The sequence below is a fragment of the Fusobacterium mortiferum ATCC 9817 genome (assembly GCF_000158195.2).
GTDB classification, from domain to species: Bacteria; Fusobacteriota; Fusobacteriia; order Fusobacteriales; family Fusobacteriaceae; genus Fusobacterium_A; species Fusobacterium_A mortiferum.
The window spans coordinates 940,435-1,029,877 of sequence record NZ_GL987988.1 but is presented as its reverse complement, the minus strand read 5'-3'; the positions used below and the strand labels follow the sequence as shown (position 1 = coordinate 1,029,877).

82 protein-coding genes, 1 tRNA gene, 1 pseudogene and 1 riboswitch are annotated in these 89,443 nt (G+C 28.3%); of the genes and pseudogenes, 14 read left to right on the top strand and 70 right to left on the bottom strand.

The features are described from left to right. From FMAG_RS05850 to FMAG_RS05830, 5 genes are all read right to left on the bottom strand, one after another. Nucleotides 1-568 (bottom strand): IS110 family transposase (locus FMAG_RS05850; RefSeq protein WP_005884943.1); only part of this gene is annotated, 568 nt, incomplete at its 3' end. Nucleotides 569-696: 128 nt separating this feature from the next. Beyond that, a complete protein-coding gene (locus FMAG_RS05845; protein WP_005884941.1) occupies nt 697-2,100 on the bottom strand; it encodes an MATE family efflux transporter in 1,404 nt (467 codons plus the stop codon). A gap of 11 nt (nt 2,101-2,111) precedes the next feature. Then, nucleotides 2,112-2,876: an ABC transporter ATP-binding protein gene (locus tag FMAG_RS05840; RefSeq protein WP_005884939.1), complete on the bottom strand. Its 765-nt coding sequence runs from the start codon at nt 2,874-2,876 to the stop codon at nt 2,112-2,114. A 1-nt stretch (nt 2,877) separates the two neighbouring features. Continuing rightward, nucleotides 2,878-3,915, bottom strand: a complete 1,038-nt coding sequence (locus tag FMAG_RS05835) for a FecCD family ABC transporter permease (protein WP_005884937.1) — start codon at nt 3,913-3,915, stop codon at nt 2,878-2,880. A 92-nt stretch (nt 3,916-4,007) separates the two neighbouring features. Then, the gene (locus tag FMAG_RS05830; protein ID WP_005884934.1) at nt 4,008-5,150 is read right to left on the bottom strand and encodes an ABC transporter substrate-binding protein; all 1,143 of its coding nucleotides are present in this window, start codon (nt 5,148-5,150) and stop codon (nt 4,008-4,010) included. Nucleotides 5,151-5,413: 263 nt separating this feature from the next. Between FMAG_RS05830 and FMAG_RS13290 the strand changes: the two genes are divergently transcribed. Then, nucleotides 5,414-6,250: a transposase gene (locus tag FMAG_RS13290; RefSeq protein ID WP_315940540.1), complete on the top strand. Its 837-nt coding sequence runs from the start codon at nt 5,414-5,416 to the stop codon at nt 6,248-6,250. 8 nt (nt 6,251-6,258) lie between these two features. After that, nucleotides 6,259-6,477 (top strand): hypothetical protein, encoded by a 219-nt coding sequence (locus FMAG_RS13285; RefSeq protein WP_050795428.1) that lies wholly within the window; start codon nt 6,259-6,261, stop codon nt 6,475-6,477. 540 nt (nt 6,478-7,017) lie between these two features. On the opposite strand, the gene FMAG_RS05820 is transcribed toward FMAG_RS13285, so the two are convergent. The 34 genes from FMAG_RS05820 to FMAG_RS05670 all read right to left on the bottom strand — a co-directional run bounded on the left by FMAG_RS05820 (nt 7,018) and on the right by FMAG_RS05670 (nt 43,176). Then, complete coding sequence (locus FMAG_RS05820; protein WP_005884932.1) at nt 7,018-7,983, bottom strand: P1 family peptidase; 966 nt, start codon at nt 7,981-7,983, stop codon at nt 7,018-7,020. A gap of 123 nt (nt 7,984-8,106) precedes the next feature. Next, nucleotides 8,107-11,145 carry a type III restriction-modification system endonuclease gene (locus tag FMAG_RS05815; protein WP_005884930.1) on the bottom strand — a complete coding sequence of 1,013 codons (3,039 nt, stop codon included), beginning with the start codon at nt 11,143-11,145 and terminating at the stop codon, nt 8,107-8,109. A gap of 9 nt (nt 11,146-11,154) precedes the next feature. Then, entirely contained in the window at nt 11,155-12,546 is a 1,392-nt protein-coding gene (locus tag FMAG_RS05810; protein WP_261660735.1) for a site-specific DNA-methyltransferase, read from the bottom strand. Between the two features lie 50 nt (nt 12,547-12,596). Beyond that, nucleotides 12,597-13,067, bottom strand: a complete 471-nt coding sequence (locus tag FMAG_RS14055) for a hypothetical protein (RefSeq protein WP_261660734.1) — start codon at nt 13,065-13,067, stop codon at nt 12,597-12,599. A 15-nt stretch (nt 13,068-13,082) separates the two neighbouring features. Further along, entirely contained in the window at nt 13,083-15,155 is a 2,073-nt protein-coding gene (locus FMAG_RS05805) for an ATP-binding protein (RefSeq protein ID WP_005884929.1), read from the bottom strand. Next, complete coding sequence (locus FMAG_RS13280; RefSeq protein ID WP_005884927.1) at nt 15,128-16,513, bottom strand: SIR2 family protein; 1,386 nt, start codon at nt 16,511-16,513, stop codon at nt 15,128-15,130. Before FMAG_RS13280 ends, FMAG_RS05805 begins: the two co-directional genes overlap by 28 nt. A 41-nt stretch (nt 16,514-16,554) precedes the next feature. Continuing rightward, on the bottom strand, nt 16,555-16,680 hold the full coding sequence (locus FMAG_RS14050) for a hypothetical protein (RefSeq protein WP_005884925.1): 126 nt from the start codon (nt 16,678-16,680) through the stop codon (nt 16,555-16,557). Between the two features lie 20 nt (nt 16,681-16,700). After that, nucleotides 16,701-18,401 carry a DUF262 domain-containing protein gene (locus FMAG_RS05795; RefSeq protein ID WP_005884923.1) on the bottom strand — a complete coding sequence of 567 codons (1,701 nt, stop codon included), beginning with the start codon at nt 18,399-18,401 and terminating at the stop codon, nt 16,701-16,703. A gap of 8 nt (nt 18,402-18,409) precedes the next feature. Beyond that, nucleotides 18,410-19,360, bottom strand: coding sequence for an Abi family protein (locus FMAG_RS05790; protein ID WP_005884922.1), 951 nt, complete (start codon nt 19,358-19,360; stop codon nt 18,410-18,412). A 154-nt stretch (nt 19,361-19,514) separates the two neighbouring features. After that, complete coding sequence (locus tag FMAG_RS05785; protein ID WP_005884920.1) at nt 19,515-20,201, bottom strand: DUF4391 domain-containing protein; 687 nt, start codon at nt 20,199-20,201, stop codon at nt 19,515-19,517. Between the two features lie 12 nt (nt 20,202-20,213). After that, nucleotides 20,214-23,432, bottom strand: coding sequence for a helicase-related protein (locus tag FMAG_RS05780; protein ID WP_005884918.1), 3,219 nt, complete (start codon nt 23,430-23,432; stop codon nt 20,214-20,216). Nucleotides 23,433-23,635: 203 nt separating this feature from the next. Continuing rightward, nucleotides 23,636-25,834: a transglycosylase domain-containing protein gene (locus FMAG_RS05775; protein WP_005884916.1), complete on the bottom strand. Its 2,199-nt coding sequence runs from the start codon at nt 25,832-25,834 to the stop codon at nt 23,636-23,638. A 9-nt stretch (nt 25,835-25,843) separates the two neighbouring features. After that, nucleotides 25,844-26,905 carry a 23S rRNA (adenine(2503)-C(2))-methyltransferase RlmN gene (gene rlmN, locus FMAG_RS05770; protein WP_106991882.1) on the bottom strand — a complete coding sequence of 354 codons (1,062 nt, stop codon included), beginning with the start codon at nt 26,903-26,905 and terminating at the stop codon, nt 25,844-25,846. Nucleotides 26,906-27,016: 111 nt separating this feature from the next. Continuing rightward, complete coding sequence (locus tag FMAG_RS05765; RefSeq protein WP_005884912.1) at nt 27,017-28,132, bottom strand: alanyl-tRNA editing protein; 1,116 nt, start codon at nt 28,130-28,132, stop codon at nt 27,017-27,019. 317 nt (nt 28,133-28,449) lie between these two features. Next, nucleotides 28,450-29,706 carry a pyridoxal phosphate-dependent aminotransferase gene (locus FMAG_RS05760; protein WP_005884911.1) on the bottom strand — a complete coding sequence of 419 codons (1,257 nt, stop codon included), beginning with the start codon at nt 29,704-29,706 and terminating at the stop codon, nt 28,450-28,452. Between the two features lie 12 nt (nt 29,707-29,718). Further along, complete coding sequence (locus tag FMAG_RS05755) at nt 29,719-30,882, bottom strand: hypothetical protein (RefSeq protein WP_005884910.1); 1,164 nt, start codon at nt 30,880-30,882, stop codon at nt 29,719-29,721. Nucleotides 30,883-30,938: 56 nt separating this feature from the next. After that, nucleotides 30,939-31,694 (bottom strand): SDR family NAD(P)-dependent oxidoreductase, encoded by a 756-nt coding sequence (locus tag FMAG_RS05750; protein ID WP_005884909.1) that lies wholly within the window; start codon nt 31,692-31,694, stop codon nt 30,939-30,941. A gap of 80 nt (nt 31,695-31,774) precedes the next feature. Then, on the bottom strand, nt 31,775-32,191 hold the full coding sequence (locus FMAG_RS05745) for a septal ring lytic transglycosylase RlpA family protein (protein WP_005884908.1): 417 nt from the start codon (nt 32,189-32,191) through the stop codon (nt 31,775-31,777). A 10-nt stretch (nt 32,192-32,201) separates the two neighbouring features. Then, nucleotides 32,202-33,005, bottom strand: coding sequence for a DUF368 domain-containing protein (locus FMAG_RS05740; protein ID WP_005884907.1), 804 nt, complete (start codon nt 33,003-33,005; stop codon nt 32,202-32,204). 12 nt (nt 33,006-33,017) lie between these two features. Further along, nucleotides 33,018-33,593 (bottom strand): beta-class carbonic anhydrase, encoded by a 576-nt coding sequence (locus FMAG_RS05735; RefSeq protein ID WP_005884906.1) that lies wholly within the window; start codon nt 33,591-33,593, stop codon nt 33,018-33,020. A gap of 86 nt (nt 33,594-33,679) precedes the next feature. Beyond that, on the bottom strand, nt 33,680-34,177 hold the full coding sequence (locus FMAG_RS14045; protein WP_261660733.1) for an RluA family pseudouridine synthase: 498 nt from the start codon (nt 34,175-34,177) through the stop codon (nt 33,680-33,682). 29 nt (nt 34,178-34,206) lie between these two features. Next, nucleotides 34,207-34,551, bottom strand: coding sequence for an RluD family protein (locus tag FMAG_RS14040; protein ID WP_261660732.1), 345 nt, complete (start codon nt 34,549-34,551; stop codon nt 34,207-34,209). A 308-nt stretch (nt 34,552-34,859) separates the two neighbouring features. Then, nucleotides 34,860-35,204 (bottom strand): DUF5684 domain-containing protein, encoded by a 345-nt coding sequence (locus FMAG_RS05725; RefSeq protein ID WP_005884905.1) that lies wholly within the window; start codon nt 35,202-35,204, stop codon nt 34,860-34,862. A gap of 31 nt (nt 35,205-35,235) precedes the next feature. Continuing rightward, entirely contained in the window at nt 35,236-36,090 is an 855-nt protein-coding gene (locus FMAG_RS05720; protein WP_005884904.1) for a CvfB family protein, read from the bottom strand. A 59-nt stretch (nt 36,091-36,149) separates the two neighbouring features. Further along, the gene (locus FMAG_RS05715) at nt 36,150-36,824 is read right to left on the bottom strand and encodes an ABC transporter ATP-binding protein (RefSeq protein ID WP_005884903.1); all 675 of its coding nucleotides are present in this window, start codon (nt 36,822-36,824) and stop codon (nt 36,150-36,152) included. Continuing rightward, entirely contained in the window at nt 36,821-37,570 is a 750-nt protein-coding gene (locus FMAG_RS05710) for an ABC transporter permease (protein ID WP_005884902.1), read from the bottom strand. Before FMAG_RS05710 ends, FMAG_RS05715 begins: the two co-directional genes overlap by 4 nt. Continuing rightward, nucleotides 37,548-38,483 carry an ABC transporter substrate-binding protein gene (locus tag FMAG_RS05705; RefSeq protein WP_005884900.1) on the bottom strand — a complete coding sequence of 312 codons (936 nt, stop codon included), beginning with the start codon at nt 38,481-38,483 and terminating at the stop codon, nt 37,548-37,550. The genes FMAG_RS05710 and FMAG_RS05705 overlap by 23 nt, the downstream gene beginning before the upstream one ends. Nucleotides 38,484-38,485: 2 nt before the next feature. Continuing rightward, nucleotides 38,486-39,175, bottom strand: a complete 690-nt coding sequence (locus tag FMAG_RS05700) for a metal ABC transporter ATP-binding protein (protein ID WP_005884898.1) — start codon at nt 39,173-39,175, stop codon at nt 38,486-38,488. 320 nt (nt 39,176-39,495) lie between these two features. Next, nucleotides 39,496-40,053: a Fe-S-containing hydro-lyase gene (locus tag FMAG_RS05695; RefSeq protein WP_005884896.1), complete on the bottom strand. Its 558-nt coding sequence runs from the start codon at nt 40,051-40,053 to the stop codon at nt 39,496-39,498. A gap of 22 nt (nt 40,054-40,075) precedes the next feature. Continuing rightward, nucleotides 40,076-40,918: a fumarate hydratase gene (locus tag FMAG_RS05690; RefSeq protein WP_005884894.1), complete on the bottom strand. Its 843-nt coding sequence runs from the start codon at nt 40,916-40,918 to the stop codon at nt 40,076-40,078. A gap of 247 nt (nt 40,919-41,165) precedes the next feature. After that, a complete protein-coding gene (locus FMAG_RS05685) occupies nt 41,166-41,510 on the bottom strand; it encodes a histidine triad nucleotide-binding protein (protein WP_005884892.1) in 345 nt (114 codons plus the stop codon). Nucleotides 41,511-41,523: 13 nt separating this feature from the next. Then, entirely contained in the window at nt 41,524-41,955 is a 432-nt protein-coding gene (rpiB, locus tag FMAG_RS05680; protein WP_005884890.1) for a ribose 5-phosphate isomerase B, read from the bottom strand. A 68-nt stretch (nt 41,956-42,023) separates the two neighbouring features. Continuing rightward, nucleotides 42,024-42,515 carry an FKBP-type peptidyl-prolyl cis-trans isomerase gene (locus FMAG_RS05675; protein WP_005884888.1) on the bottom strand — a complete coding sequence of 164 codons (492 nt, stop codon included), beginning with the start codon at nt 42,513-42,515 and terminating at the stop codon, nt 42,024-42,026. Between the two features lie 70 nt (nt 42,516-42,585). After that, on the bottom strand, nt 42,586-43,176 hold the full coding sequence (locus tag FMAG_RS05670; RefSeq protein WP_005884886.1) for a DJ-1/PfpI family protein: 591 nt from the start codon (nt 43,174-43,176) through the stop codon (nt 42,586-42,588). Between the two features lie 119 nt (nt 43,177-43,295). On the opposite strand from FMAG_RS05670, the gene FMAG_RS05665 reads away from it, so the two are divergent. The 3 genes from FMAG_RS05665 to FMAG_RS05655 all read left to right on the top strand — a co-directional run bounded on the left by FMAG_RS05665 (nt 43,296) and on the right by FMAG_RS05655 (nt 47,422). After that, on the top strand, nt 43,296-45,644 hold the full coding sequence (locus FMAG_RS05665; RefSeq protein WP_005884884.1) for an aminotransferase class I/II-fold pyridoxal phosphate-dependent enzyme: 2,349 nt from the start codon (nt 43,296-43,298) through the stop codon (nt 45,642-45,644). A 142-nt stretch (nt 45,645-45,786) separates the two neighbouring features. Further along, nucleotides 45,787-46,524 (top strand): WG repeat-containing protein, encoded by a 738-nt coding sequence (locus FMAG_RS05660; RefSeq protein WP_005884882.1) that lies wholly within the window; start codon nt 45,787-45,789, stop codon nt 46,522-46,524. A 40-nt stretch (nt 46,525-46,564) separates the two neighbouring features. Then, the gene (locus FMAG_RS05655) at nt 46,565-47,422 is read left to right on the top strand and encodes a YitT family protein (RefSeq protein WP_005884880.1); all 858 of its coding nucleotides are present in this window, start codon (nt 46,565-46,567) and stop codon (nt 47,420-47,422) included. Nucleotides 47,423-47,430: 8 nt separating this feature from the next. Here the strand turns inward: FMAG_RS05655 and FMAG_RS05650 are convergent, their stop codons facing one another. Next, entirely contained in the window at nt 47,431-48,624 is a 1,194-nt protein-coding gene (locus FMAG_RS05650; RefSeq protein WP_005884878.1) for a M20 metallopeptidase family protein, read from the bottom strand. A gap of 143 nt (nt 48,625-48,767) precedes the next feature. Then, nucleotides 48,768-48,944: riboswitch (Lysine riboswitch) on the top strand. A 99-nt stretch (nt 48,945-49,043) separates the two neighbouring features. Here FMAG_RS05650 and FMAG_RS05645 point away from each other — a divergent pair. The 6 genes from FMAG_RS05645 to FMAG_RS05620 are packed head-to-tail and all read left to right on the top strand — an operon-like array spanning nt 49,044 to nt 54,684. Continuing rightward, complete coding sequence (locus tag FMAG_RS05645; RefSeq protein ID WP_005884876.1) at nt 49,044-50,246, top strand: aspartate kinase; 1,203 nt, start codon at nt 49,044-49,046, stop codon at nt 50,244-50,246. A gap of 12 nt (nt 50,247-50,258) precedes the next feature. After that, nucleotides 50,259-51,242: an aspartate-semialdehyde dehydrogenase gene (locus FMAG_RS05640; protein ID WP_005884874.1), complete on the top strand. Its 984-nt coding sequence runs from the start codon at nt 50,259-50,261 to the stop codon at nt 51,240-51,242. Between the two features lie 9 nt (nt 51,243-51,251). Then, entirely contained in the window at nt 51,252-52,139 is an 888-nt protein-coding gene (gene dapA / locus FMAG_RS05635) for a 4-hydroxy-tetrahydrodipicolinate synthase (protein WP_005884872.1), read from the top strand. Further along, a complete protein-coding gene (gene dapB, locus FMAG_RS05630; protein ID WP_005884870.1) occupies nt 52,130-52,828 on the top strand; it encodes a 4-hydroxy-tetrahydrodipicolinate reductase in 699 nt (232 codons plus the stop codon). The genes dapA and dapB overlap by 10 nt, the downstream gene beginning before the upstream one ends. A gap of 12 nt (nt 52,829-52,840) precedes the next feature. Continuing rightward, nucleotides 52,841-53,545 carry a 2,3,4,5-tetrahydropyridine-2,6-dicarboxylate N-acetyltransferase gene (dapD, locus tag FMAG_RS05625; protein WP_005884867.1) on the top strand — a complete coding sequence of 235 codons (705 nt, stop codon included), beginning with the start codon at nt 52,841-52,843 and terminating at the stop codon, nt 53,543-53,545. 14 nt (nt 53,546-53,559) lie between these two features. Continuing rightward, on the top strand, nt 53,560-54,684 hold the full coding sequence (locus FMAG_RS05620; RefSeq protein WP_005884866.1) for a pyridoxal phosphate-dependent aminotransferase: 1,125 nt from the start codon (nt 53,560-53,562) through the stop codon (nt 54,682-54,684). Nucleotides 54,685-54,936: 252 nt separating this feature from the next. Here the strand turns inward: FMAG_RS05620 and FMAG_RS05615 are convergent, their stop codons facing one another. From FMAG_RS05615 to FMAG_RS05555, 17 genes are all read right to left on the bottom strand, one after another. Continuing rightward, on the bottom strand, nt 54,937-56,232 hold the full coding sequence (locus FMAG_RS05615; protein ID WP_005884864.1) for a lipopolysaccharide biosynthesis protein: 1,296 nt from the start codon (nt 56,230-56,232) through the stop codon (nt 54,937-54,939). 3 nt (nt 56,233-56,235) lie between these two features. After that, nucleotides 56,236-57,015, bottom strand: a complete 780-nt coding sequence (locus tag FMAG_RS05610) for a glycosyltransferase (protein WP_005884862.1) — start codon at nt 57,013-57,015, stop codon at nt 56,236-56,238. A gap of 9 nt (nt 57,016-57,024) precedes the next feature. Further along, a complete protein-coding gene (locus tag FMAG_RS05605; protein WP_005884860.1) occupies nt 57,025-58,014 on the bottom strand; it encodes a glycosyltransferase in 990 nt (329 codons plus the stop codon). 72 nt (nt 58,015-58,086) lie between these two features. Next, nucleotides 58,087-59,199, bottom strand: coding sequence for a glycosyltransferase family 4 protein (locus FMAG_RS05600; protein WP_005884858.1), 1,113 nt, complete (start codon nt 59,197-59,199; stop codon nt 58,087-58,089). A gap of 12 nt (nt 59,200-59,211) precedes the next feature. Beyond that, complete coding sequence (locus FMAG_RS05595; RefSeq protein ID WP_005884856.1) at nt 59,212-60,396, bottom strand: EpsG family protein; 1,185 nt, start codon at nt 60,394-60,396, stop codon at nt 59,212-59,214. Further along, a complete protein-coding gene (locus FMAG_RS05590; RefSeq protein ID WP_005884854.1) occupies nt 60,390-61,478 on the bottom strand; it encodes a glycosyltransferase in 1,089 nt (362 codons plus the stop codon). Before FMAG_RS05590 ends, FMAG_RS05595 begins: the two co-directional genes overlap by 7 nt. After that, complete coding sequence (locus FMAG_RS05585; protein WP_005884852.1) at nt 61,475-62,266, bottom strand: glycosyltransferase family A protein; 792 nt, start codon at nt 62,264-62,266, stop codon at nt 61,475-61,477. Before FMAG_RS05585 ends, FMAG_RS05590 begins: the two co-directional genes overlap by 4 nt. Nucleotides 62,267-62,268: 2 nt before the next feature. Continuing rightward, the gene (locus FMAG_RS05580) at nt 62,269-63,528 is read right to left on the bottom strand and encodes an exopolysaccharide biosynthesis polyprenyl glycosylphosphotransferase (protein ID WP_005884850.1); all 1,260 of its coding nucleotides are present in this window, start codon (nt 63,526-63,528) and stop codon (nt 62,269-62,271) included. A 15-nt stretch (nt 63,529-63,543) separates the two neighbouring features. Beyond that, nucleotides 63,544-65,211, bottom strand: coding sequence for an aryl-sulfate sulfotransferase N-terminal domain-containing protein (locus FMAG_RS05575; RefSeq protein ID WP_005884848.1), 1,668 nt, complete (start codon nt 65,209-65,211; stop codon nt 63,544-63,546). A gap of 93 nt (nt 65,212-65,304) precedes the next feature. Next, entirely contained in the window at nt 65,305-65,706 is a 402-nt protein-coding gene (locus FMAG_RS13275) for a hypothetical protein (protein WP_005884846.1), read from the bottom strand. Nucleotides 65,707-65,738: 32 nt separating this feature from the next. Continuing rightward, nucleotides 65,739-66,011, bottom strand: a complete 273-nt coding sequence (locus tag FMAG_RS13270; protein ID WP_147366709.1) for an FUSC family protein — start codon at nt 66,009-66,011, stop codon at nt 65,739-65,741. A gap of 20 nt (nt 66,012-66,031) precedes the next feature. After that, the gene (locus tag FMAG_RS13785; protein ID WP_261660750.1) at nt 66,032-66,229 is read right to left on the bottom strand and encodes an FUSC family protein; all 198 of its coding nucleotides are present in this window, start codon (nt 66,227-66,229) and stop codon (nt 66,032-66,034) included. Nucleotides 66,230-66,303: 74 nt separating this feature from the next. Continuing rightward, nucleotides 66,304-66,933: a hypothetical protein gene (locus FMAG_RS13265; protein ID WP_175613114.1), complete on the bottom strand. Its 630-nt coding sequence runs from the start codon at nt 66,931-66,933 to the stop codon at nt 66,304-66,306. A 438-nt stretch (nt 66,934-67,371) separates the two neighbouring features. Beyond that, a tRNA-Leu gene (locus FMAG_RS05565) sits at nt 67,372-67,457 on the bottom strand. Between the two features lie 5 nt (nt 67,458-67,462). After that, nucleotides 67,463-67,627 (bottom strand): hypothetical protein, encoded by a 165-nt coding sequence (locus tag FMAG_RS13780; RefSeq protein ID WP_175613113.1) that lies wholly within the window; start codon nt 67,625-67,627, stop codon nt 67,463-67,465. A 64-nt stretch (nt 67,628-67,691) separates the two neighbouring features. Beyond that, nucleotides 67,692-67,892 (bottom strand): cold-shock protein, encoded by a 201-nt coding sequence (locus FMAG_RS05560; RefSeq protein ID WP_005884840.1) that lies wholly within the window; start codon nt 67,890-67,892, stop codon nt 67,692-67,694. A 177-nt stretch (nt 67,893-68,069) separates the two neighbouring features. Next, a complete protein-coding gene (locus FMAG_RS05555) occupies nt 68,070-68,897 on the bottom strand; it encodes an N-acetylmuramoyl-L-alanine amidase (protein ID WP_005884838.1) in 828 nt (275 codons plus the stop codon). A 144-nt stretch (nt 68,898-69,041) separates the two neighbouring features. Here FMAG_RS05555 and FMAG_RS05550 point away from each other — a divergent pair, with 144 nt between their 5' ends. Beyond that, nucleotides 69,042-69,317 carry an HU family DNA-binding protein gene (locus FMAG_RS05550; RefSeq protein WP_005884836.1) on the top strand — a complete coding sequence of 92 codons (276 nt, stop codon included), beginning with the start codon at nt 69,042-69,044 and terminating at the stop codon, nt 69,315-69,317. A 141-nt stretch (nt 69,318-69,458) separates the two neighbouring features. Here the strand turns inward: FMAG_RS05550 and fba are convergent, their stop codons facing one another. The 13 genes from fba to clpB all read right to left on the bottom strand — a co-directional run bounded on the left by fba (nt 69,459) and on the right by clpB (nt 88,430). After that, nucleotides 69,459-70,439, bottom strand: coding sequence for a class II fructose-1,6-bisphosphate aldolase (gene fba, locus FMAG_RS05545; protein ID WP_005884834.1), 981 nt, complete (start codon nt 70,437-70,439; stop codon nt 69,459-69,461). Nucleotides 70,440-70,527: 88 nt separating this feature from the next. Next, a complete protein-coding gene (locus FMAG_RS05540) occupies nt 70,528-70,998 on the bottom strand; it encodes a CbiQ family ECF transporter T component (RefSeq protein WP_005884832.1) in 471 nt (156 codons plus the stop codon). Beyond that, a complete protein-coding gene (gene serS / locus FMAG_RS05535; RefSeq protein WP_005884830.1) occupies nt 70,985-72,256 on the bottom strand; it encodes a serine--tRNA ligase in 1,272 nt (423 codons plus the stop codon). Before serS ends, FMAG_RS05540 begins: the two co-directional genes overlap by 14 nt. 26 nt (nt 72,257-72,282) lie before the next feature. Continuing rightward, a complete protein-coding gene (locus FMAG_RS05530) occupies nt 72,283-72,876 on the bottom strand; it encodes a TIGR03936 family radical SAM-associated protein (RefSeq protein WP_005884828.1) in 594 nt (197 codons plus the stop codon). Between the two features lie 71 nt (nt 72,877-72,947). Beyond that, entirely contained in the window at nt 72,948-73,955 is a 1,008-nt protein-coding gene (lpxD, locus tag FMAG_RS05525) for a UDP-3-O-(3-hydroxymyristoyl)glucosamine N-acyltransferase (protein WP_005884826.1), read from the bottom strand. Between the two features lie 20 nt (nt 73,956-73,975). After that, the gene (locus FMAG_RS05520) at nt 73,976-74,455 is read right to left on the bottom strand and encodes an OmpH family outer membrane protein (protein ID WP_005884824.1); all 480 of its coding nucleotides are present in this window, start codon (nt 74,453-74,455) and stop codon (nt 73,976-73,978) included. A gap of 33 nt (nt 74,456-74,488) precedes the next feature. Further along, the gene (locus tag FMAG_RS05515; protein ID WP_005884822.1) at nt 74,489-76,561 is read right to left on the bottom strand and encodes a BamA/OMP85 family outer membrane protein; all 2,073 of its coding nucleotides are present in this window, start codon (nt 76,559-76,561) and stop codon (nt 74,489-74,491) included. 11 nt (nt 76,562-76,572) lie between these two features. Beyond that, nucleotides 76,573-81,015 carry a translocation/assembly module TamB domain-containing protein gene (locus FMAG_RS05510; protein WP_005884820.1) on the bottom strand — a complete coding sequence of 1,481 codons (4,443 nt, stop codon included), beginning with the start codon at nt 81,013-81,015 and terminating at the stop codon, nt 76,573-76,575. A gap of 19 nt (nt 81,016-81,034) precedes the next feature. Then, a complete protein-coding gene (rsmG, locus tag FMAG_RS05505) occupies nt 81,035-81,736 on the bottom strand; it encodes a 16S rRNA (guanine(527)-N(7))-methyltransferase RsmG (RefSeq protein WP_005884818.1) in 702 nt (233 codons plus the stop codon). 1 nt (nt 81,737) lies between these two features. Then, nucleotides 81,738-83,621: a tRNA uridine-5-carboxymethylaminomethyl(34) synthesis enzyme MnmG gene (gene mnmG / locus FMAG_RS05500; RefSeq protein WP_005884816.1), complete on the bottom strand. Its 1,884-nt coding sequence runs from the start codon at nt 83,619-83,621 to the stop codon at nt 81,738-81,740. 15 nt (nt 83,622-83,636) lie between these two features. Then, nucleotides 83,637-84,293 carry a potassium channel family protein gene (locus FMAG_RS05495; protein WP_005884814.1) on the bottom strand — a complete coding sequence of 219 codons (657 nt, stop codon included), beginning with the start codon at nt 84,291-84,293 and terminating at the stop codon, nt 83,637-83,639. 20 nt (nt 84,294-84,313) lie between these two features. Beyond that, nucleotides 84,314-85,663: a TrkH family potassium uptake protein gene (locus FMAG_RS05490; RefSeq protein WP_005884812.1), complete on the bottom strand. Its 1,350-nt coding sequence runs from the start codon at nt 85,661-85,663 to the stop codon at nt 84,314-84,316. Nucleotides 85,664-85,850: 187 nt separating this feature from the next. Then, the gene (clpB, locus tag FMAG_RS05485; RefSeq protein ID WP_005884811.1) at nt 85,851-88,430 is read right to left on the bottom strand and encodes an ATP-dependent chaperone ClpB; all 2,580 of its coding nucleotides are present in this window, start codon (nt 88,428-88,430) and stop codon (nt 85,851-85,853) included. A 217-nt stretch (nt 88,431-88,647) separates the two neighbouring features. Here clpB and FMAG_RS05480 point away from each other — a divergent pair. Next, nucleotides 88,648-89,146 (top strand): annotated as a pseudogene (locus FMAG_RS05480) (PTS sugar transporter subunit IIA). Between the two features lie 100 nt (nt 89,147-89,246). Then, on the top strand, nt 89,247-89,443 hold a 197-nt coding region (locus FMAG_RS13915), incomplete at its 3' end, for a hypothetical protein (RefSeq protein ID WP_005884807.1).

Below are 89,443 nucleotides of genomic sequence, written 5' to 3'. Positions count from 1 at the left end.
AATCTATTGAAGAATATATTTTTTCATATTCAGGAAAATATATACTTAACCATCTATGAATTTTATTTTTAATTGAAATTATTTGTTGTGTTATATCATTTTTTAATTTATCAGCTACTCTTAATTCTCCATAAATTTCTTCAGGAATATATGGAAAACTATATCTACCATCAATTACCAATTTAGCAATTACTTTAGGATCTTTTGAATCATTTTTAGTTTGTAAATTATCATCTAACTCCTTACTTTGTTTAACATGATAAGGATTAACTATTGCAATAGTGATATTATTTTCTTTTAATAATTCACCTAAAGAAAACCAGTAGTGTCCTGTAGGCTCTAATCCTGCGATTACTTTACTCTTATTATATTTACAGCATAAATCATTAACCCACAAAACAAAACTTTGAAATCCTTCAAAAGAATTTTTAAACTTAAATACTTTAGAAAGTTCTAAGCCACTCCAATCAAAAGCTCTCGCATAATGAGTATTACTTCCTACATCAATACCAAGCACTAAAGTTCCTTCTGTTACTTGACTAATTTTAAAATTTTGGTTACAATTCATTTGGATACCTCCTTGTAGATATTTTTAAAGATTGAACTACTTTAATTTTACATTGAGGTATCTTTTTTTGTTACTATTTTTTTATTATACAGGAATGCTCCCTTTTTCTTTTAAAATTTTAATAAATATTAAACTTTTTTTTGTAACCAAATTCCTTTTTGAATTCTATACTGTGCTAATAACATTTTTAAAAATTCATCACTAAAAAAAGCTATCCAAATTCCTACTAATCCAAATTTCCAAATAAAAGCAAAAATATATGCTAAACAAGGGCGTAATATTGCACTAATAAATAAAGAATAAATTGCAATAAAACGATTATCTCCTGCCCCTCGCAATACTCCAGCTGTTACCTGTGCCTGTGTTTGAGGAATAATTAATAAAGAAATAATCATCATAACACTACTTCCTAATAATATTACTCGCTCATCTGAAATCATTAGAGAAAAAATAGAATTTTTTAACAGATAAAAAATAATCCCTACAAAAATAGAAATCCACAAACCTGAATATTGTGCAGCTCTCATATATAGAATAGCCAAGTCTTTCCTTTTTTCTCCTAATTTTCTTCCTGTAAAAGAAGCACTAGCAGCACTCATTCCAACTCCAAAATAATAATATAAATCCCATAAAAGAATACAATAGTGATGTGTTCCCATTGCAACTGTCCCAAGACTTGCTATCATTCTAGCAAAAATAAACAAACCTATTCTTTCAAAAATATGTTCTAAGAAAGAGTTTGCCCCAATTTCTTGAAGTGGAGCTAATACTTTTTTAGTAAAATGATAGCTTCCTTTTTTTAGAATATTGATTCCATAATCACCTTTTGTAACAGAATATAAAAGTATAATAAAAATAACTGCATTTCCAATAACAGTAGCAATAGCAGCTCCTTGTATTCCCATTTCAGGAAATCCATATTTTCCAAAAATTAAAAGATAATTTAAAAGCACATTTAAAGCATTTCCAATCATTCCTGATATTAAAACTATTTTTGTGTTTCCAACTCCAATTTGTGCAGAGCTTAATACAACACATAGAGCCTTAAAAAAAACAGAAAGTGCAATATATTGAAAATAAATACTTGCATATTCTATATAATCTTCATTAGCTCCTGCAAATGAAACAATATTTTTAGAAAAAATAAAACTCAAACACACAAAAAGAAAATATAAAAGTCCTAATAATAAAAGAGATTGCTTAATACAACTGTTTATTCCTTCTTCATCTCCTTCGCCTTTTCTCCTTGCTACAATTGCAGTTATTGCAACACCTGCTGCACTAACAATCATTTGTAAAATCATTTTTGGTTGACTTACAATACCAACTGCTGCTGCTTTTTCTATACCTAACATTCCTACCATAATTAAATCAGCAAGTAACATTAAGTTTAGTAAAACTCCCTCTATTGCAGCTGGAAATGCTACTTTCCAATATTCTTTATTTATTGTTTTTTTATCTGGGATCTCTTGTTCTGTTTTTTCTTGTTTTAATAAAACAGATGAAGAGAAAAACTGTATTAATGAAATCATAATCTCCACCTCTATTCATTAATAGTAGAAATTGGTGTTACTGTAATATATCCTTTTTCACTACGGCTAACATCCAATTTTACTTCATATACTTTTTCTAATAGTTCTGGTCTAATAACTTCTTGGACTGTTCCTTGTTTCATAGAATATCCTTCATGAAGTAACAATAATTGATCACTATATCTAGTTGCTAATGCAATATCATGTAATACAAGTATTGTAATAGCATTTGTTTTCTTTGTATAATTTCTTGCAATTTCCATTACTTGTAACTGATGTTTTAAATCTAAAGCACTTGTTGGTTCATCTAAAAGCAGTACTTTTGGAGCAGATACTAGAGCTTGTGCCATAATAACCATTTGCTTTTGTCCTCCACTTAAACTAGAAAACTTAGTATAACTCAAAGGAGTTAAATGCAATTCTTCTAAAATTTGAGCAACTGCATCTAAATGTACTTTTTCTACTTTCCATGTTAAATCTTTTACTCTTCCTAAAAGTACCATTTCAAAAACGGTTAAATTTACTATATTGACTGACATTTGAGGAACATAGGTAATACTTTCTCTAAATGTTTTTACTTCCGAATCCTGTATAATTTTAATTTCACCATGATGACTAATTAATTTTGCAATTGCTTTTAAAATAGTTGTTTTTCCTGTTCCATTAGGTCCGATAAGAGAAATTACATCTCCTCCATTAAAAACACAACTAACATCTTTTATTACCTCTTTTTTTCCATAATTGACTACAATATTTTTAATTTCTAACTGTAACATATTAAACACCTTTCCTTATAATTAAAAATACTAAGAATGGAACTCCTACTAAAGATGTAACAATTCCAATTGGAATAATTATTCCTGGAATTATAAGTTTTGCTAAAATAGAAGCAAATGTAATTAGAAGAACTCCAAATAAAGAAGCCATTGGAGCTAAATATCTTTGATCTTCTCCTGCAAAATATCTTGCAAAATGGGGTGCTACTAAGCCTATGAAGCCAATAGTTCCAACAAAAGCAACTGCTCCTGCTGTAAGTAAAGAACTTATTAAAAATACATGCAATCTAACTCTATCTGTATCAATTCCTAAACTTTTTGCTCTTTCTTCTCCTGCAGACAATGCTGTTAACTTCCAAGCATAACGTGAAAGTAATAAAGCACACAAAATGAAAATAAAACCACTTGCAAATACTCCTACCCAAGTAGCTTTTAATAAACTACCAAACATCCAATAGACAATTTGTCCTGCTACTTCTGGTGTAGAACGAAATTGAACCAAAGATAACAGTGCTTGGAAAAAGAAATGTGTTACAATTCCAAAAAGTACCATAGATTGAGCACGCATTCCTTTTACTTTTCCTAAAAAATAAATTGCCATAGTTCCTGTCAATGTCATCATAAATGCCATAAAAGGTGCATTTACCCAAGGTATATTTTTAAAAGGGAAACCTGAAATAAATGCAATAGCTGCCCCAAATCCTGCTGCTGAAGATACTCCTAACGTATAAGGACTTGCTAAAGGATTTGCTAAAATTGTTTGCATTTGTGTTCCTGCTAGTCCTAAAGAAGCTCCGACTGTTAAACAGATTAAAGTCATAGGTAATCTTATATTCCAAATAATAGAAGTTTCTATACTTTTTACCCCAGGACCTTGCCACAATACTACAATAATATCTTTTAAACTCATTCCAGAAGAACCAATAAATAAATCAAATAATAATGCAATTAAAATAGCAATTAATGTAAATAAAGAAGTTAATCTTCTTTTCTGATTTATCTTCCTATACATTTCTTCTCCTGTTAATTTATGTTCCATTCTATCCTCCTCCTTTAGAGAAAAAGGACTGTTACATTAAATAAATTTGTAATAGTCCTTTCTCTTTTATATTTTACTTCAATGTTAGCTTTTTATTTTACTTGATATTGTGTCATAAATGTTCCATTAGGTTTAACTGGAAGATACTCTCCATAAAATTCTTCTAAATTTTTAACAGGATCTATATCTTGGAATAAATCAGGGTATAAAGATTTAGCAATATATTGAACATAGACATAGTCATAAATGCTTCTTAATCCACCATGATCCACTGCAAAAACTTGTCCATTTTTTACTGCATCTAGTTTATCCCAACCAGCTCTTTCAAGATATGGCTTTATTCTTGCCCAAGTTTCTTCTGGATTTACATTAAATCCTATTAAAACTCTATCTCCTGCATCATTAAACCAACGCGAACCAGCTAACAATATCATTTCAGGATTAGAAGATAAAATAAATTCAGGATCTAAAGGTCCATAACTTTCAACTTTTCCTTCTGCAATATTATTTCCTCCTGCTGATTTTGCTAAACTTCCCCATAAATAATCTCCATAACTATTACCTATCTCTTTTGGTCCTAAATTTCCTAATTCTATATAAACACGTTTTTTAGGATCAACTTTTGCAACTCTTTCTTCTACTTCTTTTATTGCTTTTTCATAATTTAAAGCTAATTTTTCTGCTCTTTCTTGATTTCCAGTTATCATTCCTAAGATTCTTGTACTTTGCATATGTTTTTCTAAAGTTTGTGAATTATAATCTATTACAACTACTTTAATTCCAGAATCTTCTAACTTTTTGATATTTTCTGCTAAGGTTTCATATTGAAATGGGGCTAAAATAGCAACTTCAGGTCTTGAATTTAATAAAGTTTCCATACTAAAAGAAGCTTTATAGATAGAGCCTGTATCTATCATATCTTTAATAGAAGGCATTTGTTCTTCATAAGCCTTATATTGTCCTGTAAAAAAATCTACCCATTCTGCTCTTGAAATACTAACAACTTTACTAAAATCTTTAGCAACAGCTAAGTAAGATTCTTCATAAAATCCTAAGAAAATACGATCAGCTGGTTTATCTAAAGTAACCTCTCTTCCTGCTAAATCTATAAAAGTAATTTTTTCTGCTGTATCATTTACAACTTCTTCTGTTTCCTTTTTTTCTCCACAACTAATGAATAAAAAAGAAAAACATAGAACTATAAAAATACTTTTAAGTATTGTTTTTAATCTCATAACACTCCTCCTAATTTTTTTGTTCTATTATAATCTACCTTTATATTATATACAATAATTTTGATTTTGTAAAGATTAAATTATCAAAATATTATACTTTATTAAAAAATACTTATTTTTTTTATTTTGTATTGCATATAAATATATCTTATATATAAATATTTAGAAAAACTGATTTTTGATATATAAACATAGTGATATAATTTTAATTTATAGAGTAAAAGGAGCATTCCTGTATAATAAAAAAATAGTAACAAAAAAAGATACCTCAATGTAAAATTAAAGTAGTTCAATCTTTAAATATATCTACAAGGAGGTATCCAAAAGAAAATAATATCACTATTGCAATAGTTAATCCTTATCATGTTAAACAAAGTAAGGAGTTAGATGATAATTTACAAACTAAAAATGATTCAAAAGATCTTAAAGTAATTGCTAAATTGGTAATTGATGGTAGATATAGTTTTCCATATATTCCTGAAGGAATTTATGGAGAATTAAGAGTAGCTGATAAATTAAAAAATGATATAACACAACAAATAATTTCAATTAAAAATAAAATTCATAGATGGTTAAGTATATATTTTCCTGAATATGAAAAAATATATTCTTCAATAGATTCTAAAAGTGGTTTTTTACTTTTAAAAGAAACACCTTTACCAAAAGATATTGTAGAATTAGGAAGTGAAGGAATAGTTGAGCGTTGGAAACAAACTAAACTTAGAGCAGTTGGTTTGGATAAAGCGAAAAAACTGGAAGAAGCTGCTAAAAAAAGTATTGGGTGTAAAAATATAACTTCTTCAGCCAGATTTGAAATAAAACTTTTAATTGAAGATTATGAATATAAACAAAATCAATTGAACTCAATAACAGAAGAGTTAAATAAATTATGCGAGAAAATTCCTATGATAAAGGAAATCGCAGAAATAAAAGGAATTGGAATAGCAACAGCTATATCTTTTGTTGCTGAAGTAGGGGATATAAGACGTTTTAAATCTGCTAAACAAGTACAAAAATATGCTGGATTAGCTCTTAAAGAAAATAGTTCAGGTAAACATAAAGGTTTAACCAGAATAAGTAAAAGAGGAAGAAAAAATTAAGAACTATTTTGTTTAGAGCAACTATTCCATTAATCGGTTTTAATAAAGAGTTTTCATCAATATATAATTACTATATAGAACGTAAAGATAATCCTCTAAAGAAAAAACAAGCACTTACAGCTATTTGCTGTAAAATGATTAGGATATTTTTTACAATTTTATCAAAAGGAATTAAATATGATGAAACTAAGATGTTACATGATATAAAAAGACCTGTAGCAGCTTAAAAAAGCTAAAAAAATTAAATTTAAGGTAAACGTCCATTGAAAAATGCTTAAATTTAAAATAAACATAAAAAACAAATAAGAGCAGAAGTCTAATATTCATACCATTAGAGTAAGAACTCAGCAAAGGAGCAAAAAGACACTCAAATTATGGAGATACAGAACAAAGGAATTTAGGTCAAAGAACCAGATAGAAATAGGAGGTTAGTATCCATAAAATTTTTGAGAAATAAGCCTTCATACCCAAAAATAAAAAAGACGTTCAATTTTGTTATGTAAAAATTTAAAATAAAAGGCAATAATCTTCATAATTAAGCGATTATTTGTGAAAAATAAAAAAATTTAAGTGCTGTAAACATTGAGTTTATCTTGATAAAAAAATTGACAAATAAGGAGTTTATTTAGTATAGCTACCTTTAAAACTCCTTATAATCTTATACAATTTTTATCATTTGTAAAAACTTCTCTTCATTTCCTGTACTATTCTTTAATAATTCTTCTTCTCTATCCATTATTTCTATAAATTTCTAATCAATAATATTTTTATTTTAAATCTTGACAAGATTTTAAACCATAGGCAGATTGAGTTTGTGTAACAGCTCTGTGTATAGCTTTTTCCATAACATAAGCAGATAAAGTTCCAAGAGTATCAATATTTACCTCTACTTCTCCAGTCCCTAGTGTAAAGATGGTATCTCCATCTAATGATGTATGTACTGGAGATATAGCTCTAGCATATCCATTATGTGTCATAGAAGCAATTTTTGTAGCTTGAGCTTTAGTAAGTTTAGCATTAGTTATGATACAACCTATTGTAGTATTAGTATTTTTTAATACACTGTAATTTATATCTAAATCTTTCCACATCTCTTCTCTAGTACTTATAATCTCTGTTTTTTCTTCATTTAAAAGTCCAGCTAAAAATTTATTTGTCTCACTATCTATAACATTTCCTATGGCATTGACTCCAACTATTGCTCCCACTTTTAGATTTTCTAATTCTACACAATAGATTCCTAGCCCAGATTTCATAGCTCTATCCATTCCTCTATACTTCCCTACACTAGCTCCTGTACCAGCTCCACAGTTTCCCTCTTGAATACAATTTTTCTCTGAATCACAACAAGCTTGATACCCCATAGCCTTATCTGGTCTAACTTTTGAACTTCCTACTGTTAAATCGAAGAGAGAAGCTCCACAAACTATTGGGACTACTCCTATCCCTACATCAAATCCAATTCCTCTCTCTTCTAAATATTGCATAACTCCACTAGTAGCTTCTAATCCAAAGGCACTTCCACCAGAAAGAACTATTCCATGTACTCTATCCACTGTATTAATTGGATTTAAAAGTTCTGTTTCATGAGAGGCAGGTCCTCCTCCTCTTACATCTACACCAGCACAACCACCTTTTTCACAAATAATAACTGTACAACCTGTCCCAGCCTCTGTGTCTTGAGCGTTTCCTACTCTTATCCCCTCTATATCTGTTATTTTTATCTCTTTCATTTTTTATCCCCCCTAATATTTTTATAAAAATTAGTCAGATATTGTCTGACCAATTTAACATAACTTTTTTATTAATTTATTTAGCTGTGTATGACTTAGATTTCTCAGACAGTGTCTGAGGAATTAAAACTTACTTGAAAAATATTCAAAATCATTTGCTACTTGGAAATTAATATCTTCTGAGATAGCTTTGAAGTGTTTCTTTCCACAAGTTATTTTTAAGTTTTCGGTTTCTCTTCTATCATCAGCAAATACAGAACCTTTTGTTTCTACTACAAAATAAAGTTTTTGCTCTGGACTTGTCAAATCTGGTCTTACCAATACAGCCCAGTCTGGATTATAATTTCCAAGTGGAGTAGGAATTTTAAACCAAGCTGGAAGTTTTGTATAAATAACAACATTTTTATTTTTTTCTAGCTCTAAAGCAAAGTTCCTTTCTATATCAGAATCTAAGACAATATTTTCATATGGAGATTTTGTACTAGCTAACATATTTCCTTCTTTATTCATCTCGTCTTTTAGATATCCAAATAGTTCTTGAGCTTCAAATAAATCTTGAGAATAAAATTCTCCATTTCCAATTTTTTCATATTTTATTCCATCAACTATAAAGTTTTTCATAGTTTTTTTGATAATATCTGTAACTTTTTCTAAATATAGTTGAGGATTTTTCTTAAAACCATCTAAAGTTTCAGTTCTTGTAAGTATTTCAACTATACTCTTTCTTGTAAGGTTAGTCTCATTTTGTAGATAAGTTATAATATCTGGTAATTTATACTTCACTTGAAAATCTATTCTTGAATCTTCTGAAGTGGAAAATCCTTCTTCTATTCCACCATGAGTAAGTGCAAGTCTTTTCTTTTCAAAAATATATTTCTCATCTTCAATAAATAGGTAATCATCTATATCTTTAACACACTTAGCTATTAGATTATTACTATCAAAATTTACTCTATAAGTAGTTTTATACTTTATCTTTTCCCAAAGTTCTGAGAAGTTTTTGTCTAGAAATACCTCTTTATTTATCTTAATTTTCTTTTTGTCATCAGCATTTTTTATAATAAGTTTTCCAGCACTTGATTTTAATTTCTTTTCAATAGCAGGTCTGATATGTTCAAACTCTTGAGGTAGGACAAGTCTATTATCTCTTAAGTCAGCTTTTAACTTGTCTTTAGCATTTCCCTCTTCATCTACATACTCATTCTCTACCAAGAATTTATGTAGTTTTTCAGAGTTTTCATGTCCTAAATATCTCTCTTCTCCATTTTCTACTTTCTCTACTATGTTGGCAAAGATACAGCTCTCAATTCTTCCAAAATTGATATTTTCATCATCTTTCATCTCTTTTTGTAGAGAGTCTACAAATTGTTCATATGATTCATTTGCCATAACAGTAAGAGTATTTATATCAAATCCTCTCACTCTTTCTCCCTTTTGGTTGACAGCTATTCTAAGTCCTCTTCCTATCTCCTGTCTCTTTTTCATTTCAGAAGTAGTCTCATTTAGAGTACATATTTGGAAAACATTTGGATTATCCCACCCCTCTTTTAAAGCTGAGTGAGAGAAGATAAATGAAAGTGGTTCATCAAAACTTAGTAGTTTTTCTTTATCTCTCATTATCTTATTAAATGTATCATTGTCAGCATTGGTATTTCCTTTTGTATCTTTCTCTTCAAAATACTCTTTTCCACTCTTAGATTTTTTCTTATCAGCAGAAAAATATCCATCATGTGCTAAAGAAGCTCTTTGATAAAAAGGAACAGATGTATCTCCCATATCTTGATACTCTGGTAATTCTAAAAGTCTGTTGTATTCCTCTTCAAACATAAGGGCATACTTACCTTTTTGTGCTTCTCCTGTCTCTGTATCATAAGTTCTGTAATTAGCAACCTTATCTATAAAGAAAAGTGAAAGAACTTTTATTCCTCTATTTTTTAATCTCTTCTGTTTGTCAAAATGCTCTTGGATAGTTTTCCTTATTTGTAATCTTTTAATCACATCTGGATTTTCTCCACCATTTACCTGTCCAAGAGTAAGTTTTACTTTTCCTAAGTCTACAAATGATTTACTTGGGTCTTCCTCTACATAAGTTATCTCATTGACTATATATCCATCATAGATACTTCTTTTTGCTTTGTCATTAAGATGGTCATCATACTTTACAGTAATCTCTTTTCTTTTTACGCTATTTCCACTTTTTACATCTAACTCTAGTTTAGCACTTATACCAGATTTTGTAGCCTTTACACTTGTCAATTTTATATACTCAGTATTAGCATTTCTAGTAACTCCAACTGTAGCTACCTCTATCTGTTTTACAAGTTGTTTTTCATAGGCATCAATAGAATCTAACTTAAATACTGGATTGTATCTATCCTTGTGAGTAGCTGAGTATCTCAATGTACATAGTGGATTAAGTTGACTGATAGCTTTTTTAGCTGTATCTGTCTCCATATTTTGTGGCTCATCTATTATAACTATTGGATTACACTGTCTAATATAGTCTATTGGTCTATATCCATTAGCTTGGTCTCTTTCTCTATAAATAACATTAGCTTTTTTTATTACTTTTTCATCTTTCTCATCAATATCTTTTATATCCTTATTAAAAGAATCTATATTAATAATCATTATCTGAATAGTATCATTTACAGCAAAATTTCTTATCATATCTATTTTATTAGAATCGTAGATAAAATAATCATAAGGCACGTTGTCATAAAGAGATTTAAAATGCTCCTTAGTTATCTCAAGAGTTTTGTACACTCCCTCTTTTATTGCTATTGATGGTACTACAATTATGAATTTTGTAAATCCATATTTTTTATTTAACTCCATTATAGTTCTAAGATATACATAGGTTTTACCTGTACCTGTTTCCATCTCCACAGAAAAATTATAGTTATCTTTCTTCAATATTTTTGTCTTAGGTAATCCATTTCTTAGTTGTATCTTATTTATATTTTCTAAAATCTCCTCTGGAAAAAGTAAAAGTCCATTTCCTATCCCTAACTCATTTTCTACTGTACCAAAATTTAAAGTTCCAGATTTTCTTTCAACTGTAAATAGAGTTTTGTTACTGTTTTGTCCAGAGAAAATATCTGTGATAGAGTTAATTGCTTCTAGTTGATAGGCTAAATCCTCTTCAAATTTAATTTTCATATCTACTCCTTATATACTTCTTACTTCTTTTATTCCCACTTGCTCTAATTTTTTCATAGCATTTGTTTTGTCTACATCATTAGCAAATGATGAATCTCTAAGTACAACAGTTGTTTTAAAATCTTCATCTATCTCAAGTAGAGTTTTGTACTCTTCACAGATAGAGTCTATTACTTCCATATCTATCTCTTTATCTAGGTTGATTAATAAAGTTCCTCCACCTATTGAGTAGAAATGTTTATTTTCAACTATTGGTACATTTAAATCTAGTCCATATTTTAGTAAGATTTCATAAAGAATATCTAAAGATGTTCTATCAGATTTTATATTATCTATTGAATCAAATAGACTTTGTCTTAAATCTTCAGTTTCTGAATCCCACTCTTTTATATTTGAAGAGTCCAACTTGAACACTTTAAATCCTATATCTAATTTTTCTCTATTTTCTACTGGTAAAGTTTCATCTGATTTTACCTTCTCTCCAGCTCTTCTTATTCTCTCTTTTCCTATTTCACAAATATTTTTGTACCCAGCTTTGTAAGCTTCTGATTTTTCATCACAAACCTCTGGTAATTGTACCATTATATATTTTCTATTTCCTCCATCTTCAGCATTAAGTTGCATAACTGCATGAGCTGTTGTGGCTGACCCAGAGAAGAAGTCTAGGATAATAGAACTAGATGAAGTACAAAGATTCAAACACCATTCTAAAAATTTTATAGGCTTAGGATTATCAAAAATTCCACTATACTCAAATAAAGAATTTAATACCTTCGTTCCTGTTGAATTTTGAAATTCATCTAAAAAGCTTTTATTTCTTTGGTATCTATTTTGGTCTTCTTCTTCATTAAAATAATGTTTTATATAAATTTTCTCATCCTTTAAATATAAGTCTTTTGAATCTTTAAGAAATCTTGGTTTACTCCACATCCATGTTCCATCATCATTTTTGTGTTTTTTAGGAAATAATTGAATAGTATTTTCTTTAGCTTCTAAGAAAAACTCATTTTTATTTTTATCATAATAAATTGGATAGAACAAATTTGGTCTAGCTGTTTTTGTTCCATGTGGGCCATTATCTTGTAATGGAACTATAAAAAATTTTCCTCTTTCATCTTCAAGCGGATATTCTTTTTCTCCAATATTTTTTAAATTAAATTTACTAATACTTTTATTTTTCCAATAAATTAACAAATAATCATGTAATCTTTGTAATTCAGCATCTGATTTAGTTGTAGCAGAACCTCTTGTTTTTCTAGGACAACACGCTACAAAATTCTCTACACCATATATATCATCACATAGCTTTTTCAAATTAGCCACTTCATTTTCATCTATTGAAATAAATATTACTCCATCATCTATTAATAGATTTCTTGCTAACTTTAATCTAGGATACATCATATTTAACCAATCGGAATGATATCTTCCATTTGATTCTAAATTAGTGGTTAATTTGTACCCCCCCCCGTACTATTTTCAGATTTTTGTCCTGTTATAGTTAGGTAATTATCTATATTATCTCTAAAATTATCCTTATAAACAAAATCTTTTCCTGTATTATATGGAGGGTCTATATATATCATCTTTACTTTTCCATGATAAGATTTTTGTAGAAGTTTTAATACCTCTAAGTTATCTCCTTCTATATAAAGATTTTCTGTATTTTCCCAATCTTTTGAATTATCTCTGTCTGGACGTAATGTTCCTGTACTCATATCTTGAGCTATCTGCCTTGCTTGTGTCTTTCCTTTCCAAGTAAAAGAGTATCTTTCCTTATCATTTTCTATATACTCTCCCAATAGTTGCTTTAATACTTGGAAATCTATTTTTCCTTCTGCAAATACTTCTGGGAATATCTGCTTTAGTTTTTCAATGTTATCTTGGACTATGTCCATACTTGTTCCTTGTAGCTTTTCCATTATTGGTCTCCTTAATTATTCAGTTGAAATTGTTTCTTCTTTTTCTTCTAACCATTTTTTTACAACTTTATTTATTTCTATTTTATTACTTTCCTCTAGCCAATTTTCTATAAATTTAGGATTATTACTATCTGGTTTTGAGGTTATATCATTAATTCTTAACTGACTAGGTGTTCTAACCGCTTCTCCCATTATAATTGCATGTTGTTGTGGAAGAATTGGTAACTGATTTAATAAATCTTCATTTGCAGATGATACAATCTGTCTTATATATTTTTGGTCTTCTGGATTTTGTAATTTATGTACAATAAAAGTATTACACTGAGATAATATTGTTTTTGAAAGTTCAGAAGGTCTTTGAGAAGAAACTATTAAAGACACTCCAAATTTTCTCCCTTCACGTGCTATCCTTTCAAAAACTTTTTTAGTTATTGATTTTTTATTATTTCTATCAACTTCTGGGATATAGTTTTGAGCTTCTTCTAAAATCAACGATATAGGATAGTTTCCTCTTTCTTCTTTATAATCCTCTACTTTATTAATTCTTTGTGCAAACTCAAGAATTAGTCTTCCTATGAGTCCTGTTATTGTTTCTAATAACTCAAATGGAATTAATGATAAATCTAAAATAATTATTTGATTTTTTCTTTTTGAAGTATCATTTTTATTTTTATACTCAGCAAATAAATTTCCTGCTATTAACTCTTTACTACCAAAAATATATTTAAAAAATATTTCTAAAGAATTTTCTATGTCCTTTTCATTAAATAATAATGGCTCGCTTTTTCTTAAGTCAGACATAAAACTTGCTAATCTTAATTTTAAACCAGAAATATATTCTCTATATTTATTTTGATTTTCTTCTATATCATTAATCGCTTCATCTAATCCACTGTTGATTAAATTATTAAAATTGAAGTATTTAGGTAAATCTATATTCTCATATGATTTTGTTTTTGAAGATGTTATTTTATTTAAAACATTGGTAGTCTCTAAAAATACTACTTCTGATACGGCTAAATTAATTTCTCCATTTAAAAACCCTCGATTTTCAACTATTTTTTCCTTTTCTTTATAAAGTTTTTTTAATTTTTCTTTTAATATTATTTCTTCTTCTAAAATTTTTAAGGTAAGACAGTTTTCCAGATGATAATAAACAAAAGTTTTTAATTCCTTACTTGATGGGTCACATACATTTTTAATTTTTGCTAACAAACTTATTTCATAATTTCTAACTAATATTTCTTCATCTTTTTCAAAAATATTTTCATTTTTTAAAAGTCCTAGAGCTTTTTTCAGTATTGGTGCTTGAGTTCCTGGAGATGGTTCAAATAAATACTCAAAATCTTCATAGTTCATAAACCAATAAGGTACTCTCATTCCATCTTCTGAAATAGTAAAAGCATTTATATTTTTATAACCTTCAAAAGCTTTTTTATATTCTCCATTTGTATCAAATATAATTATTGTTGCACTTTTCAAATCTTTTTTATATTCTTTATTTGTAGAATAATTAAAATTAAATAAAGCTTGTAAGATAGAAGTAACTGTACATGATTTTCCAGAACCTGTATTTCCTAAGATAGCAGAGTGTTTTGCAAAAAATTTATCTGGATTTATTTTAATATCATAATCTGGAAAATTACTATTCTTGCCTATTGGTAAATAAAAATCTTTTTGATAATCTATTTCATCTTTTGATGAAATATTGTCAAAAATTTTCTCTAAATCCTCTTTAATAATATACCAAACTGGATTATCTAAAATAGGATAATTATAAACTCCATCTAAATATTTTCCTTCTGAAATAGTTCCTAACATTGTAGCTAATAAATGTCTTTTTGATTTAGAAAATTTTATCCCCCCAGTTAATTTTTCTATTTCATTATCTTCAAATGATTTAACTCTTGTTATTAAAGCTACTATTTTGTCACTACCAATAGGTAAAATAACATAAGAATTTACTTTAGCCACTTCATAAATATCATAATATCCACTTTTTTGGGTTCCTTTTATATTATCATCAAGCTCAATTATTACCTTGAAACTATCAACACTAACTACTCTTCCGATTTCCCTACTAAACATTCTTCATCTCCTTGATTCTTTTCATTAGAAAATAAAGCTTCTAAACTTGCCATAACTTTTCTTCTAGTATCCTCTTGCTCCATTGTAGGTAATAACTCTTTAGCAAATATTTTAAAATCTCCTAATTCAGGACCTTGCGATATAATTATTCTTGGGTCTTTTAAATTTTCTAATCTGAGTATTTCACCACCATTTTTTGACCCATAATAATCTATTATTATAAGGGTAAATGATGGGTTAGCCAAAGCTTGATAAATAATATCGTTTATATGCTCATCATAAAAACTATATCCTACTACAAATAAAACCGCTTCTGGTTGTTGTAATCTATCAGCAAACTTTCTAAATAATTCTGAATATGGAAAATTTAAAGTATACTCTTTCTTTGAAGAGGTTGGATATATCATAATATCACCTAACTCCTTACTTTTATTTAATTCTAATTTTAAACGAACTAAATCTATTGGAATTTCATAAAGACCATATGGATTATTTTTACTTTCTTTTTTATGAACCCAATTTAAAGAGCCATGTAACTTATAATATTTTATTACTCTTTCTATCCTTCTAACCTTTCCTTCAGTAGTATCACCAGGGTAAAAAAAGTCATAATTATAAACTTCTGGTCTAAAATTCCTTTCATTAAATCCAACAAATCCATTTATATATTGTATAGCTAACTCATCACAAGCATATTCAAATGCTAAATCATAATTTAATGTAAAAATATTCGCTCTTCTTAAATTTAAAGGTCTTTGTAAAAGAGAGGTTAAAAAACTTTTATGATAAGTATACTTTCCTTCATCTTCCATTATTTTCTTTATTTTTTCAGTATCTACTTTTTTTAAAAAAATATTATCATCTAATTTTATTTTATCTATATCACATAATTTAAACAAAGAACGTTTTATAGTTAAAATTAATCCTTCTAATTCCTCATATTTTAGTATTTCATCAATTATTAATCCTTCTGATTTTTCCATTAAATATTTTATAGCAAATAAATAATTAAGAAAATCTTCTAGTTTTATTTCTACTCCTAACTTATAAATTTCCTCTTTTTCTTCTTCATTTACTTCATTTAAAATATTTTTTAAAGATATTTTGTCATTTGTAACTTTAATTTTATCTTCATCTATTTTTTTATTTATTTCTTCTTTCAATTTTCCAGTCAAAGAATTTCTTTTATCTTCCCAAATAAAAAAATCTTTTTCTTCCTGTTTTAATATTTCTTTAATTTCAGAAACTTTTTTTTCTTCATATTTACCTTTAAGATATAGAAAAATCTCATTATAGCCACTTGAATTAATACCATCTGATATTTGTTTTGGAATTCCTTGAATGCTTTCAGCACCCAAATGTAAAGAACTTCCTGTACCAAATAAAAAATTAACATTATCTAATAATAAATATTTTTTAAAAATAATTTTATTTTATCAAAATATTTTTTTCTATTCTCTTCATAAAGATTATCCTCTTCTATCCACTCTTCACTTCCAACTAAAAAACTATTTTTCTTTTCCATGTTATATCTCCTAATATTTTTTATTCATAATCTCTATCCCAACTTTTTAAAATCTCTATAATTTTATCCGTCATTCTTACATCTCTCTCTACTATCTGGTCTAATCCCCATCTATCCATTTTAAGATTTCCTATCTCTTTTGTCATTTGGATATTAGATTTCACATAGTAATCTTTCTTCTTTGCAAAATAATTATTTGTAGCAATTATATTTAATTTCTTTTCAAAAGGTGTCTTATTTCCTAAATGTTCTATCTTTTCTCTTGCTACCTCTTCATTTTCTCTCAAGTCATAACTATTTTCCCATTTAACAGGAAGTATATGTTCTATCTCCCATTTCTCTGGTAATAATTCATCTTGTAATTCATAAGCTAAAGTTTTTAGTAACATTCTAACTACATTACGGTGTGGGGTTTTTATCTTCTCTCTTATATCATCTTCAGATAAAGATTTAAAGTCAAATGTAGGTTTATCTGTACTTATAATTTCAGCATTTAATTTTAAAATATTAGTTTTTACTGCTGTAATTGTAGGAATTTCTATGTATTTTTTTAATAACTCTGTATATAATTTTCTTAAGAAAGCTAAAAATCTCTCTTCAAAATCTTTATTATCTTTATATCTTAAGTAATAGATTATTACTGGATATTTCCAGAACTCATTTGGATAAGATGTTAAGATATCAAGAATCTTTAATATCTCAATATTTTTACTCCACTCTTCATCTTCAATTACATTTTTATTAGATATAACTTCCCATAAATTTAAAATTTGTCTTAAATTACTTAATATATTAGGTTTTAATATTCTTTCAAATTTATTTGCTGAATAATATTTTCTTAATCCTGGAGTTGTTGTAACTTTATCATTTTCTAAAGCTCTTTGATAAAACATATGATAATAGAAAAGTTGTTGAATAGACTCAGATATTCTTAAACTATCTTCCTCTAATTCTTTCCACTCTTCAATAAATTTTTCCTTCTCTTCTTTATTCAAATTGTTATATATCTTAGCCTTAAAAATATCAGCATCTGATAATGGTAACCCTCTATCATTTAAAGTTGAAAATATAGTTAAAGCTGTATCTTGAGTATCTGCTGTAATTGGTAATATTATTACTTGATTTAATAGTGCGTAGATAAATTGATAAATCATCAAAGCATTTTCTTTTGATTTTTCTTCAAGTAACTCTAATAGTTGTTTGTAGTTTTTAGAATAACTATCTTGAGCCTTTTCTTTTACATTACCAGTTTCTAAAATATTTTTAAGTATCTCATTTTCACTATCACTTATAACTTTAGAAGTTAGTAAAATACTAGCATAATCTACCTTTCCTGTTAATTTATTTGTTCTCCAAATAAGTGGTTCTATCTTACTAATAAAATTTATAGCTTCTGGAGATTTTTCATCTGTTACTGTTAATTTTGTATAAATAGCTCTAAGCAATAAAAATAGTGATGTAATTCTTTGTTGCCCATCTATTATCTCCTGTTCTCCATCTTCATTCTCATAAGATACAATACTTCCTAAAAAATATATACCATCATTTTCAGTTCCCCCATCATTAGAAGTGAACTCCCAAATATCTCTAAACAAAGTATCTATCTGTTCATTTGTCCAGCTATATGGTCTTTGATATTCTGGAATTACAAATGGTTTTCTCCTTGCATTTAATAAAAATTGTTCTATCGTTTGTTTATTCACACTTATCGTCGTTGCCATCTTTCCTCCTAAATCAATATTTTATCAATTATATCTATATTACCATTTTTTATACCAAACTTCTTAACAAGAGTCGTATTATCCTTAAAAAATTTCTTTATCATATTCTTTAATTCAGTATGGTCAAAATCTTTATCAATATATTTAAGTATTTCTACAATTACTATAAGAACTGCTACAAAACTTTTATCATCTACAAACTTATAATTATTTACTAACGGTTTATTAATTCTATTAATAAATCTAAAATTCCATAAAATCCCATTGTGAGCTACTGTATTCCGTATAAGTTTGATACTTTTTAAATAGAAAGCTAAATCTTTGTTTTTAAAATTTCCTAATTCCTCAGCTACTTTTGTTTGAATATCTCTAACACTCTCTTCATACATCTTCATAGTCATACCAAAATCAATAACTTCAGATAAAATCCATAATGGAACAAAACTTTCTTTTTTATATTTTTCAAAATAATGTTCTATATAAGGTTTAATATCCCTCATAGTAAATTCTAATATTCTCTTTTTAAAATCCATCTTATCTTTTAATATATCCCGAAACTTTTTCATTCTTGAGTTTCCAGTTTCCTCATCTTTAAATGAATAATCTTTCCATTCAGATGTCTCTAAGTATCCAAAAGGTCCTAATTCTTTTGTCCTTTCTAAAATATTATAGATAAGTTTTGTCTTAAAAGCTACCTCTATTTTTTCAACCATCTCAAAAATATAACTAGCTAGTTTTCTATCAAATTTGTATAATTCATATATCTTATTAAACTCTATATCATATTTATCTGTTTCTATTTCAAAAACTTTTATATATCCACTAAATTTATAGTAATTTATGTTAGAAATTATCTTTTCAGCTTCTTCAATAGAGATAATATTAAATTTTATACCTCTTTCCTCTAATAGTTTTAATTGCTCCTTATAACTTTTAAATTCTTTTGTGTAATATCCCATATATTTCTCCTAACAAAATAAAAAAGACCCCTATGTTACCACTTTATTACTAAAGCGATATGCCCAACGGCATAGGGGTACTGATCTAACTCTAACTATTTATCTGTGTTATAATTATAACATAGACCTTATTTTTTGTCAAATTCTTCCCTATTTATCTTCCCATTAAGCTATCTCTTTCTTTTATTTTTTTCAATAACTCACTCTGTATCTGAGCTACTCTATTTATCTGAGTTTCTTTTTTCCTCATAGCTTTCAGCTCTTCTATCTCTCTATTAAGTTTTTCCAAAATATCTACACTACCACTCTCTACACTTTTCCCAACTTCTAAATCTCTACTTAAATTAATAACTCTTATCTTTTGAATAAGATTATCATAGAGAATTTTCATATTAGTAGGATTTAATTTTGTATAATCTAACTCTTTTAGTTTATCACTCTCTTTACTTATCCAACTACTATTATATATCTCCTCTAAAGTTACTCTTTCACTCCCTATTTTTTTCTTTGCAACAGATATTAGTATCTCATCTCCATATTCTAATATCAAAATAGTTCCTTTGGGGATAAGTTGATGAAGTAGTTTAGATATTGTGTTTTCCTTTCCCTTTTCTCTTAAAACTACTCTTATAAAATGAATCTCCTCATATCTTTCATCATCTTTTACATATTTTTCAATATTGCTATTTCCATAAGTTAAGGCATACTCATATCTTATTTTTTCTACATTCTCTATAAATATCCTTTTAAATTTTTCATCTGCTTCAGCATTTTTATAGATTATCTCTTTAGGTATATTCTTATCTACTTTACTACTTATAGGTAGATTAAAAAACTCCATCTTTCCCACCTCTTATTTTATTACTAAAAATGAGATTAACTCAAAATCATCCATATTTTGCACTGAATTATTAAGTACAGTTTCTCCAAAGCTAAATAGACTATCTAGCCCTTTCTCTTCCTCTTTACCTACAATATTTTCAACAGTTTTCTCTAAGAAGTTAGTAAATTTACTCATATCCTTAGCATTGTTAGTCTCCCTATTAAATTCACTTATCAAATCTGGAAAAAGAGTATTTTCTCCTAAGCAAACTTTCTTATATATATCCAATATCTTTTTACTTTGAATAAAGTTTAGCAGTACCTCTCCACTCTCCTTTACATAGACTAGGAAATATGGGTTTAGAGTATTAAATTCACTTGGTTTTATCTCTTCATTTATCTGTTTTAGACAGAAAATTACTCCTCTTTCAGCTTCCTCTATATTACTTTTAGCCACAGCATACATACCTGTTGGAGCTTTTTCCAAAATCTCTTTATTATTTTTCATATAGTTTACTAAGTCCATTTTAAAATCATTGAATGTCAAGTCCGTTATAGATATTCCACCACCTATATCCTCTAAATCTACCACTTGGTCTTGTAATTGTTTTAGTTGTTTCTTTCTATACTCCAAATCATTCATCTCTCCACTATCAACAATTACATTTTCCTCTCCAGTAGCAGACATATCAAGCATTACCATTCTTCCACTTACTCTAGCTTCCAAGTTGATATACTCATCTAATTCCATATTTGGCCAGAAATTTACAAGTTGAATAACTTCATTTTTAGAACCTATTCTATCTACCCTACCAAATCTTTGAATAATTCTAACTGGATTCCAGTGAATATCATAGTTTATTAGATAATCACAATCCTGTAAGTTTTGCCCCTCAGATATACAATCAGTAGCTATCAATATATCTATTTCTGCTCTATCTGTTGCCTCTCTTCCTTTAGATTTTGGAGAGAAATTTACAAGGATATTATTAAACTCTCCCTTCATTCCTTTGAGATTAGTCTTAGGATTATCACTTCCTGTAATAACTGCACTATATAGTCCTAACTCTTCTAAGCCCCAATCAGCAATATTATCATATAGATATTTTGCTGTATCAGCAAAGGCTGTAAATATTATTACCTTTTTATTTCCTTCATTAATAGGAGTTTTTACTTTTTCTCTTATGAGATCTTTAAGCTCCTCTAACTTCTTATCTCTATGAGGTTGAATTTTAAAAGCTTCTATCATTATTCTTTCAAGTATAGCTCTATCCCCTTCAAGTTCTGCTCTCCACTTTATCTTATCTATATCTTGAATAAAGACTTTTACATTTTTACTTCCTATCATTACACTATCTAATCTTGGGTCATCTAACTCTAAATCATCAATATCTAAATTTTCTTCAATATCTTGAGACTTATTGAGTTTTTCTAAAGTAATATCTATATTTTTTAAAATTTTTGATATGGTAATTCCAAAAGAGTGAATAGAACTTTCCATTCTCTTTAAAATATTTATTCTCATTAAATGAATCAAACTTGTTTCCCTATCTATCTGTCTAAACACAGCTTTCCCTGTCTTAGTATCATATTTCTTACTATATTCAGCTATCTTACTTGGAAGTATATATTTCATAGGAGAGTATATAGCCAAGTTCAAGGCTCTTATCAATTTATTCAACTCATCTAAATCTATAAAATCATTTTGGATGTCTATATCATTTTTTATATTTATAGGTTTTAATCTCTCAGGAAATTTTCCTATATGAGTAGTATCATAATATTTTTGAATATGTTTTCTACTTCTAGCAATAGTGAGCATATCTAATAATTTAAAATAATCTGTTTCCAACATCTCTAAAAGAGTTTCTAAGGTTTTTCTCTCCTCTGGAAGTTCATTCCACTTATTGAAAACTAATTGAGCTTTTCTTAAAATTTGGTCTATACTCTTTATTCCATAGTCAGCCAGAGCAAACTCATTCCCTTCAGTAGCAAAGGCTATCTGATTTTTTAAATCTGTCATTCTATTATTTACTGGAGTAGCTGAAAGCATTAATACTTTTGTTTTTACCCCTTTTTTGATTATCTGATTTAATAATCTTGAGTATCTTGTCTCCTTATCATCTCTTTTGTTATTATTATTTCTAAAGTTATGAGACTCATCTATTACTATTAAATCATAATTTTCCCAATATATCTTTTCTAAATTTATTTCTCCACTATATCCAGAGTATCTTGATAAATCTGTATGATTTAATACATCATAATTTAATCTATCCCTCTCTAAAATATTATCTCTTCTATTCCCCTTATAAGTCAGCCAGTTCTCTCTCAATTTTTTAGGACACAATACTAAGACTCTACTATTTCTTGATTCATAGTATTTTATTACAGCTAAAGCTTCAAAAGTTTTTCCAAGTCCAACAGAGTCAGCTAATATACACCCATGATATTTTTCTAGTTTATCAATAGCACCAAGTACCCCATCTTTTTGGAAATTATATAATTTATTCCAAACGACACTCTCTTTAAATCCAGTCTTAGTTTTTATAATATCCTCTTCTGATAAATCATTTAGATAATCTTTAAATATATTGTAAAGAGTTACAAAATAGATAAACTCTGGATTATTTTCTTTATATACCTCTTCTAAACTTTTTAGAAGATAAGTTTTAACATCTTTTACTTTATCTTTATCATTCCAATATAATTCAAATTGATTTAATAGTTGTTGAGTGTAGATAGAATCTTTTATATATGTATTAGCTTCTAATTTTTTAGAAGGCACTAATCCCAACCCACTTGAAGTAAAATCAGAACTTCCAAATATACAAGCACTTTCATCTTTTTTATTCTCCATTAGATACATTTTTTGTGGAAGTGGATACTCCTCGTCATAAGCTCTTACCTCAACCTTTTCTCTTATCCAATTAGCACACTCTTTAGCTATTTCAGACTGCTTAAGCTCATTTTTTAATTTCATCTCATATCTATCTCCAGCAAGTCCTCTTTCATAACTACCACTTAGTTTAAATTCTCTATTTATATCTTTCTTATTTTTTACAAAGGTTGGCTCAGAAAAAAGAAGTCTTAGCTTTTCAATCTTTCCTAACTCTTTTCTTAATTCTTCATAAGCATAAATTGTAAAATAGGCTGAGATGATAGAAAGTCTTGTTCCAAATTTAATATTTTCTCTAAGCTTATCTATTACTCTACCTTGTACTTTATTATCTAAAATTTGCATTTCCATTTCTTTCCCTCACTACTCCTATTTTTAACGACTTTTATTCTATTTTATCATAAAATAATAGCAAATAAAATAGATAAAAAGCAAATAAAAATGGGTTATCGTAGATTTTTTAATTGAAATCAAAAAATAAAAATATTTAATAATATAAAAAAAACAAGAATGACTTTCATTTCAATCTTTGTCATTCTTGAATTATTTAATAACTAATTTCCCAACAATCTTTGGAAAAGTGAGTCATTATTATTTGATTTATTATTTTGATTTTGAGAATTATTTTCTATTTTATTATTTTCAATAGGAGTAATCTCTTCAAATATTTCTTCTTTTTTCTCTTGAACTTTTGTTTTATATCCTGCTCTTTCAAATATTCCCTCTATTCCTTTAGAATATTTATCATCTCTTTCTAATTCTAACTTTCCTCTTCTTATAACAAAATCTCTTCCCTTATCCATTTTAAGTCCAGTGTTAAGAGCCAGAGTTTGCATAACTAAATCTCCATTTTTCAAGTGATTATCTAAGAAAGAAAACTTAGCTTTAGTATCATATAGATTACTATCTACAAGTTTTTGATAGTATTGAGCCCAGAGTGGAGCAACTCCATTTCCTCCACTTACATCACCAGTGATAGGTTTATTATTATCATACCCTATATATATAGTAGTTACATAATTAGGAGTTATTCCAGCAAACCAAAGAGTTCTATTCTCATTTGTTGTTCCTGTTTTACCACCTTGCTCTATTCTTCTCTTATTAGAGTCATATACAGCTGCTCTTCCAGAACTTCCAAACATTACAGAACTTTTTAACATATATGTTATCAAGCTAGTATCTAAACTATCATATATTTTTTCTTTCTTTGGTAACTCTTCATAAAGTGTATTTCCATATTTATCTATTACAGAGGTTACAATAATAGGAGCTACTTTATATCCCCCATTAGCAAAAACACTATAGTTTAAAGCATGTTGTAATGGAGTATTTTCAAAAGATCCTAAGGAAGCTGTTAAATCATCAGGTATTTTTAAATCAGCATCAAGTTTTGCTACATTTCTTTTTACTGTACTTATTCCTACTTTATCTAATAGCTGAATAGATACAGTATTTACAGACCTATCTAGTGCTGTAAGTAAAGTTAGATTTTTATTGTATCTATTTCCATAGTTTTTTGGAATCCATTTTCCATATTGTAAATATCTATCTTCTATTACAGAGTTTAATTCATATCCATTTTGTAGAGCTGTAAAATATAGGAAAGGTTTAAATGATGAACCAAGTTGTCTTTTAGCCATAGTAGCTCTATTAAATCCACCAGCTTTAAAATCTTTTCCAGCTACAATAGAGATTACATGCCCATTATTAGGATCAACAGTTACCATTCCACCTTGTAATCCCTCTCTTCCCTCTTTTTTAAAGAAAGAATAATTTTCAAAAGTTTCTTTAGCAATTTTTTGCATATCTAAATCCAAAGTAGTATAAACTTTTAATCCACCTGTATATATTAAATCCTCATCAAAATTTTCTAATAAGATATTTTCAACTAATCCAGAAAAATCTGGTACATTGTACTCTACTTCACTTCTCTTATTATACACAATAGTAGTATCTTCATCTAAAACAAAGTCCTTTGGTAGATTATCTTCATTGTAGAATTTATGAGCTATTGCTTTATCATACTCATCTTTTGTTATCATTCCATCTTTATACATCTCTGAAAGAATTAATCTCATTCTTTTTAAAGAGTTATTTAGTTTTTTACTAGGATTATATGTTTCTGGTCTATTTGGAATACCTGCAAGTAGAGCTGCTTCTGCTAAGTTAATTTGTGATATATCTTTTTTATAGAATTGCTCTGCTGCTGTTTTTACTCCATAAGCTCCAGCTCCAAAATATATCTCATTTAGATATTTTTCAAAAATCTCATCTTTAGTATATTTTCTCTCTATTTCAAAAGTGATAAGAGCCTCTTTTATCTTTCTAGCTATACTTTTTTCATGAGATAAAAAAGCATTTCTAGCTAGCTGTTGAGTAAAAGAGCTTGCTCCTTGTACAGCTGCTCCACTTTTTACATTGGCTACAACTGCTCCAAGTAATCTTTTATAGTGTATTCCATGATGTGAATAAAATTGCTTATCTTCAATAGCTAAAAAAGCATTTTTTAAATTTTGAGGTATCTCTCTGAATTTTGCTGTTTCTCTTTTTTCACGAGAGATAACATCTATTACTCTCCCTTTTCTATCATATACAGTAGTAGGAATAGATGGAGAATAATCCTCTATCAAGGTAGAGATATCTGGCAACTCTTTGTAGTATTTATATACTAAACTAAAAACAGCTCCTGATGTAATCACTCCACCTAAAAATATCACCACTAAAAATATTTTTAAGTATGTAAGTTTTTTCATCTCTTCCTCCTATTTAGTAGGTTTTTTATTTTTTTGTCTTAACTGACCACAAGCTCCATCTATATCTGTTCCCTTTTCTCTTCTAATAGTTACATTTACCTTTCTCACATTTTGTAAGAAATTAACAAATCTCTCTATCTTCTTATCTGATGGTCTTGTCATCTCTGTTCCCTCTACTGGGTTGCAAGGAATAAGATTTACTACATGGTCAAAGTCATGTACGAAATCAGCTAGAGCATTAGCATCTCCCTCTGATACGTTAAAGTTATTAATTAAGATATATTCAAAAGTAATTCTTCTCTTAGTTTGTCTTTGATACTCTTGTAATACAGCATGTAAATCCTCTAATGGATATCTTCTATTGATAGGAATTATCTCATCTCTCTTTTCATTGATAGCTGAGTGTAGAGATATAGCTAATTCTACTGGTACTTTCTCAAGAAGTATCTTCTCTATATTTGGAACTATTCCAGAAGTTGAGATAGTTATTTTTCTCTTAGATATGTTTATTCCATTTTCATTAGATAGTATCTCAAGAGCTTTTAAAACATTTGTAAGATTTAAAAGTGGCTCTCCCATTCCCATAAATACAATATTATTTAAATTTGTACCCTGTTTTACAAGTCTTCTCTCAATTGTATAAACTTGGTTAATAATCTCACTTACATTTAAATCTCTTACAAATCCACCCTGTCCTGTAGCACAGAAAGCACATTTTACAGCACAACCTACCTGTGATGAGATACATAGAGTATTTCTCTTATCTTTATGTCTTAATAAAACTGTTTCTATTGTATTTCCATCTTCCAATTGAAATAGAAATTTTTCTGTCTTATCTATCTTAGATATTTGATGTTTTAATAGATTTAAAAATGGAATATATGCTTTTTCTGTAAGTAATTCTCTATCTTTTAAAGAAAGGTTTGTAACTTCATTTAAATCTCTCACTATTTTTTTATGCAGCCAGTTAAAAAGTTGTTTTCCATAGAATTTTTTCATTCCAAGAGATACTACAAACTCTTCTAGCTCCTGTTGATTAAGATTTAATAAATTTATTTTTTCTGACATTATTTCCTCCATAAAGCTTTTATTTAACAATGTATTATATCATAATTTCAGCTTAAAAACAACATTAAAGAAAATCTATCGCTGTATTTTCTTAATTCCTATTTTATTTTCAATTTATCTTTCTATATACTCCACCAAAAGTTTTTTTAACTCCTTTTCCTCTATATCTCCTTTAAAATTTCCTTTTATTTGATTTCCTCCACCTTTAAGTGTAGACTTTTCCTTTATAAGATATTGTATAAAATCTTTACAATTAAAATTTTGAGCTATTATAGAGAAATTATTATTGAAACCTGTAATAAGAATATTTTTCTCTCCCATAAATTTTCCTAAAAATTGAGCTACTGTACTATCTCCAAAATAGAAAATTGGTTGATACTCCCCTACTATCTCACTCTCTTTTAAAAGTTTATTTGCAAGAAATTCCACATATTGAGAGGCTAAATTTTTATATTCACTCTCTATTTTTTTCTTCTCATCAAGAGTTTTATCTAACATCTCCATTATCTCATAATCTTTACAACTAAAAACATGGCATAAATCCTTTGATAACTTATGCTTAAATGAGTAATCTTTCAAAGCTCTCTCTCCAGCTAAAAAATAGAATCTTATATAATTTCCTTTTATCTTTTCATGATTTATAATTTTAAAAAGCTGAATATCTTTTGTATTTTCCACATGAAAACCTGCACATGCTCCTAAATCTACTCCAGGTATCTCTACAAATCTTACATCTCCTACTACTTTCTCTTTGATAGCTTTACGAAGTCCCTCTATCTTTCTAGCCTCTTCATTATTCATTATAAAAATCTTTAATTGTATAGCCTTTTTTATAACTTCATTTGCTTTTCTTTCTAGCTCTTCTATTACTTCTTCAGTGATTTCATTTGAATCTAAATCAACAGTAGTGTATTCTTCAGCCATTCTAAATCCAACTGTATTAAGTTTATAATCATTATATGCAATAGCAGAAAACATATGTTGAGCTGTATGTTGGCAAGCTATATCCTCCTGCCTTATATAATCTATTTTTACCTCATACTCTCCATACTCTAACTCTCTATCAACTACAACTCCACTCTCCTTTACTTCTAAAATTTGAGCTTCTTCTATCTTACCTCTATCTCCTAATTGTCCACCTTTTCCATCAATATATAATATGTCCTTTGGTTCAACTTCTACAAGATATCCATTTTTTATTTTCTCACAATTTTTTACTGATACTTTCATATCTCTAACCTCTCTTGCTCTATTTTCCGCTTTCTAATTTTATAGCTATATTTTACTATATTCTTCCTTTTTAATCTACTTATATTTTACTACCTTTTAAAATCCTTTTATACAGCTGTAATTTTATTTTTCCGACTAAATATATGACTAAAAATACAAATGTCATTACCTCGTAAAATCAATTTTAAGAGGTGGCTTTTTAAACTCTAATTTTACGCTATCTCTAGAAGGCAAAAAAAGTGAATTATTTCATTATTTTAAACAAAACAACAAAATAATTCACTATATTAAATTTTTAACTGTTTTTTATATACAGATTAATACTCTTTTTTAGCTTCTTCATATATAGCTTTTATTTTCTTAGCAAGCCCTTTTATTTTTTTCTTAGTTACACTACACACTGCTATTCTTATTCCTTCATTTAGTATAACAGTATATATATGATTTTTTTCCAACAACTCTTCTACCTTTGGAGTATATTTACCAGTTGGGATAGTTAAGAAAAATCCACTTACATATGGTAATACATCTAGTCCACACTCTTTAGCTTCATTTATAAATATATCTGCTCTCTCTTTAATAAGATTTCTATAAAACTCTCTCTCTTTTTCTAGTCTAAAACTTTTTTCCTCGTCTAAAATAATCTCACTAAACATTTTCATTCCACCTCTTGAGATATTAGACCAAGTAGAACGGCATGAAAAAGAGTTAGCATCATAAAACTCTTTTATTACACTTTCTGATGTTGATAGAGCAATTTGGGCTCCCACTCTCATTCCATAACTTGTTAGAGCTTTTGATAAACTAAATGTAAATATTGTAAGTACTTTTTCTGGAAGATTTTTAAAAGTTTCTAGATATTCTCTTCTCTCCTCAAAACTTCTATCATCAAAATCAATATAAGCCACATCAAGAATAAGTATAATATTAGCCTCTTCAGAAGCAGAGATTAAAATTTTCCTAATCTCTTTCCACTCTTCTATTGTCAATCTATATCCAGTAGGATTTTGACAAGGGTCATTGATAACTATTACCACGTTATCCTGTTTCTTAGCTAATTTTTCTACTCTTTCTTTAAAATCAACTAAATCAAATCTATTTTCTTCATTAAATAGAGTATAGAAATCACAATCTCCATTTTTCTCCTTAGCCATTAAAATATATGGACTCCATAACCATTTAGGAAGTAATAGCGTATCTCCATAACCTAAATAATTTTTTATACTATTACTGATAGCTCCAGTTCCTCCAGGAGTAGCCAATACCTCTACATAGTGTCCTTTTAAAAATTCTTTATAATCTCTACCAAATAGAGAGATTTTTACACTCTCCTTATACTCAGGTGTTCCTGTAAAAGCAGAAGCATATCCAGCTATCTCTTCAGGTGGTAACTCTTTATACACCTTCATAGCTGTATCTAATACTGCTAATTTACCAGTCTCATCATAGAGTGAACCAATAGTAGCGTTAACTACTTTCTCCTCTCCTAGTTCTGCCATAGCATCTTTAGCTTTTTTAGCGACACTAAATACCTTATCTACTAATTTTCTCTCTCCCAAGTCTTTTGCTATCATTTTTCTTCCTCCTTACCAATCTATTATTCTATTAGAATCTAATTTTCTTAATACACTATCTAATTCCTCATTTCCTAAAGAAAGTACTTTTTCTTTTATTTCCTCTCTACTCATTACAGATTTTTCAAACTCACTTACAGGAAATCTAAATGGTCTACCATATGCAAAGGGGTGTAATGGATAATATTCTACCCATACAGCACTATCTTCATAGAAAATCTTTTTACTATCTGATGAGATAGGAGTTCCATTTTTTTCTGCTAGATTATATTCTAATTGATACTCCATAGAAGTAGTTTTTATATGTTTAAAATATCTATAAAATACCTCTACCTCCACTTCTCTTTCTACTGGTACCCATTTCTCCACTTCCACTGCTTTTCCATTTACTATTTTAGTTTCTACCACTCTCTCCATTACTGTTTTTCTTACTCTTTCTATATAACTATCTATTCCACTATGAGTTACTACCTTAGGTGGAAAATACTTTATATTAGAAATATTTATATCAAATTTTAAATTATAATTTTTATTATTCCCTAGGGAGAAAAGAGGATATTTTACTAAATTAGAATTTAAACTCTCTTTTAATCTAGTTTTAAAATTATTATTCTCCCCTTTAAAATTTATTAAAAACTTTCCTAAAGCAAGTTTTCTACTGCTTACATACTTATCATCTATATCTTTTCTCTGTTGTAAATCATATATTTTAGCTTGTGAAAAAAATCCATGAGCCCTTAACTTTTCCTCATAAGTTTCTGTTCTCACGCCATTACCTATTGTAAAAAAACTTTGTGCTAACTCTTTTTTTATATCTAATCTCTCCTCTTGAGGTGGTATGATAATTGCAATAGAGTTTTTACTTGTTGTTGGTAATTTATAATAGATATCCTGTACTCTCAGTAGATTTAGAAGTGCTTTTGTATAACCAATGATATCTCTTCCACGAGATATATCCAACTCATCATAATATTTTTTCTCTGCATTTGGATATATTATTTCAAAGGCATCCAACGCTCTTCTATCCTCATTATTTTCTTTTAAAATACTCAATAGTTCATTCAATGAAGATACATAATTTCCACTATCAGCTTCTTTTATAGCATTCCTCACTTGAAAATAAGAGCAACTACATAAAAATAGTGATAATATTATTAGAATAATTTTTCTTTTCATATATTCCTCCAATATTTTTCATAAAAACATTATACCATTTTTTTCTAAAAATAAAACTATTTTTTTATCTTTTTTTCTTGAATTTTTTTTATTGACTTTAATTTTACTTCTAACGGAATAAATTTATCAATAAAATATAAAATTTTATTAATTTTCCCTGGAATTATAATCTTCTTTTTTCTTTCTATTCCCTTCCATAATTCTATAGCTACCTCTTCTGGAGTAGTTACATAGATTTTTTCAAATTTAGATAGTTTCCTATCCATTCCTTTAAATTTTGTTTTAGTTGGACCAGGAGTTAAGAGATATATCTCTACACCTTTTTCTCTCCCCTCTTCATAAAGAGAAAGAGTAAAAGAGTTTACATAAGCCTTTGTTCCATAATATACACTCATAAGAGGACCCCCCTCTTGAAAACCAGCAGTAGATGAAATATTTATTATTTTTCCATTGCCCCTCTCTATCATTTTTTTATAGAAATGATGAGTAATCTTAGTTAGAGCAATACTATTTATCTCTATAAGCTTTTTTATTTTTTCGTACTCCATATTTTCAAAATAGTCTATCTCCCCTATTCCAGCTCCATTTATAACTACATCTATTTCCTCATCTTCTATATCTTCTAAAAATTTTTCTATCTCTATCTCTTCTTCTATATTTATAGAATAAGATTTAACTTGATAATTTTCTTCCAATTTTTTTAATCTCTTTTTATCTCTACCTAAAGCAATAACTTCATAACTATTTTTTCTAAAGATTTTTATAATCTCCTCTCCCATTCCTCCAGTAGCACCTGTAATTAAAAGTTTCACTTCTTCCTCCTTAGTTTAGTAAATAAAAAATTCAAGAATAACTTTTGTCTTTTCACTCTTCGTTATTCTTGAATTTTTTACTAAATTCCCTTGATATATTTTTTATACTCTGAAGAGGTAAATCTAGGACTTCCATGCTTATATTTAAAAGTATTTTTATCACTTACTTTTTCTACCTTTACATCAATAAGCCCATGACCAGTAGAAGCTATCTTATTAAAAGCAGCTCTACTTAAATCTATCTTTCTCCCATATTTTTCAAATCCACCTCTATCTGTAACTACAACAAGTACAGATTTTCCATTTTCTTTATTAGTTACTTTTAATACAGTTCCAAAAGGATAATCATTAGAAGCACAAGTCAACTGATTAGAATCATAAACATAACCACTTGCTGTTAATTTCCCTTCAAAACCTTTTCCATACCAGCTAGCTGTTCCAGTAGATGTACAAGCTGTTACAAACATTAAAACTACTACTACTAGAAAATATCTCATCTTCTCTCCTTTATTTATATAGATTTAACCAAATTTGTAAAATTGACACAACTATTATCCCAGTTATAAAAAATAGTGTTACACTTCTATGTTTTTGAAGAAGCATATTTATAAGTTTAGCTATTAGAACAAGCCCTATCAATACCCCCAACCCAAAAGCTGTAAGAGGTAGTATATATAAATTTGTGATTATCTCACTTATTGAAGAGTAACTTGTAATATTTATAAGATTTGAGAAAAATTTATTTATAAATCCTAAAATATTATAATACTCTCCCAACATAAGAAGTAAAAGTGAACCAGATATTCCTGGAATAATCATAGCTCCTGCAGCAAGTCCACCACAAGCAAAAAGTTTTAAAGCATAACTTGTAGTGACTACTGTAACCAATTCCTTTGCTCCACTATCTTTTCCAAATTTATAATCAGCATATACAAATCCTAAAGTAAGTAAAGCTCCTAAACAGAAAAAGAAAATATTCTTTTTATCTTTTTTATTCTCTCCCTTTATAATATATGGAATAGATGGAAGAATCAATAAACTAAATCCACCAGCAGTAGCTCTTGGATAATTAGTAAAACAAAATTCTATTACTCTTGCAAATAAAATTATTCCAATAGCTGCTCCACTTCCTATTTGTAGCAAAAATTTTATGTACTCTATTTTTTTCTTAACAGGAGCAGTAGGGAAATTTCCTATTGCTTCTGTAAGTTTATCATATACTCCCATTATTACTGCCAATGTTCCCCCAGAAACTCCAGGCATAATATTAGCAATTCCTATTATAATTCCTTTTAAAAAAAGTTGTATCATCTTCTCTCCTCACTAAATATGTTCAAATCCATTAACTGCTACATCTAATCTACCTGTTAATGGGTCCATTATTAGTCCATGTATAGCTACATTGCTAGGCATAAGAGGATGATTTTTTACTTTTGTAACACTCTCTCTTACTGATTCTTCTACACAATCAAATCCATGTAGCCATTTTTTTACTTTTATTCCTGCACGAGAAAGTGTATCTAATGTTTGTACATCTATTCCTTTCTCTATCATCTTCTTTATCATTTTATCAGTATCCATACTACTTACACCACAATCATAATGTCCTATGATAAATATCTCTTTAATATCAAATTCATAAACACAGATAAGTAGACTTCTCATAGCACTTCCAAATGGATGAATTACAGTTCCACCTGCATTTTTTATGATTTTAGCATCTCCATTTTTTAAATCTAATGCCTTTGGAAGTAGCTCTGTTAATCTTGTATCCATACATGAAAGAATAGCTATCTTTTTATCAGGATATTTTGTAGTATTATACTTTTCATACTCTTTCTTTTCAACAAACTCCTTATTAAATTTTAAGATTTCCTCTAGGTTGTTTTTAATTTCCATCAAATCACCTCATTAAAATTTTTATAATTTGTTTCTTTTATCAAAAGTATTTTAACTTAATTAATAAACTATGTCAAGTTTTCTATTTATTTAAAAAGAGATAAAAATGCTTCTGGTATTTTACTTGTAAATGATAACACCTCTTTTGTTATAGGATGTTTAAACACTATTGTATGAGCATGCAATCCCAATCTTTTAATAGGATTTTTTGTAGAACCATATTTTTTATCTCCAACTACGCTGTGTCCTAAATCTTGCATATGTACACGTATCTGATTTTTTCTACCTGTTTCTATATTTACTTCCAATAGAGAATAATTTTTATTTCTCTTTAAAACTTTATAGTGTGATACAGCTTTTTTTCCTTCCTCTTCATTAGCAGTAGAGTAAGTTATCATAGCTTTATTTTCTGCTAGATATGATATTATTGTATCACTATCTTTTTTTACATTTCCCTCTACTAATGCTACATAGGTTCTCTCTTTTACAGAATCATTCCATGTAGTTTGTAAAATATCTTGAGCCTTTTCTGATTTTGCAAATATCATTACACCAGATGTATCTCTATCTAAACGATGTACCACAAAAATTTTATCCTTAGGATTTTTCTCTTTTAAATAATTTTTAAAATATTATAAGCTGTTTTTTCTCTTTCATTTTGTGTAGCAACTGAAAGTATTCCTCTTTCTTTTTCTACTACTAATATATCATTGTCCTCATAGACAATAGATACTCCCTCTAATTTATGCTTAGTTATTTTAGTTTTAGTTATACTTACTATCTGTCCCTCTTTTAAAGGAGCATTATATTGTGATACTATTACATCATCTACCATTACCCTTCTTTGAGTAAGTAAAGATTTTATATTATTACGACTATTTTGTGGCATCTTCTCCATTAAAAACTTCATCAATTCATTATCTTTATCCACTTTAAAACTTGTATTATGTTTTGACACTCTCATTACCTCCGTATTTTTCATATCCCTTATTATAGCACACTTTCTAGATAAAGTATATGTTTTACTTTAAAATATAAAATGAATCCAACACATAATTAAAAAATATAAACTAAAATAAATCAAGAATGACTTTCGTTCAAAGAATAAAGAGCAAGTATGGCTTAGCTCACCAAAAACACAAAACTCACTTCGTTCAAACAGTTGTGTTTTTTAACGTTTGCTTTCGCTAACTTGCTCTATTTATTCTCCTCAATCTTCGGCATTCTTGATTTTTATTTGTAACACTCTCTTTGATTAATATAATTTTAATCAATCACATCAGCATAATCATCATCTATAAATTGATAATTTCCAAATCCTAATATTGGATAGAATATAAATGATAGAAATGTCATTCCTAACGAAAAAAGAAATGGTGATGAAATTCTAAAGTTTTTAGCTATCTCCATATGAATTTTTACTATAGCAAAAAGTTGTACTATTGGTATAAAATAAAGTATTATATACCACCATTCTTTTTTAGCTACATATACAATTTCAACATAAATATTATAAAAAGGAATTATAGCCTTCCATCCTTCTAATCCAGCTTTTTCAAATATTTTCCACATACATATTGCTATAATAATATAAATAATTAAGCTTACCATAAAAATCTCCTCCTTGAATGTTTTCTACAATCTACTTTTTATTTACTAGCTTAAAATACCCATCTTCTGTTTTTTCTATCTTACCTTGTTTTAAAAGGTTTCCAATAGCTCTTTTAAAAGCCTTTTTACTCATATTAAAGTAATTCACTATCTGCTCAGGGTTAGTTTTATCATTAAATCTAAAACTATCCTTTAAAATTCTCATCTTTTCTAAAATTAACTCTGCATCTTTATCAAGCTGTAAGTAAGCTAACTCTCTTGGAGATAAATCAAGCTTTCCATCTTCTCTCACTCTGATTACTCTAGCTTCTATCTCATCTCCTATTTTATAGTTTTTAAAATACTCATTTTTAGGGATAAGTCCAAAATATCTATCCTCAACAGCTACAAAGACACCTATCTCATCATTTAGTCTATACACAGTTCCTGATACTATATCATTTTTCTTCATAGATGTACTTGGAAGTAAGAATTTATATATTTTCATTGTAGCAGAAAGTCTTCCCTTACTATCTTCATATATACCTACCAAGTATTTTTTACCAATCTCTACATCAGTTTCTTGTTGTCTTTTTGGAAGTAGTAACTCTTTTTTTAGTCCCCAATTCATAAATGCCCCAAGTGTAGGGTGTATATCAGTAACTTCTAACTTAGCTAATGTTCCTACTAATGCTTCTGTCTTTCTAAAAGTTGCCACTGGTCTATCTTCAGAGTCCATATATACAAGAACCTCTACTTCATCTCCCTCTTTTAAATCTCTATCCTCTAGTTCATTATTAGGAAGTAGAATATTATCTTTACTATCTCCAGTTCCAGCATCAAGATAAGCTCCAACACTAGCAAAATTATTTATAACTAATTTTTGTCTTTTTCCTATTTTTATCATTAAACTCTCCTTCTATACTTACTTTAATCTTTACTAATTATATATCTATTTATATTTTTTTACAAGAATATTTTTCTAATTTCATCTTCTAAACCATTATCAGATATATTTTCAAAAATCTTTTTTACTTTTGTAGGCTTTGATGAAAATATTATAATCTTATCTCCTATTTTTAAAGCTGACTCTATATCGTGAGTTATAAATAGCACTGTTTTTTTCTCTTTCTCTTGTAATATTTTAAAATATTCAATTATCTCTTGTTTTGTTTTTATATCCAAAAATTCAAAAGGCTCATCCATAAAAAGATAATTACTAGGATAAGCAAAGGCTCTTGCTATTCCCACTCTTCTTTTCATTCCTCCACTTAAATGTTGTGAATACTCATCTCTATAATCTAAAAGATTTACCATTTTCAGATATTTTTCTATATGCTCTTTTATATTATCCTTTGATATTTTATCTTTAAGTACATACTCTATATTTTCATATACTGTTTTCCAAGGGATAAGAGTATCTTCTTGAAATATATAGGATATCCCAGAATTAATATCTCTATCAAAAGTAATCTCTCCAGAATAGTCCTCTATATTTTTAGAGAGTATTCCCAATAGTGTAGATTTTCCACACCCTGATTCTCCAAGTATTACTGTTACCTTGCCCTCCTCTCCTTCAAAGGAGATTCCATCTAAAATCTTTCTCTCTCCGTAGCTTTTTTTTAAATTTTCTACTCTCATTTTTCCCACCTACACACTCTACTATTTATAGTTTTTAATCCCTTTTCTAAAAAATAATTTAAAACTATAACTACTATAATCCAAGCAAAGATATTTGAACTTTCCAAATAAATCTTATTGATAAATATCTCTCCTCCTATTGATAAGCTCTCTTGAGAAAGAACCTCTCCAGCTATTATCACTTTAAAAGTAAGCCCCATATATGATGGAATATTTGAAGATATAGAGTAATATATACTTGGAATATAAATATCTCTTACAACTCTTTTAGTAGGTACCTTAAAAACCTTTGACATCTTCAATAGATTTTTATCTACATTTTTTATACCACCTAAAATACTCTCATATAGTATTGGAAATAAAATTAACACTCCTACAACAATAGGAACTTTTTCTACACTACTCCATATAAGCACTACTATAATTATAGCAATAGTTGGAACAGCTCTTAGAAAAATTATAAATGGAAATAAAAGAAAACCTATTACCTCGTATCTATATGAAGCCACAGAGAAAATTATAGCTAATATTAAAGAGAAGACGATAGAGATGAAAAATCTACTCAGTGTATTCCATAATATTAAGGTAAAATCTCCACTTGCTACTAAATTTTTTAATGAGAGAAAAATTTCACTTACTCTTGGAAAAAGAAGAGAGTTGTCTATATATAAGGCAACTCCCTCCCAAATTATAAAGAAGAAGAACATCGAAAGAAATTTAGGACTATTTTGCATAAATCTCTTCATCTGGTAACCTTCCACCAATTACTTTTTTATTTACACTTTCTAAAATCTCAAAATACTTATGATACTCCTCTTGACAGTCCACTACTGGAGTATAAGAAATATTAGCTCTAGTTAAAACTTTATCCAAAATACTTGTATCTATTCCTAAATTATTTAATTTTATATTCTCAGTAGTTTTATCTTGATTTTTATAAATCAATGATATACTCTCTGTCAATTTAGATATAAACTCTTCTACTAATTTAGGATTTGTATTATAAACTTCCTCTTTTACAACAAGAGTAGATTGAGGATAACCTAAGTCTGATTCAATAATATTTTTCCATTCGTCATTTAAATTAGCTACAATATTAGAAGATAAACTTTTAGATAATACTTTACTCAACATCGGCTCTGGAATAACAATAGTATCCACCTTTTTTCCTAAGTATAGAGAAGCTACTTCATTTCCATTAGAAAGATAGTTTATTTTTATATCTTTTTTATCTATTCCCTTTTTCTCTAAAATACTTTGAAATATTATATCTGGAGTAAGTCCTTTTCCAAAAGTATAAACCTCTTTTCCTTTTAACTCCTCTAAAGATTTTATATTCTCTCTACTTACTACATAAAAAGAACCCCAACCAACTGTTCCAAGTATTTTATAACCTAAGTTTTTATTATAAAGCTGAGCTGAAAAATTAGATGGAACAACAGCTATATCTCCCTCTCTTTTTAACATATTCACTACAAGAGCATCAGATAGTTTTTCTATCTTATAATTTATCTTTTTTCCATCTATCTCTTTAGTAGTTGACACCATATTCACTATTGAAAGAGCTGGTAATCCATCTGGTACTATTACTCTTATAGAATCAGCAAAAATATTTAGACTTAGTAAAACAAATAATATTAGTAAATTCTTTTTAAACATCTCTACTCCTTATCCTTAATAAACTCTTGAGCATCTCCAAAATAATATGTTCTATCTTTTTTCTTTAGAAAAAGTAATTTATTAGCATATTGGCAAATCTCTTTTATATTGTGAGTTATAAATATTACTGTCAATTTATCCTCATCACATAACATCTTTATTGTTTGATAAAAATCTAATTTATTTTTCATATCTAAAGTTGAATTAGGACTATCTATAAAAAGAAGTTTTGGCTCTGTTATCATATGTTTTGCCAAACTTGCTTTAAGTTGTTGCCCTTTAGTTAATTTATTTATTTTATTATCCTTTATATCAAAAAGTTTTAATCTTCTTAAAAGGTTGTCCACCTTTTCCCAATCCTCTTCAGTAAAAGCTCTTCCTCTTTTTTTAGAAAGTAAAGATACAGCTACTACCTCTCTTACAGTTCCTAAAAAATTCTCCTTTTGTTGCATAGAGTTTTGTGGGATATAACTTACATCTACTTTTTTTATATTGTGGTACTCTATGTTACCACTTATCCCATTATTTATAAGTCCCAACACACTTTTAATAAGTGTACTCTTCCCAGAGCCAGGGACACCTCCAATAGCTAGATAATCTCCTCTTTCCACAGAAAAAGAGAGGTTTTCTAAAATATTTCTATTCTTATACGACAAACAAAAATCATCAACGGTTAAAATATAATTACTCATCTAGCTCCCTCCATTAAATTTTTATCCCATACTACATTATATCACGTTGTAAATTTTAAGTAAATGAAATTGAAAAATTTAATTAAATAGAAACTTATCTTACTTAGAAATACAAGAATAATTTTTGCTCAAATAATAAAGGAGCAGTTACAAAATCTTAAATTGAAATCAAAAAATAAAAACATTTAACAATATAAAAGGAAAAAAGTTTACTTTCAATCGCTAGTGCTTACGCAATGCTCATTACAGTAAATTTTTTTCCTTTTCCTTTACTTCATTTATGTCACGATTTCAATTTTATTATTCTTGTGTTTTAATTTTTATTTGTCTAATCTATTCCACTTAGCTTGTCCCTCTTGGTATAAATCTCCTCCATAGATATCATTGATAACTATTGCTGGGAAATTTTCTACCTCAAGTCTTCTTAAAGCTTCTGCTCCTAAATCTTCATAAGTAATTAGTTCAGCTTTTTTTATTGATTTAGCTATAAGAGCAGCTGCTCCTCCTACTGCGGCAAAATAAACTGCCTTTTCAGATATCATAGCATCTTTAACTTCTTTAGATCTTGCTCCTTTCCCTATCATCCCTTTTAATCCTACTTTTATTAAATCAGGAGCATAGGCGTCCATTCTATAACTTGTTGTTGGTCCAGCACTTCCTATTGGTTTTCCTGGTTTAGCTGGTGTTGGTCCTACATAGTATATAACTTGTCCTTTTACATCAATAGGCAACTCTTTTCCCTCTTCTAATAATTTTACAAGTCTAGCATGAGCAGCATCTCTAGCTGTATATATTACTCCAGTTATTTTTACTGTATCTCCTGCTTTTAATTTTGCTATATCTTCATCTTTTAAAGGTGTTGTTAAATGGTATTCCATAATTTTTCCTCCTCAATCTTTCCTATAACTCTACTTCTTTATGTCTAGCTGCGTGGCAATTGATATTAATAGCAACTGGAAGAGCAGCTATATGGCAAGGATAAGTATTAACTTTTACAGCAAGAGCAGTAGTCAGTCCTCCTAATCCTAAAGGTCCTACTCCTGTTTTATTAATTAATTCTAATAACTCAGCCTCTAAATTTCTTGCTATTGGGTCTGGAGTTACATCATTTATATCTCTAAGTACAGCTTCTTTTGCTAATATAGCTGCCTTTTCAAAGTTTCCACCTATTCCAACTCCTACAATTATTGGAGGGCAAGGGTTTCCACCAGCATTTTTTACAGTTTCTACTACTAATTTTTTTATTCCCTCTACTCCATCAGATGGCTTTAACATTTTTAAAGCACTCATATTTTCAGAACCTCCACCTTTAGGAGCAACTATTATTTTTACTTTATCTGAATTTGCTACTAATTTTGTATGAATTATAGCTGGAGAGTTATCCTTAGTATTAACTCTATCTAATGGATGTCTTACAACAGATTTTCTAAGATACCCTTTTTCATATCCTCTTCTTACCCCTTCATTTACAGCTTCATATATATCTCCATTAATTTTTACCTCTGTACCAACCTCTAAGAATACTACTACTATTCCTGTATCTTGACACATAGGAACTTGCTCATTCATAGCAATCTCATCATTTTCTATAATTTGACCTAGTATATTTTTTCCTACTTCTGATTTCTCTTTAGCATAAGCTTCTTTAATCTTATCTAGAACCTCTTTACCAATAAAATAATTTCCCTCAATACACATTCTTTCTACTTCGTCAGTAACTTTCCTTAAATCTAATTCTTTCATTGAAAAACCACCTTTCTTTTAAAACTTTATGAAAAGCTAATTATATTTCTACAATACAATCATATCACAAAACGTACTTTTTTTAAATAGTTTGTTTGATAGAAATTAAAAATACTCTCTTTATTTATTATTAATTTTATAAATAGTTAATATTTTATTTTAATATAAATAAAAGTTGTTCTAATAAAAAAGATTAATCTCTATCATAATTAGAAATTAATCTTTTAAATTTGATTATTCATTTTTATTAGTCAGCTAATAAAGCTCCTAATTTTTTCCCACCTAAAATATGGAAATGTAAATGGAAAACCTCTTGTCCTCCAAATTCATTACAGTTAGTAATTACTCTATATCCCTCTTCAGCTATTCCTAATTTTTTAGTTATCTCTCCAATAGCAAGATACATCTCTCCAATAATATCTTTATCTTCAGGCTTTATATCATTTATAGTAGGTATCTCTTTTTTAGGAACTACTAATATGTGTACTGGAGCTGCTGGATTAATATCTTTAAAAGCTATAACCTTATCATTTTCAAAAACTATTGTAGCTGGTATCTCTCTATTTATTATTTTTGTAAAAATAGTTGCCATAATATCATCTCCATTAGATAGTTTCAATAGAATTTATTCTATTAGTATGTCTTCCACCTTCAAATTTAGTTGAAAGGAAAATATCTACCATCTCAAGAGCAAGAACATCTCCTACTATTCTTCCTCCCATAGCTAATACATTAGCATCATTATGTTCTCTTGTAAGTCTTGCCATAGTTGTATTTGTGCAAAGAGCTGCTCTAACTCCTGGAACTTTATTAGCAGCAATAGAGATTCCTATTCCTGTTCCACATACTACTATTCCATAATCTGCATCTTTGTTTACTACTGCATGCCCTACTGCATGTCCAAACTTTGGATAATCAACAGAAGCTGTTGAGTTAGTTCCTAAATCTAAAACCTCATATCCTTTTTCTAATAAATGAGATTTTATTTTCTCCTTTAATTCAAATCCACCATGGTCAGCACCTAAAGCTATTTTCATTTCTTCACCTCAAAATTTTTTAATATTTTCATACAAAAGGACTGACTTAAGCCAGTCCCATAGTTAAATTACTCTTCGTCATCAAACCCATGGAAATGTACATGTCCATGCTCTAATTCTTCAGCTGTAGCCTCTCTTACTCCTGCTACTTCTACTTCAAATCTTAAATTTTTACCAGCAAATGGATGGTTTCCATCAGCAGTTACTACCTCATCTTCTATAGATGTAATTACATATTGTTGTTCTGTTCCATCATCCATATCAGCTATAAATTCCATACCTTCATAGATATCATCAAACTCTACAAAATCTTCTTTATTCATCTCTTCGATAAGTTCTTCGTCATATTCTCCATATCCTTCTTCTGGAGAGATCATTATAGTAGTAGAGAATCCTTTCTCTTTTCCTTCTAATATCTCCTCTACTTTTGGTACAAATTGTCCTTCTCCGTGAATGTAGAAAAATGGTCCTACATCTTTTGTATCTTCTAAAAGCTCGTTAGTATCGTTGTCATAAACTTTGAATTCAAGAGTTATAACATTACCTTTTACAACTTTCATATTTTCACCTCTTAATATATAATAGTTTCTACTTAAAGAATACCATACTTTTTTAAGTATGTCTATTTTTTTATAAAAAACCCATATTATATTTTACTTTTTTCATATTTTCTTCATCACTTAATAAAGAAAGAAGTAAAAATCCAACTTCAATAGCATTTTTAGGAGCTGAACAGGTAATGATATTTTTATCTATCACAATCTCTTCTCTTATAGGTATAGCTCCATATTTTTCTAATTGATTAAAATATCTATTATTATCATATAAATAAGTAGTAGCTTTTCTTTCTTTTAAAATACCAGCTTCTCCTAAAGAAATAACTCCTGTACATATTCCTACAACTATTTTATCTTTTTCATAAAAGCTTTGAACTATCTCTTTAAATTTTTCTTTTTTCATATCTTCAAAGAACCCTTTAAAACCAAAGCCACCAGGGATAACTAAGGCTTCATATTCATCTATATCGATTGAAGTACTTTTTAAATCTATTTCTGGAACTATTTTCAAGTTCCAAGTATTAGAAATTATTGAATGAAATCCTCCTGTTTTTAAAATTATGTTCTTTTTTCCAACAATACTATTCCAACCAAAAATATCAATAAAGGGTGCTACCTCAAGAATTTCAGTGCCTTGTGAGATAAGCAAAAATATTTTCTTCATAATTTTCTCCTAAAAAAAATAAAAGTTATTGACTATTTTATTAAAAAGCTTTACAATACATCAGTACAAAAGAATTATACAATATATAAATAAAAAAAACAATAACCAAAGGAGGTAAGATGTCAAAGCTAGACCAAAGCAAAACTCCACTATTTTCTGTGTTAAAAGATGTATATGCAGGAAGAGATATACTTCCATTTCATGTACCTGGACATAAGAGAGGAAAAGGAGTAGACAAAGAATTTTATGATTTTATGGGTAATGGACCTTTTTCCATTGACGTTACTATTTTTAAGATGGTAGATGGATTACACCAACCAAAAAGTTGTATCAAAGAAGCTCAAGAGTTAGCTGCTGATGCTTATGGTGTAAAACAAAGTTTCTTTGCTGTTAACGGAACATCTGGAGCTATCCAAGCTATGATTATGTCTGTTATAAAAGCAGGAGAAAAAATATTAGTCCCAAGAAATGTACATAAATCAGTATCTGCTGGAATTATATTAAGTGGTTCTGAGCCTATATATATGAACCCAGAAGTAGATGAGGAGTTAGGAATAGCTCATGGCGTAAGACCTCAAACTGTTGAGAATATGTTAAAACAACACCCTGATATCAAAGCTGTTCTTATAATTAATCCTACTTATTATGGAGTAGCAACAGATATTAAAAAAATAGCTGATATAGTTCATAGTTATGATATTCCATTAATAGTAGATGAAGCTCATGGACCTCATTTACACTTCCATGATGATTTACCAATATCTGCTGTTGATTGTGGAGCTGATATCTGTACTCAAAGTACACATAAAATAATAGGTGCAATGACTCAAATGTCATTACTTCATGTAAATTCTGATAGAGTAGATGTAAACAGAGTAAAACAAATTTTAAGTTTACTTCATACTACATCTCCATCATATCCATTAATGGCTTCATTAGACTGTGCTAGAAGACAGATTGCTACTGAAGGACAAGAACTACTAGACAAAGCTATAAAACTAGCTAAACGTTTTAGAACAGAAGTAAATAGAATCCCAGGAATGTCTTGTTTTGGAGAAGAAATAGTTGGAAGAGAGGGAGTATTTGCTTTTGATCCTACTAAGATAACTATTACTGCTAAAGAACTAGGACTTACTGGTGCAGAGCTAGAAACTATCTTAACTGAAGATTACAATATACAAATGGAGTTATCTGATTTTTACAATGTATTAGGACTTATAACTATCGGAGATACTGATGAAAGTGTTGATAAACTTATCAATGCATTAAAAGATATCAGTGAAAAATATTATGGAAAAGGAAATAAATTAAAAAGAGAATTCTTAAAAATGCCTCCTATTCCTGAGCAAGTATTAAATCCAAGGGAAGCTTTTTACAGTGAAAAGAATAAAGTTTTATTCTCAGAGAGTGAAGGAAAAATATGTGGTGAGATGATTATGGCTTATCCACCTGGAATACCTGTAATCACTCCTGGAGAAAGAATCTCTGCTGAAATTATAGATTATATAAATGATTTAAGAGAAGCTGAACTTCATGTACAAGGTACGGAAGATCCTGAACTTGTAACTATCAATGTAATTGAAGAAGAAGACGCTGTATATTTATATACAGAGAAGATGAAGAGCAAAATGTTTGGAGTACCTATCAATCTTGGAGCAAACAAAGCTGGAATCGAATTTGGTATTGATGTACTATGTGAAACTTATCCTGATACATTTGATGAAATTGAAATCATTGATGTTGAAAAACAAAAAGAAAACTTTAATGAGTGGAACTTAAAATATAAAAATACTATACTTCATACTTGTGAAAAGCTTGCTGTTTCTGTAAATGAAGCTGTAAGAGATGGATATAGACCAATAGTAATTGGAGGAGATCACTCAATAGCCCTTGGAAGTATTTCTGGAGTTTCATTAGAAAAAGAGATAGGAGTAGTATGGATAGATGCCCATGGAGATATGAATACTGATGAATCTACTATTTCTGGAAATATTCACGGAATGCCATTAGCTCTATTACAAGGTGCTGGAGATAGAGATTTAGTTAACTGTTTCTATGAGGGAGCTAAAATCGATAGTAAAAATGTAGTTATACTTGGTGCTAGAGATTTAGATTTCAAAGAGAGAGAAGTTATTGATCAATTAGGTGTTAAAGTAATCTACCATGATGAAGTTTTACAAAAAGGATTAGATAGAGTATTAGAAGAAATTCACGAATACTTAAAAGTAGACAATCTTCATATCAGTTTTGACGTTGACTCTGTAAATCCAGAGTTAGCTCCTGGAGTAAGTACTCCTGTTAGAAACGGATTTACTACTGACGAAGTATTCCAAACTTTCAAATTCTTATTTAAAAACTACTTTGTAACTTCAGTTGATATAGTAGAATTTAACCCAGTAAATGATAAAAATAATAAAACTGTTAACTTTGTAAATGAATTAACAGAATATGTAATTAATCCAGACTAATAATTAATCTATTTAGAGAGAAAATATTATCTAAAAGGTAGTAATTTCTCTCTTTTTTCTTACTTCCTCTTTCTTATTTTAAAAAAATAAAGTATAATATATTATAGAGATAAGGATAATACAAGAATATGAGGTGGTATATATGAAAAGATTAGTTATCACATTGATGTTAATTTTTTCATCAATTATTTTTTCACAGAGTAATTATGAAATCCTTCCTATAAAGCAACATCTCAATGATATATATATTATAAGGATGTTAGAAGGAGAAAATATTGGCTTGTATAGCATAATTGATTCAAAAGGAAACCTGTTAACTCAAACAGATAATATTCTTATTTCTGTCCAAAAAAATCATATCTATCTAGTTACAAAAGATTATAAAGAAGGACTTATGACAACTGATGGAAAATGGATAGCAAAAATTGGAGAGTATAACTTTAAAGAAAAATATTCAAATATGTACAAAGAGGCTGAAAATAATAGGGAAAAAGAGTTTTTTATTGTGTATATAAATGAGATGCCAAGACATAAATATGGTTATATCAACTATAAAGGAGAATTGCAAATTCCTATTATATATGATGAAGCTGAAAACTTTTCTGAAGGTTTAGCTGCTGTTAAATTGAATAATAAATGGGGATATATTGATACAGAAGGAAATGTAAAAATAGGATTTAACTTTGATGAGGCATATGATTTTAAAAATGATTTAGCTTTAGTGAGAATAGATGATACCTCTTTTTACATAGATAAAAATGGACAAAAAAAATTAATGAAAAGTCTTTTTAGAGAGGGAAAAGAAAAAATAGAAAACCTAGGTTATCATATTGGTTCTGCCTTTGAAGGAAAATTGAAGATAAAAGAAAAAACTAATTAAATATAATATACTAAAATTTTGAACTAGGAGGAAAGATACAGTGAATAATAAGATTCTAAAATACTTAAAAGAGTATTTGATAATTACAGTTGGTTGTTTTTTCTATGCTGTTTCTATCAATTATTTTTTTATCAGTAATCATCTTGCAGAAGGTGGAGTTGCAGGAATTTGTTTAATTTTATTTTACCTTTTTAAACTACCAGTAGGAATTATGTATTTTGTAATAAATATTCCACTACTTATAATGGGTTGGAAATTAGTTGGAAGAGATTTTCTATTTAAAACTTTATATGGAACAAGCTGCCTTTCTTTTTTAATAACTCTTACTGAAACTTGGAAAGGTCCATCTAATGATATTATGTTAGGTTCTATATATGGTGGTGTTCTTATAGGAATAGGCCTTGGACTTATTTTTATGGTAAATGGCTCTACTGGTGGAACTGATGTAGTTGCTCGTATCTTAAATAGATATTTTGATATTCCTCTAGGAAGGACAATGCTCATCTTAGATGTAGTTATATTAGGAATAGCTGCTATATTTTTTGGTAAAGAGATAGTAATGTATACTCTTATCTCAATGACAATTGTTTCCAAAGCAATAGATTATTTTCAAGATGGTTATACAAAGGCAAAAGGCATCACTATTATTTCATCTAAATCTGAAGAGATAAAAGAAAGAATTATGAATGAAACTGGAAGAGGTACAACTATCATAAAAGGAGAAGGTGGATTTACAGGAAATGAAATAGATCTACTTTTCTGTGTTGTTAGCAAATTTGAAGTAACTAAAGTAAAAACAATTGTAAAAGAAACTGATTCTTTTGCTTTTCTAACTATCTCTGATGTTTCAGAAGTTCTAGGTGAAGGATTTAAAGCTCTTAATAACAAAAATAACTAGGATAATTCCTAGTTATTTTTTATTAATTTTTCATAGGCAAATAGTATATTCATAATTTGAAGCTTTACTCCAATAGCTAAACTCTCCTCATCTATATCAAATTTATCATTATGAAGAGGGGCAGTTATTCCCTTAGCCTTATTTCCTACACCTAAGTTAAAAAATGCTCCCGGAACTTTTTCAATATAGTAAGCAAAATCTTCTACTCCCATATTAGCTAAGGCCTTTACATATACTCCCTTTTCTCCTAATAGATTTTTACTATTTTCTTTTATTATATCTATATATTCATCATGGTTTATTAAAGCAGTATACCCATCTGTATAAGTTACTTTTCCAGTAGCCCCATACCCTTTAGCTGTATTCTCCACCATCTCTTTTACTCTTTCTTTTACTCTATTTTTTACCTCATTAGATAAAGTTCTTAATGTTCCAGAAATTATAACTTTTTGAGCTACAATATTCTCTTTTTCTCCTCCTACTATTTTTCCAAAGCTAAGAACAGCCGAATCTCTTGAATCTATATTTCTACTTATTACACTTTGAAGGGTAGTCACTATTCCACAAGCTGTAACAATAGCATCTACTCCTTGGCTAGGATAAGCACCATGGCAACTTCTTCCCTCTATTTCTATTACCACATCAGTAGATGAAGCACAATAAGCACCATATTTTACTCCTACTACTCCACACTCTATTGTAGGATCTACATGTAATCCAAATATAGCATCTACCCCTTCTAAACATCCATCTTCTATCATAGGTACTGCTCCACCATTTGTTTCTTCTGCTGGTTGAAATACAAGTCTTACATTACATGGAAGTGAATCTTTATTTTCCGATAATATCTTTGCAACTCCTAAAAGAATAGCAGTATGCACATCATGTCCACAAGCATGCATATGCCCAGGTATAGTTGAAGTATATTCTTTATTTCCACACTCTAAAATAGGTAATGCATCCATATCAGCTCTCAAGGCTATTGTTATTTTTTTATTTTGTCCCTCTATATCTGCTACTATTCCACTTTTTCCTATTCCCTCTTTATATGGAATTCCCATCTCTTTTAAAAGTGATATTACATAAGCTACTGTTTTAGGTAATTGAAAATCTAATTCAGGTATCTTATGTAACTCTCTTCTGGTATTTATAAACCATTGATTATTTATTTCTATATCATTAAATATTTTTCTAGTATCCATCTTTCCTCCTAGGACAATAATATGTTTTTGAATTATTTTATTCTCTCTTTGCAAAAAAGTAAAATATATTTTTAAAATATAAAATATTTAATTTATATATTTTTATTTTTTAGAGTTTTAATGTAAAATACACACAAGTTAATAAAACAGATTGAGGAGCAGTCGATAAGAGTAATATTTATGAGCTTCCAGAGCTAAGATTAAATATGAAAGGTAAAACTGCCGAAGTGAAAATTTTCTCTGGAGAAAATTTTTGCTGGGTATATGGATAATATCTATATAACTGTCATTGAGAAATTCAATGTTGTGCTTTCTGTGGAGTAAAATTATAAATATTTACAGTTTTTTTGTAGTATTTTACACCAGCAGAAGCCTCTGCTGTTTTTTTTTTACAAAATTTTTATTACAGAGGTGGAGGAATGAGAATTGTTTTAAAGTATGGTGGCTCTAGTGTAGCTACAGTAGAAAAAATTCAAAAAATAGCTGATTACTTAATTGAATTAAAAAAAGAGTATGACGAAATTGTAGTAGTGGCATCTGCTATGGGAAAAACTACAGATGGACTCATAAAACTAGCTAAGGAGATTACTTCTAATCCAAATCAAAGGGAACTAGACTCGCTAATGTCTATTGGAGAACAGCAAACAGTTACTCTAATAGCTATGGCTCTTACAGCCAAGGGACAAAAAGCTATCTCCCTTACAGGATTTCAAGCAGGAATAAAAACTTCTGGTGTACATACTAAAAATAAAATAGCAAATATCTCTTCTGAAAGGATAGAAACTCTTTTAAGAGAGGGAAATATTGTTATTATCACTGGATTTCAAGGAATTAATAATTCAGGAGATATTACAACTCTAGGAAGAGGAGGTTCAGATACTAGTGCTGTGGCACTGACTGTAGCTTTAAATTGTGAGTGTAGAATATATACTGATGTGGAAGGAATATACAGTGTTGACCCAAGATTATACCCAAAAGCAAAATTTTTAGAAAAAATCTCCTATGAAGAGATGATGGAAATGGCTAATCTTGGAGCTGGTGTTATGGAAACAAGAGCAGTAGAACTAGGAAAAAAATATAACATTCCTATTTTTGTAGGTAAAAGTTTAAGTTATACAGGGGGAACATATATTATGGAAAAAGATATAGCATTAGAAGATAAATTAATAACAGGAATAAGTGTCACAAAGGAGATTATCGTAACTAATATCTCTAATGTACCTTTTTCTAGTGAAAATATAGCTGAAATATTTTCTACAATAGATGAGTGTGGTTTAAATATCAATATGATTACACAAAATATAAATAGATATATGAGAGTAGAGATATCTTTTAGTTGTCAAGCTTCTGAAAAATATCTTTTAGAGCAAGTTGTAGAAAAAATTAGAGCTAAGTTTTCTACTTGTGATATAGAATTAAATGAAAATTTAGGAATGCTTTCCATTGTTGGAGTAGGAATGATTAACAACTCTGGTATTGCTGGAAAGTTTTTTACTTCACTTAGTAAAGGAAATATAAATTTTTATCAAGTTACAACTTCTGAAATAAGTATCTCTTGTAGTATAGATAGAGAGAATATAGAAAAAGCTGTAAATTTAGTAGCTGAAGAATTTTCATTATAGGGGGAAAGAAAAATGAGAGTAGCAATAGTTGGTGCAACAGGTTTAGTTGGAGGAACTTTTTTAAAAGTATTAGAAGAAAGAGATTTAGGAATAACTGATTTACTTCTTTTTGCAAGTAGTAGAAGTGCTGGGAAAAAAATAAATTTTAGAGGGAAAGAGTATACAGTAGAAGAATTAAATGAAAATAGTTTTAAAAATAGAGATATAGATATAGCTCTTTTCTCTGCTGGTGGAGGTACTAGTTTAAAATATGCTCCATTAGCAGCAAAAGAGGGAGTATTAGTAATTGATAACTCTTCAGCTTGGAGGATGGATAAAGAGGTTCCACTAGTAGTCCCTGAAGTAAACCCAGAAGAAGCTTTTAAACACAAAGGAATAATTGCTAATCCTAATTGCTCTACAATTCAGTGTATGGCTCCTTTAAAAGTTTTAGAAAAATATGGGATTAAAAGAGTAGTGTATAGCACATATCAAGCTGTATCTGGAACTGGATATAAAGGAGTTATTGATTTAGAAGAGGGACTTAAAGGAAATCCTCCTAAAACTTATCCACATCAAATAGTTAATAACTGCCTACCTCATATTGATGTATTTTTAGAAGATGGATACACTAAGGAAGAGAAAAAAATGGTAGATGAGACAAGAAAAATCTTAGGCTTACCTAATCTTCCTGTTACAGCTACTTGTGTTAGAGTACCTGTTATCAATTCTCACTCTGTTTCTATTAACGTAGAACTTGAAAAAGACTTTGACTTAGAAACAGTAAAAAAGGAATTAGCTGAGTATAAAGGAATAGTTCTATTAGATGATAGTAATAAAAACATATATCCTTTAGCTAATGACGCTACTGGAAAAGACGAGGTATTTGTAGGAAGAGTCAGAAGAGATAACAGTGTAAAATATGGCTTGAATTTATGGACAGTAGCTGATAATATAAGAAAAGGGGCAGCTACTAATGCTGTACAAATAGCTGAACTATTTTGTAAAAATATTTAGGAGGTAACTATGAGCATATTTAAAGGTTCTGGAATAGCTTTAATTACTCCATTTACAAAAGATGATAGTGTAGATTTTGAAAAATTAGGAGAATTATTAGAGTACCATATAAAAAATAAAACTGATGCTATCATTATCAATGGTACTACTGGAGAGAGTGCAACTCTCACTGATGAAGAAAAGTATGAAATCATAAAATATAGTGTAAAGAGAGTAAATGGAAGAATTCCTGTAATAGCAGGAACAGGTTCTAACAACACAAAACATGCGGTGGAATTAAGTAAAAAAGCTGAGGCTCTAGGAGTAGATGGATTACTAGTAGTTACTCCATATTATAACAAAGGAAATGAAAATGGAATCTATGAACATTATAAGCTTATAGCTGAAAATGTAAATTGTCCAATCATATTATATAACGTTCCTTCAAGAACTGGTGTAAATCTTTCTATATCACTATTAAAAAAATTAGCAGAGATAAAAAATATTGTAGCTATAAAAGAAGCTAGTGGAAATATATCTTATGTTGGAGAGATAGCTAGAGAGGTTCCTAAGTTGGATATCTATTCTGGAAATGATGATATGACTATTCCTCTTATGTCTTATGGCGGAATTGGAGTAATATCTGTTTCAGCTAATATTATTCCTGAAACTGTTCATAATATGTGTATGAGCTTTTTAGAAAATAATATAGTTGAAGCTAAAAATTTACAATTAAAATATAACGATTTAGTAGATTCTCTCTTTATAGAGGTAAATCCTGTCCCTATTAAAGAAGCTATGAATTATTTAGGATACAATGTTGGACATTGCAGACTTCCTTTAGGAGAGATGAAAGAGGAAAATAAAATTAAACTTCATTCTGTTATTGATTCTCATGAGGTGAAAGCATGGAGCTAATTATACATGGAACAGGAACTATGGGAAGTATTTTAAAAGAGTGTGCTCAAAATAAAAATATTACCATTACAGGTTTTGCCGATGAATTATCTAATGAAAAAGGAGATGTAATTATAGATTTTTCTCATTTTTCTAGGTTAGAAACTTTACTTAATTATGCTACACAAAATCATACTCCTTTAGTTATAGCTACTACTGGATATTCAAAAGAAATTTTATCACAAATTGAAGAAGCTAGTAAGAAAATTCCTATTCTTCTATCTTCTAATACCTCTCTTGGTATAAATTTATTACAAGATATTTTAGAGAGAATTACACCTCTACTTTATGGTAATTATGATATAGAATTAATAGAAAAACATCATAATAAAAAATTAGATTCCCCTAGTGGAACAGCTAAAACTTTAGTAGAAGTGATTGAAAACTCTATCTCAACTGAGCTAAAAAAAGTTTATGGAAGAGAGGGAATGGAGAAAAGAGAAAAAAATGAGATAGGAATACATGCTGTAAGAGGAGGAACTATTGTAGGGGAACACTCTGTCTTATATTGTGGAAATGATGAGATAATAGAGATAAAACATACAGCTCTTTCTAAAAAAATATTTGCTGAAGGAGCTATACAGGGAGCAAAATTTTTACTAGATAAAAAATCTGGACTTTATACTATGAAAGATATATTTAATCGTTAAGGAGTTGATGCAATGAACAAACTAAATACAGCTGAGGAATTAATAGCATATATAAAAAATTCTACTAAAAAAACTCCAGTTAAACTATATGTCAATGGAGATTTGAGTGGATTAGAAACTTCTGCCCAAGTTTTTAAGGGAGATAACTCTTACATTATCATTGGAGATAATTGTGAGATTGAGAATATTTTAAATAAATATAGTGAAAAAATTGAAAATTATTATATTGAAAACGATAGAAGAAATTCTGGAGTTCCTACTTTAGATTTAAGAAATATAAATGCAAGAATAGAGCCTGGAGCTATTATAAGGGATAAAGTAACTATTGGAGATAATGCTGTCATTATGATGGGGGCTGTTATCAATATAGGAGCTGTTATTGGAGATAACAGTATGATAGATATGGGAGCTGTTTTAGGAGGAAGAGCCACAGTTGGAAAAAATTGTCATATTGGAGCTGGAGCTGTTCTAGCTGGAGTAATAGAACCTCCTTCTGCTAAGCCAGTAGTAATAGAAGATGGAGTATTGGTAGGAGCTAATGCTGTCATCATAGAAGGAGTTAGAATAGGTGCTGGGGCAGTAGTTGGAGCTGGGGCTGTGGTAATAGAAGATGTTCCTGCTGGAGCTGTAGTTACTGGAAATCCAGCTAAAATTATAAAGAAAGTTGATGATAAAACACTTAGCAAAACTCAACTAGTAGATGACTTAAGAAAATAAAAGGAGAGATAGGTATGAAGTTCAATAGTGCAGTAGAAAATTTACAATACTCTTTAATTAGAGTTTTAAAAAATGAAGCAACTAAATATCCTAACTCTATAGATTTAACAATAGGAGAACCTGATATAGGTACTCCTAAAGGACTTATAGAAGAGGCAATGGAGTATGGAAAAAATCATCAATTGAAATATGCTCCTTCTGGTGGTGGAGAAAAAATAGGAGCATTAGTTGCTGAATATTACAATAAAAATTATAAAGGAGAGTACAGTGAAAAAAATGTCATTATGAATATTGGAGCTTCAGAAGCTCTCTCTTCTGCACTTAGAACAGTATTAAATCCTGATGATGAAGTATTATTAACTGTACCTTTCTATCCAGGTTATCCTCCTATGATAAATCTTTGTTATGGAAAACCTGTATTAATAGATATTTCTAAAAATAATTTTACTCTTACTAAAGAGTTATTAGAAAAATATGCTACATCTAAAACAAAAGCTCTTCTTTTAAGTAATCCATGTAATCCAACAGGAAAAGTCTTAAGTTATGAAGAGATGGAAGAGATAACAAAATTTATAGAGGAAAGAGAAATTTTTCTAATTTCTGATGAAATATATAGTTCTCTTTCTTTTTATGAGTTTCACTCTTTTGCTGAATTTAAAAATATAAAAGATAAATTAATTATAATAAATGGCTTTTCTAAATCTCATTCAATGACAGGTTGGAGATTAGGATATACTATCTGCCCAGAACAATATAGAAAGTTTTTTCTAAACACAAGCTTCTATACTGTTAGCTCTCCTGTAACCCTTTCTTTAAAAGGGGGAGAGATAGCTCTTACAAAATTTGAAAATAGAAAAGAACTATCAGAAGAATATAGAAAAAGAGCAGAATTTATGAGTAGTGAATTAAAAAAATTAGGATTTGATGTAATTACAACTCAAGGTGCTTTTTATATTTTTGCTAATTACTCTAAAATTTCAACCTTAAATTCCTTAGACTTTGCTTTAGATTTATTGAGAAAAACTCAAGTAGCAGTAGTTCCAGGAATCTCCTTTGGAGTTGAAAACTATATTAGAATAGCTCTTACTGTAGATATCTCTTTGCTAGAATTAGCTATTGAAAGAATGAAAAAATATTAACCAATTTGATTAGTTCTTTTATTAAAAAAATTAAGAATTGTTCCATATTTCAAGAGTTCTTTATCAATATAATATTATCATTCTTAAATTTTATTACTTTCCCTAGTAAATTTCTTAAATTGAAATCGGGATAAAGTAAGAGTAAAAGAAAAGGAAAAAATTTACTGTAATGAGCATTGTGTAAGCACTAGCGATTGGAAGTAAAATTTTTTCCTTTTCTTTTATTACATATTTTTATTTTTTGATTTCAATTTAAGAATCTCTAACATCCCATTTTTCTTTTAAGATAACTATCCCCTTCAGTGCTACAATTAAAAATACCTGTACTCCGTAGGCTAATATTACTCCTATTAAAGCAAATGTTTTTATTAAAACAAATAAAATTCCTAAATATAAAATATTAGCTATAAATATTATCTTAGTTTCTTTCTTTATATACCCCATTGCTAAAAATAGTGGATGAATTACTATACATATAGTTGCTAGTGATTTCATAACTATATAAAGATTTATCTCCAATCTATATTTTTCTAATCCTTGAGAAAAAAACTTAGATAAAATTTCAAACCCAATAATATTCATACCAAAAATAATTATAATACAAGCTATACTGAGTATTCCTGATATTTTTATTCCTCTTCTAAATATCTCTCTATAATTTTTTTCTGCTACCTTCTCACAAAAATATGGATATAAGGTCTGATAAAGAGGTGTCCCCACTTTATCTAAAACAATAGCAATTGTCTTACATATCTTATATGCTCCTAACTGTTCTAATGATAACATCTTCCCTACCAAAAGATTATCAAAATATTGAACTGGAATATCTAAGCTAGAATTTATATTAGTTAAACAGGTAAATTTAAAGAACTCTTTATTGAACTCTAATCTCTCTTTAAATACTCCATATATCTTTCTTCTTTTTAACTCTCTTAAAGCATAAAAATTTAGAAGAATAGCATTTAATATATTTGTTAAAAGATATATTAAAATAAAATAATTGATTTTAAGTTTTAAAAAATATCCTATACCTAAAAATATAAAATTAAATAGTGCTACTATCACTCTTTGATTTCTTAGATAGTCAAATCTATCAAAACTTCTCAAAATGCCAATAGGCGTTCCTTGAATATTGAAAATAATATAGATTGAAAAAAACATTAAAAGATATACTTCATAGGATTGAAAATTATAAAACTTTCCTATCCAAAAACTAGATAAAAAAATTATGATAAAAGCTATTAAAGCTGTAAAAAAATCTAAAATATAACTAAATTTTATCAAAGCTTTTAGTTTTTGTTTCTCCTCTCTCACTTGGGGAAAAAATTTAATAACTCCCTGCCAAGATTGAAAATTGAAAATTCCATCTATAAGAGATACTATTCCTTGGATTAAAACAATAAAACCATACTTTTCTAATCCTATACCTTTAGTAATAAAAGATATAGAAAAGATAGAAAGCAAAGAAGCAAAGGCATCTCCTCCAAATATATGTAAAAAATTTATAATCAGTCTATCTGTTAATAAATATTTTATTTTTTTTATCATAGATTATATCCTTTTACTCAAGTCCACTAAAAATTTAGAGTTTTTTACAAATCTCATAAGTCCTGTTGCTATCAATATCTCAACTAGAATTTTTTTATAACCTCTATAGTGTTTAAACTCCAAAAAATATAATTTAGAAAGATTTTTCTTTTGTGTCCAACTTTTCCCCCACCAGTGTATTCCATAGGTATCATCTTTTATACACTCTCTTTTGAACTCCTCTGTAAAATGATAGGGATAAAAATATCTAGGTGGGTATATTACCATACTACCTGTTATTTTAGTAATATCTTCATTTATTTGAAAATCATACTCTCTATTGATTACTCTAGTTATTATATCTGGAATTGTAAATATTGGTTCATTCCAAATAGCCACACTGTAGAACTCTAAAATTTTTTTCATAAGTGGATGCTTTGGAATAACTCCTATTATCCCAGCACTAATTACTTTTTCACTCTCTGCTCCTATAAAGAAATCATTTGAGAGAAGTTTATCTATATTTTTTATTATCTGCATATCAGTATCTAAATAAACTCCCCCCTCTTCGTAGAGAACCTTTATTCTAAAATAATCTGAAAGAAAAGCCCAAAGTTTTCTATTATAACACTCTTTTAAAAATCTATTTTTCTCTATCTCTTCATAAAAATTTAAATTTTCTTCATTCCACTCTATAATCTCATAATCAGGGAGTTTTTCTCTCCAAGAGTTTATACATATATCCATAAGATTGGGATAAGAGTTTTTTCCTAACCAAATATAATGAATTTTTTTAGGTATCATCTTTCCTCCTTAAAACTTTGGAATCTTTTGTACATTACTTATCTCTTTTCCCAAAAGTTTTCTCAATGTATTTGGTATGAAGATAGAGAAAGATAATAACCTTTGTTCTATATTTGATTGAGCATCCTTTCTTAACTCTTTATATAGTTCTTTATATCTTCTATATACTCTTTTGTAATCTCCACCACCATTGTATCTCTTATATAATACTGTGGAATAAAAACTTAATATAAGAGAAGATAAAGCTTCTTTTCCTTTACTATCATCTAAATTTTTAAACTCATTAAACAGTTTTTCACAAATTTTTTCTAAGGAAAGCATACTTTTTTCAGATACCTTATTCATTATACTTCCCTCTCTTTGTCTATAAAAATAAAATGCCTTATCTATATATTTTACTTTTTTAGCTTTTAAATATGCAAAAGTAGTGAACTCACTATCCTCATGTACTATCTCTTCATTGAAAAAAAGTTTATTTTTTATTAGAAAATCCTTTCTATAAATATCATCTACTACCTCTTCTCTATAACATTTAGGTGCTTGAAAAACTCTCCATAAAAAATCTATTCCTGTAACTACTCCACTATCTTTTACAAGTCTTGACCTAAAAAGAGGTTCTCCTATTCTTCCAGGGACATAGTATCTCATATTTCCTACTGCTATATCTACTCTTGACTTTATTCCCTCTATTACAAACTTTTCAAACTCATCTGTATCTATAAAGTCATCACTATCTATAAACGATATATATTTTCCTTTTGCTATTTTTAGTCCTGCATTTCTAGCTGAAGATAATCCTCCATTCTCCTTATTTACTATCACAGTTTGTTTAGGATAAAGTCTTTTAAATTCTTCCATTATTTGATAACTATTATCTTTGGAACCATCATTTACTAAGATAACTTCATATCTTAGATTGCTTATTTTATATAGACTTTTTAAGCATTCAGCTAAGTATTCTTCTACATTGTAAATTGGAACTATAATACTTAAATCCATAATTTTACTCCTTATCTTTGGAAAATTAAAGAACTGCTCTTCATTTTAAAAAATTAACAATTCTTTGATAGTTTAAATCGTAGCCGATATTTTCTTTCTGTAAATCTCAATTATTATTTTCTCATCAAACTCTTTTAGTATCTTTTCTCTTCCTGCCTTTCCCATCTCTCTTTTCTCATCTATTGAAAGTTTTATAAATTTTTCCATCTTCTCTACTAAGTCATCTATATTTTTTACCTCTGCTAGATAACCACTTTTTCCATCATCTACTATCTCTTTACAACCAGTTACATTAGAAGCTATTATAGGTTTTCCCATAGCCCCTCCCTCTAACAAAGTTTTAGATATTCCCTCTCTATATGATGGTAAAACTATTGCATCACACTCTTTTATTACAAGTTCTGGTTTATCAGTTATTCCTAGATAATTTAAAACACCCTCTTTTACTAAATTATCCATATACTCTTTAGTTATACCTGATACAGCATTTTCTCCCAATGCCCCTAGATACCAAAACTCTACTCTCTCTCCATATTTTCTTCTAAGCCTTCTAGCACTTTCCTCATACTCTTTAAATCCTTTATCTATAAAAGCTCTAGCTATCATTAAGAAAATAGTTTTTTCATCCTTTCTCTCCATAGGAAGTGGCTTAAATCTCTCACAATCTGTTCCCTCTCCAGGAAGTATAAAAATTTTTTCTCTATCTCCTATCCCTTTAGAAATTAGTGTATTTTTATCATCTTCATTGAGAACCCAAATCTCTTTAGAAAATCTTAAAGAAAACTTATAAAGTCCTACAGCTATTTTAGATACAAGAGATTTTTGAATAAATGAATATCCTAGTCCTGTAAGTATAGCGATAGATTTTTTACCTGCTAGTTTTGCTGCTATTGTACCATAGATATTTGGTTTTATTGTGTAGTGAAATATCAAATCTGGATTTTCTTTTTTATATAAACTATGCAACTCTTTTACTAATTTTAAATCCTCTATTGGATTTATTCCTCTTTTATTCAAATTTATTGAAATTGCTCTAAGGCCTGGAATAGCCTTTTCCATATCTATTCTTCCATCATCTGGAGCTACTGCTATTACCTCATGTCCATCTTCCACCAAAGCTCTTAGTACCCCAGCTCTAAAAATATATATATCCCACATGTAGTTAGCTACAAACATTATTTTCATATTTATATCTCCTTAAAAAAGTAATGATATCTCTTTCCCGTGTCCCTCTATCTTATACTTACTAGCATCTTCTACTTTTTTTCTTTGATTCTCTTCACTATCCCCATTGATTAAAATATTTTGGTAAGAATATACCTCTCTATTTCCTACAAAATTTATCTGATTATTCAATCTAAATAATGATATAGCAATAGCTACTATAAATATTGGCAACTTAGGATAAATCTCTAAAAGCATAGGAAGTATAAACCAATATGAATAAATAAATAATAACCCAAATCTTATAGCTACTATTGAAAATTCTGATAGATACAAGAAGAAAAATATTGATATATAAAGAGAATTTAATATTATATTTCCATATTTTTTATTCTTAAGATTATCACTTACAAACCAACAAAGTAAAAACATAATAACTCTTTCAAAGTAATATAAAGAGAATCCCAATGGAAAATCTAAGGGTATTATACTAAAATATCCAGAAAGTTTTGCTCCTATTCCTGTTGGTAAAAATGTATTATACTCTTTTATTATTCTCATTACAATTCTAATATCTGAAAGATAATAGATATTTCCTAAGATAAATAAAAATAGGATAAATTTCTTATTCCATTTTATATTTAAAATAAAATACATAGGAAGATAAAATATAGAACTATAATGAAAAAGAATACCTAAAATATTTAAAGCTCCAAAATTTAAAATTTTTCTCTCCTCTATATATTTTATAGAAAGTAAAAATAACATTATACTTTTAGCATTTCTAATCATATCTATCTCTAAAGCAACTCCATAGATACTAAAGAAAAGTAGGAGAGATAGAATAGGATATTTTGAAAATCTTTTTATTACAAAATAGAGTATTATAAAATCTACTGAAACATTTATAAAATTATATATGAAATAATTATTAGTAAGAGTTTTTATAAAAGATGTATAAATTTGAAATCCTAATTCATAACCTGAGTGCAATACTTGAGTATTTCCTTTCAATAACTCCCCTATTGTAACCATTTTATCAAAATTAGGTTTATATGAGTACCAGTCATATCCTATATACCCTCTTAGCCCAAAAAATAAAATTAAAAGGAGAAGGGAAAATATAAAAAAACTTTCCCCTATCCTTTTTCTCTCACTTATTTTTTCAATTATAACTCCTAAGCCTAAAAAGCTAATTATTCCAAAATAAATTAACATTTTAACTCCCTTTCATATAGCTCTAAGTAATTATTTGCACACCACTCTATTGTATACTTTTTACTTCTTTCTAAACACTTTTTAGATACCTCTTTATATAACTCCTCATTTCTTAGAGAAAGTATCCCCTTAGCTAACTCTTTAGAATCTTTTGCATCTACTAAAATTCCAGCTCCCTCTACTACTTGGCTAAGCCCTGGAACATTACTAGCTATCACTGGTTTTTCACTTGCCATAGCCTCTATTGCTGTTATACCAAATCCTTCAAAAAATGAGTACTGTACTACTATATCAGCTGTTTTTAATAATCTTGGGATATCTTTTCTCATTCCTAAAAATTTTACTCTACTCATAAGATTATTATTTTGACAGTATTTTTTCACATCTTCTTCTAATTTTCCATCTCCAACAAAAACAAGCTTATATTTTACTGGAAGCCACATCAAAGCCTCAGCTACTCCTAGTTGATTTTTAGACTGATGAAATCTAGATACCATCATTACTAAATAGTCATCTTCCTTTATTCCCAACTCATTTTTATCATAAGGCTCTGATAATTGGAACTCTTTGATATCTATTCCATTATATATTATTTCAAAAGAATTATCATCTCTTTCTAACCACTCTTGTAAACTTTTTTGTGTAGCTTCAGATATACTTACTATCTTATCAAACCCAGAGAATATAAATTTATCTATTCCTCTCATCAATTTTGAATCTCTTCTTCTATTAGATGTACTGTGTTCAGTAGTTATATATTTTCTTTTCTTACCATCTAATAGTTTGGCTAATCTAGTCCAATATTGAGCATGTACTAAGTGAGCATGTACTATATCGTAATTTTCCTTTTTTATCTCATTTACAATAGAAAATATATTTGAAAAAGATTTAATGGAGTTGTTTTTTGCTACAACAATCTCTATTTCTCTATCTTCTAACTCTTTTTTAAAAACTGCTCCTCTATCACTTAGTATCATTACCTTTACAAAATGCCCTTTAGATTTTTGATAAGGTACTAACTCTGTAAGTAATCTCTCTGCTCCACCTAATTCAAGTGATGTTATTATATGAAGTATCTTCAACTTTTTCCTCCCCTAGCTATGAGAGTATAATAGTTTGCCTGTAAATATCTAATTAAAAATTTAATCTTATTTTTTAAAGGCAGTGAATAAGAGAGCATAAAACTATAGTACTCTCTAAACCCTTTAGGATTATTTCTCATTAGCTTTTGAAAATTTCTAGTATAACCGTCCTCAAGATATTCAAAATAATATATTCCTTCGTCTATATATCTCATCTTATATTTTTCCCCAATTTTTACCCACACTATTGCCTCTGGAATAAATTTTTCTCCTTCATAGACATTAAAAGGATTTTCTCTTAATAACTCAGTTCTAAAAACTTCAGCTTTATCTCCATCTATTCCATACTCATATACTATCTCAATAGGAGAAGAATCAATAATATTTTTAGGATATGGCTTCCCAGTAATTTTTTTAGTTGCTATATCCATTTTTCTAAATATCATTCCCCCCATAGAATTAGGAAGATTTTTTCCATAACTTAAAACTTTTTCTACACAGTCATCAGTTATATAATCATCGCTATCTACTATCAGAAAAAACTCTCCATTAGCTAAAGCTACCCCTTCATTTATAGCTCTCATCTTTCCACCATTTTCTACATACTTATATATGAGTTCAAAGTGAGAATTTTTTTGAAATTTTTTAATTAACTCTCCACCTCCATCAGTAGAGCCATCATCTACTACTATCCACTGAAACTCTTTAGAAGTTTGCCTAAGTAAACTCTCATACAATCTTTCTAATGTATCTATTCTATTATATACAGGAGTAAAAATTGTCAACATAATTATCTACCTTTTCCAAATACAACTGTTTTAAAAGTCATAAACATTATCATCATATCTAAATACAAGCTATGATGTTTTATATAATATAGATCATACTCTAACTTTCTTCTAGCATCTTCTACACTAGCTCCATATGGATACATAACTTGAGCCCAACCTGTAAGCCCTGGTTTTACCATATGTCTTAAATTATAATATGGTATCTCTTTTTCTAACTCTTTTATAAATACCATTCTCTCTGGTCTAGGTCCTATGAAACTCATTTGTCCCTTTAAAACATTTACAAGTTGTGGTAATTCATCTATTCTTGTCTTTCTCATAAAGTTTCCAAATTTAGTAACTCTGGGGTCATTTACCTGTGCCCACTTTGCTCCATCTTTTTCAGCGTCATTTCTCATACTTCTAAATTTATGAACTTTAAACTCTTTTCCATTTTCTCCAACTCTATCTTGACTATATATTATAGGCCCTGGACTCTCTAATCTTACTATTATAGCTGCAACAAGCATAACAGGTAGAGTCATTATTCCAATTATAATAGCCATTATAATATCAAATAATCTCTTAATATTATTTTGAATTTGACTACGTAAAATTTTAAAACCATAAGCTTGTAATAACCATTCTTCTGATATAAACTCTACTTCTATTTTCCCTTCGTTCTCTATCATATAATCAAAGTAACTTTTTACTTCAATTCCACTTAATTTCATAGCTAAGATATCTCTTATCTCATTACTTTCTAACTTTTCTTTACATAAAATTATTAAAGATATATTATTTGCTTTGACAAATTTTGAAAAATCTTCCTCTTTTCCTGAAAAATCTATATATTTGTAATCTGGAAAATGCTCTATACTTTGTAAAACTCTGTTTTTCATCTCTCCACTACCATATATAGTTACATATCTCAATTTAAAAACTGCTATACTTATAAGCACAGTTAGTAACACTTGAGTAGCTATAAAGATTAGCATAAAAATAATTAAAGATAAATCCCAACTATAAAAAAACCAAGTCATAAAACAGATTATATCTATTATAACAACAAAAATATAGCTTCTTATTTTGTATTTATATCTTTGGAACTTCATGTTATCTGTTACATAAGCTCCTAACATCATTATAAAAAACCCTATAATAGAGTAAAGAGAAAATAGATTTTCATCAGATACAAAAATATATTTTCCTAAATAAAATACCAGCCCCAATAATATAATATATACTGTATTTAAAACTGTTCCCTTTTCCTGTTCCATTTTACTCTCCTACTCCTAAAAAAGTTCTATTCTTCTACCAGATAAGATATTATTCTCTTCAAAGCTATTTCTATCAAAATAAAGTCTCGCTTTAAATAGCTCCTGTTTACTATCTATTCCTAATTCTGAAAAAACACCACTAGGATATGTTAACTTATCACTAAAACCATATACTGCTAGTTGATTATTCATCTTAGGAAGATATTGTATCTCTCTAAATAGTACACCATTTTTCCAATTTTCATTCTCAGCATAATATTTAGGCTCTCTTGTACTCAAAACTTTTCCCAATATATCAAAAGTAAATACAGCTTTGTCATTAGCTACTATCCAACTATTATCTTCTTTTCCTACATATGCTTTATTTATAGTAGATGAAATATCTAATACATATCTAATATTCCCATTTATATCAAATACAAATGGCATTGCTTTTTCTTTTGTATTAAATGAAACTAAATTCATTCCATCTTCCATTCTATTAGCAATCTTCTTTTCAATTACTATTGCAGGAAGTATATCATCTAAAGCTCCTGTATTTATTGAAAGCTCTTTTATTCTTCCATCTTCTAAAGATATTTTTATTCTATTTTCACATTTAGGAAAAAGTCCAACTATTGGTAGCTCTCCTAAAGAATTTATTCTAGTACTATATGAATAATCTTCACTTCCAAAAGCTCCTCTTACTAAAATACTTACTTTTTTATCAGCTAAGCTATTATCTACTTTTACTAAAGCTGTAAGAGGGGTTCTGCCATATGGATTTAGTTTAATAAAAGGCTCATCAAATGTATATATTTTTTTTCTATACTCTTTCTCTAACTCTATATTACTATTTTTATCAGCAAGATAAAAATCTCCGTATAGATATATTTTTCTGAAATCTATACCTTTCATATTATCGGTTATAAAATTTTTAAAACTTGGGGTAAGATTTGAAATTTCATCTATTTTCTTACTAAATGCAACTAATCTCTCTAATGTTCCAAGTGGTAATCCAGAAGTAAGTAGTTTATTGCAATTTTCTGTAATATTTGAAATAAATTCTGGATTAAGATTAAAAAATTCTACTATGCCATTATCTCCACTTATAATAGTATTAAGCTTATCTAGTTGCTCTTTATTAAGAGTTTTTATTATCTCTTTTAACTCTTTATTAGAAGTAAGCTTTAATAATTTTTCTTTAGTTAATATCAATTCTGGAACTTTTCCTTCATCTTCTACAACTTTATTATAATCTAAATTTGGAAAGCTTTTTATCAAATGTTCTCTAATTTTTCCAGAAAGTAAGGCTAATTCTTTGAAACCTTTACTTGCATTATATAGAGAAATTGCCTCATTATAACTTATATCTCCAGAAAAATATTTTTCAGAACTGTATTTCTCCTTACTTTTTGCATTTAAAACTTGTAAAAGATTATCATTATTTAAAGTTGTATTCATAATCTCCAATTTTTCAACTGACAGATTTTTTATCTCATTTTTTAGGGTATGGCTATTTAACTTTCTCTCTATCTCTTTCTCAAATCTTTTTCCTCTACTCTCTTGATAAGATTTTGATAGAAGTTGATTGTTAGCTAATCTCTCAATTAAAATATCTCTCTTATTAAAAGTGTACAAACTAAAACAAATTACTGTTAACGAACATATTATGATAATTTTTTCTTTTTTTGTCAGCTTCATTGTATCTCCTTTTCCTATTTCAGATATCTTTCCCTATTATTATCTCTTATTTTATCACATTTTTAAAAATAATGCTCTATTTTTTTATATTCTTTATATGAAAGATTTATGTACATCTATTGTTGATTGCTTATGCAGCTTTTCTAACTCATTTACAGTTTCCATACAATTCAATACTATATTGTTAAAATACAGCTCTTCCTTCAACTTTCCAAAAATTTCATTTTTATTTTCCGTATTCATAAAACTTACTAACTCATCTGTAGTATAGCTTAAATATATTCTCTTTAATGCATCTTCTAAATTTTCAAATATCTCTATAAAAATATTTCCTTCTCTTATTTTATTATTATTTTCTCCATAATAGAAATAAGAGTTTAATTGCTCCATCTCTACTACTAAAGTTTGATTGATATCCAACATTTGAGTAAAAAAATTTCTTTCTCGCTCTGGTAGATTTCTTCCAATATATCCCTTCATATCACTCACAAGCATATTCATCTCCATAAATAGATGTCTAAATCTATTTATATCTCCTTGACTAGTATAACTTTTTTTACTTCAGATAACATTTTTCTATCAATTTCAAATAGCTCTTTAATACTATTTTTAAACTCTCTTTTTGCTGTATTTGGAAATATATAGTGATCGGCTAACCAGGTTATAACTACTGCCATTCCTACATAAGAAAATCTTAATATAGTAGCACTTCCCAGTCTCAAAGTCATAGTAGCTAAAATCATTCCATAACAAGTTGTATACATGGTCATTGTCCAAGAAGTAATTGGTGCTGTATACATAAGGATAGTCATAACTACAATTATAAAAATCTATATAAATGAGTTTGATTTAAGCTAATTAATAACCAACAGATAACTATACCAAAAATTGTTCCTAAAACTCTATTAGTTATCTTCATCTTACTTTCTTCAGCATATGGCATAAGCATAAGAAAAGAACTCATTGGCAACCAATAAGCATGTTCTAGTTTACTAACATAAGTAAATGTAAAAGTTATACAAAGTACAACTGAAAGTCTAAGAGCAAATCTTACCTGAAATATATCCAGTTGAAGAATTTTATAGAGATTTTTTATTTTTTCTTCCTCTTTAGGTATTTTCCATTTTTTTCATGTTTATGGTAACCTTTTGTTTTCATTTGCGAAAGTGCTAATTTTAAGAGATTTAAAATCTCTCCTATCCCCTCTTTTAAATTTAAAGATATATTTTTTTCTTCCATTTGAAATTTTTCTATTTTTAATATTGATTCCTTATTTCCTTCAATACTTAATTTTTCTCCTATAAATTCTAAAAGTTCTGCTAATTTTACTAAATACTTTTCTTCCTCTTTTGAAATTTCTATATTTTTATCATAACTAGATATAAAGTAATCAAATCTTTGAAATATCATCATAAACCAATATAAAACTTTTCCATATTCAGTAGCGAGATATTTAAGATTTCTAGTTGAATATATAAGCTGATTCATCGCTGGAATAGTTTTTCTTATCTCTACTCTTTCTTGAGAAATATCTTTTCCTAAAATAACTTTTTTTAATTGCAACGGAAGAAGCAAAAATTTTTCTTTTAATTTTTCATAGACTTTTTTCCTTCTTACATATTTAGAATATAAATGCAACCCTATAGTTATTACTCCAAAACTATATAGCAGAGCTCCTATTCTTAATGGTAAATCTTTAATTGAAATAGGCATTAACTGCATAAAAACAAAAGCCATTCCATATACAAAATATGATTTAGGTGTAAATTTATTTGTTAAAAAATAAACTATGAAAAAAGAAATAAATAAATTTAACACTATACATAAAATTAATGTTTGTCCTGCTAAAAAAGACATTAAAGCTATAAATAAAAATAGTAAATAATTTTTAATTAATTCATTTGCTCTAAAATCTTGAGCATGTTTTATCTTAAAAAAAGTGTTAAAAATGGAGGTAATATTACATTATATTTACCAAAGAAAATCCATAATGTTAAAAATAGAAAAAGAGAGATAAGTATTGTAGGTAATTCTATTTTTATTTTATTCTTAAATATAACTATTTTATTGTAATACGCTTGTGATTTTATATTTTTTATTTTTCTCACTCCTATAACTAAAAAAATAAAGAGGATAACTATATCCTCTCGAATTATCAACTGGTGCATGGGAAGAGACTTGAACTCTCACAGGAAAACACCTATAAGGACCTCAACCTTACGCGTCTACCATTCCGCCACCCATGCATATTTTAATACCATAAATTATATGACACTCTTTTTTTCATTTTTTGATTTTTTTTGAAAATGCTATCATAAACTCTTAATAAAATTCCTACTATAAATAATGGGAACAAAAATAATTTTACTATCGTATTGACAAACCACTGGAGTTTTATTTTACTATTTTTTTTCATTTTCTCCTCCAAAAAATTACATAAAAATGGGGTACATTACAGTACCCCAAATGTTTTCCAATAACTAAGCTACTGTTACATTAGAAGCTACTGGACCTTTTGCTCCTTCAGTTACCTCAAAAGATACTGCTTGTCCTTCTTCTAAGCTTCTGAATCCTTTTGCATTTATATTAGAGTAGTGTACGAAATAATCATTTCCATCTTCTCCAGAAATAAATCCAAATCCTTTGTCTTTGTTAAACCATTTTACTGTTCCTTTTAGCATTAAAATGCACCTCCAAAAATTTTAGATGAAACCAAAATAGAAAAAACAAACCCTAAAATTTTTGAAACGTGATTATTAACATTTGAAACGTGAAAAAAAGTTAGTGTTTTATTTATCAAATTGTTTTCTTCTCTAGTAGTATTATAACATTAATTATAAATTTATACAAGTTATTTTTTATCTATACTTCCTATTTAGAGCCTTTAGAATAGCAAAAGTTTCTAAATCCATCATACCAGATAAATTTTTAGAATTAAAATGAGCTTGAAAACTATATACAACTCTTCTGCTTTCTTCATCCCATTCATCTGTATTATTTATCTTATATCCATATTTTCTAAGATCTTTTTTTATTTCTGAAATGGGAGTTACTAAGTAAAGCTTTTCATTCATAAAAAATATTTTATCCTTTTCATCATACCAAGCTCCTATCCCATACTCTTTATATAATCTTTCCCATGGAAATTTTGCTCCTGGATCAATCTTTCTAGTGGGTGCTATATCTGAATGTCCTAAAATATCTTTTGGTTTTATATTATATTTTTTTATCAATTCTTTTAATAAAAAAGCTAATTTTTTTATTTGTCCCTCTTCAAACTCTATATATTTATCTTCTGGAATAAAAAATCCATATTTTTTTTCAGTCTCATCATAGCTTTTTATTCCTAAATTGACTATCTCTATTCCAATAGAAGTATCATTTAAATTTCTTCTATCTCCAAATTCACTTAATCCAGCATGCCATGCTCTTTTATCCAATGAAACTAAATTATATATCGGTTCCTCATCTTTAGAAGTAATTAGATAATGTGAGCTTACATTCCCTTTTGTAAGAGCTCTTACACTAACTTCATCTGTGGTAGCAGTATAATGAATTATAATATATTTTATTCTTTCGTTCTGCCCTTTAGATGAAAATTTTTTATTATCAATACTATAATTGATGGAAGTACATGAACTTAACAATAACACTAGTAATATTAACACTTTTGAATATTTTTTCACGTATATCTACCTCCTCTTTTTTTACTATTTTACACTAAAAAAAAAATTTAGCAAAATTTTATAAAAACTATTGAAATTATTTAAAATATATGATATAAAATAGAAACTTATGTGTTTTATATAGATTTTAGGAGGATTCATAAAATGACAAAAAAAGATTTTACAAAAGTACTATTTGAAAAGGGAGTATTCTCATCTAAAGCTGAAGCTGAAAGAAAATTTGAGGTAATCTTAAATACTATTGAAGAAACTTTAAAAGCTGGAGATGAATTAAACATTATCGGATGGGGAAAATTTGAAGTAGTAGAAAAAGCTGAAAGAGTAGGAAGAAATCCAAAAACTGGAGAAGAAATTGTAATCCCAGCTAAGAAAACAGTTAAATTTAAAGCTGGAAAAACTTTAGTAGAAAAAATGAACTAATCTATAACTATTACTTTATAGATAAAATTATAAGAGGAAAATAACAGTAACTATACTGAACTATTTTCCTCTTTTTTTATAATTCTCTATCTGGTATTATTTTAATAAAAAAAAAGAGCAGATTACTCTGCTCTTAAAAAACTATTTAGTTCCTTTTTTATAAGCTCCTTCAGAACCAAAAACATCAACTATTTTTGTTTTGTAGTAAGCTTTCATTTCCTCTTTAGCTGCTCCTAAATATTTTCTAGGGTCAAACTCTTTTGGAGTAGTTCCTAGTACTCTTCTGATAGCTGCTGTGAAAGCTAATCTTCCATCAGTATCTACGTTTATTTTAGCTACTGCTGATTTAGCTGCTTTTCTTAACTCAGAATCTGGAATTCCAATAGCGTCTTTAACTTCTCCTCCAAATTCTTTTATCATTGTAGTATATTGTTGAGGTACAGCAGATGAACCGTGTAATACGATAGGGAATCCTGGTATTCTTCTTTCGATTTCCTCTAATATATCTAGTCTTAATTTAGGATCTTCTCCTGGTTTAAATTTATGAGCTCCGTGAGAAGTTCCGATAGCTATTGCTAATGAGTCTACTCCTGTTTTTGTTACAAACTCTTCAACTTCATCTGGATTTGTATATGTATGAGATTCAGCTTTTACATCATCTTCTATTCCAGCTAAAACTCCTAATTCAGCTTCTACAGTAACATCTTTTGCATGAGCAAATTCTACAACCTCTTTAGAAACTTCTATATTTTTAGCAAAATCATAGTGAGAACCATCTATCATTACAGAAGAGAATCCTGCTTCTATACAAGTCTTTACAGTTGCTAAATCTGGTCCGTGGTCAAGGTGTAAAGCTACTGGAATATCAGACCCCATACTTCTTGCTCTATCTACAGCTGCTTTAGCTAGTAATGGAGTTACTTCTGGTCCCATATATGATAAAGCTCCTTTAGAACATTGTAATATAACTGGTGATCCCATTTCAGCACAAGCTTCAACTATTGCTAAAGCCATTTCCATATTGTTAAAGTTGAAAGCTGGTACAGCATATCCATTTGCATTTGCTTTTGCAAACATCTCTTTTGTGTTTGAAAGACCTAAATCTTTATAATTGTATCCCATTTTTTCCCTCCTAAAAAATCATATATTTTAATTCTATCAGATATTTAAAATAAAATCAATTAAAAGAATGTTAACATTTTAATTTAGGTTAGTTTTTTACTCTTATTTGTTTTAAAATATATCTAAAAAACCATTTTATTCTCATTCTTTTTCTGATTAACAAAATAGCTTGAGGAACTAGTTCTATCACAGTTTCTATTATTTTTTGATATTTATTAAATTTTGTATTAATTAACTTTTGAGCAACTACTAACCACGAAAGTAATAGAAGATTGAAAACCCTCATAAAATTAAGAAAAAAGTTATACATTCCCTCTTTTGTAACATAAAACTTTGAAATCTTAAATAAAACTTCTCCCTCTTGAGTATAAAATATTTGTAAAAAACAAGTTATAAAATAGAGGAAGAATAAAAATTTTACTCTTCCAATATTTTCTCTTAAATTTTTATTATATTTCAAGTTCAATAGGAATAAAATAATTGTAGTTACTCCTATATAAAGTAAATTATTTAAGAAGATATTAAGTAATAGTAGTATAAATAGACTACTTCTTAACAACTTCTATTCCTCCCATATATGGTACTAAAGCTTTTGGTATTAAGAATGATCCATCTTCTTGTTGATAGTTTTCCATAATAGCAACTAATGTTCTTCCTACTGCTAATCCAGAACCATTTAATGTATGGCAATATTCACTCTTAGAGCTTCCATTTGGTCTATATTTAAGTCCCATTCTTCTTGCTTGGAATCCTTCACAGTTAGAACATGAAGAAATTTCTCTATATTTCTTTTGTGATGGTAACCATACTTCTATATCATAAGTTTTAGCTGCTCCAAATCCTAAGTCTCCAGTACATAATTGAATTACTCTATATGGTAACTCTAATCTTTGTAATACTTCTTCAGCATTGTTTACCATTTTTTCTAATTCATCATAAGATGATTCTTGATTAGTTATTTTTACCATCTCTACTTTATTGAATTGGTGAAGTCTTATAATTCCCTTTACATCTTTACCATAAGAACCTGCTTCTCTTCTAAAACATGGTGAATAAGCAGTATAATATTTAGGTAATTCTTTCTCATCTAAAATCTCTTTTCTATGAATATTTGTCATAGTTATTTCAGAAGTTGAGATTAAAAACATATCATCAGTTGTTCTATACATATCATCTTCAAATTTAGGAAGTTGTCCTGTTCCTTCACAAATTTCTCTTTTTACCATAAATGGAGTGATATGCTCAGTATATCCATGCTCTAAAGTATGTAAATCTAGCATAAAGTTAATTAATGCTCTCTCTACTCTAGCTCCTAATCCTCTATATAATACAAATCTTGAACCTCCAAGTTTTGCTCCTCTTTCAAAATCTAGTATTCCTAAATCTTCTCCAATATCCCAGTGAGCTTTTGGTTCAAATGTAAACTCTCTAGGAGTTCCCCATCTTCTAATTTCTACGTTTGAATTCTCATCTTCTCCTACTGGAGTTCCCTCTTGATACATATTAGGAATAGTCATTTGAATATAAGTTAACTTTTCTTCTACTTCAGCTAATTTTGTATCTAATTCTTTTATTTGAGCTGAAACTTTTCCCATCTCTTCAATAAGAGCAGTAGCATCTTGTTTCTCTTTTTTTAATCTCGCAATTTCTGCTGATTCAGAGTTTCTTTTTTGTTTTAAAGCTTCTACCTCTCCTAAAATCTCTCTTCTTTCATCATCTAGTTGAAAAAACTCATCAAGAGTTAAGTTGCTATTTCTATTTTTTAGCATCTCTTCAACTTTTTCTCTGTTTTCACGTATGAATTTTAATTCTAACATACTAATTTCTCCTCTCAAAATATATTTTAATTATTTATTTTATAACCTAATCTTTTTATTTGAACATCTTGTTGCTCAATACCTAACATTTCAAGATATGAATTTGGAGAAGTATTTATTATCTCCATAGATATTTTATTTCCCTCTCTTGAAAAAGTTTTTAATCTTTCTTTTAGATTTCTAGTAACAATTTTTCCTTTTTTCTCTCTTACTTCTAAAATCTCATTACGATTAAACAACTCCTCAAACTTATCCATATCCTCTTGGCTTCCTTCAACTGTATAGAGCATATTTGTAAACTCTTCCATTATCGAGGATTTTCTAGGTACCTCTTCAACTTTATTAACTTTAAATCCCAACACAGCACTCTCATTAAGTCTTTTTACTACCTCTTCATTAGAAATTTCTACATCAGTTTCAAAGTCCATAATCTCATTATATGCCTCAGTTCCTAAGGATATAGGACTTCCAAAGGACATCTTTGGTCTAGGATGAAAACCTTCACTATACTTTACAGGAATTTCTGCCTTGTTGAAAAGTCTTTCAAAAAATCTTAATAAGTCCAGGTGGGATATAAACTTCATTTCTCCATATTTGTCAAAATAAACTCTTTTTTTCATTCCTACCTCATCTTATATTCTTATTTGATTTTTATATTTTACCACTTTCTAGAAAAATTTCAAATACCTTTTTATCTTTCCTGTAATTTTTTCTCTAATTCTCTTACTTTTTTAATTAATTCTGGTACTTTTTTCATAGAGATTTTTACTTTTAAATCTTCTCTATGGTCCATAAGTGGATATCCAGAAAGAATTTGATTATCTGCTACATTTCCTGCTACTCCAGATTTTGCAGCTATTACTACATTGTTTCCTATTTTTAAATGCCCAGCTACTCCTACTTGTCCAGCTAATGTAGTATTATTTCCTACTTCTACACTTCCTGCTATCCCTACTTGAGAAATTATCAAACAATTTTCTCCTATTATATCATTATGAGCAATCTGTACTAAGTTATCTATCTTAGTATATTTTTTAATAATTGTATCCCCTATTGCTCCCCTGTCTACTGTTGTATTAGCTCCTATTTCTACATTATCTTCTATGATAACACTTCCTATTTGGTCTATCTTAGTGTTATTACCATTTACTTTTACAAAACCAAAACCATCTGAACCAATTACTGCTCCAGGTTGAATTACACAATTTTTTCCTATTTTACAGAACTCTCTTACAGTAACATTAGAATAGATAATAGTTCCTTCTCCTATTGTTACCCCTTCTCCTATTGTTACATTTGGATAGATTACTACATTATCTCCTATAATAGTATCATGTCCAATATATACATTAGGAGCTAATCTTACATTTTTTCCTATTTTACTAGAATCTTCTATCATTTTTTCAAAAGGTTTTGTCTCTCTTTTAAAGAAATTTAAAAGTTTTGGCATAAGAGTTCTTGGATTTTCTTTTACCACTAGATACATTTTTCCAATATTTGGTAATGGAATATCTGGCACTAAAATAACTTTAGCCTTTGTTTCATTTAATTTTTTTAAAAATTTTTCATCTGAAGCAAATGTAACATTTTCCTCTTGAGCTTGAAAAAAGGGAGCAAGTCCAGAAACATATCCTAGACTTAAATCTCCCTTTATTTCACACCCAAGGAGGTTTACTAAGTCTTTAATACTATACTTCATAATATCCTCCTTGATTTTAATTATTTTTTAGCTTTCTCCATAGCTTTTAAAACATCAGCTGTAATATCAGTACCACCAAATTTTACTGCTCCTGCTTCTAGTACATAGTCATACTTTCCTGCTTTAGCTACTGATTGAATAGCTGTTGACATTGTCTTTTCTATTTCCTGCATTCTTGTATATTCTTCTTTACTTAGTTTAGTTTGAGAATCTCTTACAAACTTTTGAAAAGCTTCTACTTGTTTTTGAAATTCTTGCTTCTCTTTATCAGTTATTTTATCTCCTTTAGATTGTAATTCTAATTGAGCTTTTTGAAGAGCTACTTCTTTTTGTTTTATTTCATTTTCTAATCTATTTTTCTCTTTGTTTAAATTCTCTTGAATTACTTTTGTTTGTGAGTATTTTGCAAAAGCCTCTTGTGAGTTTACAAAACCTATTTTCTCAGCTAAAGCTGATACTGATAGAGTTAATGCTATTAATGTTATTGCTACTTTTTTCATTATGTTACCTCCGTAAGTATTTATCTATATTTATTAGAATGATTGTCCCATATTGAAATAGAACTCCATTCCACTTGTATCATCATTTCTTATTGGCCATCCAAAGTCAAATCTTAATGGACCAATAGGTGTATTGATTCTAAGTCCAACTCCTGCTGCCATAGCTATATCATTTGCAAAACTATCATCGTGTTGATACGATAAGTCTCTTCCTCTATAATCCCAAGCTCTTCCAGCATCAAAGAACACTACAAATCCTAAAATATCATTTAATTGAGTTCTATTTTCAATAGTACCAACTAATTTTTTAGTTCCCTTATAGAATCCACCATCATATCCTCTAAGTGTACTTCCTCCACCTACCCAGAATCTTTGTCCCTCTTTAGTAGAGTCAGTCATTATTCCTCCTACAACTCTGTAAGCAAATGTATTTTTCTTAAAGAATCCTGCATGATATTTTCTCAATTCAAGAGTTATATTTCCAAACATATCTCCTTCATATCCACTTGCATATCCACCTTCTAATTGAAGTCTTGCATACTCTCCAGCAGTTGGATTCCAGAAATGATTTCTTGTATCATAAGTAATAGATGGGAATAAACTCCAAATATAGTATTTATCATCTAGTCCTTCAGCTTTTACTCCAGAAGGATTTTTCCAATATCCATTTTCAAATTTAGAATGATCTGAAGTCTCCTCTACATACTCTAATTTTGTACCTAAGCTAAGTCTAATATTTTTTGTAATTCCTTTACCTACATTAAATTTAGCCCCTATTGTATCTATCTCATTAAAGATTGCACTATCGTCATCTTCATATGAGTTTTTATAAATACTCCATCCCCAAGAAATTCTATCTGTATCTTTTATCCATGGGTCATAGAAATTAATAGAGAAACTTGTATAATCCTCATCTGATTTTTCAAATGTAAATCCTAACTCTTGTCCTTTTCCTTTCCAGTTAGTATCCTTTATAGAGATAGTTCCTAATAATCCAATCTCAGAACCATAAGAAATAGCTCCTTGTAATATAGCTGTTCTCTCTTCATCAAGTAATAGAACTATATTTTTTCCATCTGGGTCTCCAGGTATATCTCTTACTTCATATTTTACATTTTTAAAATGTCCAAGTCTCATTAAGTTTTGTACAGTTTCATCATAAGCCTTTGAGTTGAAAATTTCATTTTCTTTAAATTCTACCTCTCTAGCTATAACATAATCTTTTGTTTTTAAAACATCATCAGTAGCTTTTCTTCTTGCACCTTTTTGTTTTGTAACCATTTTCTTGAACTCTATATTTCTAACTACTCCTTCACTTAGATATATTTCTAATTCAAGATTTCCATTAAGACCAATATCTGTAACTTCTGCAAGAACATATCCACCATCTTGATATTTTTGAATTATTCTATCTCTATCTCCTCTGATAGTATTGATGTTAAATATTTTTCCAGGTTCAGTTTGGATAACTTGCATCAATTCATCTGTTGTATATACAGTATTTCCTATTATATTTATTCCATTGATAATTGGATTTTCTAAGACACTATATATTACTTTTACACCTTTTCCTGTTTTTACAACATCAGGAATTACATCTCTGAAGTATCCACTCTCTATAAGGTTTTTATGTCCCTCTATAACTCTATTTCTTGAAAAATATCCACCTGTTTGAATAGGTATCATATCTTTTATCTCTTTAGTAGTTACGTGAGTATTTCCCATTATCTCTATATCAGTGATAACAAGAGTTGTATCTACCTTTTCTCTTTCAGATAAAGGTATTATCCCTTTTTCTTCTAATAAAGCTTTTGTATCTTTTTTCTCTGTAATATCCACTGTTAATTTTATTCCATTGTCATATACAGTAGGATATATTGATACCTCTGCCACATATTCTAAATCTTTGATAGCTTTATAATCAACTATCATATTTTCTGTTGCATATTTTTGCCCCTCTTTAGACTTCATACTATCAAGTATTACTTCATAAGGAATCTCTCTATTGTTAATTATCTCTATTTTTTTGATATCATACCCTGTAACATCAGCAAATGAGATAATACTCAATAGAAAAACTAGTAAAACTGCTATTTGCTTTCTCATCTTTACCTCCACTATTTATTTATAAAGATGTCTATTAGGCTATCATATTTCTTTTCAAATTTAAAGTCTATATGATAATTTAATCCCTCTTTAGAATCTTTATCTGATGATTTTTTTCTGTCCTCTGGGAGCTTTCCTACACCTATCCCTATAGATTTTGTTGTATCAAATCTATACTCTAGGGAAAAATCATACTCTTTTAATGCCCCACTATCATTACTTCTTTTCTCGCTCTCTGTATTATCATCCTCCAACAGTGTCCCTTTTGCCACCCACCATATTTTATCTTTATATATATTATCTTCTGCCTCCAAAACAGCTCCTAATCTTAACCTACTCTGGGCTTCTTCATTAGTATTTTCTCCTTTGTTTTGTTCGCTTAGAAGATTTGAACTAATTCTAAATTTTGAAATATTTAAAGTATTTTTTATAAGGTTAGAAACAGGTTTTAATACCTGAGTTAACTGTCCTCCAATTACATTAGTTATAAGAGTAGTTGTAGCTCCATTTTCACCCTCTAAACTATTTGTATCTGTTAAAAGAGAGTTTAAGTTTCCACTACTACTTCCATTTTTTGAACTTATATTAAATCTCAAATTATCTAAATTGCCATTTAAACTTAAACCTAATTGCTCATCTTGAACATCTACCTTAGCATCTATTAAAAGGTTTGGATTTACTTTAGGAAGATAAGTCTTTTGGTCATTAAACATCACTAATGCTCTATCTAGGTAAAAAGTATTATCATTTACATTCAAACTTCCACCAATTACTTCTATATTTCCTAAGAAACTATATTTTCCACTCTTTCCACTTAAAACTCCATTTCCTAAAACATTTCCTTTAATATCTCCTACAAAAGAATTTAATGTTTGAATATCCAGTTTTATTCCATTTTTAATTTTTACACCTAAATTTATTTCTAAAGAGTTTTCAAAAACAGTTTCAATTTTAAAATCTGAACCTAAATCTTCACTTTGAACCACTGTTTCTGATGAGGATTTAAATAAAAACTCTTTAATTTTTTGAAATAAACTTTTTGATGTATTTGGTATCTCATTTACTACTCCATCAATTATCTCAATGTCTCCAAAAATTTTATTACCAACTACACTTATATCAGTATTAAAATTTACTCCAAACATATTTCCATACTTATATTTTATCTTATCTAATTTTAAATTAAATTCATATTTTAACTCCTCTTTATAGTATGGATTTTCTGAAACTTCTTTCAAAGTAGGAATATTAAACTCTCCAGTTAATTTTATATTTCCTTCATTTAATTTTCCTTGAAAATTATCAATAAATAAATTATTTCCTTCTAATTTTATTGTACTGTTAAACTCTTCTAATTTCAAGAACAAATCTTTATTTTCTAAATTAAAATTTCTTATTCTCAAAAATCCTCTATTTTCATTCTCTCTTACTCTTATTTTAAAAGTTGAAAAACCTTGAACGTTTCTAATTCCATATCCTTCTAAGAAAATATTTAAAAAGTCTAAATTTATATCATTAGCTTCTGCATCATACAAGTACTTATTATTTAATATATCATAATATCCTTTAGAATAAAAGAGATTATCTAAATATTTAAAAGAAAATTCATTTAAATTTAACTTTTCTAAATCTCCATCTAATAAAACTTTTAAATTATTAAAAAATATTCCCTTTACTCCTAACTTATTACTTAGGATATTTAACTGGTAACTCAATTCATCAATCTTTCCACCAAATCTTCCTTCTAATAATAGCTCTCCCTCTAAATTTTCAATTGGAATATACTCTTGTAATTTATCCAATGGTAAAATCTGCTTTTTTATTCTACTATCTAAGTTTGAATTAACTATATCATAATCTCCTACTATTGTAACTAGGTTTTCTAATTTTTGATTGCTTAATGTTACTTCCTTAATTTTAACTATTCCATCTGTTAAGTTTTCAGCAGTATATTCACTTTCTATATATATATTGGGTAGCCTATTTCCTGAAATATAAACTTTATCAACAGTAGATTTTAAAGATGCTGAAATATTTTTTTCTTTTCCTCGTATCTTTGCTGTTCCTATCACTCTATATTTTAAACTACTATTTCCATAATATCTACCAATATTTTCCTCTATTAGATTTATAGTAGCATTATAACTATTATCTTTTAAAGAATAATTTCCCTTTATAATATTATTATTTACTTTTAATTGCTTTATAAATAAGTTGTTATTTGAATATCCTAATTCACCATTAACACCTATTTTTTCATTATTCTCTAAAATTATCTCTATGTCATTTAAAAATAATTTTCCCTTGGGATTACTTAACTTTCCTTCAATTTTTCCAATGACATCATTTATTCTTATCTCTGGTTTTTCAATTTTAAATTTCTTTAAAGATAAATCTTGAATTTTGGTATTTAAGTTTATAGTTTCATTATTTAAATTTATATTTCCTGAAATATCTAATAACTGGTTATTAAAGTTTTTTATTTCAAAAATATTATCTTTTAATCTAGCTACTAAATTCAATCCATTTAGTTCGTAATCATCATAAGAAACTTTTCCTATTTCACCATTAAACTCCAAAAAGAGATTTTTTTCTTTTGAAAAAATCAACTTTCCACTTAAATCTTTAAGAACACCAAAATATTTTCCAGAAATACTCTCTATATTTAGCTCTCCATTAAACTTATCCTTTTCTCCTATAATATTTCCAGAAAAATTCCCAGTTAACTCTGCATTTTTTTCTCCTAATAACTCTTTAAAATGTAGGTCTTCACCTTTTATCTTCAAGTCATAAACAAAAGTATCTAAATATATGTTTCCAGTTATATCCAATTCTTTTTTATTATTTTCTAGCAAAGAAAAACTCTTTAAATTTATCCCATTATTATAGACTGAATAATCTAATAAAAAGTTGTTATTAAATAAAGAAAATTTTATCTCTCCTTCTCCAGTTGTAAGTTTTTTACTATTTAAGTCATATTCTAAAAAGTACTCTTTTTCTTTATCTAATTGAAATTTTTTCTCTTCACTTAAGTATTGTCCCATCAAATTTATTATATTAGAGTTTAATTTTAATTTTATCTCTTTTTCTAAAATTTGAAACTCTAATTTCCCGTCAAAATTTGGAATGTAATTTTTATTATTAATATTTTTTATATTTAAAGATAAATCTCCTTTGCCTTCCCAAAAATTTAATGCTCCATTTATCTCTTCAGAAAGAGCTATCTCTTTTTTTTCATTTAGCTGATTTAAAACAGTATAGATTTTAGGTAGATGTATTCCATCTTTATCATATAAAAAATTTACCTTTGTATCAATTAAGTTTAAATTTTCAATCTCAACCCTTTTTATAAAAGTATCTATATTTACCTTTAATTCTTCTTTCATATTGAGATTAAACTTTACTCTATCTACATTTAATTCTTCAAAAGGTAAATCTACCCCTTTTAGATATGATAATTTTTCTAGATTTTTTTTCTTTATATTTGCTAAATCAAAATCTATATTTAACTCTCCATCTTTAAATGAAAGAAAAAATTCTTCTGGTTTATCAAACACTAAAGCCTTAGCATTTAAAAATATCCCTTCTGGTTTAAACTCTACTCTTCCCTTTGCTTCTTTTATAGTGTCATCTAAATCAATATATTTTACATCGACTCCATCAAAAGCTATCCAACCTGACATTCCACTAGAAGCAATAGTCAAATCCATATTGAGAAGTCCACCTTCATATGAAACCTCTTTTCCATCATATCCATATTGTGCTAACTCTGTTTTTACATTGATATTAGAAAGTTTTATAGTCATCGAATATGGTTCTTTTGCAGTAGAAAAAGCAAAATCATATATTTCCTCTTTATTATTTCCTACAAAATGTAAAGCTATTCCCTCTGTTTTACTAAATGTCAAATACCCATTTGTATCAAAAGCAGTCTGCTCTATTGGCAACCTATATCCTAAATCTCTGAAAACAGTAGTTACATTTTTTCCTGTAATTCTATCAATTGGAATAGAAATTCCAGGCTCATAAGGTTTTTCCTTTTCTGATTTTTTTTCTTGAGTTGTTTCTGTTTCCTCTTCACTACTACCAGTAAAAGCTGCTACAATATTGATATCTCCATTTTTTCTTCTAGTTATATTAGCTATTCCACCATTTATTATTATCTCTTCTATTCTTAATTTTTTTAATGATTCTTCTGAATATAAAATATCTACTTGTGGAGTATCTATTATGACTTCGTCCCCATCAGCTAATACAAAATCCTTTACTATAACTTTATTTTTTTCAAAAATAATATCACTACTTTTAAAAGTAGGTCCTAAAAATAATCTTACTACCACTTCTACTGTTTTTGGTAAATTATACTTTACTGTCCACCATCCACCAAAAAACAATAAAAAGAGGAAAGTAACAAATATCGTTTTTTTTCTATGTTTCTTAAAAAAATCTGTCATTTTCCTCTCTTCCTTTCTCCTATAAAGGTCTTTTTAAAGGTATTCCTGCCCTTCTAGGATATTTTTTATCTGTTTTTTCTTTTTTTCTAATTTCTATTACTACTCTAGAATCTTTTGAGAAAGGTAAGTTAAAATTAAAAATCTCTACAATTTCAGATTTTAAAATAGTAAGAGCATTTTCAGCTTCAGCTTCTTCTCCAGTTCCCTCCATTTTTTGAGAAAGAAATATTCCTTCCTCTTTAAGAAATGGAATTATATATTCTAGTATTGTACTAAGCTTTGAAACTCCTCTACAAAGTCCTAAATCATAACTCTCTCTTTTCTCATCAGATATAAAATCTTCAGCTCTAGAAGTTACTATCTCTACATTTTCAAGTCCTAGCTCATCTTTTACCATTTGTAAAAATTTAGTCTTCTTACCAATTGAATCCATAAGTGTAAATCTTATATTTTCATTAAATATAGCTAATACCATTCCAGGAAATCCTGCTCCTGTTCCTACATCTATAGCACTTTTCATATCCCATTTTATTAGATTTTGTAAAAGTAATGAATCTAAAAAATGTTTCTCTATTATTAATTTTTCATCTCTCATAGCTGTTAGATTTGTATGAGAATTATACTCTAATAACAGTGAAAGATATTTTAATAAATTATCAACTTTTTTCTCTGTATATTCTACACCTATCTCTTTTAGTCCTGAAATTAAGAACTCTCTCATCTTAATTCCCCCTTGCTTTCAAATAGATTAGTAATACCTGTATATCTGCTGGAGATACTCCTGATATTCTTGAAGCTTGTCCTATATTAAGTGGTCTAGCAGCTTTTAATTTATCTTTAGCTTCTTTAGGTATATTTTCTAATGTATCATAATCTAAATCAGCTGGTATTTTTTTATTTTCTAAGCTCTTATGCTTCTCTATCATTTTCATAGATCTTTCTATATATCCAGAGTATTTAACTTGAACTTCTACTTGGTACTCAGTATCTCTACAATAATCCTCTATTTTCATATCACTAAGTTCAGATATATATTTTATATCTTGGAAAGTTACACTTGGTCTTCTAAGTAATTCAAAATATGTAACTCCATCTTTTAAAGGTGTCTCTCCTCTTTTTTCTAATACTTCATTTACTCTAGGATTACTTGGTCCTACATAATTTTCCATTAACTTAGCTTTTATCTCTTCTACATCTTTTTCTTTCTTTTGTACTCTTCTATACTCTTCTTCTGGTAATAGTCCTATTTCATATCCTATCTTAGAAAGTCTTAAGTCAGCATTATCCTCTCTAAGTAATAGTCTATACTCACTTCTAGCTGTAAACATTCTATAAGGTTCATTTGTTCCTTTAGTTACTAAATCATCTATTAAAGTTCCTATATATGAATCAGCTCTATCTAGAATTACTGGCTCTTTTCCTTGTAATTTTCTTACTGCATTGATTCCAGCCATAAGTCCTTGAGCTCCTGCCTCTTCATAACCTGATGTTCCATTTATCTGTCCAGCTAAGAAAAGGTTTTCTACTGTTCTACTCTCTAAGGAATATTTTATCTCTTGAGGTGGAATATAGTCATATTCTATAGCATAAGCATATCTCATTATATGAGCATCTTCTAGTCCAGAGATATTTTTTAACATTCCCTCTTGTACATCTGTTGGTAACGATGAAGATAATCCTCCTAAATATATCTCATTTGTTTCACTACCTTCTCTCTCTAAGAAAAGATGGTGTTGATTTTTATCTTCATATCTAAATACCTTATCTTCTATTGATGGACAATATCTTGGTCCTGTTCCTTGAATTGTTCCATTAAATAATGGAGATCTATGTTTATTGCTTTTTATTATCTCATGAACTTTTTCATTAGTATGAGCTATATAACAAGAGATTTGTTCTCTATTTTTTATCTCTTCATCACTTGTTCTACTTGAAAACTTTAATAGCTCTTCATCTCCTGGTTGTTCCTCTACCTTTGAAAAATCTATAGTTCTGGCATCTATTCTTGATGGTGTCCCAGTTTTAAATCTTCCCAATTTAATTCCAGCTTTTTCAAGAGATAAAGGTAAATCATCAGAAGATAACTCTCCCATTCTTCCACCGCTAAAGTGATTTTGTCCTATATGGATTAATCCTCTCATGAAAGTACCTGTTGCTAAAATTACCATTTTAGCTCTATACTCAACACCTTCTCTTATTTTTACTCCTATAATTTTTCCATCTTCTATTACTAAATCAGTTACCATTCCTTGAATTGTACTAAGATTAGGGCAATTTTCAAGAGTTTTTTTCATCTCTTTAGCATATTTTACTTTATCTGCTTGAGCTCTTAAAGCTCTAACTGCTGGTCCTTTTTTAGTATTTAAAACTCTTATTTGAACAAAAGTTTTATCTATATTTCTTCCCATCTCTCCACCTAAAGCATCTATCTCTTTTACTAAGTGAGATTTAGCTGGTCCGCCAATTGATGGATTACATGACATCACACCTATATTATCTAATGTAATTGTAAAAATAGCTGTTTTAGCTCCCATTCTAGCTGAACTAAGTGCTGCTTCACACCCTGCATGTCCAGCTCCAACTACAATAACATCAAAATTATGCATTTTCTCCTCCTAAAACTACTTTAAATTCTCAAAAAAATCTGCTGTTTTACTATCTGTAATTACTAAAAGAACATCTCCTTTTTCTATTACAGTAGTTGCCAGTGGATTTGGATTGAAACTTTGGTCTTCTTTTTTTATTCCTACTACATTTGAATTATATTTTTTTCTAATATCTAATTCAATTATGCTTTTTCCCCAAAATATAGATGGAGCTTTTACTTCTAACAATAAGAAATCTGCTGAAAATCTTAAGTGCTCTACTAAATTTGGCTCCATAGCTAATTGAGCAACTCTTCTTCCCATATACTCTTCAGGATATATTACTTTATTTGCACCTATTTTAGCTAAAACTTTTCCATGACTTTTTGTAACTGCTTTAGCTATAATTTTCTTTACCCCTAACTCCTTTAAATTAAGAGTTATCATAATACTTGGTTCTATATCACCTACACATACAAAAGCTATATCATAGTTATTTATCCCTAACTCTTTTAAGCTTTTTACATCTGTAGCATCCATCATTATGGCATTATCTACTATATTTTCATTTATACAATCTTGTACAATTTCTTCATCACTATCTATAGCTAAAACCTCTTCATTTGATTCATATAACGTCTGTGCTACACTCGTTCCAAATCTTCCTAAACCAATTACTAAATATTGTTTCATAATCTTTTATCTCCTTAAAATTAACCTACTAATATATTCTCTTTTGGATATTTTGAAATAGCTTTTTTCTTAGTTTCTCCTATTGCTAATGCAAAAGTAAGAGGCCCTAATCTTCCTATAAACATAGTTATTATTATAAGAAGTTTTGAAAGAACACTTAGTTGTGGAGTAATTCCTAATGTAAGACCCACTGTTCCAAAAGCTGAAATAACTTCAAATACTACTTGCTCCATAGTAAAATCTTCTATTACCAAAATGCAAGTAATAATAAAAGCTACATATGTAATAGCAATTACTAATATTGCTAAAGCTCTATTTAAAATTTCCCAATCTATTCTTCTGTTAAAAACTTCTATATTTCCTTTTTTCTTTGCTATCCCTATAACATAGAACATTATTACTCCAAAAGTAGTAGTTTTTATTCCCCCACCTGTAGACCCAGGAGAAGCTCCTATAAACATCAATATACAACTAATGAATATTGTTGCATCTCTTAAACTTCCCAATGGAACAGTATTAAATCCTGCTGTACGTAAAGTTACACTTTGGAAATAAGAAGCTAATATTTTTTCAAAGAAATTTAAATCTCCAATTGTATTTGGATTAGAATATTCTAATATTAAAAATAGTATCATTCCTCCCAAAGTAAGTATTATAGAAATAAGGATTGCCATTTTTGAAGTAAGATTGAATCTATCAATACCATTTCTTATAACAACGATAAATGAAGTTATTACAGCAAATCCTATTCCTCCTAAAGTTATTAAATAACCCACTGTTAAATTTACCACAACATTTGAAGAAAAACCTTCTAAATTATTAGAAAATAGTGCAAATCCAGCATTACAAAATGCTGAAATAGAATGGAAAATTCCAAAATATATAGCTTTTCCCAAACTCATTTTATCCATAAATTGAGTTGTTAAAATAATTGCACCTATACTTTCTATCGTAAAGACAACAAAAAGTAATTTTTTTATAAACTCTCCTATCTCCCCACTATTATCAGCATTCCTCTCCTCTTTTAGTAGCTCTCTTTCATAAAAAGTCATTTTTTTCCCAGTAGCTAAAAATAGAATAGAAGAAAATGTCATTACCCCTAAACCACCTAATTGTATAAAAAATATTATAATGGTAGTTCCTATTGGAGAAAATACAGTTGCTGTATCTACTACAGTAAGCCCTGTTACACATATTGCTGAAACAATAGTAAATAATGAAGATAGAAAACTTAACTCCTTTCCTTCATTTAATGAAAATGGCATCATCAATAAAAATGTTCCTACTATTATTGCTAACAAAAAACCTAATATTAACTTTCTTGAAGGTGAAAGCTTTTTTAAGTACTCTTTAATTATATCTACTTCCATTTTTTCCCTTTCCTAATTTTTTCTATCTTAACATTATACATTATTTGGTGAAATTTTACAACTCCTTAGTTAAATAAAAATTCTCTCAGAATAAAAAATAAATTTTAATTTCTTTCATATATAAAAAAAAGAGAAAAGTTAAAAATTATATTAACTCTTCTCTTTATTTTATCTTTTATTTGAATTTTTAATTTTTATTTTTTACCTTAAATTTAATTTCATCATTCTCAAGAACCACATCAACTTTATCTCTCTCTTTAATTTCATTTGAAAGTATAAGTTTAGCAAGAGATGTTTCTAACTCTTTTTGAATATATCTTCTAAGTGGTCTTGCACCATATTGTGGCTCATAAGCATTTTCAGCTAGATATTTTATAACATCTTCAGAAAAATCAAGTTGGATATATCTATCTTTTAATTTTTCTTCTACTGATTTTAAAGCAAGTCTTACTATATCTTTGATAGAAGCTAAATCAAGAGCTTTAAATGTAATAATCTCATCTACTCTATTTAAAAATTCTGGTCTAAAGTTTGCTTTTAATTGATCTAGTACTCTTTCTTTTGTAGCTTCACTTAAGTTTATATCATCAAGAATTAGGCTACTTCCTATATTTGATGTCATTATAATCAAAGTATTTTTAAAGTCTACAACTCTACCTTGTCCATCTGTAAGTCTTCCATCATCAAGGACTTGTAAAAGAATATTAAATACATCTGGATGAGCTTTTTCAATTTCATCAAATAATATTACAGAGTAAGGTTTTGTTCTCACAGCTTCTGTAAGTTGTCCTCCTTCTTCATATCCAACATATCCTGGAGGTGCACCAATTAATCTAGTAGTTGAAAATTTATCCATATACTCACTCATATCTATTCTAATTACAGAGTCTTCACTATCAAATAAGTTATAAGCTAGAGATTTTGCTAGATAAGTTTTACCTACTCCTGTAGGTCCTAAGAATATAAATGATCCCATAGGTCTATTAGTATCTTTAAGTCCCGCTCTTGACCTAATCATAGTATCTGCAACAGCTTTAACTGCTTCGTCTTGACCTTTTACCCTCTCTTTTAAAGAATTTTCAAGATTTAAAATTTTCTCTTTTTCTGTTTCTGCTAATTTTGATACAGGTATTCCTGTCCATTTTGATACTATATCAGCTATCTCATCAGAAGTTACCTCTTGTTTTAGAAGTCCACTACTTCCATAAGCAGCATCTAATCTATCTTGTTGCTCTTTCAATTGTTTTTCTAAAGTTCCAAGTTTTCCATATTTCAATTCTGAAAGTTTAGTTAAATCATAATTTCTTTCAGCTTGTTCCATTTCAAGTTTTACTTTTTCAATCTCTTCTTTTATTTCTTTTACTTTAGTAATATCTTTTTTCTCTAATTCCCATTGAGATTTCAATAAAGATTTTTTAGAGTTTACTTCAGCTAATTCTTTTTCAAGATTTTCTAATCTCTCTTTAGATGCTGTATCTGTTTCTTTTTTCAAAGCTTCTCTTTCGATTTCAAGTTGCATACTCTTTCTTGTTAATTCATCTAACTCTGCTGGCATAGAATCTATCTCTGTTCTAATCATTGCAGCAGCCTCATCTATTAAGTCAATAGCTTTATCTGGTAACTGTCTATCTGCTATGTATCTATTACTTAAAGTAGCAGCAGCTACAATAGCTCCATCTGATATTCTAACTCCGTGATACATTTCAAATTTTTCTTTAAGTCCTCTTAGTATTGATACAGTATCTTCTACAGTTGGTTCATTTACTAAGACAATTTGGAATCTTCTTTCAAGAGCTGGGTCTTTCTCAATATATTTTCTATATTCATCAATAGTAGTTGCTCCTATTACTCTTACCTCTCCTCTAGCAAGCATAGGTTTTAAAATATTACCAGCATCCATAGCTCCATCAGTTTTTCCTGCTCCTACTATAGTATGGATTTCATCTATAAATAGAATAATATTTCCATTTGAATTTTCTACCTCTTTAAGTACACCTTTTAGTCTCTCTTCAAATTCTCCTCTAAATTTTGCACCAGCAATTAAAGCACCCATATCTAGAGAATAAATAGTTTTTCCTTTTAGTGATTCAGGCACATCTCCATTTAATATTCTTTGAGCAAGTCCTTCAGCAATAGCAGTTTTACCTACTCCTGGTTCTCCTATTAATATAGGATTATTCTTAGTTCTTCTTGAAATAATTTGAATTGTTCTTCTTATTTCACTGTCTCTACCTATAATAGGGTCAATCTTACCTTGTCTTGCAAGTTCAACTAAATTTTTTGCATATTTTTCTAATACTTCATAATTAGCTTCTGGATTTTGAGAATCTACCTTTTGATTTCCTCTTATCTCTTTTACAGCCTCTTCATATTTCTTTTCATCAAGCCCTAATCTTTTTAATATAGGCAGATGTCTAATAAGTGCCCAGAAAAGATGTTCTACACTTATGTAAGAATCTCCCATTTTCTCCATTATACTTTCAGCTTCTATAAGTACTCTATGAGTTCCTTGGTCTAAAGTTACATCCCCTAAATTATTTCCCTCTATTCTTGAAAATTTTGAAATTTCATTTTCCAACTGTCCGATAATATAGTTTAAATTTAAATCTAATTTTTCAACAATTCTAGGAATAAGCCCTTCATTATTTTTAAGGAGAGCCAAAGCTAGAAACTCAGGTTTTATAGATTGTTGTTTTGCTTTTAAAGTAAGAGTTTGAGCCTCTTGTAAAGCAAGTAATGAGTTTTCAGTAAATTTGTTTTGATTCATAAAAAACGACCTCCTCCGAATTGTTAGCACTACATCATATTGAGTGCTAATTATTTTATATTTTGATTATAGAACATAAAAAGTTTTTTGTCAACTATTTTCATACAAAATTTTTAAAAATATTTTTTTCAAGAAAAAGAAAAAAATTAATTGATTTATTATAAAAAATATGAAATAATATATTTGCAATATTGATTTCAATGTAGGGAGGATTCGTATGGGATTATTTGATTTTTTTAAGAAAAAAAACAAATGAGGAATGGTTTGAGATTTACTCTCCATTAAATGGTAAAGTAATTGATTTATCAGAGGTTCCTGATGATGCTTTTGCACAAAAAATGGTAGGAGATGGATGTGCTATTGATCCTGCAGAAGGGGTTATCTGTGCACCAGTTGCTGGAGATATAGATATATTTGAAACTAACCATGCTGTAAGCTTTGAAACTCCAAATGGATTAGAAATGATAGTTCACTTTGGAATAGATACTGTTACTTTAAAAGGTGAAGGATTTAATAGAGTTGCTACTTCTGACACAGTAAAAGTTGGAGATAAGTTAGTAGAGTACGATTTAGCTTTTATAAAAGAAAAAGCTCCATCTGTAAAAACTCCTGTTATCATTAATAATATGGATGCTGTTGAAAAAATAGAAGTAGTAGCAAAAGGAAAAGATGTTAAGGTTGGAGACCTTATTATGAGAGTTTTATTAAAAAAATAATCAATTAAAAAAAGCTGAGTAGCATTAAAAAAATGCTTTACTCAGCTCTCTTTTTTTGTATAATATAGTCGCCAAACAAAATATACAAAAGGAGATATACATGCTTTTAAAACACATATTCTCTGATATTAATATATCAAATCTTTTAACTCATGTCAAAAAATATTTTTACTATAATCATTTTCTTTACATTGAAGAGACTATTCAAAAATTTCTTGCTTGTTCAATTGATAAAGCTTTCATTGTTTATCAATGCCCTCTGTGCGGTAGCGCTCATAAATTTAAAATTTCTTGTAA

Excerpts from the sequence above, each read along its gene's own strand:
- FMAG_RS05845 (WP_005884941.1), bottom strand. The coding sequence starts at position 2,100 with ATGATTTCATTAATACAGTTTTTCTCTTCATCTGTTTTATTAAAACAA.
- FMAG_RS05840 (WP_005884939.1), bottom strand. The coding sequence starts at position 2,876 with ATGTTACAGTTAGAAATTAAAAATATTGTAGTCAATTATGGAAAAAAA.
- FMAG_RS05835 (WP_005884937.1), bottom strand. The coding sequence starts at position 3,915 with ATGGAACATAAATTAACAGGAGAAGAAATGTATAGGAAGATAAATCAG.
- FMAG_RS05830 (WP_005884934.1), bottom strand. The coding sequence starts at position 5,150 with ATGAGATTAAAAACAATACTTAAAAGTATTTTTATAGTTCTATGTTTT.
- FMAG_RS05820 (WP_005884932.1), bottom strand. The coding sequence starts at position 7,983 with ATGAAAGAGATAAAAATAACAGATATAGAGGGGATAAGAGTAGGAAAC.
- FMAG_RS05815 (WP_005884930.1), bottom strand. The coding sequence starts at position 11,145 with ATGAAAATTAAATTTGAAGAGGATTTAGCCTATCAACTAGAAGCAATT.
- FMAG_RS05810 (WP_261660735.1), bottom strand. The coding sequence starts at position 12,546 with ATGTATCCTAGATTAAAGTTAGCAAGAAATCTATTAATAGATGATGGA.
- FMAG_RS14055 (WP_261660734.1), bottom strand. The coding sequence starts at position 13,067 with ATGGAAAAGCTACAAGGAACAAGTATGGACATAGTCCAAGATAACATT.
- FMAG_RS05805 (WP_005884929.1), bottom strand. The coding sequence starts at position 15,155 with ATGTTTAGTAGGGAAATCGGAAGAGTAGTTAGTGTTGATAGTTTCAAG.
- FMAG_RS14050 (WP_005884925.1), bottom strand. The coding sequence starts at position 16,680 with ATGGAAAAGAAAAATAGTTTTTTAGTTGGAAGTGAAGAGTGGATAGAA.
- FMAG_RS05795 (WP_005884923.1), bottom strand. The coding sequence starts at position 18,401 with ATGGCAACGACGATAAGTGTGAATAAACAAACGATAGAACAATTTTTA.
- FMAG_RS05790 (WP_005884922.1), bottom strand. The coding sequence starts at position 19,360 with ATGGGATATTACACAAAAGAATTTAAAAGTTATAAGGAGCAATTAAAA.
- FMAG_RS05785 (WP_005884920.1), bottom strand. The coding sequence starts at position 20,201 with ATGGAGTTTTTTAATCTACCTATAAGTAGTAAAGTAGATAAGAATATA.
- FMAG_RS05780 (WP_005884918.1), bottom strand. The coding sequence starts at position 23,432 with ATGGAAATGCAAATTTTAGATAATAAAGTACAAGGTAGAGTAATAGAT.
- FMAG_RS05775 (WP_005884916.1), bottom strand. The coding sequence starts at position 25,834 with ATGAAAAAACTTACATACTTAAAAATATTTTTAGTGGTGATATTTTTA.
- FMAG_RS05765 (WP_005884912.1), bottom strand. The coding sequence starts at position 28,132 with ATGAAAGTATCAGTAAAAAATTGTGAGAAAATAAAAAATGGATATCTT.
- FMAG_RS05760 (WP_005884911.1), bottom strand. The coding sequence starts at position 29,706 with ATGATAGCAAAAGACTTGGGAGAGAGAAAATTAGTAGATAAGGTATTT.
- FMAG_RS05755 (WP_005884910.1), bottom strand. The coding sequence starts at position 30,882 with ATGAAAAGAAAAATTATTCTAATAATATTATCACTATTTTTATGTAGT.
- FMAG_RS05745 (WP_005884908.1), bottom strand. The coding sequence starts at position 32,191 with ATGAGATATTTTCTAGTAGTAGTAGTTTTAATGTTTGTAACAGCTTGT.
- FMAG_RS05740 (WP_005884907.1), bottom strand. The coding sequence starts at position 33,005 with ATGATACAACTTTTTTTAAAAGGAATTATAATAGGAATTGCTAATATT.
- FMAG_RS05735 (WP_005884906.1), bottom strand. The coding sequence starts at position 33,593 with ATGGAAATTAAAAACAACCTAGAGGAAATCTTAAAATTTAATAAGGAG.
- FMAG_RS05725 (WP_005884905.1), bottom strand. The coding sequence starts at position 35,204 with ATGGTAAGCTTAATTATTTATATTATTATAGCAATATGTATGTGGAAA.
- FMAG_RS05720 (WP_005884904.1), bottom strand. The coding sequence starts at position 36,090 with ATGATAAAAATAGGAAAAAGACAAAAATTAGTTATAAATAATTTTGCT.
- FMAG_RS05715 (WP_005884903.1), bottom strand. The coding sequence starts at position 36,824 with ATGAGAGTAGAAAATTTAAAAAAAAGCTACGGAGAGAGAAAGATTTTA.
- FMAG_RS05710 (WP_005884902.1), bottom strand. The coding sequence starts at position 37,570 with ATGAAGAGATTTATGCAAAATAGTCCTAAATTTCTTTCGATGTTCTTC.
- FMAG_RS05705 (WP_005884900.1), bottom strand. The coding sequence starts at position 38,483 with ATGTTTAAAAAGAATTTACTAATATTATTTGTTTTACTAAGTCTAAAT.
- FMAG_RS05700 (WP_005884898.1), bottom strand. The coding sequence starts at position 39,175 with ATGAGTAATTATATTTTAACCGTTGATGATTTTTGTTTGTCGTATAAG.
- FMAG_RS05695 (WP_005884896.1), bottom strand. The coding sequence starts at position 40,053 with ATGGAATACCATTTAACAACACCTTTAAAAGATGAAGATATAGCAAAA.
- FMAG_RS05690 (WP_005884894.1), bottom strand. The coding sequence starts at position 40,918 with ATGAAAGAATTAGATTTAAGGAAAGTTACTGACGAAGTAGAAAGAATG.
- FMAG_RS05685 (WP_005884892.1), bottom strand. The coding sequence starts at position 41,510 with ATGGCAACTATTTTTACAAAAATAATAAATAGAGAGATACCAGCTACA.
- rpiB (WP_005884890.1), bottom strand. The coding sequence starts at position 41,955 with ATGAAAATAGCTTTAGGTGCTGACCATGGTGGATTTGAATTAAAGGAG.
- FMAG_RS05675 (WP_005884888.1), bottom strand. The coding sequence starts at position 42,515 with ATGAAAGTTGTAAAAGGTAATGTTATAACTCTTGAATTCAAAGTTTAT.
- FMAG_RS05670 (WP_005884886.1), bottom strand. The coding sequence starts at position 43,176 with ATGAAGAAAATATTTTTGCTTATCTCACAAGGCACTGAAATTCTTGAG.
- FMAG_RS05665 (WP_005884884.1), top strand. The coding sequence starts at position 43,296 with ATGTCAAAGCTAGACCAAAGCAAAACTCCACTATTTTCTGTGTTAAAA.
- FMAG_RS05660 (WP_005884882.1), top strand. The coding sequence starts at position 45,787 with ATGAAAAGATTAGTTATCACATTGATGTTAATTTTTTCATCAATTATT.
- FMAG_RS05650 (WP_005884878.1), bottom strand. The coding sequence starts at position 48,624 with ATGGATACTAGAAAAATATTTAATGATATAGAAATAAATAATCAATGG.
- FMAG_RS05645 (WP_005884876.1), top strand. The coding sequence starts at position 49,044 with ATGAGAATTGTTTTAAAGTATGGTGGCTCTAGTGTAGCTACAGTAGAA.
- FMAG_RS05640 (WP_005884874.1), top strand. The coding sequence starts at position 50,259 with ATGAGAGTAGCAATAGTTGGTGCAACAGGTTTAGTTGGAGGAACTTTT.
- dapA (WP_005884872.1), top strand. The coding sequence starts at position 51,252 with ATGAGCATATTTAAAGGTTCTGGAATAGCTTTAATTACTCCATTTACA.
- dapB (WP_005884870.1), top strand. The coding sequence starts at position 52,130 with ATGGAGCTAATTATACATGGAACAGGAACTATGGGAAGTATTTTAAAA.
- dapD (WP_005884867.1), top strand. The coding sequence starts at position 52,841 with ATGAACAAACTAAATACAGCTGAGGAATTAATAGCATATATAAAAAAT.
- FMAG_RS05620 (WP_005884866.1), top strand. The coding sequence starts at position 53,560 with ATGAAGTTCAATAGTGCAGTAGAAAATTTACAATACTCTTTAATTAGA.
- FMAG_RS05615 (WP_005884864.1), bottom strand. The coding sequence starts at position 56,232 with ATGATAAAAAAAATAAAATATTTATTAACAGATAGACTGATTATAAAT.
- FMAG_RS05610 (WP_005884862.1), bottom strand. The coding sequence starts at position 57,015 with ATGATACCTAAAAAAATTCATTATATTTGGTTAGGAAAAAACTCTTAT.
- FMAG_RS05605 (WP_005884860.1), bottom strand. The coding sequence starts at position 58,014 with ATGGATTTAAGTATTATAGTTCCAATTTACAATGTAGAAGAATACTTA.
- FMAG_RS05600 (WP_005884858.1), bottom strand. The coding sequence starts at position 59,199 with ATGAAAATAATGTTTGTAGCTAACTACATGTGGGATATATATATTTTT.
- FMAG_RS05595 (WP_005884856.1), bottom strand. The coding sequence starts at position 60,396 with ATGTTAATTTATTTTGGAATAATTAGCTTTTTAGGCTTAGGAGTTATA.
- FMAG_RS05585 (WP_005884852.1), bottom strand. The coding sequence starts at position 62,266 with ATGTTGACAATTTTTACTCCTGTATATAATAGAATAGATACATTAGAA.
- FMAG_RS05580 (WP_005884850.1), bottom strand. The coding sequence starts at position 63,528 with ATGGAACAGGAAAAGGGAACAGTTTTAAATACAGTATATATTATATTA.
- FMAG_RS05575 (WP_005884848.1), bottom strand. The coding sequence starts at position 65,211 with ATGAAGCTGACAAAAAAAGAAAAAATTATCATAATATGTTCGTTAACA.
- FMAG_RS13275 (WP_005884846.1), bottom strand. The coding sequence starts at position 65,706 with ATGCTTGTGAGTGATATGAAGGGATATATTGGAAGAAATCTACCAGAG.
- FMAG_RS13270 (WP_147366709.1), bottom strand. The coding sequence starts at position 66,011 with ATGTATACAGCACCAATTACTTCTTGGACAATGACCATGTATACAACT.
- FMAG_RS13265 (WP_175613114.1), bottom strand. The coding sequence starts at position 66,933 with ATGCAGTTAATGCCTATTTCAATTAAAGATTTACCATTAAGAATAGGA.
- FMAG_RS13780 (WP_175613113.1), bottom strand. The coding sequence starts at position 67,627 with ATGAAAAAAAATAGTAAAATAAAACTCCAGTGGTTTGTCAATACGATA.
- FMAG_RS05560 (WP_005884840.1), bottom strand. The coding sequence starts at position 67,892 with ATGCTAAAAGGAACAGTAAAATGGTTTAACAAAGACAAAGGATTTGGA.
- FMAG_RS05550 (WP_005884836.1), top strand. The coding sequence starts at position 69,042 with ATGACAAAAAAAGATTTTACAAAAGTACTATTTGAAAAGGGAGTATTC.
- fba (WP_005884834.1), bottom strand. The coding sequence starts at position 70,439 with ATGGGATACAATTATAAAGATTTAGGTCTTTCAAACACAAAAGAGATG.
- serS (WP_005884830.1), bottom strand. The coding sequence starts at position 72,256 with ATGTTAGAATTAAAATTCATACGTGAAAACAGAGAAAAAGTTGAAGAG.
- FMAG_RS05530 (WP_005884828.1), bottom strand. The coding sequence starts at position 72,876 with ATGAAAAAAAGAGTTTATTTTGACAAATATGGAGAAATGAAGTTTATA.
- lpxD (WP_005884826.1), bottom strand. The coding sequence starts at position 73,955 with ATGAAGTATAGTATTAAAGACTTAGTAAACCTCCTTGGGTGTGAAATA.
- FMAG_RS05520 (WP_005884824.1), bottom strand. The coding sequence starts at position 74,455 with ATGAAAAAAGTAGCAATAACATTAATAGCATTAACTCTATCAGTATCA.
- FMAG_RS05515 (WP_005884822.1), bottom strand. The coding sequence starts at position 76,561 with ATGAGAAAGCAAATAGCAGTTTTACTAGTTTTTCTATTGAGTATTATC.
- FMAG_RS05510 (WP_005884820.1), bottom strand. The coding sequence starts at position 81,015 with ATGACAGATTTTTTTAAGAAACATAGAAAAAAAACGATATTTGTTACT.
- rsmG (WP_005884818.1), bottom strand. The coding sequence starts at position 81,736 with ATGAGAGAGTTCTTAATTTCAGGACTAAAAGAGATAGGTGTAGAATAT.
- mnmG (WP_005884816.1), bottom strand. The coding sequence starts at position 83,621 with ATGCATAATTTTGATGTTATTGTAGTTGGAGCTGGACATGCAGGGTGT.
- FMAG_RS05495 (WP_005884814.1), bottom strand. The coding sequence starts at position 84,293 with ATGAAACAATATTTAGTAATTGGTTTAGGAAGATTTGGAACGAGTGTA.
- FMAG_RS05490 (WP_005884812.1), bottom strand. The coding sequence starts at position 85,663 with ATGGAAGTAGATATAATTAAAGAGTACTTAAAAAAGCTTTCACCTTCA.
- clpB (WP_005884811.1), bottom strand. The coding sequence starts at position 88,430 with ATGAATCAAAACAAATTTACTGAAAACTCATTACTTGCTTTACAAGAG.